The organism is Paenalcaligenes niemegkensis (assembly GCF_022230885.1).
GTDB classification, from domain to species: Bacteria; Pseudomonadota; Gammaproteobacteria; order Burkholderiales; family Burkholderiaceae_B; genus Paenalcaligenes; species Paenalcaligenes niemegkensis.
The window spans coordinates 973,349-1,088,691 of sequence record NZ_JAKGCT010000004.1 but is presented as its reverse complement, the minus strand read 5'-3'; the positions used below and the strand labels follow the sequence as shown (position 1 = coordinate 1,088,691).

At 51.2% G+C, this 115,343-nt stretch carries 95 protein-coding genes, 1 other RNA gene, 22 pseudogenes and 1 riboswitch (2 of these 119 running past the window's edge); of the genes and pseudogenes, 67 read left to right on the top strand and 51 right to left on the bottom strand.

The features are described 5' to 3' along the window. From L1889_RS09270 to rarD, 8 genes and pseudogenes are all read left to right on the top strand, one after another. A protein-coding gene (locus tag L1889_RS09270; protein WP_238664890.1) for a DegQ family serine endoprotease crosses the window boundary here: on the top strand, positions 1 to 1,399 show its 3' portion. Its footprint begins 98 nt before the window's first position; 1,399 of the gene's 1,497 nt are visible here — the last part of the coding sequence; the start codon falls outside the window, past its left edge; the stop codon is at positions 1,397 to 1,399. Positions 1,400 to 1,530: 131 nt separating this feature from the next. Next, positions 1,531 to 3,324: a translation elongation factor 4 gene (gene lepA / locus L1889_RS09265; protein WP_238664889.1), complete on the top strand. Its 1,794-nt coding sequence runs from the start codon at positions 1,531 to 1,533 to the stop codon at positions 3,322 to 3,324. An 18-nt stretch (positions 3,325 to 3,342) separates the two neighbouring features. Continuing rightward, positions 3,343 to 4,227 (top strand): signal peptidase I, encoded by an 885-nt coding sequence (gene lepB / locus L1889_RS09260; protein ID WP_238664888.1) that lies wholly within the window; start codon positions 3,343 to 3,345, stop codon positions 4,225 to 4,227. Then, positions 4,227 to 4,985, top strand: coding sequence for a ribonuclease III (gene rnc / locus L1889_RS09255; RefSeq protein ID WP_238664887.1), 759 nt, complete (start codon positions 4,227 to 4,229; stop codon positions 4,983 to 4,985). The genes lepB and rnc overlap by 1 nt, the downstream gene beginning before the upstream one ends. Next, a pseudogene (gene era / locus L1889_RS09250) lies at positions 4,982 to 5,871 on the top strand (GTPase Era). The gene rnc and the pseudogene era overlap by 4 nt, the downstream one beginning before the upstream one ends. Next, positions 5,864 to 6,451, top strand: coding sequence for a DNA repair protein RecO (gene recO, locus L1889_RS09245; protein ID WP_238664886.1), 588 nt, complete (start codon positions 5,864 to 5,866; stop codon positions 6,449 to 6,451). The pseudogene era and the gene recO overlap by 8 nt, the downstream one beginning before the upstream one ends. After that, a complete protein-coding gene (locus tag L1889_RS09240) occupies positions 6,451 to 7,086 on the top strand; it encodes a PIN domain-containing protein (RefSeq protein ID WP_238664885.1) in 636 nt (211 codons plus the stop codon). Before recO ends, L1889_RS09240 begins: the two co-directional genes overlap by 1 nt. Then, positions 7,086 to 7,982, top strand: a complete 897-nt coding sequence (gene rarD, locus L1889_RS09235) for an EamA family transporter RarD (protein WP_238664884.1) — start codon at positions 7,086 to 7,088, stop codon at positions 7,980 to 7,982. Before L1889_RS09240 ends, rarD begins: the two co-directional genes overlap by 1 nt. 57 nt (positions 7,983 to 8,039) lie before the next feature. Here rarD and L1889_RS09230 read toward each other — a convergent pair whose 3' ends face one another. The 3 genes from L1889_RS09230 to L1889_RS09220 all read right to left on the bottom strand — a co-directional run bounded on the left by L1889_RS09230 (position 8,040) and on the right by L1889_RS09220 (position 10,753). After that, positions 8,040 to 8,750, bottom strand: coding sequence for a Bax inhibitor-1/YccA family protein (locus tag L1889_RS09230; protein WP_238664883.1), 711 nt, complete (start codon positions 8,748 to 8,750; stop codon positions 8,040 to 8,042). 69 nt (positions 8,751 to 8,819) lie between these two features. Beyond that, the gene (locus L1889_RS09225; protein ID WP_238664882.1) at positions 8,820 to 9,257 is read right to left on the bottom strand and encodes a DNA polymerase III subunit chi; all 438 of its coding nucleotides are present in this window, start codon (positions 9,255 to 9,257) and stop codon (positions 8,820 to 8,822) included. A 2-nt stretch (positions 9,258 to 9,259) separates the two neighbouring features. Beyond that, entirely contained in the window at positions 9,260 to 10,753 is a 1,494-nt protein-coding gene (locus L1889_RS09220) for a leucyl aminopeptidase (RefSeq protein ID WP_238664881.1), read from the bottom strand. Positions 10,754 to 10,804: 51 nt separating this feature from the next. Between L1889_RS09220 and lptF the strand changes: the two genes are divergently transcribed. The 3 genes from lptF (at position 10,805) to L1889_RS09205 (ending at position 13,580) form a co-directional block, all read left to right on the top strand. Continuing rightward, positions 10,805 to 11,911, top strand: a complete 1,107-nt coding sequence (gene lptF, locus L1889_RS09215) for an LPS export ABC transporter permease LptF (RefSeq protein ID WP_238664880.1) — start codon at positions 10,805 to 10,807, stop codon at positions 11,909 to 11,911. Between the two features lie 157 nt (positions 11,912 to 12,068). Further along, positions 12,069 to 13,013, top strand: a complete 945-nt coding sequence (locus tag L1889_RS09210) for a CysB family HTH-type transcriptional regulator (protein ID WP_238664879.1) — start codon at positions 12,069 to 12,071, stop codon at positions 13,011 to 13,013. Positions 13,014 to 13,226: 213 nt separating this feature from the next. Continuing rightward, positions 13,227 to 13,580 carry a DUF2325 domain-containing protein gene (locus tag L1889_RS09205; protein ID WP_238664878.1) on the top strand — a complete coding sequence of 118 codons (354 nt, stop codon included), beginning with the start codon at positions 13,227 to 13,229 and terminating at the stop codon, positions 13,578 to 13,580. 86 nt (positions 13,581 to 13,666) lie between these two features. Here L1889_RS09205 and L1889_RS09200 read toward each other — a convergent pair whose 3' ends face one another. Further along, complete coding sequence (locus tag L1889_RS09200; protein WP_238664877.1) at positions 13,667 to 14,296, bottom strand: C40 family peptidase; 630 nt, start codon at positions 14,294 to 14,296, stop codon at positions 13,667 to 13,669. A gap of 343 nt (positions 14,297 to 14,639) precedes the next feature. Here L1889_RS09200 and L1889_RS09195 point away from each other — a divergent pair, with 343 nt between their 5' ends. From L1889_RS09195 to L1889_RS09185, 3 genes are all read left to right on the top strand, one after another. Beyond that, a complete protein-coding gene (locus L1889_RS09195; RefSeq protein WP_238664876.1) occupies positions 14,640 to 15,947 on the top strand; it encodes an MFS transporter in 1,308 nt (435 codons plus the stop codon). A gap of 149 nt (positions 15,948 to 16,096) precedes the next feature. Further along, positions 16,097 to 16,492 carry an EamA family transporter gene (locus tag L1889_RS09190; protein ID WP_238665898.1) on the top strand — a complete coding sequence of 132 codons (396 nt, stop codon included), beginning with the start codon at positions 16,097 to 16,099 and terminating at the stop codon, positions 16,490 to 16,492. Continuing rightward, a complete protein-coding gene (locus L1889_RS09185) occupies positions 16,492 to 16,974 on the top strand; it encodes a DMT family transporter (RefSeq protein WP_238664875.1) in 483 nt (160 codons plus the stop codon). Before L1889_RS09190 ends, L1889_RS09185 begins: the two co-directional genes overlap by 1 nt. 65 nt (positions 16,975 to 17,039) lie before the next feature. On the opposite strand, the gene L1889_RS09180 is transcribed toward L1889_RS09185, so the two are convergent. Beyond that, positions 17,040 to 18,686 carry an electron transfer flavoprotein-ubiquinone oxidoreductase gene (locus L1889_RS09180; protein WP_238664874.1) on the bottom strand — a complete coding sequence of 549 codons (1,647 nt, stop codon included), beginning with the start codon at positions 18,684 to 18,686 and terminating at the stop codon, positions 17,040 to 17,042. Positions 18,687 to 18,903: 217 nt separating this feature from the next. On the opposite strand from L1889_RS09180, the gene L1889_RS09175 reads away from it, so the two are divergent. The 9 genes and pseudogenes from L1889_RS09175 to ftsB all read left to right on the top strand — a co-directional run bounded on the left by L1889_RS09175 (position 18,904) and on the right by ftsB (position 27,685). Then, positions 18,904 to 19,347: an acyl-CoA thioesterase gene (locus L1889_RS09175; RefSeq protein WP_238664873.1), complete on the top strand. Its 444-nt coding sequence runs from the start codon at positions 18,904 to 18,906 to the stop codon at positions 19,345 to 19,347. An 81-nt stretch (positions 19,348 to 19,428) separates the two neighbouring features. Continuing rightward, positions 19,429 to 20,136: a CoA transferase subunit A gene (locus tag L1889_RS09170; RefSeq protein WP_238664872.1), complete on the top strand. Its 708-nt coding sequence runs from the start codon at positions 19,429 to 19,431 to the stop codon at positions 20,134 to 20,136. A gap of 5 nt (positions 20,137 to 20,141) precedes the next feature. Then, a pseudogene (locus L1889_RS09165) lies at positions 20,142 to 20,800 on the top strand (3-oxoacid CoA-transferase subunit B). A gap of 92 nt (positions 20,801 to 20,892) precedes the next feature. Beyond that, positions 20,893 to 22,683 (top strand): aminopeptidase P family protein, encoded by a 1,791-nt coding sequence (locus tag L1889_RS09160; protein ID WP_257793878.1) that lies wholly within the window; start codon positions 20,893 to 20,895, stop codon positions 22,681 to 22,683. Positions 22,684 to 22,817: 134 nt separating this feature from the next. Next, a complete protein-coding gene (pyrG, locus tag L1889_RS09155) occupies positions 22,818 to 24,455 on the top strand; it encodes a CTP synthase (protein WP_238664870.1) in 1,638 nt (545 codons plus the stop codon). A gap of 127 nt (positions 24,456 to 24,582) precedes the next feature. After that, positions 24,583 to 25,436: pseudogene (gene kdsA / locus L1889_RS09150) on the top strand (3-deoxy-8-phosphooctulonate synthase). Between the two features lie 10 nt (positions 25,437 to 25,446). Continuing rightward, complete coding sequence (locus L1889_RS09145; protein ID WP_238664869.1) at positions 25,447 to 25,731, top strand: DUF1330 domain-containing protein; 285 nt, start codon at positions 25,447 to 25,449, stop codon at positions 25,729 to 25,731. Positions 25,732 to 26,054: 323 nt separating this feature from the next. After that, positions 26,055 to 27,337, top strand: a pseudogene (gene eno / locus L1889_RS09140) (phosphopyruvate hydratase). A gap of 48 nt (positions 27,338 to 27,385) precedes the next feature. Then, entirely contained in the window at positions 27,386 to 27,685 is a 300-nt protein-coding gene (ftsB, locus tag L1889_RS09135) for a cell division protein FtsB (RefSeq protein WP_238664868.1), read from the top strand. Positions 27,686 to 27,755: 70 nt separating this feature from the next. Here the strand turns inward: ftsB and L1889_RS09130 are convergent, their stop codons facing one another. The 13 genes and pseudogenes from L1889_RS09130 to L1889_RS09070 all read right to left on the bottom strand — a co-directional run bounded on the left by L1889_RS09130 (position 27,756) and on the right by L1889_RS09070 (position 40,270). Continuing rightward, positions 27,756 to 28,547 carry a TadE/TadG family type IV pilus assembly protein gene (locus tag L1889_RS09130; RefSeq protein WP_238664867.1) on the bottom strand — a complete coding sequence of 264 codons (792 nt, stop codon included), beginning with the start codon at positions 28,545 to 28,547 and terminating at the stop codon, positions 27,756 to 27,758. Positions 28,548 to 28,665: 118 nt separating this feature from the next. Beyond that, complete coding sequence (gene hslO / locus L1889_RS09125) at positions 28,666 to 29,583, bottom strand: Hsp33 family molecular chaperone HslO (RefSeq protein WP_238664866.1); 918 nt, start codon at positions 29,581 to 29,583, stop codon at positions 28,666 to 28,668. A 120-nt stretch (positions 29,584 to 29,703) separates the two neighbouring features. Further along, positions 29,704 to 30,240, bottom strand: a complete 537-nt coding sequence (locus tag L1889_RS09120) for an RDD family protein (protein WP_238664865.1) — start codon at positions 30,238 to 30,240, stop codon at positions 29,704 to 29,706. Between the two features lie 95 nt (positions 30,241 to 30,335). After that, the gene (locus tag L1889_RS09115; protein ID WP_238664864.1) at positions 30,336 to 30,476 is read right to left on the bottom strand and encodes a hypothetical protein; all 141 of its coding nucleotides are present in this window, start codon (positions 30,474 to 30,476) and stop codon (positions 30,336 to 30,338) included. Between the two features lie 98 nt (positions 30,477 to 30,574). After that, positions 30,575 to 32,097: pseudogene (locus tag L1889_RS09110) on the bottom strand (THUMP domain-containing class I SAM-dependent RNA methyltransferase). 10 nt (positions 32,098 to 32,107) lie between these two features. Next, positions 32,108 to 32,524 (bottom strand): CopD family protein, encoded by a 417-nt coding sequence (locus tag L1889_RS09105; protein WP_238664863.1) that lies wholly within the window; start codon positions 32,522 to 32,524, stop codon positions 32,108 to 32,110. 3 nt (positions 32,525 to 32,527) lie between these two features. After that, positions 32,528 to 33,766 carry a glutamate-5-semialdehyde dehydrogenase gene (locus L1889_RS09100; RefSeq protein WP_372871741.1) on the bottom strand — a complete coding sequence of 413 codons (1,239 nt, stop codon included), beginning with the start codon at positions 33,764 to 33,766 and terminating at the stop codon, positions 32,528 to 32,530. Positions 33,767 to 33,879: 113 nt separating this feature from the next. Continuing rightward, positions 33,880 to 34,944, bottom strand: coding sequence for a DNA polymerase III subunit delta (gene holA / locus L1889_RS09095; protein WP_238664861.1), 1,065 nt, complete (start codon positions 34,942 to 34,944; stop codon positions 33,880 to 33,882). A gap of 1 nt (position 34,945) precedes the next feature. Beyond that, positions 34,946 to 35,605: an LPS-assembly lipoprotein LptE gene (locus L1889_RS09090; RefSeq protein ID WP_238664860.1), complete on the bottom strand. Its 660-nt coding sequence runs from the start codon at positions 35,603 to 35,605 to the stop codon at positions 34,946 to 34,948. A gap of 7 nt (positions 35,606 to 35,612) precedes the next feature. Next, the gene (gene leuS / locus L1889_RS09085; protein WP_238664859.1) at positions 35,613 to 38,270 is read right to left on the bottom strand and encodes a leucine--tRNA ligase; all 2,658 of its coding nucleotides are present in this window, start codon (positions 38,268 to 38,270) and stop codon (positions 35,613 to 35,615) included. Positions 38,271 to 38,480: 210 nt separating this feature from the next. After that, complete coding sequence (rpmG, locus tag L1889_RS09080; RefSeq protein ID WP_166407741.1) at positions 38,481 to 38,648, bottom strand: 50S ribosomal protein L33; 168 nt, start codon at positions 38,646 to 38,648, stop codon at positions 38,481 to 38,483. A gap of 38 nt (positions 38,649 to 38,686) precedes the next feature. Beyond that, positions 38,687 to 38,923, bottom strand: coding sequence for a 50S ribosomal protein L28 (gene rpmB, locus L1889_RS09075; RefSeq protein WP_238664858.1), 237 nt, complete (start codon positions 38,921 to 38,923; stop codon positions 38,687 to 38,689). Between the two features lie 194 nt (positions 38,924 to 39,117). Further along, positions 39,118 to 40,270, bottom strand: a pseudogene (locus tag L1889_RS09070) (multidrug effflux MFS transporter). Positions 40,271 to 40,516: 246 nt separating this feature from the next. Here L1889_RS09070 and L1889_RS09065 point away from each other — a divergent pair. Together L1889_RS09065 and L1889_RS09060 are read left to right on the top strand one after the other, a co-directional pair. Next, entirely contained in the window at positions 40,517 to 41,782 is a 1,266-nt protein-coding gene (locus L1889_RS09065) for a class I SAM-dependent methyltransferase (protein ID WP_238664857.1), read from the top strand. Positions 41,783 to 41,930: 148 nt separating this feature from the next. After that, positions 41,931 to 42,698: a glycine betaine ABC transporter substrate-binding protein gene (locus L1889_RS09060; RefSeq protein ID WP_238664856.1), complete on the top strand. Its 768-nt coding sequence runs from the start codon at positions 41,931 to 41,933 to the stop codon at positions 42,696 to 42,698. Positions 42,699 to 42,701: 3 nt separating this feature from the next. Here L1889_RS09060 and L1889_RS09055 read toward each other — a convergent pair whose 3' ends face one another. From L1889_RS09055 to L1889_RS18780, 4 genes are all read right to left on the bottom strand, one after another. Continuing rightward, the gene (locus tag L1889_RS09055; RefSeq protein WP_238665897.1) at positions 42,702 to 44,465 is read right to left on the bottom strand and encodes an ArnT family glycosyltransferase; all 1,764 of its coding nucleotides are present in this window, start codon (positions 44,463 to 44,465) and stop codon (positions 42,702 to 42,704) included. A 118-nt stretch (positions 44,466 to 44,583) separates the two neighbouring features. Beyond that, on the bottom strand, positions 44,584 to 44,847 hold the full coding sequence (locus tag L1889_RS09050; RefSeq protein ID WP_238665896.1) for a type B 50S ribosomal protein L31: 264 nt from the start codon (positions 44,845 to 44,847) through the stop codon (positions 44,584 to 44,586). A gap of 287 nt (positions 44,848 to 45,134) precedes the next feature. Beyond that, positions 45,135 to 45,446: a JAB domain-containing protein gene (locus tag L1889_RS18785; RefSeq protein WP_308217669.1), complete on the bottom strand. Its 312-nt coding sequence runs from the start codon at positions 45,444 to 45,446 to the stop codon at positions 45,135 to 45,137. Positions 45,447 to 45,457: 11 nt separating this feature from the next. Continuing rightward, the gene (locus tag L1889_RS18780; protein WP_308217617.1) at positions 45,458 to 45,763 is read right to left on the bottom strand and encodes a UPF0758 domain-containing protein; all 306 of its coding nucleotides are present in this window, start codon (positions 45,761 to 45,763) and stop codon (positions 45,458 to 45,460) included. A 98-nt stretch (positions 45,764 to 45,861) separates the two neighbouring features. On the opposite strand from L1889_RS18780, the gene L1889_RS09040 reads away from it, so the two are divergent. From L1889_RS09040 to L1889_RS09020, 5 genes and pseudogenes are all read left to right on the top strand, one after another. Continuing rightward, positions 45,862 to 46,338: an FKBP-type peptidyl-prolyl cis-trans isomerase gene (locus L1889_RS09040; protein WP_238664855.1), complete on the top strand. Its 477-nt coding sequence runs from the start codon at positions 45,862 to 45,864 to the stop codon at positions 46,336 to 46,338. Further along, positions 46,335 to 47,309, top strand: coding sequence for a 4-hydroxy-3-methylbut-2-enyl diphosphate reductase (ispH, locus tag L1889_RS09035; protein ID WP_238664854.1), 975 nt, complete (start codon positions 46,335 to 46,337; stop codon positions 47,307 to 47,309). Before L1889_RS09040 ends, ispH begins: the two co-directional genes overlap by 4 nt. 9 nt (positions 47,310 to 47,318) lie before the next feature. Next, on the top strand, positions 47,319 to 47,966 hold the full coding sequence (gene maiA, locus L1889_RS09030) for a maleylacetoacetate isomerase (RefSeq protein ID WP_238664853.1): 648 nt from the start codon (positions 47,319 to 47,321) through the stop codon (positions 47,964 to 47,966). Positions 47,967 to 48,010: 44 nt separating this feature from the next. After that, positions 48,011 to 48,872, top strand: a pseudogene (locus tag L1889_RS09025) (NAD(P)-dependent oxidoreductase). Between the two features lie 119 nt (positions 48,873 to 48,991). Beyond that, positions 48,992 to 50,365: a YdgA family protein gene (locus L1889_RS09020; RefSeq protein WP_238664852.1), complete on the top strand. Its 1,374-nt coding sequence runs from the start codon at positions 48,992 to 48,994 to the stop codon at positions 50,363 to 50,365. Positions 50,366 to 50,403: 38 nt separating this feature from the next. Here L1889_RS09020 and L1889_RS09015 read toward each other — a convergent pair whose 3' ends face one another. The 8 genes and pseudogenes from L1889_RS09015 to L1889_RS08980 form a co-directional block, all read right to left on the bottom strand. After that, positions 50,404 to 51,015, bottom strand: a complete 612-nt coding sequence (locus L1889_RS09015) for a Maf family protein (protein WP_238664851.1) — start codon at positions 51,013 to 51,015, stop codon at positions 50,404 to 50,406. A 5-nt stretch (positions 51,016 to 51,020) separates the two neighbouring features. Then, the gene (gene pyk, locus L1889_RS09010; protein WP_238664850.1) at positions 51,021 to 52,460 is read right to left on the bottom strand and encodes a pyruvate kinase; all 1,440 of its coding nucleotides are present in this window, start codon (positions 52,458 to 52,460) and stop codon (positions 51,021 to 51,023) included. Positions 52,461 to 52,471: 11 nt separating this feature from the next. Beyond that, entirely contained in the window at positions 52,472 to 52,942 is a 471-nt protein-coding gene (gene rlmH / locus L1889_RS09005) for a 23S rRNA (pseudouridine(1915)-N(3))-methyltransferase RlmH (protein WP_238664849.1), read from the bottom strand. A gap of 89 nt (positions 52,943 to 53,031) precedes the next feature. Continuing rightward, positions 53,032 to 53,433 carry a ribosome silencing factor gene (gene rsfS / locus L1889_RS09000; RefSeq protein ID WP_238664848.1) on the bottom strand — a complete coding sequence of 134 codons (402 nt, stop codon included), beginning with the start codon at positions 53,431 to 53,433 and terminating at the stop codon, positions 53,032 to 53,034. Between the two features lie 15 nt (positions 53,434 to 53,448). Further along, positions 53,449 to 54,057 carry a nicotinate (nicotinamide) nucleotide adenylyltransferase gene (gene nadD, locus L1889_RS08995; protein WP_238664847.1) on the bottom strand — a complete coding sequence of 203 codons (609 nt, stop codon included), beginning with the start codon at positions 54,055 to 54,057 and terminating at the stop codon, positions 53,449 to 53,451. Continuing rightward, positions 54,048 to 54,952, bottom strand: a pseudogene (gene hemF, locus L1889_RS08990) (oxygen-dependent coproporphyrinogen oxidase). The gene nadD and the pseudogene hemF overlap by 10 nt, the downstream one beginning before the upstream one ends. Before the next feature lie 21 nt (positions 54,953 to 54,973). Then, positions 54,974 to 56,266 (bottom strand): phosphoribosylamine--glycine ligase, encoded by a 1,293-nt coding sequence (purD, locus tag L1889_RS08985; protein WP_238664846.1) that lies wholly within the window; start codon positions 56,264 to 56,266, stop codon positions 54,974 to 54,976. Between the two features lie 49 nt (positions 56,267 to 56,315). Then, positions 56,316 to 57,047 (bottom strand): YebC/PmpR family DNA-binding transcriptional regulator, encoded by a 732-nt coding sequence (locus tag L1889_RS08980; RefSeq protein ID WP_238664845.1) that lies wholly within the window; start codon positions 57,045 to 57,047, stop codon positions 56,316 to 56,318. A gap of 140 nt (positions 57,048 to 57,187) precedes the next feature. Here L1889_RS08980 and L1889_RS08975 point away from each other — a divergent pair. From L1889_RS08975 to L1889_RS08965, 3 genes and pseudogenes are all read left to right on the top strand, one after another. Then, positions 57,188 to 58,660 (top strand): annotated as a pseudogene (locus L1889_RS08975) (helicase HerA-like domain-containing protein). 10 nt (positions 58,661 to 58,670) lie between these two features. Next, positions 58,671 to 59,081 carry a Rossmann-fold NAD(P)-binding domain-containing protein gene (locus tag L1889_RS08970; protein ID WP_238664844.1) on the top strand — a complete coding sequence of 137 codons (411 nt, stop codon included), beginning with the start codon at positions 58,671 to 58,673 and terminating at the stop codon, positions 59,079 to 59,081. 2 nt (positions 59,082 to 59,083) lie between these two features. Next, a complete protein-coding gene (locus tag L1889_RS08965; protein ID WP_238664843.1) occupies positions 59,084 to 59,602 on the top strand; it encodes an NAD(P)-dependent oxidoreductase in 519 nt (172 codons plus the stop codon). On the opposite strand, the gene L1889_RS08960 is transcribed toward L1889_RS08965, so the two are convergent. Then, positions 59,591 to 60,481, bottom strand: coding sequence for a DMT family transporter (locus tag L1889_RS08960; protein ID WP_238664842.1), 891 nt, complete (start codon positions 60,479 to 60,481; stop codon positions 59,591 to 59,593). The genes L1889_RS08965 and L1889_RS08960 overlap by 12 nt on opposite strands. Positions 60,482 to 60,577: 96 nt before the next feature. On the opposite strand from L1889_RS08960, the gene L1889_RS08955 reads away from it, so the two are divergent. Continuing rightward, the gene (locus L1889_RS08955) at positions 60,578 to 61,564 is read left to right on the top strand and encodes a quinone oxidoreductase family protein (RefSeq protein WP_238664841.1); all 987 of its coding nucleotides are present in this window, start codon (positions 60,578 to 60,580) and stop codon (positions 61,562 to 61,564) included. A 130-nt stretch (positions 61,565 to 61,694) separates the two neighbouring features. On the opposite strand, the pseudogene L1889_RS08950 reads toward L1889_RS08955, so the two are convergent. Together L1889_RS08950 and pepN are read right to left on the bottom strand one after the other, a co-directional pair. Beyond that, positions 61,695 to 62,713: pseudogene (locus L1889_RS08950) on the bottom strand (class 1 fructose-bisphosphatase). An 18-nt stretch (positions 62,714 to 62,731) separates the two neighbouring features. Beyond that, positions 62,732 to 65,419, bottom strand: coding sequence for an aminopeptidase N (pepN, locus tag L1889_RS08945; RefSeq protein WP_238664840.1), 2,688 nt, complete (start codon positions 65,417 to 65,419; stop codon positions 62,732 to 62,734). Between the two features lie 184 nt (positions 65,420 to 65,603). Between pepN and L1889_RS08940 the strand changes: the two genes are divergently transcribed. Continuing rightward, on the top strand, positions 65,604 to 66,248 hold the full coding sequence (locus L1889_RS08940) for a DUF4136 domain-containing protein (protein WP_238664839.1): 645 nt from the start codon (positions 65,604 to 65,606) through the stop codon (positions 66,246 to 66,248). Between the two features lie 44 nt (positions 66,249 to 66,292). Here the strand turns inward: L1889_RS08940 and L1889_RS08935 are convergent, their stop codons facing one another. Beyond that, positions 66,293 to 66,640 (bottom strand): H-NS histone family protein, encoded by a 348-nt coding sequence (locus L1889_RS08935; RefSeq protein ID WP_238664838.1) that lies wholly within the window; start codon positions 66,638 to 66,640, stop codon positions 66,293 to 66,295. Positions 66,641 to 66,789: 149 nt separating this feature from the next. Between L1889_RS08935 and L1889_RS08930 the strand changes: the two genes are divergently transcribed. From L1889_RS08930 to thpD, 7 genes and pseudogenes are all read left to right on the top strand, one after another. Next, positions 66,790 to 67,617, top strand: a complete 828-nt coding sequence (locus tag L1889_RS08930) for a carbon-nitrogen hydrolase family protein (RefSeq protein WP_238664837.1) — start codon at positions 66,790 to 66,792, stop codon at positions 67,615 to 67,617. Between the two features lie 24 nt (positions 67,618 to 67,641). After that, on the top strand, positions 67,642 to 69,108 hold the full coding sequence (gene tldD, locus L1889_RS08925; protein WP_238664836.1) for a metalloprotease TldD: 1,467 nt from the start codon (positions 67,642 to 67,644) through the stop codon (positions 69,106 to 69,108). Between the two features lie 224 nt (positions 69,109 to 69,332). Next, positions 69,333 to 69,860, top strand: a complete 528-nt coding sequence (locus L1889_RS08920) for a MarR family winged helix-turn-helix transcriptional regulator (RefSeq protein WP_238664835.1) — start codon at positions 69,333 to 69,335, stop codon at positions 69,858 to 69,860. 268 nt (positions 69,861 to 70,128) lie between these two features. Next, entirely contained in the window at positions 70,129 to 70,413 is a 285-nt protein-coding gene (locus tag L1889_RS08915) for a GNAT family N-acetyltransferase (RefSeq protein WP_238664834.1), read from the top strand. Positions 70,414 to 70,515: 102 nt separating this feature from the next. Next, on the top strand, positions 70,516 to 71,823 hold the full coding sequence (gene ectB, locus L1889_RS08910) for a diaminobutyrate--2-oxoglutarate transaminase (protein WP_238664833.1): 1,308 nt from the start codon (positions 70,516 to 70,518) through the stop codon (positions 71,821 to 71,823). After that, a pseudogene (locus L1889_RS08905) lies at positions 71,820 to 72,223 on the top strand (ectoine synthase). Before ectB ends, L1889_RS08905 begins: the two are co-directional and overlap by 4 nt. 12 nt (positions 72,224 to 72,235) lie before the next feature. Continuing rightward, a pseudogene (thpD, locus tag L1889_RS08900) lies at positions 72,236 to 73,152 on the top strand (ectoine hydroxylase). 167 nt (positions 73,153 to 73,319) lie between these two features. Here thpD and ehuA read toward each other — a convergent pair. The 4 genes and pseudogenes from ehuA to ehuB form a co-directional block, all read right to left on the bottom strand. Next, positions 73,320 to 74,134: pseudogene (ehuA, locus tag L1889_RS08895) on the bottom strand (ectoine/hydroxyectoine ABC transporter ATP-binding protein EhuA). Further along, positions 74,131 to 74,823 (bottom strand): ectoine/hydroxyectoine ABC transporter permease subunit EhuD, encoded by a 693-nt coding sequence (ehuD, locus tag L1889_RS08890; RefSeq protein ID WP_238664832.1) that lies wholly within the window; start codon positions 74,821 to 74,823, stop codon positions 74,131 to 74,133. Before ehuD ends, ehuA begins: the two are co-directional and overlap by 4 nt. A 2-nt stretch (positions 74,824 to 74,825) precedes the next feature. Further along, positions 74,826 to 75,497, bottom strand: coding sequence for an ectoine/hydroxyectoine ABC transporter permease subunit EhuC (gene ehuC / locus L1889_RS08885; protein WP_238664831.1), 672 nt, complete (start codon positions 75,495 to 75,497; stop codon positions 74,826 to 74,828). A 113-nt stretch (positions 75,498 to 75,610) separates the two neighbouring features. After that, complete coding sequence (ehuB, locus tag L1889_RS08880; protein WP_238664830.1) at positions 75,611 to 76,471, bottom strand: ectoine/hydroxyectoine ABC transporter substrate-binding protein EhuB; 861 nt, start codon at positions 76,469 to 76,471, stop codon at positions 75,611 to 75,613. 440 nt (positions 76,472 to 76,911) lie between these two features. Here ehuB and aroG point away from each other — a divergent pair, with 440 nt between their 5' ends. Beyond that, on the top strand, positions 76,912 to 78,003 hold the full coding sequence (gene aroG, locus L1889_RS08875; protein ID WP_238664829.1) for a 3-deoxy-7-phosphoheptulonate synthase AroG: 1,092 nt from the start codon (positions 76,912 to 76,914) through the stop codon (positions 78,001 to 78,003). 171 nt (positions 78,004 to 78,174) lie between these two features. After that, positions 78,175 to 79,293 (top strand): tRNA 2-thiouridine(34) synthase MnmA, encoded by a 1,119-nt coding sequence (gene mnmA / locus L1889_RS08870; RefSeq protein WP_238664828.1) that lies wholly within the window; start codon positions 78,175 to 78,177, stop codon positions 79,291 to 79,293. A gap of 1 nt (position 79,294) precedes the next feature. Here mnmA and L1889_RS08865 read toward each other — a convergent pair. Together L1889_RS08865 and L1889_RS08860 are read right to left on the bottom strand one after the other, a co-directional pair. After that, positions 79,295 to 79,902 (bottom strand): annotated as a pseudogene (locus L1889_RS08865) (glutathione S-transferase N-terminal domain-containing protein). 176 nt (positions 79,903 to 80,078) lie between these two features. Further along, entirely contained in the window at positions 80,079 to 80,333 is a 255-nt protein-coding gene (locus L1889_RS08860) for a hypothetical protein (RefSeq protein WP_238664827.1), read from the bottom strand. A 170-nt stretch (positions 80,334 to 80,503) separates the two neighbouring features. On the opposite strand from L1889_RS08860, the gene purB reads away from it, so the two are divergent. Then, positions 80,504 to 81,880 (top strand): adenylosuccinate lyase, encoded by a 1,377-nt coding sequence (gene purB, locus L1889_RS08855; RefSeq protein ID WP_238665894.1) that lies wholly within the window; start codon positions 80,504 to 80,506, stop codon positions 81,878 to 81,880. Positions 81,881 to 81,993: 113 nt separating this feature from the next. Here the strand turns inward: purB and L1889_RS08850 are convergent, their stop codons facing one another. Both L1889_RS08850 and L1889_RS08845 read right to left on the bottom strand, forming a co-directional pair. After that, positions 81,994 to 82,731 carry a YbaY family lipoprotein gene (locus tag L1889_RS08850; protein ID WP_238664826.1) on the bottom strand — a complete coding sequence of 246 codons (738 nt, stop codon included), beginning with the start codon at positions 82,729 to 82,731 and terminating at the stop codon, positions 81,994 to 81,996. Positions 82,732 to 83,037: 306 nt separating this feature from the next. Continuing rightward, positions 83,038 to 83,523, bottom strand: coding sequence for a hypothetical protein (locus tag L1889_RS08845; RefSeq protein WP_238664825.1), 486 nt, complete (start codon positions 83,521 to 83,523; stop codon positions 83,038 to 83,040). Between the two features lie 393 nt (positions 83,524 to 83,916). On the opposite strand from L1889_RS08845, the gene ribA reads away from it, so the two are divergent. Beyond that, complete coding sequence (gene ribA / locus L1889_RS08840; RefSeq protein ID WP_308217668.1) at positions 83,917 to 84,531, top strand: GTP cyclohydrolase II; 615 nt, start codon at positions 83,917 to 83,919, stop codon at positions 84,529 to 84,531. A 168-nt stretch (positions 84,532 to 84,699) separates the two neighbouring features. On the opposite strand, the pseudogene L1889_RS08835 reads toward ribA, so the two are convergent. Next, positions 84,700 to 85,328 (bottom strand): annotated as a pseudogene (locus L1889_RS08835) (FMN-dependent NADH-azoreductase). Positions 85,329 to 85,478: 150 nt separating this feature from the next. Further along, a riboswitch (yybP-ykoY riboswitch) is annotated at positions 85,479 to 85,657 on the top strand. Between L1889_RS08835 and L1889_RS08830 the strand changes: the two are divergent. Then, positions 85,658 to 86,236 carry a TMEM165/GDT1 family protein gene (locus tag L1889_RS08830; protein ID WP_238664823.1) on the top strand — a complete coding sequence of 193 codons (579 nt, stop codon included), beginning with the start codon at positions 85,658 to 85,660 and terminating at the stop codon, positions 86,234 to 86,236. Positions 86,237 to 86,516: 280 nt separating this feature from the next. Beyond that, entirely contained in the window at positions 86,517 to 87,788 is a 1,272-nt protein-coding gene (speE, locus tag L1889_RS08825) for a polyamine aminopropyltransferase (RefSeq protein ID WP_238664822.1), read from the top strand. Positions 87,789 to 87,955: 167 nt separating this feature from the next. On the opposite strand, the gene L1889_RS08820 is transcribed toward speE, so the two are convergent. Then, positions 87,956 to 88,228, bottom strand: a complete 273-nt coding sequence (locus L1889_RS08820; RefSeq protein ID WP_238664821.1) for a hypothetical protein — start codon at positions 88,226 to 88,228, stop codon at positions 87,956 to 87,958. Positions 88,229 to 89,227: 999 nt separating this feature from the next. On the opposite strand from L1889_RS08820, the gene L1889_RS08815 reads away from it, so the two are divergent. Further along, the gene (locus L1889_RS08815) at positions 89,228 to 89,788 is read left to right on the top strand and encodes a LysE family transporter (protein WP_238664820.1); all 561 of its coding nucleotides are present in this window, start codon (positions 89,228 to 89,230) and stop codon (positions 89,786 to 89,788) included. Between the two features lie 180 nt (positions 89,789 to 89,968). Here the strand turns inward: L1889_RS08815 and sstT are convergent. After that, positions 89,969 to 91,191: pseudogene (gene sstT, locus L1889_RS08810) on the bottom strand (serine/threonine transporter SstT). 201 nt (positions 91,192 to 91,392) lie between these two features. On the opposite strand from sstT, the gene ssrA reads away from it, so the two are divergent. Beyond that, positions 91,393 to 91,758: a transfer-messenger RNA gene (ssrA, locus tag L1889_RS08805) on the top strand. Positions 91,759 to 91,812: 54 nt separating this feature from the next. On the opposite strand, the pseudogene L1889_RS08800 reads toward ssrA, so the two are convergent. The 5 genes and pseudogenes from L1889_RS08800 to ompA all read right to left on the bottom strand — a co-directional run bounded on the left by L1889_RS08800 (position 91,813) and on the right by ompA (position 95,376). Beyond that, positions 91,813 to 92,603 (bottom strand): annotated as a pseudogene (locus tag L1889_RS08800) (SDR family oxidoreductase). A 316-nt stretch (positions 92,604 to 92,919) separates the two neighbouring features. Then, entirely contained in the window at positions 92,920 to 93,237 is a 318-nt protein-coding gene (locus L1889_RS08795) for a hypothetical protein (RefSeq protein ID WP_238664819.1), read from the bottom strand. Between the two features lie 61 nt (positions 93,238 to 93,298). After that, positions 93,299 to 93,968: pseudogene (gene gph / locus L1889_RS08790) on the bottom strand (phosphoglycolate phosphatase). Between the two features lie 7 nt (positions 93,969 to 93,975). Beyond that, a complete protein-coding gene (ubiG, locus tag L1889_RS08785) occupies positions 93,976 to 94,689 on the bottom strand; it encodes a bifunctional 2-polyprenyl-6-hydroxyphenol methylase/3-demethylubiquinol 3-O-methyltransferase UbiG (RefSeq protein ID WP_238664818.1) in 714 nt (237 codons plus the stop codon). 93 nt (positions 94,690 to 94,782) lie between these two features. Then, on the bottom strand, positions 94,783 to 95,376 hold the full coding sequence (ompA, locus tag L1889_RS08780) for an outer membrane protein OmpA (RefSeq protein ID WP_238664817.1): 594 nt from the start codon (positions 95,374 to 95,376) through the stop codon (positions 94,783 to 94,785). A 421-nt stretch (positions 95,377 to 95,797) separates the two neighbouring features. On the opposite strand from ompA, the gene gyrA reads away from it, so the two are divergent. The 14 genes and pseudogenes from gyrA to cysM all read left to right on the top strand — a co-directional run bounded on the left by gyrA (position 95,798) and on the right by cysM (position 111,586). After that, positions 95,798 to 98,614, top strand: coding sequence for a DNA gyrase subunit A (gene gyrA, locus L1889_RS08775; RefSeq protein WP_238664816.1), 2,817 nt, complete (start codon positions 95,798 to 95,800; stop codon positions 98,612 to 98,614). Between the two features lie 11 nt (positions 98,615 to 98,625). Further along, positions 98,626 to 99,734, top strand: a pseudogene (gene serC, locus L1889_RS08770) (3-phosphoserine/phosphohydroxythreonine transaminase). Further along, positions 99,727 to 100,812 carry a prephenate dehydratase gene (pheA, locus tag L1889_RS08765; RefSeq protein ID WP_238664815.1) on the top strand — a complete coding sequence of 362 codons (1,086 nt, stop codon included), beginning with the start codon at positions 99,727 to 99,729 and terminating at the stop codon, positions 100,810 to 100,812. The pseudogene serC and the gene pheA overlap by 8 nt, the downstream one beginning before the upstream one ends. A 120-nt stretch (positions 100,813 to 100,932) precedes the next feature. Continuing rightward, complete coding sequence (locus L1889_RS08760; protein ID WP_238664814.1) at positions 100,933 to 101,838, top strand: prephenate dehydrogenase; 906 nt, start codon at positions 100,933 to 100,935, stop codon at positions 101,836 to 101,838. Continuing rightward, positions 101,835 to 103,150, top strand: a pseudogene (gene aroA, locus L1889_RS08755) (3-phosphoshikimate 1-carboxyvinyltransferase). Before L1889_RS08760 ends, aroA begins: the two are co-directional and overlap by 4 nt. Beyond that, positions 103,150 to 103,824, top strand: a complete 675-nt coding sequence (gene cmk, locus L1889_RS08750) for a (d)CMP kinase (RefSeq protein ID WP_257793877.1) — start codon at positions 103,150 to 103,152, stop codon at positions 103,822 to 103,824. The pseudogene aroA and the gene cmk overlap by 1 nt, the downstream one beginning before the upstream one ends. 128 nt (positions 103,825 to 103,952) lie before the next feature. Then, positions 103,953 to 105,671: a 30S ribosomal protein S1 gene (rpsA, locus tag L1889_RS08745; RefSeq protein ID WP_238664813.1), complete on the top strand. Its 1,719-nt coding sequence runs from the start codon at positions 103,953 to 103,955 to the stop codon at positions 105,669 to 105,671. Between the two features lie 5 nt (positions 105,672 to 105,676). Then, positions 105,677 to 106,000, top strand: coding sequence for an integration host factor subunit beta (locus L1889_RS08740; protein ID WP_238664812.1), 324 nt, complete (start codon positions 105,677 to 105,679; stop codon positions 105,998 to 106,000). Positions 106,001 to 106,299: 299 nt separating this feature from the next. Continuing rightward, the gene (locus tag L1889_RS08735; RefSeq protein WP_238664811.1) at positions 106,300 to 106,623 is read left to right on the top strand and encodes a LapA family protein; all 324 of its coding nucleotides are present in this window, start codon (positions 106,300 to 106,302) and stop codon (positions 106,621 to 106,623) included. A gap of 19 nt (positions 106,624 to 106,642) precedes the next feature. Continuing rightward, positions 106,643 to 107,907: pseudogene (gene lapB, locus L1889_RS08730) on the top strand (lipopolysaccharide assembly protein LapB). Further along, positions 107,904 to 108,833 (top strand): D-glycero-beta-D-manno-heptose-7-phosphate kinase, encoded by a 930-nt coding sequence (gene rfaE1, locus L1889_RS08725; RefSeq protein WP_238664810.1) that lies wholly within the window; start codon positions 107,904 to 107,906, stop codon positions 108,831 to 108,833. Before lapB ends, rfaE1 begins: the two are co-directional and overlap by 4 nt. Next, entirely contained in the window at positions 108,830 to 109,822 is a 993-nt protein-coding gene (gene rfaD, locus L1889_RS08720; protein WP_238664809.1) for an ADP-glyceromanno-heptose 6-epimerase, read from the top strand. The genes rfaE1 and rfaD overlap by 4 nt, the downstream gene beginning before the upstream one ends. 96 nt (positions 109,823 to 109,918) lie before the next feature. Beyond that, positions 109,919 to 110,467 carry a ComEA family DNA-binding protein gene (locus L1889_RS08715; RefSeq protein WP_238664808.1) on the top strand — a complete coding sequence of 183 codons (549 nt, stop codon included), beginning with the start codon at positions 109,919 to 109,921 and terminating at the stop codon, positions 110,465 to 110,467. A gap of 213 nt (positions 110,468 to 110,680) precedes the next feature. Further along, on the top strand, positions 110,681 to 111,586 hold the full coding sequence (cysM, locus tag L1889_RS08710; protein ID WP_238664807.1) for a cysteine synthase CysM: 906 nt from the start codon (positions 110,681 to 110,683) through the stop codon (positions 111,584 to 111,586). Between the two features lie 57 nt (positions 111,587 to 111,643). Here cysM and mltB read toward each other — a convergent pair whose 3' ends face one another. Then, positions 111,644 to 112,735, bottom strand: a complete 1,092-nt coding sequence (gene mltB / locus L1889_RS08705) for a lytic murein transglycosylase B (RefSeq protein WP_238664806.1) — start codon at positions 112,733 to 112,735, stop codon at positions 111,644 to 111,646. A 67-nt stretch (positions 112,736 to 112,802) separates the two neighbouring features. Here mltB and L1889_RS08700 point away from each other — a divergent pair. From L1889_RS08700 to L1889_RS08690, 3 genes and pseudogenes are all read left to right on the top strand, one after another. Then, positions 112,803 to 113,728, top strand: a pseudogene (locus L1889_RS08700) (histone deacetylase family protein). 108 nt (positions 113,729 to 113,836) lie between these two features. Further along, positions 113,837 to 114,586, top strand: a complete 750-nt coding sequence (locus L1889_RS08695; protein WP_238664805.1) for an electron transfer flavoprotein subunit beta/FixA family protein — start codon at positions 113,837 to 113,839, stop codon at positions 114,584 to 114,586. A 1-nt stretch (position 114,587) separates the two neighbouring features. Then, on the top strand, positions 114,588 to 115,343 hold the 5' portion of the coding sequence (locus L1889_RS08690; RefSeq protein ID WP_238664804.1) for an electron transfer flavoprotein subunit alpha/FixB family protein. 174 nt of this gene lie beyond the right edge of the window; the window shows 756 of its 930 coding nt (coding positions 1–756); it begins with the start codon at positions 114,588 to 114,590; its stop codon lies off the right edge, out of view.

The window sequence follows — 115,343 nt, the reverse complement described above, 5'->3', positions numbered from 1 at the left end:
GGCACAAACAGCAGAGGTCACGGCTCCTGCACCTGCAGTGGTGTTGCCTGACTTTTCCAGCGTAGTTGAGAAAACCGAAAAAGCGGTGGTCAATATTCGTACTACCGAATCAGTGCCTGTGCGCCAGGCAATGGGTGGGCCAAATGGCGATCCCTACGAGTTGTTTCGCTGGTTTTTTGGGCCTGACTTCATGCCTCCAGGCGCCACGCCCCCACAGCGTAATCCGGCGGTGCCTGCGCCAGAACAAAAAGAACGTATCGTGCCGCGCGGTGTAGGTTCGGGTTTTATTATTTCAGCTGACGGCTATGTATTGACCAACAACCACGTTGTTGCTGATGCCAATGATATTTTTGTGACCCTGACCGATGGAAAAGAGTACAAGGCCAAGGTAATTGGTAGCGATGAGCGTACCGATGTAGCCCTTATCAAGATTGAAGGAAAGGATCTTTCTCCGTTGCAGATTGGCAGCCCGTCAGAACTCAAGAAAGGCCAGTGGGTATTGGCGATCGGTTCACCCTTTGGCCTGGACTCCACCGTTACGGTCGGTATTGTCAGTGCTATTAATCGGGATACCGGGGATTACCTGCCATTCATCCAGACTGACGTAGCTGTTAATCCCGGTAACTCCGGAGGCCCCTTAATCAATCTTAATGGCGAGGTTGTGGGCATGAACTCGCAAATTATTTCCCGTAGTGGTGGTTTTATGGGAATTTCTTTAGCAATTCCCATCGACGAGGTCATGAATGTTGTAGAACAACTCAAAGCACATGGTAAAGTAACGCGTGGTCGTATTGGGGTGCAAATTACTCAGGTTAGCGATGATGTTGCCAAGGCCTTGGGCTTAAGTGATAACAAAGGTGCTTTGGTCAGTAATGTCGAAGCGGAAGGCCCGGCAGCAAAATCAGGCATTCGTTCCGGTGACGTTATCTTAAGCTTCGGCGACAAGAAAATCGAACAAATGAGCGATTTGCCACGCATTGTCGGAGCCAGCCAGCCGGGCGATAAAGTCGCAGTCAGTATCTGGCGCAAAGGCAAGACAGTAACAGTGCAGACCATCGTAGACGAGATGCCGGGTGCTACCACCGCCTCAGCTGCTCCCAGCCCTCAGGAAGCAGCACCAGCCACCGATCGCATGGGTTTGCGCGTGGGCGTTGTATCTGATGCAGAACGGGCGGCTTTGGGTATTGAAGGCGGTGTCAGCGTAGTCGAGGCAACCGGCGTCGCTGCCGAGGCAGGGCTTGCACCAGACGACCTTATTGTTCGCGTAAATGATCAAGACATTACCAGTCCCGATCAATACAAAAAAGTAATTGATGCTTTGGATAAATCGAAGGCGGCAGCACTATTAGTGGTGCGTGGCGGCAACTCTCAGTGGGTTCTGGTCACACCTTCGAAATAAAGTCCCTTAATAAGGCTAAAATAGTAGCCATGCATACGGGGGCGCCCTGAGCGCCCCTTTTTTGTTGTCGTATAGTCAATATGCGACTGCGCGTTTATTCCTATTAACAGGTAGTTTTCTTTTTCTGGTCTATGGATCACATCCGCAACTTCTCAATTATTGCTCACATCGATCACGGTAAATCCACACTAGCCGATCGCTTAATTCATCGTTGTGGCGGGCTAGAGGATCGTGAAATGTCTACCCAGGTTCTGGATTCGATGGATATCGAACGAGAACGGGGAATTACGATTAAGGCACAAACTGCGTCTCTGCAATACAAGGCGAAAGACGGTAAAACCTATAATTTAAATCTGATTGACACACCCGGACACGTCGACTTCTCATACGAGGTTTCTCGTTCTTTGTCGGCCTGTGAGGGTGCGCTGCTGGTGGTCGATGCTTCACAAGGCGTTGAAGCTCAAACCGTAGCTACGTGCTATACCGCGATCGAGCAAAACCTGGAAGTCATTCCGGTACTCAATAAAATGGATTTGCCCTCGGCCGATCCAGAGGCTGCCCGCCAAGAGATTGAAGATGTCATTGGCATCGATGCCTCTGAAGCCATTCCGGCCAGCGCTAAAACCGGAATGGGTATAGACGAGATTCTTGAGTCCATCGTGCGAAATGTGCCAGCGCCCGTCGGCAATGTCGACGATCGTCTGCAGGCGCTGATTATCGACTCGTGGTTTGATAACTACGTAGGCGTCGTGATGCTGGTTCGTATTGTCAATGGCCAGCTCAGGCATAAAGACCGCGTTCAGCTGATGGCCAATGGTGCCACGCACCACTGTGATCAGATTGGTGTTTTCACTCCCAAGGCTACCCCTAAAGACATGCTGTCTGCAGGCGAGGTCGGCTTTATCGTCACCGGGATGAAAGAGCTTGAGCATGCCAAGGTAGGCGATACGGTTACGCATGCCGCCAAGCCCGCTGCTGAAGCCTTGCCAGGCTTTGTTGAGGTCAAGCCACAGGTTTTTGCCGGCTTGTATCCGGTAGAAAGCAGTGAGTACGATCAGCTGCGCGAGTCGTTGGAGAAGCTCAAGCTAAATGATGCCTCCCTGATGTTTGAGCCCGAAGTATCGCAGGCTTTAGGTTTCGGATTCCGTTGCGGGTTTCTTGGCTTGTTGCACATGGAAATTGTGCAAGAACGTCTTGAGCGCGAATTCGATATGGACATCATCACCACAGCTCCGTCGGTGGTGTATGAAGTGCAGCGCAATGATGGCGAAATTCTCATGATCGAAAGTCCGTCGCGTATGCCTGAAATCAGTCATATCGCAGAAATTCGCGAGCCTATCGTGGTGGTGACGTTGTTAATGCCACAAGACTACGTAGGTCCAGTCATGACCTTATGTAATGCCAAGCGCGGCGTACAAATGAACATGACGTATTTAGGCAGGCAAGTCAGCCTGGTTTACGAGATCCCCTTGGCTGAGATCGTGATGGATTTCTTTGACCGGCTTAAATCGGTCTCACGTGGCTATGCCTCAATGGACTACGAGTTCAAAGAATACCGGGCTGCCGAGGTAGTCAAGGTCGACATTGTTATTAATGGCGACCGTGTGGACGCGCTTTCCATGATCGTGCATCGCTTGAACGCACGTTATCGTGGTCGCGAAGTCGTCTCTAAAATGCGCAGTTTAATTCCTCGTCAAATGTTTGATATTGCGATTCAGGCAGCAATTGGCGCAGAAGTCATTGCACGTGAAAACGTTAAGGCTCTGCGCAAAAACGTTCTGGCCAAGTGTTATGGCGGCGATATCTCGCGCAAGAAGAAGCTTATCGAGAAACAAAAAGCAGGTAAGAAGCGCATGAAGCAGGTGGGTAACGTTGAAATCCCGCAAGAGGCGTTTCTGGCGATTTTGCAGGTCGAAGACAAATAATAACTACTGAGGTAAACAATGCGCTGGGACTTTGCCCTGATCTTATTTATTTTGCTGGTAATCACCGGCGCAATTTGGTTTTGGGATCGGTTTTCCCTGGCTCCGCGTCGTCGACAGCGTGCACGTGAAGCGATGGGAGCCATCCGGGATGAGGCTGGTGCTAACCCGCTCCAGACCGAGACCTTACGTAAAGAAGCCTACGCCAAAGCAGTACGTATGCCGTGGTGGGTCGAGTATGGCGTCAGCTTCTTTCCAGTGATTTTATTCGTTTTCGTATTGCGTTCGTTCATTTTCGAGCCTTTTCGTATACCTTCGGGATCAATGCTGCCTACTTTGCAGAACGGCGACTTTATCCTGGTAAACAAGTACGAATACGGCGTTCGCATACCGGTCATTAATAAAAAGATTATTAATGTTAATAATCCAGGTCGCGGTGACGTGCTGGTGTTCAGGTATCCGGTCGAGCCAGGCATTGATTACATTAAACGCGTGGTGGGCTTGCCCGGCGATAAAATTGATTATCGCAACAAAGCCCTGTATATCAATGGTACAGAAGTCAGTCAGGTTCGTAGTGGTGACTTTTTTGAGCCTGATCGTACCGTCTATACCGGCCGCTATCTAGAGCAGCTTGGTACGGTAGAACACAGTATTCTTCTCGACAAGCGCGGAATGCAAAATTACATGCCTATTGTGCGTTTTCCGTACAATGAGAACTGTGAATATACAGGCTCAGGGGTCAGCTGCACTGTTCCTGAAAACCATTATTTTGTAATGGGCGATAATCGGGATAACAGCCTGGACAGTCGGTATTGGGGTTTCGTTCCTGACGAAAATGTAGTCGGACGAGCGTTTTTAATTTGGATGAACTTTAGTGAACCCAGTCGTATAGGGCGGTTTCAATAATGTCGCGCTTGAAAAAACTCGAACAGGTAATCGGCTACCAGTTTCAGAATCCGGCATTGCTGGAGCAAGCTATTACCCATCGTAGCCACAGTTCTCAGCATAACGAACGTCTTGAGTTTTTAGGTGATTCAGTATTGAACTTCGTGGTGGCTTCGCTGCTGTACAAGCGTTTTGTCCGTGTGGACGAAGGCGATTTGTCGCGTCTCAGAGCCAACCTGGTAAAACAGGCTACGCTGGCCGATATCGCTCAACGCATGGCGTTGTCAGACTATCTGCGACTCGGCGAAGGTGAGCTTAAAAGTGGTGGCTTCAAGCGGCCATCTATTTTGGCAGATGCTTTAGAGGCCGTTTTTGGCGCGGTTTATCTGGATGGTGGTTTCGAGTCAGCTGAATCTGTGGTGGCGCGCCAGTTTGACCCTTTATTGGTTGATGTAGATCCCAAGACCTTGGGCAAAGATCCCAAAACGCTATTACAGGAAATGCTGCAGGGCCGGCGACTGGATTTACCTCTTTATATCGTTATTGCAACACATGGTGCTGCGCATAGTCAGGTCTTTGATGTCGAATGCCGTATCGAAAAACTCGATATCACTGTTCAGGCCAGCGGCAATGGCCGCCGGGCGGCCGAGCAGGCAGCAGCGCTGCAGGCTATCGAATTGCTAACTACCCAGTTTCCCGTGCGAGCGTCACGACAGTCCCGTCGTCAGCGGCAGCCGCAGCTCAGCTTACCCGTTGCAGTAAATCAGGAGAACAAATGAGCCAGGAAGAATTTCGTTGCGGTTTTGTGGCCGTGGTGGGACGCCCGAATGTGGGTAAGTCTACGCTGACCAATGCGCTGGTCGGCTCCAAAGTCTCCATCGTTTCACGTAAAGCCCAGACTACCCGCCACCGCATTCATAGTGTGTTGACACGTGACCATGAGCAGTTTGTCTTTGTTGACACACCCGGCTTCCAGACCCGTCATGGTGGTGCCATGAATCGCATGATGAATCGTGTGGTGACTCAGACGCTGGCCGATGTCGATGTGGTTGTACACGTTGTCGAGGCGGGAAAATGGACCGAAGGCGATGCGCAATTATTGCCGTTGCTTCCTAAAAAGGGCACTCTATTTTGGTTATCAACAAAATAGACCTTTTTAAAGATAAAAGTGATTTGCTTCCTTTTATTGCCAAGCTCAGTCAGGAATACGAATATGATTCTGTCATTCCCCTCAGTGCCGCCCGCGACATGCAACTTGACGTCTTGCTCGATGAGATCGCGAAGTGCCTGCCTGTGGGCGAAGCCATGTTCGAGGCCGACACATTAACTGACCGATCGATGCGCTTTATTGCCGCCGAGCTTATTCGTGAAAAGATCTTTCGTCTCGTTGGTGACGAACTGCCTTACAGCTGTACGGTCATGATCGAGGAATGGGAAGAAAACGAACAGGGCGCGCGTATCGCAGCATGTGTGCTGGTCGAACGAGACAGCCATCGTCCTATATTGCTAGGTGCCGGTGGAGAGCATATGAAGCGTATTGCCTCCGAAGCACGTCAAGATATCGAACGCATGCTTGAGAAGCAGATCTTCTTGGACGTCTACATTAAAGTTCGCAAAGGGTGGTCTGATCGCGACGCATCGCTGCGCGAGCTGGGGTATGAGTAGAAGGCGTCAACGAGTACACAACGAACGCGCTTATGTACTTCATTTCAGTCCCTGGCGCGAAACCTCGTTGGTGATTCAGGTCTTCAGTAAAGATTATGGTTGTCTCCCTTTGGTAGCCAAGGGGGCAAAAAGGCCTCACTCCGCACTAAAACCAGTACTGTCGGTCTTTCAGCCCCTGGCACTGGGCTGGACAGGGATGAATGAAGTCAAGACGCTCACTCAGGCAGAATGTGCTGGTATTCACCCGCTCGCAGGCCGAGCCATGATGTCAGGCTGGTACATGAACGAATTGCTGTTGCGCCTGTTGCCACGTGAAGACCCTCATCCTTTGCTTTTTGAGGCTTATGAGCTGACGCTTCAGCAATTGGTGGATGACCCTCGCAGCGCTCCGATGGCGTTAAGGCGCTTCGAATGGATATTGCTTCAGCAGATTGGTTACGGTCTGGATCACGAGACGCCTGACTTTAGCGACCCGGACCTAGAGCCTTATTTGCGCACCTTGCTCCGAGAGCGTCTTGATCACCATTTGGGACGGCCATTACGTACTCGTGATGTACTGATGGATTTACAGCAATTTTAATGGCACCGGTGTCTGCCTACTCTTCAAGCGGCAGTCGCGAAGCGCCTGGCTTGGTGCTGGTGCTGGATGCCTGTGTCCTGATTTCCAATGTACTGCGTCATCTTTGCCTGGGCCTGGCTCGTGAAGGTATATTCATGCCCGCCTGGAGTGCCATCATCGGAGATGAGTGGGCACGCAATGCGTCAAGGCTGTGGCAAGTTCCGGTCAGCGACTTGCACAAAGACTGGAGCGATTGGCAGCATGAGTTTCCGCTCGCCGATCAGGCTGATGTGCAGACGTATAAGGTGGGGCTTAAATACAGCGACCCTAAAGACTGGCACGTGATTGCCGCAGCCCGTGCTGCGCAAGTCGCGTTTCCTGGGTGCAATGTACATATATTGACTAAAAACGTTAAAGATTTTAATCGTTCCGAATTAAAACGGCTGGGGCTTTCTCTGTTACTGCTGGATGCGTTCCTGGATGGCATCTTAGCGGGCCGCGACGCTCCCGTCATGATGCGGCTGCTGGCAGATATGCCCGGGGCGCTGAAAGCCCCTGATAAGCCCCCGCTTACCGTCGAGGAGCTGCTCAAGCGTGAGCGCTTGTTCTGTTTGAACCGCAGCTATCAGCGTCGGCTTCTTTCTGAAGGTAAATAATGAGAAAAGGTATTGGCCTTTCGGTCGGTGCATCGGTATTGTTTGCAGTATTGTATTACTACGCAACTTTGCTTAAACCTCTGGAAGGCACAGAAATATTTGCGTGGCGGGTGGTTTTGGGCGTTCCTGCCCTGGCGCTGGTGATTACGCGGTTGAAGCGCTGGTCTGAGGTCCTGCTTGTACTTAAGCGTATGCTGCGCGACTTTCGTTATCTGTTATTGCAGCTGGCTTGCTCAGTGCTGTTTGGCGTGCAGTTGTGGTTATTCGTTTGGGCGCCTCTGCATCAAAAGGCTCTAGACGTTTCGATGGGCTATTTCTTGCTTCCGTTAATGATGGTTTTGGCTGGTCGGCTGATCTATAAAGAAAAGCTTAGCACCATGCAATGGATAGCTGTGACTTTCGCAAGTTTGGGGGTCTTGCACGAGCTACTTCAAAGCTATTCGTTTTCATGGGCAACGGCTTTGGTGGTGTTTGGCTATCCACCGTATTTTGTGCTGCGCCGTTTCCTTAACGTAGGCTCCCTGACATCACTGTTTTTTGATTTCGGATTTTTGCTTATACCTGCAGCGTATATCTTGCTGAGCCAGGAGGTTTCCTTTGTGCAGCAGTTCGGCGAAAACTGGAGCTTGTATTGGAAAGTGCTGCTGTTCGGAATCATTAGTTCGGCTGCATTATTGGGTTATTTGACAGCCAGCCGTTTATTGCCTTTGGGCTTGTTCGGTATACTGGGTTATGTAGAGCCTGTTCTTTTGTTCTGGGTTGCCTTCCTGCTGCTAGGTGAGCCGGTGCAGGCACACGACTGGTTTACCTATATTCCTATTTGGATAGCGGTGCTGCTGGTGGCCACTGAGGGCTTTATTGCATGGCGAAAAAGCGCTGCTAAAGGTAATAGATAAAAAAACGCTCCGGTCAGTAAAAAATTAACCGGGGCGTTTTTTCGGCTGAAAACGTGTTTAGTCGCTATTGCCGCCAAAAATGCCGAGCAACATCAATAAATTGCTGAAGATGTTGTAGACACTAAGGTAGACACCAAGAGTGGCTGTGATGTAGTTGGTTTCACCACCACGCATGATGCGTTGCAGGTCTACTAGCAAAAATGCCGAGAAAATCGCGATAGCAAGAACGGATACCGTCAGCATCAAGGCCGGCATCTGCAAAAAGATATTTGCGATGGCAGCCACAATGATGATGACTACGCCGGTGAGCAGAAATTTCTGCATACCGCTGAAGTCGCGCTTTGCGGTAGAGGCTACGGTAGCCATGGTTGCGAATACGGCCCCGGTGCCGCCAAAGGCTAGCATAATCAGTTGCGAACCGTTATTCATGCCCAGCACAAAGCCCAGCATGCGTGAAAGCATAACACCCATAAAGAAGGTGAAAGCCAGGAGCAGCGCTACGCCTAGTGAGCTGTTCTTGTTACGCTCGATTAAGAACATCAAGCCAAAAGCACCTACCAAAAATAGCATGATGCTCATGCCGGGGCTTGCGCCCATGGCTTGATTGATGCCTGTACGCAAACCGACCATGGCGCCCAGAACAGTGGGAATCATTGAAACGGCAAGCAGTAAGTAGGTATTGCGCAAAACTCGGTTTTGCGCAAGTTGAGATTGTTTGCCTATTGAGCCGGAATGCTCAGGCAGGCTTGAATGACGAAAGTCGCTCATGATGCATCCTTCAACGCAGATTAATAAGAGTAAGATTAACTGACAACAAGCTGAACAAGCAAATTGTTTTTAACTTGCCAACTGATGTGCGCGTACTTCATGACCGTTAGATTGATATTGTCGCCAGCGGTTCCGTGCTGCTTCACGATCGTCAGCGTCTTGTGAAACTATTTCGAGAATACGTTCAAAGCGATCGGCGTTCGGTGGATAGACAGATGACAAATTCAGTAGCCATGCGGGTTCTTTTCCCGCCAGGCTGAGCTTGGGATCGGGATCCCGCTGGCACAGCACTATAGGAGTACTTGAGGCCAGGCTATCGTCTGCCCGCACATGCGGGACGAACGCGGTCGGCTCGAAACCCCAAAGCAAATGATCAAAGCGCGATAACTGCCGGGCGTCATCTATATAAATAATAAGGCGACGCCCGCCTAAGTATTGCTTGCGTACCACATCACACGCAGTACGCAAGCGATCAGGCGCGCCAAATGCAAAGTCGACGCGTCCCATGCTTAATGACTTTGCTTGAGCAAGAACTCTACCAATAATGGAACAGGCCTTCCGGTTGCTCCTTTATCTTTGCCACTGCGCCATGCTGTACCTGCTATGTCGAGGTGAGCCCAGCGGTAAGCCGAGGTAAAGCGCTGTAAAAAGCAAGCCGCCGTAACGGCACCGGCAGCAGGACCACCGATATTGGCGATATCGGCAAAATTTGAGCGTAGCTGCTCTTGGTACTGGTCATCGAGCGGCATACGCCAAACGCCATCGCCACTGGAGCGAGCTGCTTGCAGCAAGTCTTCGGCCAAGGCATCGTCCGGGCTGAATAAGCCCGTATTAACGTGACCCAGCGCGACGACGCAAGCTCCGGTCAGGGTTGCCATATCGATGACGGCAGAGGGCTTGAAGCGCTCTGCGTAGGTTAGTGCATCGCACAGTACCAGACGGCCTTCGGCATCGGTGTTAAGAATCTCAATGGTTTTTCCAGCCATGCTTGTGACGACATCGCCTGGCTTGTTCGCCGATCCGCTGGGGAGGTTTTCGCAAGAGGCGACCAGGCCGATAACTTCTCGATCTAGTTCGAGTTCTGAAATGGCCAGCATGGTACCAAATACGCTGGCAGCGCCGCCCATGTCGTATTTCATTTCATCCATGTTGGCAGCGGGTTTTAGAGAAATACCACCGGCGTCGAAGGTAAGACCCTTGCCAACCAGAACGATAGGGCCGTCATTGTCGGACGATTTCTTAGCGGGCTTGTGTGTAAAGATAATGAAAACAGGTGGCTGCTCTGAACCTTTGGCTACCGAGAGGAAGGAACCCATTTTCAAGGCTTCCATTTGCTTGCGCTGTAATACTTCGACCTTCAGGCTCGGGTATTGTTTGGCCAGCTTCTTGGCCTCATCGGCCAAATAGGTAGGTGTACAAATGTTTGGCGGCAGGTCTGCCAGTAAACGGGTAAAATTGGAACCCTTTGCAATCGCTGCGCCTTCTTGCAAACCCTCTTTAGCTTCGCTGGACTGAGTGCGGGAAGTCCATATGGCGAATTTCTTAAGGGCAATAGGGTCGGCTTTTTTGCTTAGGGTAGCGTCAAATCTGTAGGTATTTGATATGACAGCCTGGGCTGCAGCCTTGCTGCGCTGGCGCAAGGTGGTGCCGCTGCAATCAATGCTGCCGAGTGCCGATACGGCTTCTTTAAGGTTTGCCTGAATGCAGTACTGAGCAAAGCAGTTTTCAGCGGTAGCATGAACACGGGCAGTGTATTTCTCTTGTTCGCCCAGCCCCACCAGCACAATGCGCTCGGCTTTGACGCCCGTTAAATTTCGTAATACCAGGTGCGAGCCGGCCTTGGCGTTAAACTCACTTTTTAAGGCAATACGAATAGCTCCGTCGCTGGCACGATCAATCATGTCGGCAGCGGGGGACAAGACGTTGTTACTAAATACCCCCACGGCCACAGCTGCAGTCTTAATTTGATGCAAAGAGGCCGAGGTTTGTGTGCTAAATTCCATACGATTTTCCTATTAATGCAGGCGATAACTCGTTAACTTGCCTATTATCTCATGTCTCTATTTAAACGTAGCGTTGTATCCGAAATTCTCAGTCATGCAGGGGTGGTTCTTTCCACTTTACTCATTGTATGGTTGAGTGTATTGCTGGTGCGCCTGGTGGGTGAAGCGGCCAATGGCAGTATTGGCGCGGACGTTGTTATGGGTATGGCATTGTTCTCAACAATTACCGCCTTACCGGTTATTCTATCCGTTTCTCTGTTTATTGCAGTATTAACTACCGTTACCCGTAGTTTTCGTGATTCCGAGATGGTGGTCTGGTTTGCCAGTGGCTTGTCTTTGCGCAGTTGGATTTCGCCAATTCTGCGCTGTGCCATTCCAGTGGCTATTATTATTGCGCTTTTGACCTTCTTTGCGTCGCCATGGGCGTATCGCCAGATATCCGAATATCGCCAACGATACGAATTGCGTTCCGACCTCAGTAAAGTAACAGCCGGACAATTTGTCGAGGTCGAGGAAGGAGCTCGTGTATTCTTTACCGAAGAACCTACAGAAGAGGGCGATGAGCTCGGCAATGTGGTCGCCCGGGTCATAGATCCCCAGTGGTTTAGCGTGATAACAGCCCAAAGTGCACATGTGGAAACCGAAGAGAATGGTGATCGTTTTCTGGTTCTTAGCGAAGGGCATCGTTACGACATGAAGCCACAAAGTCCCTTGTTCCGTATTACTGATTTCGAACGCTACGGTGTACGCCTTGAAAGCCGGGACGATCAGGGGTCTGCCGAACAAATACGGCTACAGGCCGAGCAGCAGATTAAGGCACGGCCTAGTCCCCAATTATTAAGTGATGGTACGGATCAGGCATTTGCGCAGTTGATGTGGCGCTCTGCTTTACCTGTTGCGGCACTGAATCTGGCGTTGCTGGCCATTCCCTTGGGGGCAGTGAATCCTCGTATCGGAAAATCCGGAAATATGCTGATGGCAGGGCTGCTCGCCCTGTTATATATGAACCTTATTAATTTGTCGCGCGGTTGGATTTCCAACGGAGATTTGCGTTTTTCAATTGGAATCTGGCTGGTACATGCGGCTTTTGCCGGTCTCATGTTTGGCATGTTATGGCATAAGATGCGTATCAAGGCGCCTCAACCGCTAAAACACTAGAAAGAATAACCCGGCCATGACTTGTCAGGGCCTGTGCTCAGATAGCATTTTGATGCGCACACCTATGGCTTAGCTTTGATCTTTCTATGTATATAGCCAAATAGAATATATAGCGCCTTTCTTATTCCATATAATCGGATTCTACAAGGGGCTATATATGAATCTTCAGCAATTCCGATTTGTGCGCGAGACTATTCGTCGCAACTATAATTTAACCGAAGCAGCTCGTTCACTTTTTACTTCGCAGCCGGGCGTTTCCAAAGCCATCATCGAGCTCGAGGACGAACTCGGTATCAAGATTTTTGAGCGTCACGGTAAACGCATTAAGGGTCTTACGCGTCCGGGGGTAGCGGTTGCCGAAGTCATTGATCGTATCATGCGCGAAGTCGATAACTTGAAACGGGTTAGCGATGATTTTGCCAAAAATGATGAAGGTTCATTGGTCATTGCGTGCACTCATGCACAGGCACGCTATTTATTACCCAAGGTAATCCCCGAGTTTCGTAAACGTTTTCCAAAAGTGCATATGTCGCTGGCTGAAGGTAATCCTCCACAGCTGGCACAGATGGTATTACATGAGCAGGCCGACGTAGCGATCGCCACCGAGACTTTGGCGCAGACCCCGGGTCTGGTTGCCTTGCCAGTCTATGAATGGCAACACACGATCGTGGTGCGTCCAGATCATCCTCTGGCCGAGCTGCAGACTCAGGCGGCCAAGAATATCAGCCTGGAGCAGCTGGCTGAATACTCTATCGTTACCTACGATCAGGCCTTTTCAGGCCGCAAGTCTATCGATGAAGCTTTTGAGGGAGCGGGGGTTACGCCAGATATCGTGCTTGAGGCTATCGATGCCGACGTGATAAAAACCTACGTCGATGTAGGTCTGGGCATTGGTATTATTGCTGGGGTAGCTTTTGATCCGCGTCGAGACAAAGGCCTGGTCGGTTTGTCCGCCGGACACCTGTTCGGAACCCATCAGACACGTGTGGCTATCAAGCAGGGTACTTTCCTGCGTGATTACGTCTATGTGTTGCTTGAAATGCTGGCTTCAGACTTAACCCGCGAAGTCGTGCAAGAGGCTCTGGATAGCGAGCCTGGTTAAGCTGGCTCGCTTTCTCCAGCATGGCAGTACCAGAGAGTGATAACCTCTCTTTAAGATGATGCCCAGCTGCGTTCAGGCTGGGCTTTATTTTTAGCAAAATATGCCGCGTAACGAGGTTGAATACAATCGTCATATATTTATACAAAGAAGTTGATTGACAACGCTAATGAGAATGATTATCGTTTAGTCTGATTTTCAATCATTGGAGGATATATGTCTAATCGGGTGAGCGCAATTATCGTAGGGGCAGACAGGTTGGGAAATATTCCAGCTGTGCTTGATCTGCATAATATTAAAGTGAAGCAGCACATTAGTGGACGAGACCCTTCACACCAGAAAAAATCATTGCAGCTTCCGTCTGGTACCGAGCTATTAATCTTGTTAACCGATTTTTTAGGGCATAACGTCATGAAGACCTTCAGGTCGGCAGCGCAGCGCTCTGGCGTCCGTGTACTGGCCTGCCGCAGGTCTGTCTGCAGCATTAAGCAGGCGCTGGCACAAGAAGGTTTCTGCGAGGTATGCCCCTACAGCAAGAAAGCTGAACCCGCGGCGGCGACGCTGCAGTAAACGGATTATCAGGATGGTAGACTGTCACAAAAAAACCCAGTGCTATCACACTGGGTTTTTGCTTGGCGGGGCGGTGAAATTAAGCTTTAGTTGGCCGTGGCCAAACGACGGGCCCCGTTGTAGCGATTTTTCCAGTAGGCAACGGTCATGTCTTCCACACGGACAACAGCTCCGGTACGAGGAGCGTGAACGAATTTGTTGTCCCCCAGGTAAATACCTACATGCGAGAAGCGGGCGCCTCGTGTATTAAAGAACACCAGATCACCTTCCTCAAGCTGCCCACGCTTTACCGATTCGCCTTCTTTAGCCATTTGCGCTGATTGACGAGGTAGCTTCAAACCTAAGGATTTTTCTGCAACGTAGCTGACCAGCCCGCTGCAATCAAAACCGGTGCTTGGGTTTTCACCACCAAAACGATATTTAACCCCTAAAAACGAGAGCGCTGTATTGGCAAAGATATTTGCAACACCTGAGTCCTGGGAGCCTGATTGGGCAGACCGGTTATTGCCATAGGAAATTCGGATATCGCTTTGGGAGCGATTTGCTAAATAGGCGCCAAGCGGATCAGACTGGGTACGATAGCTGTAATCGGTGTTGAGTTCGGAAAACAGGTCGTCAAGTGCCGCGTGGTCGGTGTTTGAGCCGGTGGAGGCACAACCCGTTAGCACCAAGGCAACGCATAATGGCCCCAGGCGAATTATGGTGGATGCAGACAATGTGGATTTCAAGCGATGGTAAAATCGATGGTGTGGTGGCATGGTGTTTTAAATTACTGTTATAGCCTGCTTGATGCAGCTGAAAGACGCCTATTGTTTTTTATAGGTAATTCAAAAAAATTAGCGATTTTTAGCTGAAATTACGAGTAGCGGGGCGTTACATCGTGCAAATTTAACAATATTCAGTGACCGAGTGTACCTAAGGAATCCTTTGCCGTAAACCTCAAACAGCCCATTAGTATGTAAATTATGCATATATTGTCGGCAGCCAGCTAAAGTTCGCCCGCCACCGCTGTTTCACCGTATTATTTATCGGCCTAAGAACACCTCACCGGCGGTACACATGCAGAAGCAACCAGTAAAAAATTCAACTTTTAGTGCCGCCCTCAGGGCTGACGTATCAAAGCGTGAGCTCTGGGCATGGGCGATGTATGATTTTGCAAATTCGGGCTACACCACAGTGGTTCTGACTACTGTTTTCAGTGCCTATTTTGTAGGGGTGGTGGCTGCAGGAAAGACCTGGGGCACACTGGCCCTGACCATGGCACTTTCCTTTTCCTATCTGCTGGTTATGCTCAGTATGCCGACGCTGGGAGCCAGAGCGGATACCCGTGCGAGAAAAAGACACCTATTATTTAGCAGTACCGTAGGTTGTGTAATAGCGACCATGCTCTTATCGCGTTCCGTTGGGGACGACATTGCGTGGGCGCTGAGTTTCATTGTGATTTCAAACTATTTTTACTGCGTAGGTGAATCTGTTATTGGCGCATTTCTACCTGAAATCGCTAAACCCGAGGCCTTGGGCCGAGTATCCGGATGGGGCTGGGGCTTTGGTTATTTTGGGGGAATGCTGACTCTTGGCATTGCGCTGTTTATTGTGACGCGCGGCGAGGCGCTTGGCCAGACGGCTGAGCAATATGTGCCACTGGTTATTTTATTGACGGCAATTGTGTTTGCTCTAGCAGCAGTACCCTCATTTTTATGGCTAAAAGAGCGCTCGCCGGCGAGCAACCTGCCGGTGGTCGGGGTGTTCAGGCGTTTAGGCCTGGCCTGGAAGGAAACCCGGGATCATTTTCCGGACTTAGGTAATCTGTTAATTTGCGGCGCTTTTTATCAGGCCGGTATTGCCGTCGTTATTACCTTGTCTTCCGTATATGCAACGCAGGCTATGGGTTTTACGATGAGCCAGACTATGTTGCTGGTATTTACCGTTAATATTGCGGCAGCCATAGGGGCGATGGTATTTGGGCATGTGCAAGACAGGCTGGGACACAAGCTGGCTTTAGGAATAACGCTTGTGGGATGGCTGCTGATGGTGGGGCTGGCTGCTTCGGCTACCAGTACAACGCAGTTCTGGGTTTCGGCTGCTGTTGCCGGTTTGTGTATAGGCAGCAGCCAAAGTGCAGGACGAGCCATGGTGGGCGCCTTTACCCCTGAGAAGCGTTTAGGTGAATTCTATGCATTATGGACATTCTCCATACAGCTGGCAGCGGTTGTAGGGCCACTTTGCTACGGTCTTGTGTCCTGGCTCACCGAGGGTAACCATCGTTTGGCTTTGGGCTTTACCAGTATTTTCTTTATTGCGGGTTTAGTCATGCTTTGGCGTATCGATTTTAATCGGGGCATGGCTCAGAAGCTTCGAGCAGCCTAGAGCTGTTTATTCCGCAGTGGCTCGTCATGGCTATGAGCCCTGACGAGTTCGGGCAAGGGTAAACTGCTGCACTGCATTAGTGTTCGATTTTATTTTTTATTCTCTAGTGACGGCTTGTGTCCGCATTTTTCTTCAGGAGCGATTTCTTGGTGTTCAATAATTCGGAGCACGGTGCCTTGACCCTGATGGGCACGACCATCCTGTTGTGGAGTTTCAGCTGGATCGTAATGAAAGCGATGGGGGATTATATCGGGCCTGTGGATCTGGTTGCTGCCCGCTATACCATCGCCTTTGTTTTCTTGTTTGCGATTCAGCTCTATAGGCGTGTTCCGTTTTTGCTTCCGCCGTTTTGGTTATGTGTAGGAATTGCAGCGTTTCAAGCGGTAGCCTTTCAGGTGTTGTCTCAGTTTGCCCTCATGCGGGGTGGGGCCGGTCATGTTGTGCTGCTGGCCTATACCATGCCCTTTTGGACGGTTCTTTTGCCTGGCTATTGTTGGGAACCAGACCCGGTTTTAGGCATTGCCTGGCATTGGGGCTTGGGCTGATGGGTTTAGTGCTGGTCTTGAGGCCTTGGGAAGGGCTGGGGGACATGGGTGCTTCGCTGCTTGCTTTACTGTCTGGCGCCAGTTGGGGCTTGGGTGCTGTATTGTCTAAAATCATGTTCGATCGCTATAAACCCAATATTCTGAATCTTACCGTTTGGCAATTGTTATTAGGCGCAGCCATCACGCTGCCCCTTGCGTATCTAATCCCTCAGCGCGAAATCGTATTCGGCGTGCCGTTATACGTGGGCTTGGCTTATATGGCGCTGTTGGCATCGGGCCTGGGCTGGCTGCTGTGGCTAAGCGTGATCCAGAGGGTGTCGACAACGGTAGCAGGCATGTCCAGCCTTGGGGTGCCCGTGCTGGCAATTATGCTTGCCTGGGCGATCCTCGGCGAGGAGCCAGGAGGATTCGATCTGGCGGGCGTCGGCTTAGTGGTAATGGGGTTGGTCGTGATTAACTGGCCGAGCAGAAAGCGTAGATAGCCAAAAAATGGCTATTGGCGAATTAGAAAAGGCCATGGTGCAGTCTGATGCCCCATGGCCTTTATTTACATGCCGCTGTAGACGGGGCCTTCGCCGCCTTGGGGAGGAACCCATACAATATTTTGCGCGGGGTCCTTGATGTCACAGGTTTTACAATGCACACAGTTTTGCGCATTGATCTGTAGTTGATCGGCACCGGAGGAGTCTTTTACAAATTCGTAAACGCCTGCGGGACAGTAACGTGCTTCAGGGCCGGCATATTTAGCCAGATTCAAGTTCACGGGGACAGTGGGGTCTTTAAGGGTCAGGTGTACTGGCTGATCTTCCTCGTGGTTGGTATTGGAAATGAAAACTGAGCTCAGCTTGTCAAAAGTGAGTTTCCCGTCGGGCTTTGGGTAATCGATACGGGCGCATTGGGCGGCGGGCTGCAGGCTGGCGTGGTCAGGCTTGTTGTTTTTCAGTGACCAAGGCATTTTCCCTCGCAATACCAGTTGCTCGATACCTGTCATTAGCGTGCCGACGGTACGACCTTTTTTGAACCATTGCTTAAAGTTGCGGGCCTGATTGAGCTCATCGTGTAACCATGACTGTTCAAACGCGGTAGTGTAGGCATGAAGCTCATCGTGTTCGCGATTGGCAGTCAAGGCGTCAGCAATCGCATCGGCAGCCATTGAACCGCTTTTAATGGCAGCATGGCTGCCTTTAATGCGGGCAGCGTTCAAAAAGCCCGCTTCACAGCCGAGCATGGCACCACCCGGAAAGACAAACTTGGGCAGCGAAAGCAGCCCGCCTGCGGTTAATGAACGAGCGCCATAGGCGATACGTTTGGCTCCCTCGAAGGTTGGGCTGATATGGGGGTGGGTTTTATACCGCTGAAACTCTTCAAACGGAGAAATCCACGGGTTTGCGTAATCCAGGCCAACCACCAGGCCTACAACCACGATGTTGTTATCTAAATGATAAAGAAAGGAGCCACCGTAGGTGTCTGAGTCGAGCGGCCATCCGGAGGTATGCAAAACCAGCCCGGGCTGTGAGCGAGAGGGATCAACTTCCCACATTTCTTTGATGCCGATTGCATAGCTTTGTGCATTCCGGCCGGCATCAAGCTTATGTTTCTGAATCAATTCACGGCCTAGATGCCCGCGCGACCCTTCGGCAAAGAGTGTGTATTTAGCCAGAAGCTCCATACCCGGCTGGTAGTGCGAAGTATGCGATCCGTCGCGTGCCACGCCCATGTCGCCGGTGACGACCCCGCGCACGGCGCCATCATCGGTATAGAGCAAGCTGGCGGCGGCGAAGCCGGGGAAAATGTCAACACCCAGGCTTTCTGCCTGTTCGCCAAGCCATTTGGTGACTTCACCCAGGCGTACGATGTAATTGCCATGATTTTTAAAACAGTCAGGCAGCATCCACAGCGGTGTGCTGCGCGAGCCTTTTTCACTGAGGAACAAGAGTTTGTCTTCGTTGACCTCTACGGTCAGGGGCGCCCCTTTTTCTTTCCAGTCGGGGATCAGCTCGGTCAACGCTTTAGGGTCCATCACGGCGCCTGACAAGACATGAGCGCCGATTTCCGCACCTTTTTCGAGCACACAGACGCTGATTTCCTGATTGCTCTGGCTGGCTCGTTGCTTGAGTCTGATGGCTGCAGCCAGACCTGCGGGGCCGCCGCCCACAACAACGACGTCGTATTCCATCGATTCGCGTTCAGACATGCGTGATGCTCTCCGTATAAGATATTTTTTATGAGGGTTCATCGCTAAGCGTAGATGAACCGAAGCATGGTAACTGTTAGTGTTTCACCTATTGTAGAACAGCATCAACCCGATAGAGAAACGTCCTTCCCTTCTAGTGGTCTACACTAAAGAAAAGGCCGCCATGGATGGCTATACTATCGAGTGACAATGCTACTCTCTATAAAGGCAATAGCTCATGAATCAATCAGATCAGATCAAGGCGATTCTTGGTGCTGAGTTTAGTTGTGAAGTGGATGTGCGCTGGGGCGATCTTGATGCGTTAAATCATGTTAATAACACGGTTTTCTTTCGCTATTTTGAAGAGGCCCGGGTGCAGCTTTTTGGTCAGATGGGGGTTATTATGCCAGCTGAACGAGGAGGGGTCCTGGTGCATGCATCGTGTGATTTCATGAGGCCCATCCTGTATCCGGCCACAGTGGTTGTGACACTGGTGCTAGAGCATATTGGCAAAACAAGTCTGGGGCTGGGCGTAAAGATTTCCACGCTAGCAGAGCCCGATGTGATATTTGCCAAGGGCAAAAATGTCATGGTTTCTACAGACCGTCAGGGGCAGCCTTTGCCGTGGACTGCACAGGATCTGCAGAATATCTCGCAATGCTTTAGTCTCGCCGCACAGTGATAATAGATGGGTGTTGCCAACCGAGACTGCATCATTGCAGAAACTGAACAATAAGTGCTAATAACTTTTAAGGAACCTGGCATGAACAAAGTGTATCTAAGCGCAGCCGAAGCCCTGGCGGGAGCCGTTGCAAAGGGGCAGACCATTGCAGTGGGTGGTTTTGGTTTAAGCGGCATTCCGGAGGCACTTATTGCCGCATTGCGCGACACGGGTGTTAACGGCCTGACTTGTATCAGTAACAATGCAGGGGTTGATGGTTTCGGACTCGGGCAGTTGCTTGAGACGCGACAAATAAAAAAAATGATCGCTTCATATGTAGGCGAGAACAAAGAGTTCGCGCGTCAATTCTTGGCAGACGAGCTCGAACTCGAATTCACGCCTCAGGGCACGCTGGCTGAAAAACTGCGTGCCGGGGGCGCTGGCATACCTGCCTTTTTCACAGCAACAGGGGTAGGTACCGTCGTTGCCGAGGGCAAAGAGGTCCGTGAAATCAATGGCAGGCAGTATGTGCTCGAGCACGCCTTGGTACCCGATGTTTCATTGGTGAAGGCGCAAGTTGCAGATCGAAGCGGTAATTTAATCTTCAGAAAAACGGCTCGTAATTTCAACCCTGATGTAGCTCGCGCCGGAAAACTTACCATCGTTGAGGTCGAGGAGGTTGTAGAGAACGGTGATCTCGATCCCGATCACATTCATTTGCCCGGTATTTTTGTACACCGTATTGTGGTGAACGCCAATCCCGAAAAACGTATAGAGCAGCGCACCGTACGTAGCGCAGCAGGAGGCTAATCATTATGGCTTGGACTAGAGATCAAATGGCAGCTCGTGCTGCGCGCGAGCTGGAAGACGGGTTTTATGTCAATCTGGGTATAGGCATGCCTACCTTAGTAGCTAACTATGTACCCGAAGGGGTAGAGGTCTGGCTGCAATCTGAAAATGGCTTGCTGGGTATAGGGCCGTTTCCTACAGAAGACGAGATAGATGCCGATCTCATTAACGCCGGCAAGCAAACCGTAACGACGCTTCCGGGTTCCTCCTTTTTTCTTCTTCAGACTCCTTTGGCATGATTCGAGGTGGAAAAATCAACCTGGCTATTTTAGGTGCCATGCAAGTTTCAGAGCAGGGCGATTTGGCTAACTGGATGATTCCAGGGAAAATGGTCAAAGGGATGGGGGGCGCAATGGACCTTGTCGCTGGCGTCGAGCGGGTGGTAGTGCTGATGGATCACGTGGCCAAACGTAAAGATGGTGGCGAAGACTTGAAGTTGCTGCCTGAATGCACCTTGCCCTTGACTGGAGTCGGTGTGGTGGATCTTATCATCACCGATCTTGGGGTCTTCGAAGTCAGTCAGGATGGACTGAAATTAATTGAGCTGGCCCCAGAGGTCAGCGTCGACGAAGTCGTGCAGAAGACAGCGGCGAAGCTAGACGTGTCCACCGTCGCTCAGGTTTGAACTGACGAGTAATTGCCAAGAGGGGGCGCATACCTCAGGGGTGCGCCCTTATGCTTGGGCCTTAAAATTTTGACTATCGCTACACCTTGTAAATGAAGCTAAAGACAAGCCAACGGCTAGACGCATTACGAAACACAATGAGCGAGGCACAGGTGGCTGCCATCTATATTCCCAGCTCTGATCCCCATCTTTCCGAGTATCTGCCTGAATATTGGCAAGGAAGGGCATGGCTAAGTGGTTTTCATGGTTCCGCGGGCAGTTTGCTGATCACTGACAGCTTTGCAGGTCTCTGGACCGATAGCCGATACTGGACGCAAGCCTATAGCGACCTGAAGGGTAGTGGCTTTGTGTTGATGAAAGCCGGCGCTCCCGAGATACCGGGCCCCATCGACTGGGTTCGTGAAAATCTTGCGCCAGGAAGTGTGATCAGCATGGATGGCCAGCTAATGTCTTTGGCCCAGCTCGATGCCTGGCACGACTTAAAGCAGCACGGCTGGGTTATTGACGACAGCATGGATTTATTGAATACGATCTGGCTTGATCGTCCTGCCTTACCCAACCAGCCCGTCTACGAGCATAAGGCTCCTTTTGCCCAGCGTAGCCGTCAAGAAAATATACGGCAGCTGCGCGATTCAATGCGATCACTGGGGGCTAATTGGCATCTGCTGTCTAGCCTCGATGATATTGCGTGGCTATTTAACCTGAGAGGCGCTGATGTCTCTTATAACCCGGTCTTTCTGGCGCACGCCTTGGTTTCCCTTGATGAAGTGCGTCTATACGTTAGCCTGGCGAAAATAGATCAGGCGCTAAGCGAGGCTCTGCGAGACGAAGGTATCCAGTTACGCAATTACACTGATCTCGCTGCCGACCTGCGGCAGTTAAATGCAGAACAGACATTGTTGGTCGACCCCCAGCGTGTCACTGCCGGTACCCTGGGCATGGCACCTCATGTAAAGACAATACGTGCTGCTAACCCAACCCAACTGGCCAAGGCATTAAAAACGGAAGGTGAAGTTAATCATATACGTGCCGCCATGCGAACGGACGGCGCTGCACTTTGTGAGTTCTTGGCCTGGTTCGATGCGCACGTTAATCAGCAAGCTATCACTGAACTGGATGTTGACCGACGGCTTATAGAAGCGCGGTCCAGAGGCGAAGGTTTTGTGTCGCCCAGCTTTGGTACGATTGCAGCCTTTGGTCCGAATGGAGCCATGCCGCACTATCAGGCCACAATCGAATCACATAGCCAAATTGAAGGCAATGGCCTGTTGCTCATTGATTCTGGTGGTCAGTATCTGGGCGGTACAACAGACATTACCCGGGTGATTCCAGTGGGCAGGGTCAGCGAACAAGAGAAACATGACTACACCCTGGTGCTCAAAGGCATGATCGCCTTGTCTTGCGCCCGCTTTCCCGAGGGTGTAACGGGACAGCAGCTTGATGTGCTGGCTCGTCAGCCGCTATGGGACGCCGGACTGGAATTTGGCCACGGAACGGGTCACGGAGTGGGATACTTTCTGAATGTGCATGAAGGGCCGCAATCTATCTCCTGGCGCGGGCGTGGCGGCCCTGGCGTCCCCATGCAGGTCGGTATGGTCACCTCTAACGAGCCTGGTCTGTATCGCGATGGCAAGTGGGGGATACGTATTGAGAATCTTATCGTTGTCGTGCCTGCAGAAGAAACCGAGTTCGGGCGCTTCCTGAAATTTGAGACCCTGACCTTGTGCCCGATTGATACGCGCTGCATCCTGAAAGAATTACTGACAGCCTCAGAGATAAACTGGCTTAATACTTATCACGATCAGGTGCGTGAATCGCTTGCGCCGCTTGTGCAAGGAGACACCTTACAGTGGCTCACACATAGAACTGCCCATATAGATTAAAATGATCCGTTCTGTGCAACTTGTGTTGTAAATCCGGTGCAGCATTTGCGCTCGTATGCATAAGATTGTCACTTGCCGTTATATAATCCCAATTTCCCGCTCCAGCCTGGCCTAATCGCTGGGCTTGTATCAAAATGACCACCAAATACGTATTTGTAACAGGAGGAGTTGTCTCCTCTCTGGGTAAAGGCATTGCTGCAGCCTCGCTGGCCGCGCTGCTCGAGTCCCGTGGATTGCGTGTCACCATGCTCAAGCTGGATCCGTATATCAACGTTGACCCCGGCACCATGAGTCCTTTCCAGCACGGCGAAGTGTTTGTTACCGAAGATGGCGCCGAGACAGACCTTGACCTAGGGCACTACGAGCGGTTTATCTCCACTCGCATGCGCAAGGTGAACAACTTCACCACGGGCCAAATCTACGAGTCGGTACTGCGCAAAGAGCGTCGTGGCGACTACCTGGGTAAAACCGTGCAGGTGATTCCCCATATTACCAACGAAATTCAAGACTTCATCATGCGGGGCGCCAAGGGTGCCTATAACGGTGAAGCTGATGTGGCTATTGTCGAGATCGGGGGGACTGTAGGTGATATTGAGTCCTTGCCGTTTCTGGAAGCCATACGGCAAATGAGCTTGCGTTTAGGGCGAAACAATACGGCACTGGTTCATCTTACGCTGGTGCCGTTTATTCAGTCGGCCGGTGAGCTGAAAACCAAGCCCACCCAGCACTCGGTACAGAAGCTTCGAGAAATTGGTTTGTATCCCGATGCGTTGCTTTGCCGTGCTGATCGCGAAGTGCCCGCCGACGAGCGCGCAAAAATCTCCTTGTTCTCGAATGTGCCGCTGGATGCCGTTATTTCTGTCTGGGATGCGACGTCAATTTATAAAATCCCCTCCATGCTGCACAAGCAGGGGCTGGATCAACTGGTGTGCGACGCCTTATCCATTTCGCCACCTCCGGCAGATCTGTCGATGTGGGATGACCTGGTTGACGCACTCGAGAATCCACAGCATGAAGTTACCATTGCTATGGTGGGCAAGTACGTAGAGCTGACAGAATCATATAAGTCGCTTAGTGAAGCGCTTATTCATGCGGGTATTCATACGCGTACAGCGGTGAAGATTCAATATATTGATTCTGAAGACATTGAGCATGATGGCACCGGCTGCCTTGAAGGCCTGGATGCGATTCTGGTTCCGGGCGGTTTTGGGAAACGGGGGACCGAAGGCAAAATCATGGCCATACGTTACGCTCGCGAAAACAAGATACCGTATTTGGGTATCTGTCTGGGCATGCAGCTTGCTGTAGTCGAATACGCCAGGAACGTCGCTGGTCTGGGCGGGGCTAACAGTACCGAGTTTGATCCTTCAGCGGCGCATCCAGTGGTGGCTTTGATCACTGAATGGCGCGATCGTGAAGGCCAGGTTGAGCTTCGCAGCGGTACCGACGATATCGGTGGAACCATGCGTAAAGGCGCTCAGCGTTGTCCGATCAAGCCTAATACTCGTGCAGCGACAATTTATGGCGAAGAAGTCAACGAGCGTCATCGTCATCGCTTCGAAGTGAACAATGCCTATGTTCCACGTCTGGAAGAGGCCGGCATGGTTATCAGTGCACGTACCCCTACTGAAAACCTGCCCGAAATCATGGAGCTTCCCGAGCACCCATGGTTTATGGGAGTACAGTTCCACCCCGAGTTCACGTCGACTCCGCGCGATGGGCATCCCTTGTTTATTGGTTACATCAAAGCCGCGTTAGCCCAACAAAAATAGAGTTAACGTTATTTTCTTCGACGGCGTCGAACTCAGGCCTTGATTGGGACTCTTACCATCAAGGCCTGAATTATAGTGAAGGTCTGCTAGCTATTGTTGGCAATACTTATCTTAAAAGGGAGCTCTCATGGAGTTATGCGGTTTTACAGTTGGCCTGGACCAACCTTTTTTCTTATTGCTGGCCCATGCGTGATTGAGTCTCGTCAGATGGCATTTGATACGGCGGGAGCGCTTAAAGAGATTACCGATCAGCTGGGCATCCCTTTTATATATAAAAGTTCATTCGACAAAGCCAATCGCAGTTCCGGAAGTTCCTTCCGCGGTCCCGGTATGCACGAGGGCCTGCAAATCCTGGCCGATGTACGTGCTGAATTTGGCGTTCCTGTATTGACCGATGTACACGATAAGGCTCAGGTTGATGATGTCGCAGCCATCGTCGATGTATTGCAGACACCGGCTTTCTTGTGTCGCCAGACTGATTTTATCCAGGCTTGTGCCGCCACCCTGAAGCCGGTAAACATTAAGAAAGGGCAGTTTCTGGCGCCTCATGACATGGTGCATGTGGTCGAAAAAGCCAGGGCGGCAGCCATAGATGCCGGGGGCGATGGTTCTACAATCATGGTCTGCGAACGGGGCGCTTCATTTGGTTACAATAATCTTGTCTCCGATATGCGCTCCCTGGTCATTATGCGCGAGACGCAATGCCCGGTCGTTTTTGATGCTACCCATTCCGTGCAGTTGCCGGGTGGCCAAGGAAGCAGTTCTGGCGGGCAAAGTGAGTTTGTGCCGGTGCTGGCACGTGCGGCCGTCGCAGTCGGCATTGCCGGCTTGTTCATGGAAACTCATCCCGATCCATCAAAAGCCATGTCCGATGGTCCGAATTCCGTGCCGTTAGCTCATATGCCGGCATTATTACGTTCCTTAAAAGAACTCGATGATGTGGTAAAAAACAATAACGTACTTAACTTAAGCTGGAAATAAAGGAGTGTCCATGGCGTCTTATTTAATTGCTAATGTTGTTGTTACGAATCCGGAACAATATAAGCTTTATCAACAGCTTTCTTCGCATGCAATGCAAACTCATGGTGTGCGAGTGCTTGCACGCGGCGGTGAAACACGGCCCCTCGAAGGCGATGCGCCTACGCGCACGGTCATCATGGAGTTCGACTCCCTTGATGCCGCTGAAGCTTTCCATGCTTCACCCGAATATGTAGCTGCCCGTCAGGCACGCGATGGCGCCGCCGATATGACCATGTACGTAGTGCAAGGGCTGTAAGAACAGCTTTCAGGGTTTGCCTGACTCATATCTGCCTGTTTTTAACATGTACTTTTGGTACTTTCACCGCATACTTTTAGCTGAAAGATGCTGTTTTAAGCCTAAAAAGAGTGAGTTTGGCGCTTGTCAGCGCCTTGAGCCTCCAGGCGCTACTGTTGTGGCTTGTGTTTAATTCAGCTTTTACACACAATGTTTGTTTAGCGATAAGCGCCGAGGTTACAATCCGAGCTTATCGTTGTAGCCGAAACAGGTGTTTGTCTACCTGTATTTCGGGTCGTTTTCCACTAGCCTAATCGCTATCTAGAAGCAGGACTGTCAAAATCATGAGTGCTATCGTAGACATTATCGGCCGTGAAATCTTAGATTCGCGCGGTAATCCAACTATTGAATGTGACGTTTTACTTGAATCAGGGGCCATGGGCCGTGCCTCTGTTCCTTCAGGTGCCTCGACAGGCGCACGCGAAGCACTAGAGCTACGTGATGGCGACCCTGGCCGATACCTGGGCAAGGGCGTACTGCGCGCGGTCGAGAATCTGAATACTGAAATATCTGAAGCGCTAATGGGCCTTGATGCTCAGGAGCAAGCCTTTGTTGACCATACTCTAATCGAGCTGGATGGTACCGAAGAAAAAAGCCGTTTAGGCGCTAATGCTATTCTTGCGGCCAGTATGGCGGTTGCCCGCGCGGCGGCTGATGATTCCGGCTTGTCGTTATACCGTTATTTTGGCGGTAGCGGCGCTATGCAAATGCCTGTCCCCATGATGAACGTCATCAACGGCGGTGCACATGCCAATAACACGCTCGATATCCAAGAGTTCATGATTCTTCCTATAGGCGCAACCAGCTTCCGTGAGTCCTTGCGCATGGGGGCTGAAATTTTCCACGCGCTCAAGAAGCTGATTGATAAACAAGGCATGTCGACAGCCGTGGGCGACGAAGGCGGCTTTGCGCCAAACGTGGCCGATCACGAGGCAGCCATTCAGCTGATTTTGCAAGCGATAGGCGAAGCGGGTTACGAGGCGGGTTCACAAGTGGCTTTAGGCCTCGATTGTGCGAGCTCGGAGTTCTTCCGTGACGGCAAATACCACCTCAGTGGTGAAGGCGTGTCTTTATCGGCCCAAGACTTCACGAACCTGCTTGAAAGCTGGTGTGACAAATACCCCATTATCTCTATCGAAGATGGTATGGCTGAGGATGATTGGGATGGCTGGAAAATTCTGACCAACCAACTGGGCAAAAAATCCAGTTGGTAGGTGACGACTTATTCGTCACCAACACCAAAATCCTTAAGCAAGGTATTGATGCCGGTGTAGCCAATTCGATTCTCATCAAGATCAACCAAATTGGTACGCTTACCGAAACCTTTGCTGCCATTGAGATGGCTAAGCGTTACGGTTATACCTCGGTGATTTCACATCGCTCTGGCGAAACTGAAGACTCCACCATAGCCGATATTGCGGTAGCAACGAATGCCATGCAAATCAAGACCGGGTCCCTGTCCCGCTCTGACCGGATGGCGAAGTACAATCAATTGTTACGTATCGAAGAAGAATTAGCCGAGGTAGCGTCCTACCCCGGCCGTGATGCGTTCTATAATCTGCGCTAAACATTAATCCATAGGCGGCATTATTGCCGCCTTATTAGCCAGACACATATGCGCCTGCTTTTATTGCTATTGATCGTTTTAAACCTCGTAACCCAATATGCATTGTGGTTTGGAAAAAGTGGTTGGGAACGTGTGCGTGAAACGCAGGCGCGACTCGATAGTCAGCAAGAAACCAACGAAGCCTTACAGGCTCGAAACAATGCGCTGCTTGCCGAAGTACAAGATTTAAAAAGCGGTACGCAGGCCATAGAAGAACGCGCGCGCTCAGAACTTGGCATGTTTCACGAAGATGAGATTTTTGTTCAAATACTTCCCGAAAATGCGACTTCAGAAATCAATACCCGCTAACAAGCGGGCATTGCAGTAATTTAGAGAGCGTAGGCATCAGACTTTCCTCACCCGGTCATTTAGCAGCTCGTCAGCGAATTCGTTCATAAGTACTGGGCATTGGCGGGGCATAGCGGGTGCTGGCGCGCTGTATGGCACTATGAGCGCTGATGGGCCATCGTACCGGATGGCTCTGGGCTCCTAGCGACAACTCAACCCGTAATGGTATCAACCCCTTGGCCAGTGCTTGCCGCCCGTAGCTGCTTGCGCTGTTAAGGCTTGAGGCGGCAGCGATAATGGCGCGCAGCGCAAGTAGGCGGGGTTCATACAGATATATGCCTTGCAGAGTGATTGTATTCGCCTCAAATATGGAAGGATGGGACTGAAAATCTGGTAGCGGCCCGGGCAGGGGTTCCCTGTTGTTTCTTAATAGCCCGATATGATGTTCATACTGGTAGTGATTATTGATTGTGGGAAAAGCCGTACCCGCTTCTTGTTTGGCCCTGTTGTCTGCGTGTCTTTTAAAACTTTCTTCATTGGGCGATAAAATAGTGATTTGCCAGGGGTGGAGTTGATATTTGGCTCGAAAGCGCTGATAGCTTTGTTGCTGTGCCTGAGCAGATGTTCCCCCGCTTGTGGCCCACCAGGGCAACATGGCTTCGTTAAAGCGATCTACCGCGATATCAGGCTCCAGGTGATGGATAGCAGCCGCCCGAGCGCTTTCTTGTAGTGCCTGTTGCATAAGCTGGCGCAAGGCATGGGCCCGCGCAATTTCATAAATGCTCAGTGCTAAGAGCAATAGCAAAATTGCAATAATAGTAAACTCGGTGCTGCTTGATCCCTGCTGCCTGCCGCTGTAATTCCTAGCCTGATGAATGGTCATTTTGTCCCTGTGTACACTCGAAAAAAATGGATGCCTGGGCATCCATTTTCCTATCTGCAAGCGAGAGACTCACGGGACAGTGTGAGATTCATCCGCTGTGTTTAGTACGAGCTGCTAATTAATGCACAGTGTTTCCACCGTCTTGCAGGCTGTCGGGGTTGTCAATAAATAAACCAGCGCAATCTACTGCATCAAACTCGTAAGGCTTTCCGCAAAAATTACATGAGATTTCGATAATGTCTCGCTCGGATAATATGCTTTCGATTTCATCTCGTCCCAGCATATTAAGCATTTTCGCCACCCGTTCACGCGAACAAGGGCAATGCCATTGCACGGGAGCACCGTCCAGAGCAATTAGGTCTTCTTCCCAGAACAGCCGATGAATAAGGGTGTCAGGGGATACAGCAAGCAGCTCTTCTGGCTGAATGGTAGCTGCCAGCTGTTTGGCACGCTGCCAGGTTTCTTCGGTGTCTACTTCAGGCTGGTCGCCACCGCTGCCTGGTAATTTTTGCAACAGCAGACCTACGGCCTTGTCGTTGCGAGCCTGCAGCCAGATTTTGGTATCAAGCTGCTCAGAGCTACGCATGTAATCTTCGAGCACATCGGCAACAGTGTCGCCTTCAAGAGGCACCACACCTTGGTAAGGCTGCATATCGGAGTTCGCGGAATCGGGATCCAGTACCACAATAAAACGCCCGTTACCATTGGCGTTAAGCAATTGCTGAAAACTGGCGTCAGCATCGATACTTTGATTTTCGCGCAAGGAAACCGTCGCGCGGATATTAAGTTCTGACGAGCACTCAACCACCAGCAAAGCAATAGGGCCATCACCTTGAATCTGCAAGACAAGGGAGCCTTCAAATTTGAGATTACCCGCCAGCAACACGGCGGCAGCTGTTAGTTCGCCCAAGAGATTTTGCACGTTTTCAGGGTATTGCTGATGAGACAAACCTGTACGCCAAGCATTTTCAAGCGACACAGTCTGAGCACGTGTGCTGCGGTCTGCGAACAGATATTTTTTTAAGTGGTCGGTCATTGGATGCGCCCTAAGCGTACGAAATAGATGTAAAGACAATAGCTATTACATGGGGGGTAACGCGTTGTTTTCAATAGCCCGAAATAAAGCTGTCACAAGAGTACCAAACGAGGGCTTTGCTTAAGTACCGCCTTTAGTAGCACGGGCTTGCAAGTCTACCAGCCTGGTACCCGCCAGACGATCGTGCATGAAGTACCCGTCTTTATCAAACCATGACCAGATAAAAATGCTGAACGGTGCGGCTACGATAAGTAAATCGGTGGAGGTATAGCCGCTGCGTCTTGATAAGTATTGCACGAATAGCGCGCTGGCCAAGGGGAGAGGCCACAACAGTAGATATCGCAGAAGCAACCTGAAGTAGTGAGGCTTGCTGCCGTCACGGTCTTCAATGCGCATATACCACGTCTTCATGGGTAAGGTCTGGCCGGAACGGCGCCAGCACAGCATGAAGTAAAGCCCAATAGCGAGGAAGAGGATGAATTGCCGAGCATGACGCATATATAAGGCGTGATAGCTTTTGGTGGCAATATCAAAAATAAGAGCTGTAGCTACCACCACGCCGAATAGCAGGACGCTTTCGTACATCATTGAGGCGAATAGGCGTCGACGGCTAGGCGCAGAAGGCAAAGGGGTAGAAGGTGTTGCGGAGGAGCACATCGTGATAGGCAGGAAAATATCAGTAAAGCCTTATTATCCCGCAAATTGGCAACTTAGGCGTGTCTACCTGCGTTGCCTTGCGATGCCCCTGAAACTTAGGCTGTCTGAAATAAACGGGCAAACAAATTCTTTACTGCCTGAACAGGACGAAAACGAAACTGTTCTTCGATAGCGCGTTGTAGCAAGCGACGCTCAAGATCGTCCGACAGGTAGGCTTGAGTATTAAGATTCCACATGAGTACACTCGGTAAAATTTAGGGTTAACCCCTATTCTAGGGTTAACCCTTTGTTTCATCAAGTTTAATCTGGCTGTTGTTGCTATTATGCGATTGCCTTAAGGCTTGCGATAGCTGGCTTGCACCATCTCGAAGTTGAACAGGCGACAGTCCAGGGCACCGTTAAAAAGTGGAGTTCGGCGCTTGGCCTTTAGTCGTAGGTAGCTTGGCAAGTCGAGATCGCTGGTGATGAGGTTGATATCCCAGCCGGTATAGTTCTGTTTTAAATGGGCAGACCATTCGCGCCAGAACTCGTCGTTGGTACCCTCAAGGCGTTCGCCATAGGGCGGGTTGGACACTATCCATCCGGTTTCGGCCACAGGCATGACATCCAGGGCATTTGCCACTTCAAAGCGAATGGTGTTTTCGGTGAGGTGTGAGCGATCCAGGTTTTCTTTGGCGGCTTGGATGGCTGCGGGATCGAGATCATAGCCGACCAGAGGCGCATCAAGTTGCGTGGCGATGCGGGTACGCGCTTCTGCCTTAATGTCTTTCCATAGGCGGTCGTCGTGATTTCGCAGCCGTTCAAACTGAAAGGGGCGCCAAATACCAGGGGCGCTCCCAGCGCAATCCAGGCGGCTTCAATAAGAATAGTGCCGCTGCCACAGAAGGGATCCATCAAGGCCTGACTAGGATCCCAGTCAGAAAGAGCCAGCATGCCTGCAGCCAGATTTTCGCGCAAAGGCGCTTCGCCTTTGCTATGACGCCAGCCACGTTTAAATAACGATTCACCACTGGTGTCTAAATATAAGGTGGCTGACTTTTCATCGAGAAATAGATGTACGCGGGCATCTGGTCTGACGGTGTCAATGCTGGGGCGCTCGCCCTCACGGTCACGCAGGCGATCGCAAATTCCATCTTTAGCGCGCAAATTGCAGAACTGGAGACTTTGCATCGGACTGCGTATCGCCGAGGTGTCAACCCTGAGTGTCTGCTCTGCACCAAACCAGCGCTCCCAAGGCGTGTTGTAAGCGAGCTCAAAGACGTCGTCTTCGGTTTGTATCGGAGCATAGGCAACCTCGACCAGAATTCGCGTAGCGATTCTGGAGTACAGATTGGCCTTTAAAATGCCAGCCCAGTCGGCCCTGAAATGGCAACCGCCCCGTCCGGCTTTAACGTGTTCATAGCCCAAGGCTTGCAGTTCGGTACTAAGCACTTCTTCCAGGCCCTGAGGACAAGGAGCAAAAACGCCGAAAACTTCATCCAGCCGATGGCTGCGTACAGGCTGCTTTTCCTGATATTGCCGTTCGGGATTATCGAAACGTGCGCCGCGTCGTTCGCGGTGGGCGGAGCTTTGTCGTGGCTTGTCGCCACGTTGGTGCGAAATTGGGGAAGGATGTTGTTGCCGGGCCTGAGTGCCAGCACGGCCGCGAGCGGAAGGCGCACCTGCGTTGCCGGAGCGCGGTTTGGAAGTGGAAGCAGCAGGGGTTTCGCTGCTTTCTGCTTCGGCAGAGGCTTGCAGGCGTTGCATATTCATTGCTGCCCTGGCTCGGGCACCGCTGCGCAGACGCGGTTCCGTGCTCTCTTTGGAACTAGGACGCTTATGGATGGTTAAGGTTTTGCGTTTATCTTGATCTGACATGAAGGAGTAACTAAAAAGGTTTTAAAACTACCAGAATCAAGACCAGTAATAGCAGCAAAACCGGTATTTCGTTGAACCAGCGGTAGTAAGTATGACTACGGGTATTTCTGTTGTTCTTGAATTGCTGAAGGATGCGGCCACACCACCAATGATAAAGGACAAGTGCTGCCACAAGTACCAGTTTTGCATGTATCCAGCCACGGCCCACGCCGACGCCATAATATAAAAACAGGGCAAGGCCGCTGACCAGACTGAGGATGGCCAGGGGAAACATGAAGCGGTAGAGGCGATGAGCCATTCCCTGCAAAACCATGGTGGTATCAGCGTTCTGAGACTGCGCCAGGTTGACGTAGATGCGAGGCAGATAAAACAGCCCCGCAAACCACGAAGTAACAAATAGAATATGGAAAGTTTTGGTCCAGAGCATGACTTAGCCGCGTACTTGTCCGTCGCCTGTAAGTACCCACTTCTGAGTGGTTAAACCTTCGAGTCCCACAGGCCCACGTGCGTGCAGGCGGTTGGTGGAAATGCCGATTTCCGCACCCAGCCCATACTCGAAACCATCAGCAAAGCAGGTAGGCAGGTTTAGGTATACTGAACTGGAGTCGACTTCACGCTGAAAACGTCTTGCTGCGCTTAGATCTTCAGTGACAATGGATTCGGTATGTTCAGAACTGTATTTGGCGATGTGATCAATGGCCTGGTCGATTGAATCAACGATACGGATCGCCAGTACTGGTGCAAGGAACTCAGTTTCCCAATCACTTTCAGTGGCAGGCGTAGCCTTGCTGATCAAGGCGCTGGTGCGTTCACAAGCCCGGAGTTCAACGCCTTTGTCGAGTAGAGCCTGAGCCAGGTCGGGGAGTACCGAGGGTGCAATGTCGCTGTGAACAAGCAAGGTTTCCATGGCACCGCAAATGCCATAACGATAGGTCTTGGCATTAATGGCAATTTTGTGTGCTTTTTCCACATCGGCCGCCGCGTCAATGTAGACATGGCAATTACCATCAAGGTGCTTGATTAAAGGGACCTTGGCTTCAGCGCTAAGGCGTTCGATAAGGCCTTTTCCACCCCGGGGCACAATAACATCCACGTACTGGGTCATGGTGATCAGATGGCCGACAGCGGCACGATCCGTGGTGCCGATGACCTGGACTGCATTAGCGGGCAGTCCGGCGGCTTCCAGCCCGGCACGAATGATTTTGCCCAAGGCAAGGTTTGAGTGCAGCGCCTCGCTTCCGCCCCGTAGCAAGGTTGCGTTGCCTGACTTGAGGCACAGTGCAGCGGCGTCGATAGTGACATTTGGACGTGATTCGTAGATGATGCCGATCACCCCCAGGGGTACACGCATTTGGGCAACCTGCATGCCGTTGGGACGCTGTGTGGTCGGACCCAGCGTGCCTACCGGATCTGGCATATCGGCAATTTGCCGTAAGCCGATGGCCATTAACTCTAAGGCCCGGTCGGAAAGGGTTAGACGGTCAAGCAGGGCGGTTTCAATGCCTCGTTCGCGTGCAGCAATTAGATCTTTGGCATTTGCCTCTTGTAGTTGTGATTTTTGCTCAACAAGAAGATCTGCCATGACATGCAGTGCGCGGGCTTTATCACGCCCCGAGGCGTTGCGCATAATACGGGCAGCCGCGCGGGCTTGCCTGCCTATCTGGACCATGTGATCGGCTAGGCTTAGGGGCTTTTCATCAGCGATAAGATTGGCTTCAGACATAATGAATTACAAAAATAAAGAGGGTGTACCCATACTATAAAGGGTATGGGCAGATCTTGTTAGGGGCGAGGGCGCCGTTGCCCCGCTAATGCTACACGAAGGGTGAGTCTGGCCGCTTCTTCCCAGGCGTCATCAAGCCTGCCCGCCGGATGTAAACCCTTGATGATACGGTCTACGTCGTGCGCATGCTGCAGGGCAGGCGGCCAGGCCCTTGCAGGGACACGCTGCAGCGTTTGGCGCAGCAACTGCTCACGATTTCCAAATACGCGATTGCGACGCAGTTCTGCACTAATGTCATGGCCGGCAGCCTGCGCTTGTGACAGCCGTGCCAGAAGGCGAATTTCATCGCCTACGGCCCAAAGCACCAGGGGCAAGGCTTCGCCTTCGCCTTCAAGGCCGCGCAATATAGTCAGGGCACGTTCGGCATTGCCACCAAGCATGGCGTCGCGTAAGTCAAAGATATTATAGCGAGCTACATTTAATACAGCCCGTTGTACCTCCTCCAGGCTAAGTTCGCCTTCAGGGTAGAGCAGACTTAGCTTGGCTATTTCCTGATGGGCGGCTAGCAAGTTGCCTTCGACTTTCTCACACAGCCATTCGAGCGTTTCACGGTCAGCGCGTTGCTGTTGCCTGGCCAGACGGACTTGAATCCAGTTGCCCAGCGCCCGTCGCTCGATGACGGGTACGTCGACCCATACGGCTGTGCGTTCAATGGCTTGTGCCCATTTACTGTTACGGGTGCTGCGGTCCAGCCGGGGCAGCTGAAAAATAAACAGTGAGTCCGGAGCTCCATTTGAAGTGAGCATCTCGGCAATGCGTAATAGGGCGTCACTGCCTGTCTTGCCAGGTTTTCCGGCGGGCAGCGATATTTCGATAGTGTGTTTATCACCAAACAAAGAGACGCTTTGGCTTGCAGCAAAGACGGGAGACCAGTCGGCTCGTCCATCAAACACAAAGCTGTTGCGCTCGACGTAGCCCTGTTTACGGGCAGCGCTACGGATGGCGTCTGTGCTTTCTGTTTGCAAAAGGACTTCATCGCCACAGACAACGTAGCACTGAGCCAGACCGGCCTTGCTATTATTCAATAGCTTTAGCAAGCCGTCGGCGTCTACAGTTTGTGGCATATCAATAGCTGCTGTTTGATCGAGGATTGATGATTTCGTTGGGTAGGGGCAGCGTTTCTGGTCGCTGCCCAAGCTCTTCGTAGTCGTCAATCACAGCGGTGGGAAGCTGAGAGGCGTTTCTGAAGTTTTCTTCTACATCAGGAGCGCTGAGCCTACGCACCAGGCGATCAATAAGTGACTGCTCCATCGCCAGGAACAAGGTGGCTATTTCGCCTTGCTTGGCCTGTACCGCGTTGGGGTCGTGAGGAACCTCCCTGACGGTCTGTAGCAGTGTAGGCGGCAAGATTACATGGCCCGCACTATCGAGTAGCTGGAAGCTCAAGGCTACGGTCAGCTCATACTCTTCTACGTGACCTTGTGGGTCGATAGAGAGTTCCCGGGTAAAGCGCTGATTGCTAAGCTGGATGAGATGAGCCTCTGCATCGGCGCTGTCCTCGACAAATTTCAGAGTTGGGGAGCTGGCAATGAGTACACGGCGTAACTGAGCCCCAAAAAGCGAGTTGTCAGAAATGTTGGTGTAGAGCGTATCGAAAGGCAAAGGCTCTGGCCCCTTGATGCGAAACCCGCAGGCGCTAAGCGAGAAGGTCAGGCACAGCACTGTCCCCATCCACAGCCAGCGTAACGGGGCAAACGAACGAAGCGATGAACGGGAAGAGTACATGGGGGAGTTATCCTACAACGTTAACTAAACGGCCGGGAACCACAATGATACGCTTAGCGTCGCGGCCTTCGAGAAACTTAAGAACGGCCTCGTGTGCGGCAGCCTGTTTTTCGATTTCAGCTTTTTCAGCATTATGGGCAACTTTAATTGTGCCACGAAGTTTACCGTTTACCTGCAAGGTAAGTTCGATTTCGTCTGCGATAAGTGCAGCCTCATCGACAAGCGGCCACGCTGTGTCGAGTAGATCTCCCTGCTGATCTGCGTAGCCCAAGTCACGCCAGAGCTGCCAGCATAGGTGCGGTACGACCGGGTAAAGTACACGAATTAAAATTGAAGTGGTTTCGGCCAGGGCCGCGTCATCGGCAGGCGTTTGCGCTAATTTCGCGCTTTCGAGCGTGTTCAGCATCTTCATGCAGCCTGAGACTACTGTATTGTACTGAATACGCTGGTAGTCGTAGTCGGCTTGCTTGAGTAAGCGGTGTATCTCTAGGCGCAACGCCTTTGCTTGGCTGCTAAGCTGTGCGCTGTCCAGCGATAGGGAAAGGCCATTGCGGATGCTCTGTTGATGCGAGCGGCTGAAGTTCCACAGCCGGCGCAAGAAGCGGTTAGCGCCATCAACCCCGGAGTCAGCCCACTCCAGCGTTTGCTCAGGAGGGCTGGCAAACATGACAAACAGGCGAGCGGTGTCGGCTCCCATGGTGTCAATCAGCGATTGCGGGTCGACCCCGTTGTTTTTTGACTTGGACATCGTTCCGATGCCCTCATAGTCAATGGCTGAACCATCAGACTTTAATTTGGCGCCAGTAATATTGCCCTTGGCGTCAACGACGTTCTCTACATCTTCAGGCCAGAAATACTCGACACCACCATTTGCTTTGCGGCGCGAGTAGATATGGTTCAACACCATTCCCTGACAGAGCAGACGGGTGAAGGGCTCGTCGAAGTTGAGCAAGCCCATGTCACGCATGACTTTGGTCCAGAATCGAGCATACAGCAAATGTAAAACCGCGTGCTCAATGCCACCAATGTACTGGTCCATTGGCATCCAGTAGTCGTTTCGAGCATCGACCATGGCGTCGTTATTGCCTGCTGAGGCATAGCGCATGAAATACCAGGACGAGTCTACGAAGGTATCCATGGTGTCGGTTTCGCGACGGGCGTCCTTGCCGCAAGACGGGCATTTGCAATGCAGGAACTCGTCGTCTTTGTTCAGCGGGTTACCGCTGCCGTCCGGGATTAGATGCTCTGGCAAAATAACCGGCAAGTCGGATTCTGGGACAGGCACAGGACCGCAATCATCGCAATGGATAATGGGTATAGGCGTACCCCAATAGCGTTGACGGGAAATACCCCAGTCGCGCAAGCGGTAGGTGGTCTGCTTTTCGCCCAAACCTTTGCTTTGCAGATCTTCAGCGACGGCATCTACTGTTTCTTCGACGCTTAAGCCGTTATATTTTCCAGAGTTGAGGGTGGTGCCGATTTGCTTGTCAGCATACCAGTCAGACCATTGAGTGCTGGAGTATTCACGGCCTTCAATCCCTACAACCTGCTTGATGGGAAGCTCGTATTTCAGGGCGAATTCGAAGTCTCGTTCGTCATGGGCAGGAACGCCCATGACCGCGCCATCGCCATAGCTCATTAATACATAATTACCGACCCACACCGGAATGGCTTCACCGGTAAGGGGATGGCTGACATGCAGGCCCGTAGGCATGCCTTCTTTTTCGCGATGGGCAAGATCGGCTTCAGATGTGCCGCCTAGCTTGCAGGCCTCAATAAAGGCTTGCAGATCGGGTTTGTCTTGTGCGGCGTGGGTAGCCAGCGGATGCTCGGGGGCCACGGCGCAAAAGGTAACCCCCATGATGGTGTCTGCGCGTGTCGTGAACACATACATGCGGCCATCTTGTATGAGCTTGCCCTGCGCGTTATGGATGTCGTGCGTAAATGCAAAGCGCACACCCTGGCTTTTGCCGATCCAGTTCTCCTGCATCAGGCGTACACGTTCTGGCCAGCCGGGCAGCTTATGCTTGACGTGATCCAGCAGTTCTTCGGCATAGTCTGTAATTCGCAGGTAGTATCCTGGAATTTCACGCTTCTCTACCACTGCCCCTGAACGCCAGCCCCGTCCGTCTATGACCTGTTCGTTAGCCAATACGGTTTGATCGACCGGGTCCCAGTTCACAACCTGGGTTTTGCGATAGGCCACACCCTTATCCAGCATCTTGAGGAACAGCCACTGGTTCCACTTGTAATACTCGGGATCGCATGCGCACATTTCGCGAGACCAGTCTACTGCCAGGCCCATAGCCTGCATTTGCTTTCGCATATAGGCAATGTTGTCGTATGTCCACTGCGCTGGCGGTACCTTGGATTTCATGGCTGCATTTTCAGCCGGCATGCCAAAGGCGTCCCATCCCATGGGCATCAGAACATTGTAGCCACGCATGCGAAGCTGACGCGCCATCATGTCATTGATGGTGTAGTTGCGTACATGTCCCATGTGCAGTTTTCCACTGGGATAAGGCAACATCGAGCAAGCGTAAAACTTGGGTTTAGGCGAGCCGTCGGCTTGCATGGCATCTTCACTGACGCGGTAAGCGTCGCGTTGTTGCCAGTTGCTTTGAGCATTGCGCTCGACTTCGGTGTGACTATAACGTTCCTGCATGAGATAAGTGACCAAAAAAAGTGAAGGCAAACCTGCACATTATATGCCGCAATAGCAGACCGTGAGTGCTCCCGATTGGCCTGGTATACGCGCGTAGTGCGGGTCGTACTGTTTTATGTGGCAAAAAAACCCTGCGTTAGAAGCAGGGCTTTTATGCCGTAGGCAGCTCGTTGGGTACGGGCAGATAAAGCACTGCTCCGAAAAACAGACTTACTTAAGTCGTGTTTCTTTGTACTCTACGTGTTTGCGAACGACGGGATCAAACTTTTTGATCACCATTTTTTCGGGCGTATTGCGCTTGTTTTTGGTCGTTGTGTAGAAATGACCTGTACCAGCGGAGGATTCGAGTTTGATTTTCTCGCGAATACCTTTAGCCATGAAGTGCTCCTTGTATTAGTAGAGTGCTGGACAAGCGCTTAAACGCGCTCACCACGTGCACGTAAGTCGGCCAATACGGAGTCAATACCGTTTTTGTCGATTAAGCGCAAAGCTTGTGTAGTCACACGCATGCGAATCCAGCGGTTTTCGCTTTCAACCCAGAATCGACGTGATTGCAGGTTCGGAAGAAAACGACGCTTGGTTTTATTGTTAGCGTGCGAAACGTTGTTGCCCACCATTGGGCCTTTTCCTGTAACTCGGCATACGCGTGCCATGGTCATACCCCTTGAGAGTCTAATTCGGCTACCGCACACAGCCAATCAACTACCTAATCAACTTTTAGACAGGTGGTTTAAGCTCGTAGTGTTTAAGCTCGTAGTATTGGTTTGTAATCACGGAAAATTGACCACAAACAAAGACTAAAGTTGTTCGTAAAGCAGACTATTCTAATACGAAAAAGCCGGCTGGATCAAGCTTTAGCACGATTTTGTTGAGCGATGCGGCCTGAAAGCCACGATAGACAGGCACAGCCCGCTAAAACAGCGGTTAGCGGCAGCGGTGTGGTCGAGTGCCAGGCACTGACCGCCAGGCCAGCAGCCGCACCGCACAGCATTTGTATGGTACCCATCAACGCCGAGGCGACTCCGAGGCGACGGCCTTGCTCGGCAAGAGCCAATGCGGCTGAGTTCGGGCCGATAAAGCCCTGGCAAGCCATGAAGCCCATCAGGCAAATCATTAAGGAGGCCAGCCCGAGCTGATGGCTTAAGGTTAGCGTGAGTGCGCTCAAGATAAACAGCAACTGTATATGCTGGGCCCATTTTAGCAGCGTGTCGGGGGAAAACCGGTTCAGTAGGCGGGCACTGACCTGGGCGGCGAGAATAAACGATCCGGCGTTCAAACCAAACAGCAGGCCAAAGTAAGACGGATCGACTTCATAAATGCTAATAAATACTCTGGCTGATCCGGAAATATAGGCAAACATGCCTCCAGAGCCAAATGCGGCCGCCAGGGAATAAAAAGAAAGCGTCGGTGGCGGCTTAGTTCGTAATAGTTTCTGGCGATAAGCGCGGGACGCAACGGAATCAGGTTATCGGGGTTGAGCGTCTCCTGCATCGAACGCCAGGTAGCCACAAATAATGCGATGCCGACTAAGCACATGAATACGAAGACGGAGTGCCAACTGCTGTAAATCAGAAGCTGTCCGCCCAGCAAAGGCGCCAGTATGGGCGTGACCCCCATGATAAGCATTAGCATCGAGAGCGCTTTGGCAGCGTCTCTGGTATCAAAGTTATCGCGAATAACGGCGCGTGGAATTACCATGCCAGCAGCTCCGCCAAAGGCTTGCAGCACTCTCCATAAGGTCAGGTGCTCAATTTCAGTGCTTAACGCGCAGCCGATCGAGGCAACGGTAAACAGGGCCACGCCAAAAAGAAGGGGTTTTTTCTGCCGTAGCGGTCGGCGACTGGCCCATAAATCAATTGTGCGCCAGCAAGCCCGAACAAATAACTGGCGAGTGTGCGTTCAATGCTGCCCATACTGGTGTCCAGACTGCTTGCCATGGAAGGAAAGGCAGGCAGGTACATGTCGATTGCAAGGGGTCCCAGTGCAGTCAGCAGCGCCATTAATATTAGCCAAGCGGGGAAGTTGGAGTTTAGGTGGCGTTGAGGGTTGTGTTGCATGTAGGCTTGAATTGGGAGGGCAGGGGCAAAACCCGGGTGGGAAGGGGAGGCGGTACAAAAGAAGTTTTAAATGATAAATTACCTTATACGCCGCTGATAATTTTAGCACGCGGGGCCTGTAGCTTCGAGGGCGCCATTCAGTGCAACAAGGCGGAACGCTTTTTTCAGTCATGCTCAGGGAGGCGAGAATTGAGTTCTATCACAGCAACGGTTGAGTCCAGGTTAAGCAATTTACCGGTCACGGTAAGAGTCACCTTACCTGATGGTCGTACTATAGGGCCCGAGGATGCCCGGTTGGCCGTTCGGATCAAAGATAGTGCGACCTTGGCTCATTTGGCGGCAGGTCAGGTTGGAAGCCTCGGAGAGGCCTATGTTGAAGGCACCTTCGACTTTGATGGTTCTGTACGTGATTTGATGAAAGTCGCTGCCGCTATATTGCCTGATTCTCCGATGAACCAAATGCGCGCAGGAGCCTTTACCAGCCTGATTTATAAGTTAAGGTCAATTTGGCGCCACTCTTTGGAGCGCGATGCGAAGCAGATCGAGTTCCACTATGATCTTTCGGATGATTTCTATGGGCTTTGGCTGGATCCCAGGCGAGTGTACTCCTGCGCTTATTACAGACATCCTGACAACAGCCTTGCGCAGGCTCAAGAGGCCAAGCTTGATCATATCTGCCGTAAATTACGGCTGCAGTCCGGAGAGCGTTTTCTGGATGTGGGTGCGGGCTGGGGCGGCTTGCTGTTATGGGCCGCTGAAAACTATGGCGTCGACGCTACCGGTATTACTCTGTCTAAAAACCAGCATGCTTATGTTAATCGGCTTATCGAGTCCAAGGGCCTGAGTGGCCGGGTACGAATGCAGCTACTGGACTATCGCAAGCTGGATCCAGAGCAGCCTTTTAACAAAATCGCCTCGGTCGGTATGTTCGAACACGTAGGCCGTGCGCATCTGACTGCCTACTTTACTACCTTGCGCAAGCTTTTAAGCCCGGGCGGTCTTGTGCTTAATCATGGCATTACGTCAGGGGGCGTGGATCATAGCCAGTTGGGTGCGGGCATGGGTGAGTTTATCGAAAAATATATATTCCCAGGCGGGGAGCTGACCCATATAAGTCATGTAGCCAGGCATTTGGCTGAGGGCGGTCTTGAAGACCTGGATACCGAAAACTTGCGGCCACATTATGCCCGAACCCTCTGGGCGTGGAGTGATGCGCTGGAAGCCAAGCTGGACGAGGCCAAGGCTACGCTGGCAGGCGAGCAGGGGCAGAAGTCGTTGCGAGCCTACAGGGTCTACCTGGCAGGTTGTGCGATGAGCTTTGAATACGGCTGGATTGCGCTGCATCAGGTATTGGCACAGCATAGTCCTGAGGGCCGTCAGGATGAGCTGGATAATCCCGCCGATATTGCTTACCCGTGGCGAAGGGACTATATGTATATGCCGCGTGAACAATAATTTTAAATCAAGCAGAAAATAACCGTATCTGGTTGTCATTTGCTTTCAAAGCGTAATGGGTCGCAGTTTGTTTTAGTGCCTAAGAACCACTAAACTGATTGCGACCATTTTTTATTTTTGTTCATAAGCAAACCACAAGGAGTTCAGCATGCCGACATTTAGGATGGCTGCGTTACATCATCGTTTGTTGGCTATGTTAATGAGTCGTGGCGCGGCTATTCGAATGGGCGTGGGCCTGACAGGAATACTGGCCATGTCTAATGTTGCTGCCGTCGAGCCTGCGGCCGTGGCCTGCGAAGTCGATCGGCCGGTGCGGTTGGTAGCCATGGATTGGGATAGCAACCGTGTATTGCTTGAGGTCGAGCGCTTTATTATTGAGCACGGTTATGGATGCCAGACTGAAACTCAGGCTGCCGATGTGCAAGAGGGTTTGCAGGCATTAATGCAGGGTGACATCGATATCAACACCGAAGTCTGGCTCAATAGCGTGACTCAGGACTGGCACGAGGCCGAGGACAATGGGCAGGTGAAGCGCCTTGGAGAGCTTTATCTGGGAGGGGATACGACATTTGTGCCTAGCGCCGTGATCAAGGCAACGGAACAGGATCAGGCGGAAAATGATGCGGCAGATTCTTGTTCAGCGGGGTCCGGCTGTAGCGAGGATCCGTTGGCCTATCCGGATCAATCTGTGTTTACAGGAATTAACAGCAAGTTCTCCGAGCAGGCACCCCAGTTGAGTGCGTTTCTCGCTAATATCCGAATCCAGCCTGAGCTGATGGATGAGACATTAGCGTATATGAACGCTCAAGAAGCGCCTCCTGAGGCCGTGGCGCAGTGGTTCTTGTCAGAGCACGAAGATGTCTGGACTCAGTGGCTGCCTATGCACGTGGCATTACGGGTGAAGGCAGCCTTGTAAGAATCAGGGGTTGCTCTGGTTCGGAGCAATCCGGATTAGCCTGAACATCTCGTGGCGGTCACCGCCACGACGTCCGGACCAAAGCTCAACGGCTTGATCAGGTAAGGGGGCAAGGCCCTCGTTAACTTGTTTTACGTTCAACTGTTGCAATATTAGTGAGCAGCGGTAATCGAAGATCAGATCGATGTTGTTGAATACGTAGAATGAGGCGCGCTGGCCAATTCCTACGCCCGATCCACGTACACACTCACGTGCCTGGCGGTGTTCGGCTAAGGCGTTCTGCAGCTCATTGGATACTCCACGGTAGCTGCGGGCGTAGTCGAGCGCAGGCAGCCAGAGCGTGACAAGCAATAACCAGGTAGTCAGCAATCCCCCGGCAGACAGAACGGTGCCGCGCCATAGGCCCGGTGGGTGGCGGCGTGTCCGCCATATCACCAGCAAGATCCAGCTTAAAGTGCCCAATGCAGCAATACTGAGTGCTGGGATGGATATAAAAACCTCGTAGCCTGAAGTTTGTCTTGCGATGCTGTGAGAGATCTTGGGAGGCCAGCCTGTCTGTTGCGCAATCCAACCCAGCCATACCGTTGCTGCGGTTAGCGAAAAGCACATGACGGCGAACCAGTCCAGCGTATTGATAACGCCGCGGCGCAAGGTGGGCAAGGCAAAAGCCGCCAGCACTGCAGAAGGTACAGCTAGCAATGCGAATTCAGGTTCGAATGGTGAAGGATGAAGGGCAAGCGAGAGTATGGCTGCAGCCAGCAATGCAGTAGGCACGAGCATGTGCGGGGAGCGTAACCATTGTCGCCAGTTCCAAAGAGCGATCAGTGCCAAAGGCCAGGTTGGCCACACGAACCAGAGTACGTCGCGCAGCGCCTTGGCCGTCGTAGCGATATTGGGCCAGGTATAAGAAGACAGATTCCATATTACCCACGTTTGAGTCCAAAACAGACTGAAGCGTTTTGCCGGTAGCCACCAAAATAAAAACACAGCTGCAGCGATAATGGCCGCCATGGCAAACCATTTTATTTCATCTCGATAATTACTTTTGGCTCCAAGCACGCCTAATGAACCCAATATTATGGGAAGAGCGCCGACCCAGCCGCGGGTTAGCAGAGCGCAGCCGATGGCCAGGCCAAGTATGACTGAGCTTGAGGCGGGTTTGGCTGGTAAGCGGGTCAGGGCATAGAAAGCCAGGGATTGAAAAGCGATAATCGCTGGTACTTCGGAGCTTTCGTGCATGCGCCAGATAATGCCAACTGTCGCGATAATGAACAGCAAGGCGGCGTCGGCCAGCATACGTCCGTAATCGGTAGCGGAAGGTTCGCCTCCGAAAGGCAGCGGCAGCGGTTGCGCCTCAGGCAGGCGGGCCAGCTTGAACGTACCGTACCAGATGCAATAGGTGAGCATGCCAAACCACATCAGGTTTGGCACACGGGAGGCCAGGATGGTGGCGTTGATATCTGAAGTAAATAGGGCGAATACCGGACTAAATAAGCTGATGCATAAGACCCCTATCCAGGTTACCAGCGGCCCATTCTCGGCATAGGCCAGACTGCCCACCTGAGGGAGAAGCAGGGCGATTCCTCCACTATTGTTTAGTGCGGTCAGCATGGTTGCCAGACCTACAACATCATCCGTTTTCCAGGGGTCTCTAAACAGCAAACCTGAAAATATGTAGATTAGTCCCACTACCAGCAGCAAGGTGCGCGGCAGTTTTGCGGCACCCGGGTGGGTTAATCGGGCAGGAGTCGAGGGGCTTGGGGAGATACGCACAAGTGACGCTACAGTAAAAGTAAAGATTAATGATTATAGCGGTAGGGGCTAAGGGAGTTGCGACAGGCGAAAAAAAGCAGCCGAAGCTGCTTTTTTAAGCTGCGTAAAGCTATCAGGAGCTTTTACGTGTACCAGCAGTACGCGCAAAACGGGCGCGGAATTTCTCGACACGGCCTGTTTCAACAATGCGTGTTTGTGCGCCAGTGTAAAATGGGTGTGACTCGGACGTTACGTCACACTTGAACAGAGGGTAGGTTTTACCGTCTTGTTCTATAGTATCGCGAGTATGGAGCGTCGAACGGGTAATGAAGGAATTACCTGTTTGTTGATCCAAGAACACCACTTCGCGGTACTCTGGGTGGATGCCTTCTTTCATGATGGTTTTCCTGTCGTTCATAGTAGGACCGCCAACAGATATAAAAGAAAACGATCTGCCACGTATCCAGTAAATCGAAAGATTCTAACATTGCCCTATTGTTTTTCAAAGCCATTAGAGCCCACGCTTAAGCAGACCTGGGTAACCAGCGTGGTTTTTGTTGTTTTAGCGAGAAAAATACACGCTGTGCCCATACGGCCAGACGCAAAGCTTAAGCGTGGCTATTAACATGCTACCTACCGCAGCACGCTGTGCGTGTATGTATAACAGTAGTATAGGCCAAGAATTTATATCTGTGAACGCTCAGCCAGTGATGTGGCATGATTTGCTGTGATGATAAGGTGATCGAGCAGACGAATGTCAACCAGCTGCAGCGCTTGTTTAAGGTGCCTTGTAAGGTGAAGGTCAGCCTGACTGGGCTCGCGTATGCCCGAAGGGTGATTATGCGCCAGAATGACTGCCGAGGCATGATGCACCAGAGCAGACTTAAGTAGTTCTCGTGGATAGATAGAAGCCTGGTTAATTGTTCCTTTGGCAATTTCCTCGCATTCAATCAGCCGTAACTGGTTATCAAGATATAAAGCAATGCAATGCTCAATTCTTAGATGGCCTAATCGTGAGATGCAGTAGTCTTTAACTTTTTTGGCTGATTCATGGTGGGGCCTTGCATGAGACTCTCTTTCAGTGCCCGTCGCGTAATTTCACTGATGGCTAATAACTCGCAGCTTTTGGCCTGACCAATTCCTTTGATACGCTGCAGATTGGACGCCTCTGCGGCGAGGAGTGCGCGGAAGCCCCCGAAGTGTTCTAAAAGGCGTTGCGCCAAACTGATTACATTGAGCTGGGCAGTGCCAGTGCGTAATACGATGGCTAATAGCTCTTCGTCTGGCAAATGTTCAGCGCCATATTTAAGCAAACGTTCTCTAGGCCGCAAATTATTTAGGGATTTACTGTTAGAAAGCATAAGAAGCACTAAAATGAAAGCGGTTTATCGATTACATAGGATGACAGACCTTGACCTCTCACTCAGATGCAAGCGCTTTACTTGTCCGTGAGGACTCCTACCTAACCTTGCACTATTGCATACAGATCATGTCCGGGCCTGCGGCGGGCACCATGTTTGCCAATACCTTTGACGGGCATCCCGCAACCCTGCAAATGGGGGCTGGACAATGGTCCAGTGGTTTAGAGGAGGTTTTGATTGGTCAACAGGAAGGTGCCACCATTCATGCTGATTTGCCGCCCGAAAAGGCATACGGAGATCGCAATCCAGCTCTATTACAATGGGTCAGCAAAGCCATGCTGGCTGAAAACGCCGCAAAAGACGACAGCTTCAGCCCCGGAGACATGGTCGAATTTAGCGCCCGAAACGGCTCGCGCTACTCCGGTGTCTTGAAGCAGCTGAACGATGAGGCTGCGCTTTTCGATTTTAATCACCCGCTGGCGGGTGCAGACATCCGTTTGGATGTGAAAATTTTGGGAATCTTATGACCACACATACTTCCTCTGAATCCGGTTTAGATGTCGTACTGGCTCAGCCTCGAGGGTTTTGTGCCGGCGTAGACCGTGCCATAGACATAGTAGAAAGGGCTCTGGAGCTGCACGGCAGACCAATTTATGTGCGCCACGAGATCGTGCATAACCGGTATGTTGTTGAAGATCTGCGAAACAAAGGAGCCATTTTTATTGCTCAACTGGAAGAGGCTCCAGAAGGAGCCATCGTCGTTTTCTCCGCTCATGGCGTGTCGCTACAGGTACGGGCAGAAGCAGAAGAGCGGGGATTGAAAATATTTGATGCTACCTGTCCTTTGGTGACGAAAGTACACGTAGAAGTGGCCCGTATGCGTAAGGCGGGCCGGGAAATTATTATGATCGGTCACAAGGGGCATCCCGAAGTCGAGGGTACCTTAGGGCAATCCGACGTCGGCATGTATCTGGTCGAGACGCCGGACGACGTGTATACCCTGCAAGTTAGTGATCCGGAAAATCTGGCTTTTGTTACGCAAACCACCTTGTCAGTTGATGATGCCGCACAGGTGGCTAATGCATTGCGGGAACGCTTTCCCAGTATCATTGAGCCTAAGAAAAGCGACATTTGCTATGCCACGCAAAACCGTCAGGATGCGGTAAAGGTAATGGCACCCCAGTGCGATGTCGTATTGGTGGTGGGAAGTACCAACAGTTCAAACTCGAATCGATTGCGCGAAGTGGCAGAACGTAAGGGGGCGGCGGCTTACTTGCTTGATGATCCTGCCATGATCCAACCAGAATGGCTGGCACCTGGCAATCGGATCGGTGTGACAGCAGGCGCGTCGGCTCCGGAGGAACTGGTTCTGCAAGTAATCAGCCGATTAAAAGAATTGGGCGCTATTTCGGTGCGTAAGCTCGAGGGTGTAGAAGAGAATGTCTCTTTCCCCTTGCCGCGTGAACTATCCAGAAAAATTGAAACAACCAGCTTGTAAGGTATTTGAATGAAGCTTTATAGCTACTTCCGAAGCTCCGCCGCTTATAGGGTACGTATTGCCCTGAATGCCAAGGGTATTGCCTACGAAACAGCCCCTGTTCATTTGCTGCGCCACGGCGGAGAGCAGTTGTCCGAGGCTTATAAAGCGATTAATCCTTCTGCCCTGGTGCCCAGCCTTGATGATAATGGCGTTATTGTGCGCCAGTCCCTGGCCATTATCGAATATCTTGATGAGGCTTATCCAGACAGTATCCCCTTATTGCCGACATCGCCACGGGCCCGGGCTGCGGTGCGCGCGATGGCAATGGATATTGCGTGTGATATACACCCCCTTAATAATTTGCGGGTTTTGCGTTATCTATCCCGTACCCTTTCAGTAGCCGAGGAAGGTCGTAACGACTGGTATAAGCATTGGATAGTAGAGGGGCTGCTAGCTCTGGAAGAGGTGGTCGCGCGACACAGCACAGCAGGACGTTTTTGCTACGAAGACGGTCTGAGCCTTGCCGATGTGTGTTTAATACCGCAGTTGGCAAATGCGCGCCGCTGTGATTGCGACCTGACACAGTTTCCCGCATTAATGGCTATTGAAGCGCACTGCCTCAGTCTTGCTGCGTTTCAGGAAGCAATGCCTGACAATCAGCCTGACGCCGAATAAGGTTATATCAGCATTCCATCTTTTATGGGCATAGGGTAGCAATCATGCGTATTGGGTTTTGCGGTTTGGGTTTAATGGGCTCACGAATGGCCCGTCGTTTAGTACTCGATGGTCATCCGGTTACTGTTTGGAACCGGAGTATTGAAAAAGGCGCAATCGTTGCAAAAAGAAGGTGCCAGCGTTGCACGTACCCCGGCTGAGCTTGCGTCAGAGTGCGAAATTGTGTTTTCGTGTGTCTATGATGCGGCAGCTGTACACGATCTGGTATTTGGTAACGAAGGTCTCAGCGACGGAAACGGCACGATGGCCCTTTTTGTGGATCATGCCTCAATTCCGCCAAAAATCACCCAAGAGTACGCCGCTCGCTTAAAGGCTAAAGCCAGAGCAGCCTGGGTAGACGCGCCTGTGTCCGGAGGCACGGGTGGAGCAGAGAGCGGAACGCTCGCAATTATGGCCGGGGGCGACGCTGCTGATATCGATCGTCTGCGTCCTTATTTGGCGTCTTATGCCCAGCGCGTCACGCACATGGGTGGCAACGGTGCGGGACAGACTACCAAGCTGTGCAATCAGGCGATAGTGGCCTCAACCATTGCTGTCATTGCCGAAGCTATGCGTCTGGCCAAAGATGAAGGCGTCGATGCGAGTTTACTTAACGAGGCTTTGGCTGGCGGGTGGGCCGACTCAGTTTTATTGCAGTTGTTTGTACCAAAAATGAGTAGTACCGATGTGCCGGTAAGCGCTACTGTAGCTACTATGCTCAAGGACCTCGACGCTGCGGCGCAACTGGCGCAATTTAATGCCACTGCCATGCCCGTCAGCCATACGGCTCAGCAACTTTATCGCCTGGCCAGCAAGCAAGGTTTAGCGCAGAGCGATGTTTCTCAAATTATTAAAGCACTGTCATAAAAATATACAACTTGTGCGCTCAGGATCTTTAACTCTAAGCATGATGTTTGTATCTTTAGTTATGATTATTCGCTTTTCTCTTTACTGCTGGCGGTCTGTGATCGTCGTTAAGGTTATTTATGAATAAAAAACTAGTTGCGCTGGGAACAGTGGTTGCCTTAGGTGTGGTCTATGTGGCGGCCACGGCTTACGTGGGCAGCAAAACCGAAGATGTAGTGCGGGCTCAGGTTGCAAGCGTTAACGAAAAGCTGCATGAGCAAATTCATACTGAAAGTTCGGGTGATTTTGCCAAATTGAATATTCTTGGCTTTGAGCGCGAGCTGTTTAAATCGGTAGCCATTTATCAGCTGGAAGCCAAGGTTGGCGCCGATGCGGTTGACTTTCAGTTTCAGGATACCTATTACCATGGCCCCTGGCCTGCGGCGGCCGTAGCATCAGGCAAGTTTGCTCCGGTGCTAAGTTATAGCCAGACCGAGCTTTTAAAGACAACTGACGCAGAGCCTTGGTTTAATGCAGCCAATGGTGAAAATCCTTTTGTTGCTGAGACGGTATATCACCTCAATGGCAGTATGGACTCCGACATGGCCTTTGCTCCTCTGGCCTTCAGCAACGACGAGCTTGTGGTCGAGGTCGCAAAAACCACGATGCAGTTCAAGGTAGGGAAAAACATTGCCAATAACTCCGGGCACGGCAGCTTGCCTTCGGTGGTTGTGAAGTCTGCCCAAGGTGAAGACTCCGTATTTTTTAATAATATTCGTTTTAAAGGCAATAGTGCTGAGGCCAATGGCGAAATTAAAAATCAATATGACGCTCAGGTCGACAGTATTGAAATTAACTCTGGCTTTGGCACAAACATAACAATAAATAATTTTAGTGTTGATGGCGAAGGCCGTCAGTATGGTGAACTGATTGATGCAGGCTTAACGTATCGACTGGCCGAGCTAAAACTAAACCAGCAGGCGATGGGTAGTTTCGAGCTGGGCACATACGCCAAGCATATTGATTACGCTGTGCTCAAAGAGATCGGTGCCCTTTCTGAGAAGGCAGAAGAAAATATTGATGTGCTTGAACCTCTGCTGCGCAAGTTGCTGGTGGCCAAGCCAGAGTTAAGTGTAAGTCCATTTATTTGGCGTAATAGTGGAGGGGAAACCCGGGTCGATTTCACGACGGTGTTAAAGACTACTCAAGAAAATGCACCCACAGAGGAAATGTTTGAAACGCTGAATTTATCGGCAAGCGTATCACGCGATATGGTGATGGCGATCATGGGTTCCGAAGCGGGTTTTATGTCAGCACTGGTGGAAACAATCTTCGATGAAAAAGTGAAACAGCTCAGCGAGCAGCAGTTAATTACCTACGCCAACAATACCGCAGAGTTTGATCTTAGCTATAACGGTGCTGATCGGAGTGTGGTGCTCAATGGCCGGGCCATGACACTTGATGAGTTCGCAGCCATTGCAGGTTCGCACATGGCCCCTTTGCTTAGCTTTTAAACGATTAATGGTTAGTGCTATACAGAGTTCGGATGCAGTTAATCCGAACTCTGTAAAAGATTGGCCTGACTGAGCAACTGGCAGGTTTCGTACAGCGGCAAGCCCATAACACCACTGTAGCTGCCCTCTAGGTTACGGACAAAGGCTCCGGCCCTGCCCTGAATGCCATACGCTCCTGCTTTTCCAAAGGGCTCGCCACTAGCGCAGTAGGCGGTAATTTCCTGATTGCTTAGTCGTTTAAAGCTGACCTTGCTCGTTGACAAAGCCTGATAATACCTGCCTTCGACGGCCAGGACTATGGCGGTATGTACGTGATGGGATTTGTCTGAAAGAGCGTGAAGCATTCTTGCGGCATCGGTCATATTTGCTGGCTTTCCCAAAATATCTCCATCAAGCTCCACCGTAGTGTCGGCACATAGAATGGCCTGTTCTGTTGGCGGGGCTCCGGGGCTTAAATGTGCGAGGGCCTGGGTGGCTTTGTTATAAGCGGTACGCCTGACGTAGGCAATAGCGGTCTCGTTGGGAAGTCTAGGCTCATCTGCTCCGGGTGGCGGGGGTACGAGTATCACCTGGTGGGGGATTCCGATCTGCTTAAGCAGTTCGTGTCGACGAGGACTGGCTGAAGCCAGCAGCAAAGGGGTGACGAGCATCGTTTTTATTTGACCTTTAAGATTTTCATTCCGTTTGTGCCGCCACTATCGCTATGAAAGTCGCCTTGGCTCAGAATGATCCAGTCGCCCCTTTTGACAATCGCCTGTTCTTTTAGCAGCGCAATGGCGGCATCACTGACGTCAGCGGGATCCAAGGTAGCGGCGTCGAAAGGCAAACTGTACACACCACGAAATAAGGCGGCACGGTTAAGCGTGTGCGGATGACGGGTGAAGCAAAAAATGGGTACACCAGAACGAATACGCGACATGATCAATGGCGTACGTCCACTTTCAGTCAGGCTAATAATCGCCTTGACACCGGGGAAGTGGTTGGCTGCGTACATCGCCGATAACGCAATCGTGTCATCACATCGTGAAAATCGCTCGCCCAGGCGGTGTCCGGACGTAATGGAAACCGGCTCTTGCTCGGCGCCCACGCAAATTCGGGCCATTGCAGCAACAGCCTCAACCGGAAATTTGCCAGCCGCGCTTTCGGCCGAGAGCATTACCGCATCGGTATGATCCAATACGGCATTGGCAACGTCTGATACCTCAGCCCGGGTTGGCATGGTGCTCGAAACCATGGACTCCATCATTTGCGTGGCGGTGATCACAAGCTTGTTGAGGGTACGGGCATGTTTGATGATGCGTTTCTGTATGCCAGCCAGCCGGGCATCCCCGATTTCAACACCCAGGTCGCCCCGCGCTACCATCACTCCATCGCTGGCCGAAATAATATTGTCTAAGGCCTGATCATCGGTTACGGCTTCTGCCCGCTCTATTTTGGCGATGACCCAGGCATTGCTGCCAGCTTGCTGTATAAGTTCACGAGCCTGCCCCATGTCGCTGCCATAGCGGGGGAATGATACGGCCACGTAATCTACCTTAAGTTCTGCGGCCAGTGTGATGTCTTCGCGATCCTTATCAGTCAGACTGGGTGCAGAGATACCGCCGCCGCGGCGATTGATACCTTTATGATCCGAAAGTTCTCCACCGGCAATTACCGTGGTATGGACCGAGTCGTCTTCTACCTTATCGACCTGCAAGATGATTTTTCCGTCATCAAGCAGCAGCTCGTCACCTGGAGCACAGTCATGAACCAGGGGCGGATAATCAATGCCGACGATATCTCGATTGCCTTTATCAGCAGGATGGTTATTAGACAGGACAAAGGCCTGCCCGGCTTCAAGTGTGACCTGCTTGTCTATAAAGCTCGAAATACGAATCTTTGGGCCTTGCAAGTCGCCCATCAGGGCCACATAGCGCTGATGTCGGGCGGCGATTTTCCGTACCAAGAAAGCCTTCTGACGATGATCCTCGGCAGAGCCGTGTGAAAAGTTCAGGCGCGCTACGTCCATACCCGCGAGAATAAGCTTTTCGATAATAGCTTCGGTATCAGAGGCAGGCCCTAGTGTGGCGACGATTTTTGTACGACGTTTAGACATGAGGGCTCCTGTCAGCTTCGATGGTAGGGGTGTCCGCTAAGCATAGACCATGCGCGGTAAAGCTGTTCTACCAGCACTACGCGAACCATGGGGTGGGGGAGAGTCAATGAGGAAATGCGAATTTGTTGCTGGCAGCGCTGTTTAAGAGCGGGATCTAGTCCATCTGGGCCACCAATGATAAGAGCAATGTCCAGCGACTGATCCCGCCATTGCTGCAACTGGTCGCGCAGAGCTACGGTGCTGAGATCTCGTCCGCGCTCGTCCAGGGCAATACGCCATACCTTTTCAGGTATGGCAGCATCAATCCGTTTTGCTTCCGCCAGCATCATTTGCTGTCGAGTCTTACCCGTAGTGCGTGCTTCGGGTTTGATTTCTTTTAGTTCTATGCTGAATTCTGCAGGCATGCGACGTACATAGTCGTCCCATGCCTGATTAACCCAATCGGGCATACGGTGACCGACCGCAACGACATAAATCTTCATAAACAACAAATAAATGTAGAGCGCGAGTTCTGGGCACTTAGTACAGGCGTGGAGAATTAGCCCCAGATGCTGCGACGGTGGCCGGGATTCTACTCGTCGTCGTGGTCGTGACTGAAAGCGTCACCCACGATGGGGAGGGTGGACTGGGGAAGCAGATCGACCTTTACGGGTCGGCCGCCCCAAAGCTCTTCCAGGTTGTAGTACTGACGAATTGAAGGCTGCATGCAGTGAATGACGATGTCACCCAGGTCAATAAGCACCCATTCGCCAGTGTCTTCACCTTCATGAGCCAATACGTGCACTTGGTTCTTTTTGGCGTCTTCGATAATGCTGTTGGCCAGTGCACGGGTCTGGCGGTTTGAGGTTCCACTGGCAATAACGACACGGTCAAAAAGACCGGTAAGGTGTGTGGTGTCAAAAACACGGATGTCTTGTGCCTTGACGTCTTCAAGAGCGTCAATCACAAGGCGTTGTAGAGATTCTATATTCATGTAGTCGTAGACCGTTTAGCGGAAAGTGTTGGGTTGGTAAAGTCGATGGTGTTGTATGTAGGTAGCGACTGAGGGGTCTAGCAAGCCTTCTGTACCAGCCCCTTGCGCAAGCCTACGGCGAATTTCGGTGGCTGACAAGTATATCGGGGGCAAGCTTAGGTAATGTAAGGACTTGTTTAGCTGTAGCAGCTGTTTATGCAAGGAATCGGGTGCAATGAGCTCGTTGCCAGGGCGCCGCCCGACAGCCAGCTCGACGCGCTGGACAATTTCTTGCCAATCTCGCCAGGAACACAGATTTTGCAGTTGATCGGCGCCTATTACCCAGTAGTATACGGGGCCTGGCGGAAGCTCGCGTAATGTATCTATGGTGTAGGTAGCACCGCCACGTTCAATTTCGCTCGTGTTAATGCTCAGTTTAGGGTAACCGGCACTAGCCAGCTTGAGCATGGCAAGGCGATGTTCTGCTGTTGCTGCCAAGGGGGCCCGCTGCCAGGGATTGGCTGCGGGCAACAGTTGCAGCTGATCCAGATGTAGCGACTCTACTGCATTTTGAGCCAGTTCTATATGAGCTAAATGTACTGGATCAAAGCTACCGCCCAATAAGCCTATGCGTTCTACAGCCATTCTCTGGGTTTTAAAAAGTCGGCCAGGCTTGCTTCATGACTATCGGGTTCGGGTTCCCATTGATAACGCCAGCGCACTATAGGCGGCATCGACAGTAAAATGGATTCGGTTCGCCCACCAGACTGCAATCCGAATAGCGTGCCCCGATCGAACACCAGGTTGAATTCCACATAACGTCCGCGCCTGTAGGCCTGAAAATCGCGTTCGCGGTCGCCATATTTTAAATGACGGCGCTGCTCGACAATAGGCATATAGGCTTTAGTGAAATGATCACCTACTGACCTTACCAGGGCGAAACTTTGTTCAAAGCCGGCGACGTTTAAGTCATCAAAGAAAATGCCGCCGATACCACGCGTTTCGTCACGATGTTTTAAGTAAAAATACTCATCACACCATTTTTTGTAAGTAGGGTATTTATCAGCGCCGAAAGGGGCAAGAGCGTCAGCGCATTTCTGATGGAAATGGGTGGCGTCTTCAAGGTAAGGGTAGTAAGGGGTGAGGTCGAGTCCTCCACCAAACCAGAATACAGCCTCTTCGTCTTCGTTGCGCGGATGGGCAACAAAGAGGCGAACATTCATGTGTGTGGTGGGAATATAGGGGTTGCGAGGGTGGATAACCAGCGATACCCCCATGGCCTCCCAGGGCGTCCCGCCAGTTCAGTACGTTGCACGCTGGCTGAAGGAGGAAGCGTTTTCCCTTTGACATGGCTAAACAGCACCGCTGCCCGCTCGAAAAGGTTTCCCTCTTCGAGATAGCGCGAGATGCCGCCACCGCCTTCAGCACGATCCCATTGGTCGGAGTCGAACTTTCGGCCATCGGCCAGTTCCAGGTGCCCTACAATGCGTTGCTGCAGGTCCAGAAAGTAATCACGTACATCAGATACTGAAATACTCATGCCTAAAAGTAACCCCTTAAATTACGAAGCGTCGGAGCCAGGAATGGCACGCCAGCCGATATCCGTACGAAATTGTTTACCTTCAAACTGAATTTGAGAAGCGGCAGCGTAGGCTTTATCTTGAGCGCGGCGTATCGATTCACCTAATGCGGTGACACATAAAACCCGACCGCCTGATGTTTGTAGCTGACCATCTTTAAGCGTGGTTCCCGCATGAAACACCATGCAGTTTTCAGAGTCGGCCGGCAACTGTTGAATGGCATCGCCGGATCGAGGGTTTTCGGGGTAGTTGGCAGCAGCCATGACAACGCCAAGAGCCGTACGGCGATCCCAGTCTATGTGTGCTTCGTTGAGTTTGCCTGCGATGGCAAGTTCAAACACTTCGGTGAGGTCATTTTTGATGCGCATCATAATTGGCTGCGCTTCTGGATCACCTAGGCGACAGTTGTACTCAAGCAGTTTAAGGCTGCGGGTATTATCGGGGCCGTCGCCAATCATCAGGCCGGCATATAAAAAGCCAGAGAAAGGGATACCTTCTTTTGCCATCCCCTGAGTCGTGGGAAGAATGACCTCGCGCATGATGCGATTGTGCAGGGTGGGGGAAACAATTGGAGCGGGGGAGTAGGCGCCCATTCCGCCTGTGTTGGGGCCCTCATCACCGTCTTTTAAGCGCTTGTGATCCTGGCTGGTAGCCAAAGGTAGCACATGCTGTCCGTCGCACATGACGATAAAGCTGGCTTCTTCGCCCGTGAGAAACTCTTCAATGACTACCCGGGCACCTGCTTCGCCAAAGCGGCCGTCGCCGAGCATGTCGTTAACGGCGTCAAGCGCTTCCTGTTCGTGCATGGCAACGATCACACCTTTGCCAGCCGCCAGCCCATCGGCCTTGATGACAATGGGTGCGCCTTGTTCGTGAATGTATTGCCTGGCGAGCTCGGGATCTGTAAAGGTAGCGTAATGGGCAGTAGGGATGTGGTTACGCACCATGAAAGCTTTTGCATAGTCTTTGGAGCTTTCGAGCTGTGCCGCGGCTTGCGTGGCACCGAAGATGCGTAATCCGGCAGCGCGGAAAGCGTCTACCACACCCGCCGCGAGTGGAGCTTCTGGGCCTACTACTGCAAAGGCAATCTTTTCTGAACGGGCAAAGTCCACAAGTGCATTCACGTCGGTGAGAGCAATATTTTTTAGACGTGGAGAGGTAGCGGTGCCCCCATTGCCAGGGGCGACAAATACGGTGTTAACCCGTTGCGATTGGGCAAGACGCCATGCGAGAGCATGTTCACGGCCGCCGCCGCCGATGACGAGTAGCTTCATAGTCAGTATGCGCAGGCCCGAAGGTCTGCTGTGATCCATAGGTTAATTGTTATTCGGTTTCGTCCATGACGGCAGTGGTGAAAACCTCTTGTACGTCATCAAGGCTTTCAAGCGCGTCGAGCATTTTTTGCATGACAGCAGCATCATCGCCCTCGAGTTCAGTTTCGTTCAGGGCTTTCATGACTACACCATGAATTTCTGGAACCAGGGCTGCATCGTTAAAGGCCTGGTTAAGCTCAGCATAATGCGTAGGCAGGCAAACTACTTCAATAAGCCCTTCGGAATCAGTAATAATGTCGTCTGCTCCGGCTTCCAGCGCGACTTCCATGATTTTTTCTTCGGAGGATCCAGGCGCAAAAATAAATTGGCCACAGTGTTGGAACTGAAACACGACAGAGCCATCAATACCCAGGTTTCCACCGTTTTTGGAAAAGGCGTGGCGTACATCCGAAACGGTGCGCTGGCGGTTGTCGGTCATACAGTCTACGATCACAGCTGCACCGCCTACACCATAGCCTTCAAATCGGATCTCTTCAAAGTTTGCGCCATCGCTTTCCCCTGCGCCCCGTTGAATGGCTCGATTTACGTTATCTTTGGGCATGTTCGCCGCAGCCGCTTTTTCGCAAGCCAGACGTAATCGGGGATTAGCGTCAGGGTCAGGGCCTGCTTCGCGAGCAGCGACTGTGATTTCTCGGATGACTTTAGTCCAAAGCTTTCCGCGCTTGGCATCTTGGCGCCCTTTGCGGTGTTGGATGTTCGCCCATTTACTATGTCCGGCCATAAACAATTACCAATTAAAAGATGACGAGGTTTAGGTTTGACTGGTTATTTTAACCCGTGCGGAAAAATTAGCCTGAACTACACTTTGGCTCTACGGTTAAACACCTTATTATTAGCTATTTTATTACTTGGGACGGGGCTATGGCAGACGCAATAAAAATCGCTCGAGGACAACAGTCGGAAATTACATTGCTACCAGGCATGGCTAATCGGCATGGCTGTATTACAGGCGCCACCGGCACAGGTAAAACCGTTAGTTTACAACTATTGGCAGAATCCTTCTCTCGCCTTGGTGTCCCCGTATTTGTTGCGGACGTCAAGGGGGATCTCAGTGGCGTATCGCGAGCCGCCGAAAGCAGCCCGAAGTTAAGTGCGCGCCTGCAAGAGCTTAAGCTGCCGGAACCGATCTTTGCTGCAAATCCGGTCGTGTTTTGGGATGTGTTCGGCGAGCAGGGACACCCTGTAAGGGCCACTGTCTCGGATATGGGGCCGCTCTTGCTCTCGCGTATGCTGGAGCTGAACGCTACACAAGAGGGCGTACTCAATATTGTTTTTAAACTGGCTGATGACGAAGGCCAACTGATTCTCGACCTTAAAGATTTAAGAGCGATGCTTGAGCATGTAGCCCAGCGCGCGACCGAACTGCGATCACAGTACGGGAATGTATCAGTAGCTTCGGTGGGGGCAATTCAGCGATCTTTGCTACGGCTTGAGGCCGAAGGAGCTCAACTTTTTTGGTGAGCCTGCACTGGATATTGCCGACTGGATTCGCACCGACGCAACGGGCAAGGGGATCATTAATGTTTTGGTCGCTGATAAGCTTATTCAGTCGCCCCGGCTGTACGCGGTGTTTTTATTGTGGATGCTGGCTGAGCTTTATCAGCGTCTTCCAGAAGTCGGCGATCTGGATAAGCCAAAGTTTGTCTTTTTCTTTGATGAGGCGCATCTGCTGTTCAGCGATGCGCCCAAGGTTTTGGTCGAGAAGGTCGAGCAGGTTGTACGGCTGGTCCGTTCCAAAGGGGTGGGCATCTATTTCGTCACGCAGAATCCGCTCGATATACCCGAGACAATCCTGGGGCAGCTCGGACATCGAATTCAACATGCGTTGCGTGCTTATACGCCACGCGATCAAAAAGCGGTGAAAACAGCCGCCCAAACCATGAGGCCTAACCCACAGCTGGATGTTGAGGCTGCCATCAGCCATCTGGGCGTAGGCGAGGCGCTAGTCTCGATGCTCGATGCAAAAGGCATACCTGAGCTGACGCAGCAGGCCTGGATGTACGCGCCTGGCAGTCGCATAGGCCCCGCTACGGATGAGGAAAAGCGTCAAATACGTGCAGCCTCCAGTTTGGGCCTCAAATATGACGCCGAGATAGATCGCGAGTCAGCCTATGAAGTGCTGAGTCAACGTGCAAGTGAAACCGTGCAGCGGGAGTCCAGTTCAGCGCCCAGTGGCATTACTGCTCTTCTCAGTGATTTTTTACTGGGCTCTACGGGGCCCAGGGGTGGAAAAAAGATGGTTTGTTACAGTCAGTTCTCAAGTCCGAAGCCAGGCGCGGTACCACCAAGTTATTACGAGGTGTGTTGGGTTCGTTGTTAAAGAGTAAGCCTTAAGGAGGCCTAAATGCCTAAAGTTGTAGTGGCAGCGGGATCGCATCAAATCAATCAAAAATGGATCGACGCTTTCAGTAAGCTGAATCCGTCATGGGTACTGGTGTCGTGGGATGAGCAAAGTGCTGGGCAGCAGGCAGACTATGCTGTGGTTTGGCAGCCTTCTCTGGGCTTGTTTCAAAAAGAGAAAGCCTTGAAAGCGGTATTTAATCTGGGCGCAGGGGTAGATGCTTTAAAACTGTCTGATTTTCCCGAGCAACTTCCGATTTATCGCCTGGAAGATGCCGGCATGGGGTATCAGATGGCTGAGTACGCCATATACGGCGTGTTCCAGGCCACCCAGCGCTTTACTCCTTATGAGCGTAGCCGTGCTGAAAAAAATGGCAGAAAAGCGCTCCTGTTTATCGGGAGCAGTATCCGGTAGGGGTGCTGGGGCTGGGTGTAATTGGTCAGCATGTGGTGGACGCCTTGAAAGCGCTGGGCTATCCGGTATCTACCTGGACACGCACGCCCCGTAATATCGACGGCGTTACTGCCTTTAGCGGGGCCGAAAGTTTTGACGAGTTTTTAAGTCATACGCGTATTCTGATCAACGTGCTGCCTCTAACGGATCAGACCCAGGGGATTCTTAACGCGCGCACCTTCAGCAAGCTCTTGCCTGATGCTTATCTCATCAACATGGCGCGTGGCGGACACCTTATTGACGATGACTTAATCCAGGCCTTAGAGCAGAAAAAGCTTGTTGGAGCCTTGCTGGATGTTTTTACCGTCGAGCCGTTGCCGTCTGAGCATCCTTTTTGGCACCACGAAGCTATACAAATTACGCCGCATATTTCCGGAATGACGATTATTCCGGAAACTGTGCGGCAGCTTTCAGAGAAAATCAATGCACTGGAAAACGGTGAAGCAGTCAGCGGATTGGTCAGACGTGATTTAGGTTACTGATGGCGTAGAAGCCGAGGCGGGATCTGGCTCGGCTTTGCGCAATCCGGACCACACGATGGCGGCGATCATAATGCACCCTCCGATCAAGGCACGTACTGATGGATACTGTGCAAACAAGATCGCTGCAAAGGCGATGGCATAGACCGGTTCCAGGGCAATCACAATTCCAGCGCTGCGGGCATTGAGGGTGCTCAAGCTTGAGACCAGCAAGTAATGCGAAAGGGCAGTACAAAAAACGCCCAGCAAGGCGGTCCAGAACCAGTCGATAGCCCCCGGGTCGCCAATAACGCTGATCGCAAAGGGCCAGCACAACAGGGCAACGAAGCCGTTTTCCCAGCAGGCCACCTGCAACGCCGGAATATGGCCTGCAGCCCGGCGGTTAATAATCGTGAACAGGGCGAAGGTAAGTCCGGAGACCAGGGCCCAGGCAAGCCCCACCGTTGACTGATCTGCAAAGTCAAAGGAAGGGGTAACCAGCAGCAAGCCAAAACTTACCAGGGCTAGAATCAGCCACTCTGTACGGCTTACTTTTTCGCGCAGCACCAGCCATTCGCACAGGGTGATGAAGGCAGGAAAACTGGCAAAGCCCAGCGTCGCAATGGCAATGCCTCCTACCTTGACAGCAATAAAGAAAGTAGCCCAGTGTATGGCCAGCATGACTGCAGCAATCAGGAGCAGCTGCCAGTCGTTATGTCGCAGACCCTCATTGATACGCCTGCCCTGGGCGCGAATGATAATGAAGAGGATCAAAGTTGCAAAGGTGGCGCGTCCTGCCGTAATAAACATTGCACTGGATTGTATGAGTTCGCCGAAGATGCCGGTTAAACCAAAGAGTACTGCTGCGATATGAATATACAGAAGCGCGCGTTTATGAGTCATGTAAGGGCGAATAGTGAAGATTTTTGATTAGCGGCATACACTAATGTGGAATGCCTAACCATATCGGCCCAATCATAGATTAGCAAGGAGAGACTTATGCAGCAAAGCGTGAAGGCAATACGCATTGAGGAAAATGGCGGACCTGAGGTAATGCAGTGGTTATCCATTCCTCTGGAAGCCCCCAAGCCAAACGAGGTATGCGTACGGCATAAAGTAATAGGCTTAAACTTTATCGATATTTACTTTCGCGACGGTCTGTATCCCAGTCCGTTGCCTCACGGCCTGGGTTTTGAGGCATCAGGGGTTGTTGAAGCCGTAGGGGCTGACGTGCATCACGTTAAAGTCGGTGATCGCGTTGCCTATGGGCAAGGGCCTCTTGGTGCTTACTCCGAAGCTCGTAACATTCCAGGTGATCGTGTGGTGAAGCTGCCTGACGAAATCAGCTTTGAAGAGGCTGCGGTAATCATGCTGAAAGGCTTGACCGTGCAGTATTTATTTCGCCAGGTGCACGAGCTTAAAGCCGGTGAGACGATCTTGTTTCATGCCGCAGCCGGAGGTGTTGGCTCCATCGCATGTCAATGGGCCAAGGCCTTGGGCGTTAAGCTGATTGGCACAGTGTCCAGCCCAGAGAAGGCGGCTGCGGCCAAAGCAAATGGCGCCTGGGAAGTGATTAACTACAGCAATGAAAATGTAATCGATCGTGTGCGTGACCTTACTGATGGCCGGATGGTACCGGTAGTCTATGACGGCGTGGGCAAGGCGACATGGGAAACGTCCCTGAAATGTCTGCAGCCCAGGGGGCTGATGGTTAGCTTTGGCAATGCTTCGGGCGCCGTCACCGACGTGAACTTAGGTATATTGGCTCAGCATGGGTCGTTATATGTGACACGGCCTTCGCTTGCGGCCTTTGTACCTACGCTCGAAACGATGCAGGCAGCGGCTGAGGAGGTCTTCGAGCTGGTGAAGACAGGCAAGATAAAGGTAGAGATTGGGCAGCGCTATGCACTAAAAGACGCCGCGCGTGCGCACGAAGAACTGGCATCGCGTAAAACCGTAGGGGCTAGCGTTCTTACAGTCGATTAGTCGCTAAGCCACACAACCAAAAAACCGTCTTGCCTCGATACTCGGGAAAGACGGTTTTTTTATGGGGCAGTCAAAGCAATCAGTCAGGCTGTGCACCTGACGGCAGGCTTGATAGAAAAGACGTCAGACTCTAGGGCGCAGCCTGAGCATCAAGGTGATAGCGTTGCAGACGATCAACCTCGGTTCTGGATCCAAGAATCACGCCAATGCGTTGATGCAGATGTGAAGGCTGAACATCCAGAATACGGTTGGCGCCATCAGTTGAAGCACCTCCAGCCTGTTCAATAATGAAGCTCATTGGATTGGCTTCATACATCAGGCGCAACTTGCCTTCACGCACAGATTCACGCTGGTCGCGTGGGTACAAGAATACGCCTCCGCGCGTCAGTATGCGATGCACGTCGGCAACCATCGATGCAATCCATCGTGTGTTGTAGTTTTTGCCCAGGGGCCTTCGGCACCTGCCAGGCACTCTTCGATATAGCGCCTGACTGGCGGCTCCCAATGCCGCATATTTGACATGTTGATGGCGAACTCATTTGTATTCTCAGGGATGCGTATATCGTCATGAGTGAGCACCCAGGAGCCCATCTCGCGATCTAAGGTAAAGCCAACCACGCCTGTGCCCACGGTCAGTACCAGCATGGTCTGCGGTCCGTATATGGCATAGCCCGCCGCCACTTGTTTAATGCCGGCCTGTAAAAAGTCGCTTTCTTGAATTTCACGGCCCTGTGCGCCCTCTGGCACGTGCAGTACTGAAAATATGGTGCCTATGGATACATTGACGTCGATATTGGATGACCCATCAAGAGGATCAAATAACAGCAGGTTTTCACCCTTGGGAAAATGCGTAGGAATGCGATGCAGTGTCTCCATTTCTTCGGAGGCCATCGCAGCCAGATTGCCACCCCATTCGTTGGCTTCCAGAAGAATTTCGTTAGACATCACATCCAGCTTTTTCTGTACTTCGCCTTGCACATTTTCGGTAGCCAGGCTACCCAGCACACCGCCTAAGGCCCCTTTGCTGACGGCATGGCCAATAGCCTTGCATGCGCGGGCAACGGTTTCAATCAGTAAACGAACCTCGGCTGACACAGCGCCTTTCTGTCGCTGTTGCTCAACCAGGTAATGGGTTAGGTTCTTCTTCAATGTAGTGCTCCAGGGGAATCAAATAGTAAGTGCTTTATTCACAATTTCAGCGACATTGGCCGATTTTGCGTGTGCTTGTATATGGCAGAGGGCATCGTACAGCTGACTGCGATAGGGGACGTCGTACTGCGACCAGTTATCGAAGGCGCGAGCCAGCCGTGCTGCGATTTCAGGATTGATCTTATCGAGTGCCACCACTTGTTCCGCCCAGAACTCATAGCCATACACATTGTGCACGCCTATGCTGTTGTTATTGCAGAACTGAAAAATAAGTGCTCTGGTGCGGTTAGGGTTGCGTATCGTGAAAGCAGGATGCAGCATTAACGATCTTAGCGATTGTACCGTGGTGGTGGGGGCGCAGGCTTGCAGACTGAACCATTTGTCGACCACCAGGGGGTCGTGTTGCCATCGCTCGTAAAAGTGGGCGCAGGCCTCGCCACTCTGACTCTCGTCGTAATAATTCACAAGCGATTGCAATGCACTAAAGCGATCAGTCATGTTCTGTGCCTGGTGGTACTGCTGCATCGCCAGTTCGTAGGCGCCCGGAACATTTGCTGCTGTCAAATACTGCAGACAAAGGTTTTTCAAGGCGCGGCGGCCCGCAGAAAGGGCGTCAGGACTATAGGCTTCATTGGGGCGATTAAGCGAATGGTAAGTTTTCAGCCAGTGTTCAGCCAGTTCTTTGCCTAGATGTGCCTGAAGAGCCTGCCGTGCATTGGCCACGGCAATAGGCTGCATCGGGCGATGTAAGGTTTGTACCTCCCGAACCGAAGCCAGGCCCAGCACTCGCGATAAAAATGCTTCTGACAGAGTGTCATCACTGAGCAGGCGTCGATAGACCTGCTCTACGGCTTTGCGATTACTTGCGCATTTTTCGCTGCCGGGTTCTAGAGAAGCACTAAGAATTGCCTGTTTGCTTAGTGACTGCGCGGCTTCCCATCGACCAAAGGCATTGCTGTCGTGCTCGGCCAATAGCCGCAGCTCGTGAGTACTGCGTTCGATGAAAACGCTTACTGGGGCAGAAAAATCGCGTAACACTGAGAGCACGGGCGCATGCGCCACATCGTGAAAGACCCATGAGTTCTGCGGGCTATCAAGCTCAAGCAGGAATTCGTCTGCTGTCTTGCCCTCAAGGGTGGAGCTTAAGGCCTCGCCTTCAGGGCCGATCAGACCCACTTTGACAGGGATTAACAGTGGCTGCTTTGTAGAGCTATCTCGGAGGCGCTCTATGCCCACCGCATCATTCTGTTGACTGATGCGAACCGTATACGTTTTGGTCTCAGGGCTGTAGGCGGCGTCAATGTGGATCTGTGGGGTGCCGGCTTGCGAATACCAGCGCCTGAAAACCGACAGGTCTTTGCCTGGGTTGGCTGACTGGTAAACGCTGTCCATGGCGTCGACAAAATCGTCGCAGGTAACTGCCTGGCCATCGTGGCGACCGAAATATTCTCGGATGCCTTCCTGAAATAAGGCTTCGCCCAGCAAAGTGTGCTGCATTCGTATAACTTCAGCGCCTTTTTCGTAAATAGTGGCAGTGTAAAAATTGCTGATTTCTTCGTAGCTTTCAGGACGTATGGGATGGGCCATCGGGCCGGCGTCTTCCGGAAACTGTGCCAGCCTCAAGGTGCTGACATCATCAATACGCTTAACCGCTTTGGCGCTTTCTGCCTGGGCGCCTTCAAGCTGATCAGCGAGCATGTCTGCAGAGAACTCTTGCTCCCTGAACACGGTCAGACCTTCTTTCAAAGACAGTTGAAACCAGTCTCTGCATGTGACGCGATTCCCTGTCCAGTTATGAAAATACTCATGGCCAATAACCGCCTCGATGGCACGATAGCTAGCATCGGTAGTGGTCTGGGGATCGGCCAGCACGTAGGCGGCATTAAAAACGTTGAGGCCTTTGTTCTCCATTGCGCCCATATTGAAATCGTGCGCGGCGACGATCATGTAGCGGTCCAGGTCCAGCTCTAGTCCGAAACGATTTTCATCCCAGCGCAATGATCGTTCCAGGCTGTCCATCGCCCATTCTGTTTTATCGCCATCGCCTTTATCGCTGTAGACCTGCAGCAGCACACTCCGGCCCGATGCTGTCTGTACGGTGCGCTCCTGGCAATCAAAATCGCCTGCTACGACAGCGAATAAATAAGAAGGCTTCGGGAAGGGGTCTTCCCACACCGCTTCGTGCTTATTGCCATCCAGTTGTCTGGTACTTAGTAAATTTCCATTGGAAAGCAGGCTGGGGTAAGCGCTTTTGTCGGCTGTTAAGGTAACGTGGTAGCGAGCCATCACATCAGGGCGATCCGCGAACCACGTGATTCTTCTAAAGCCTTCCGGCTCACATTGTGTAAAGAGCTGTTCGCCGGAAACATAGAGCCCCATCAAGGTGGTGTTCTGATCCGGCGTGCAGGTATTGACGATTTCGATTTTGTTCTCGTGCTGATGCAGATACACGGTTAGCGATGTTGCATCGATTTTATACTCTGCCTCATCAAGGGCTTTTCCATTAATGCGCAGGCTTAAAAGCGTCAGACCCTCTCCGTCCAGCAATAGCGGCTGTGGATCAGCGTTCTTTGATATGGCAGTAAAGCAGGTTGTTACCGTAGTTATTGCAGGCGCCAGTTCAAAGTGAAGAGCAACGCGCTCAATCAAGTAGGGATAGGGCTGCCAGTTCTGGCGATAAATGGTGTGACCGACATCAGTACGCATAATGAGTAAATCGCTAAATGTATTTAAGATTAGTATTATTGTAGTGCGATAAGGGCTAAATGCCTTGCGTGGCCTCGAAGCAACTATTTTGAGAGTCGGCTACCCACACCCTGTTTGAGTTAAAGAGCCACGAGTATGATGGTTTTAACGGGACCGCTTTTAATTACAGGGCAAAGGAGCGCATATGTTGCCGTTTGCTAAACGTTCGTTTTTAAGTACAGCTTATTTTCTGGTCGCTTGCAGCTTGTTATTTTTGCTGTCGGGCTGCGCCTCGAGCTGGTCGGCAAAAGTCAGCAGCTATCAACGCTGGCCTGATAACGTTGTAGGTCAAACCTATCGCATCCATTCCGAGCCTGATCAGACAGGTAACCTGGAGTACGAAGCGCTAGCAGATACGGTACGTGCTGCCATAGGGCCTACCGGCCTGACTGAAGGGGACGCCAATGCCCGTTTTGTGGTTCACCTGAATTACGGTTCCGAACTGAAAGAAGATTGGGTTCAACGCTACGGTGATCCGTATTTTGACGGTATGGGCCCATTTGGCCCGGCATGGGGTGGATACTTCGGACATTTCGGAGGTTTTCGCGGCGGTATGATCTATAGCCCGCGAGTAGTGACAGTGCCCATACAATATCGGGAAAATCGTTTAACCGTAATTATCAACGATAGTGCTCAGAATAATGCAGAAGTGTATCGTTCTACCGCCAAGAGTATTAGTGACGGTGATAATTTACTTGATGTTATGAGTTATTTATCTCAGGCCGTTTTTGACCGCTTTCCAGGTAATAACGGTGAGGTACGTGAAGTACGCTTTACGCGTAATCGCTAATTAGCGATTACGCTACTGATAATTAATGGTTATGGGTAGTGATATTATTTTTCAATTAGAAATGAGTCGCGGCTATTGCCTTTTGCCTCTGCGTCGACAATCCAGCGAGGCGGACGGCCGCGGCCTGTCCAGGTGTCACCGGTTTCCGAATTTCGAAAGCGGGGAGGCAAGGCGGCTTTAGGCGAGCTTGTGGCTTTGGCTTCGTTATTAGAACGCTTGTTGTAGGCTTCGGAGAGCTCTTCGAGGCTAATGTCGTAGTCAAGCATGGAGCGAACAATAGAGCTGATAACCGGACGGCGTTGGCGCGTTTTTAGTGTGCGCATTTTACGCTGAAGCTTAAGAATTTCTTTTTCAATTTTTTGCTTTTCTGTTGTAAACGACTCTTGTGGCATTATTTATTCCTTTGTGAGTGTGCGGTTATTTATATTCACAGTATGTGGCTTTTTAAATCACCACCTTAAATTTATTTTAACTCGATTTTGTGGAACATGAAAATTTACTTTGTTTCCGTCGAGAACTAACTAATTAGGAAGAAATATCGTTGAGCGACCTGCGTAATAGAAACAGTGCATTCAAAATTGCGGCCCTGCAAATGGTGTCTTCTACTGACTTAAATGCCAACCTTCTACAAGCTGAAAAGCTAATACAAAGTGCGGTTCAGTCAGGTGCTAAGTTATTGGCGCTACCAGAGTATTTTTGTTTTATGGGAGCGCGAGATCGCGATAAGCTGGCGCACCTGGAAACAGATGGAGAAGGGCCGGTTCAACGTTTTTTGTTTGAGCAGGCGACGAAATACCAAATTTGGCTCATAGGAGGTACTTTGCCTCTTGAAAGTCCGGATTTAAACCGTATTTATAATAGCTCGCTGGTTTACGGCCCCGAGGGCCAGCGACTGGCGCGCTACGATAAAATTCATCTGTTTGGTTTTAAGAAAGGTGACGAGTCTTACGACGAATCAGTCACCATACGGCCTGGTGAAGCCGTCCCGCAGGTGTTTGATGCACCTTGTGGTCGCGTGGGTCTGGCGGTTTGCTATGATCTCCGTTTCCCGGAGCTGTTCAGGGCCATGGGCGAGATTAACCTGCTGATTATTCCTTCGGCCTTTACATACACTACAGGTCAGGCACACTGGGAAGTCTTGTTGCGCGCGCGCGCGATTGAGAACCAATGTTATGTGCTTGCACCGGCTCAAGGCGGGAAGCACGAAAGCGGTCGCCGAACCTGGGGGCATTCAATGCTGATTAGCCCATGGGGTGACATTATCGATAAAGTACCCGAAGGGCCAGGCTACGCTGCAGGCGAGCTCGATCTAAACACGATAAGCTCTGTGCGCCAGAGCCTACCCGCATTACGACATCGCACGATGTAGTCGCATTAAGGACATCTTACATATATGAATATCACAAACCCTGCTATTGAAGCCTTAGACACCGCGAAATCGCTTTTGCTTGACCCCTGGGGGTTGACCGAGACCGATCTCGATAAAGCGATGTCCGAAATCTTCGAGCATCAGGTTGACTATGCTGATCTGTATTTTCAATATACCCGTAGCGAAGGGTGGAGCTTAGAAGAAGGCATAGTAAAAGCGGGCAGCTTTTCTATTGAACAAGGTGTAGGGGTACGGGCGCTTAGCGGCGAGAAAACAGCTTTTGCCTATTCCGATGCACTCAGTCAAGAAGCGCTGCTCTCTTCGGCTCATGTGGTTCGCAGCATCGGCCGTCAGGGGGCTACCAAGCGGGTGCGCGTTAATAGTGCCCGCCCTGACATTCAGCCCAGGCATCAGCTTTATGAGCAAAATGATCCTTTAAACAGTCTGAGCGCAAGTGAGAAAGTAGAGTTGCTCGGACGGGTAGAGGCGCGTGCACGGGCAGCTGATTCTTCAGTCATTCAGGTAATGGCCGGCCTGGGAGCCGAGTATGACGTCATGATGGTGGTGGGCAGCGACGGACGCATGGTGGCTGACGTGCGTCCTCTGGTTCGTTTGTCCGTGTCTGTCATCGTTGAGCGCAATGGCCGTCGTGAAATGGGCAGTGCAGGCGGTGGGGGGCGATATGGTCTGGCTTATTTTAGCGATGAGATGATCAATGACTATGTCGAACGGGCGGTCAGCTCAGCACTTACGTCGCTCGAAGCCACTCCTGCGCCAGCGGGTGAGATGACCGTAGTCCTGGGTTCGGGCTGGCCGGGAATTTTGTTGCACGAGGCAGTGGGGCACGGCCTGGAAGCTGATTTCAATCACAAAGGTTCCAGCGTGTTTTCAGGCCGTATCGGAGAACGCGTCGCTGCACGCGGAGTGACAGTTATTGATGACGGAACCTTGGCCGATAGACGAGGCTCGCTGAACGTAGATGATGAAGGCAACCCTACTCAAAAGACAGTGCTTATCGAGGACGGTATTTTGAAAGGCTACTTGCAAGACAGTCGTAATGCGCGTTTCATGAATAGCAAGGTAACGGGGAATGGCAGACGTGAGTCCTATGCGCATGTGCCTATGCCACGTATGACCAATACTTATATGCTTGATGGCAAGCACGAGCATGAGGAGATTATTGCCTCAGTCAAAAATGGTATTTATGCTGCGAATTTTGCAGGTGGACAGGTTGATATTACCAGCGGCAAATTTGTGTTTTCTACTTCAGAAGCCTGGTTAATTGAAAATGGAAAACTGATACGGCCAGTAAAAGGGGCCACCCTGATTGGAAATGGTTTTGATGCCATGAATCGGGTCAGCATGATTGCCAATAATATGGAGCTGGATTCCGGGGTGGGCACTTGTGGTAAAGAGGGGCAGAGCGTACCTGTGGGGGTAGGCATGCCTACTATACGTATCGATGGTTTGACGGTGGGCGGTACAGCTTAAGATATACCGTATAACGAATTTTGGGCTCAAAAAGCCCATCGTTAGCTAAAGACTCCGATGGCGGGGCTCGTTTTCTGAAGATGGCTAAACCGGTGTAAATAAAGGGCATTTGTTAATGAATGCCCTTTTTTGTGTCTAATTATTGTTGTTGACAGAAATTATTAGACAGCATATGATTTCGGTACTAACTAATTATAGATTTGCTTTGGATGTATGTCTCCTAAATGAACATAGAACACGAATACGATTTGCGCATTCTGCGCGCTTTACGCAAAATTACTCGATCTATTGCGTTGCATTCTCGTCAATTGGCGGCTTGCAGTAATATCACGGCTCCGCAGCTTATCTGCTTGCGTACCGTTATCGAGAAAGGCCCTTTGACGGCCACAGCGATAAGCCGCGAAATGCATATCAGCCCCAGTACAGTGGTTGGTATTCTGGATCGTCTCGAAGACAAAGAACTTATTGTTCGTGAACGCGGACGCGAAGATCGTCGAATTGTGTTTATTACTGCTACGGCAGCGGGCGAGAAACTAGCCCTTGAGACCCCGTCACCCTTGCAAAAGCAACTCGCTGATGCGCTCAACAGCTTGCCTGAGCTAGAGCGGGCAACGATTACCTTATCGCTGGAGCGCATCGTTCGTTTAATTGATTCGGATTCTGAAATGGCTACTGAAACTTCGGATACCGTGTCGCCGATATTGGAGGTCCCGATCGGGAGTGTCCCTCCCGAATCTGGGTTGGTAGTGTGAAAAACCTCAAATGCAGAAAAACGCAATTTAAATCCAAAAAGCCTAATGGCGAGTCCGAACCCGAAGACCCGCTGGTGTTCCGTGCTCCCGTTCCTGACGACGGAGCACGCATACACCAGCTTATCTCAGAGTGCCCGCCACTCGACGTAAATTCTGTTTACGTTTATCTGCTTTTAGCCGAGCATTTCGCAAATACCTGCGTTGTGGTCGAGCATCAAAATCGCCTAGTTGGCTTTATATCCGCCTATATCCCCCCAGCCAAACCGATGTGCTATTTATCTGGCAAGTGGCCGTGCATGCCGATGCGCGGGGTCAGGGGTTGGGGCAGCGTATGCTGCAACATTTGCTGGCCCGCACGGGTCTGGAGCAGCTTCGGTATATAGAGACCACCGTGAGTCCTGATAATCAAGCATCACGCTCCATGTTTAGCAATATGGCTCAGCGTCTGAACACATCGCTTAACGAAAACGTACTTTTCGAAACGCATCACTTTGGTAAACATGCTCATGAAGAAGAGCCTCTGTTGCGAATTGGGCCTCTGCCTCATGGCTAGCTAGTCACCAAGTAAGCAGACCCTAAATTCAAGTAATGAGCGCTAACTTTCGGACCACTTCCGGTTCGCAGGGGAAGTCGTGCTCAAAAAAGGAGAGAAAAAATGACTGACTTAAAAATATTTGACAGGATGGAATCAGAAGTCCGTGGCTATATTCGGTCGTTCCCCGTTGTGTTTAAGAAAGCTAAAGGTTCCATACTTTTTGACGAACAAGGCAAAGAGTATGTGGACTTTTTCAGCGGGGCCGGCACATTAAATTACGGTCATAACAACCCATTTTTAAAAGAGAAAGTCATCGACTATTTAACGTCGGATGGCGTGGTGCATGGCCTGGATATGGCTACCACTGCGAAGAAGCGTTTTCTGGAATCCGTCGATGAGCGATTATTCAAACCCCGCAAATGGGAGTATGTATTGCAGTTTACGGGGCCGACTGGCACCAACGCTGTTGAGGCTGCACTTAAGCTTGCGCGCCAGGTAAAAGGCAGACAGAACATTGTGTCCTTTACCCATGGTTTTCACGGCGTAAGTTGCGGTGCGCTGGCTGCTACGGCCAACAGAAAGTTTCGGGACGCAGCCGGAGTGGGCTTATCTAATACGACATTCTTGCCCTACGACGGGTATATGGGACCTGATGTAAACACGCTCGCTTACTTTGAACGTATGCTGGAAGATCCAAGCAGTGGTCTGGATCATCCTGCCGCCGTTATTGTGGAAACCGTGCAAGGCGAGGGTGGTATCAATGTCGCAACCCGCGCATGGATGCAAGAGCTGCAGCGTTTGTGCCGCCGTCATGACATGCTGCTTATCGTTGATGACATCCAGGTGGGATGCGGGCGTACTGGCAGCTTCTTCAGTTTTGACGGTATGGACATACAGCCCGATATTATTACGCTGTCCAAATCCTTGTCCGGCTTTGGCCTGCCCATGTCATTAGTATTGATCAAGCCAGAACTGGATCAGTGGAAGCCCGGAGCACATAGCGGTACGTTCAGGGGTAATAACCTGGCTTTTGTCACTGCTACGCACGCCTTGGATGAATACTGGAGTGATGATGCCTTCAAAGAGCAGACTCAAGCGAAAGCTGCTGTCGTAGGCGACTGGCTGGAAAATATCGTTCAAAGTTACCCGGAGGCAGGCCTGAGTGCTCGAGGCCGCGGGCTGATTCAGGGGCTGGTTACACCCCCACGCTCTGGCTTGGCCTCAGCTATCAGTGCTCAGTGTTTCGAAAAAGGAGTAGTCATCGAAACCTCGGGTGCGCACGATGAGGTCTTGAAGCTATTGCCTGCTTTGACCATTAGCGAACAAGAGCTGCAGCAAGGGCTGGAAATCATAGAGCGTAGCGTGGGGCATGCATTCGCCCAGCAGAACAGTAAAAAAATCGTGAAAATCGCAGGAGCAGGAAAATGATCGTTAGAAATGTCAAAGACGTTATCGGAACCGCAGACGAGATTCTTACCGAGAACTGGGTTAGTCGCCGGGTATTGCTCAAAAAGGATGGAATGGGGTTTTCATTTCATGAAACCACCATTTTCCCCGGGACTGAAACCCACATACATTATCAAAACCATCTCGAAGCAGTGTGGTGCATTGAGGGCGATGGTGAAATTGAAACCATTGCCGATGGCAAAAAATATGACCTGCATGCGGGTGTGGTCTACGCACTCAATGAAAACGATGAACACTGGCTGCGGGGCGGAAAAGAACCCCTGCGTGTAATTTGTGTATTTAACCCCCATTGACCGGTAACGAAGTTCACAACGAGGAAGGGGTCTATCCATTAGTTATGGATGAAAGCACGGCAAATTAAAGGAGTCTAATCATGAACACCTCGATTGCAGACTTATACGTATCGAGAACCGAGAGAGGGTCAGCGATCATCGCACGACAGGAACCTACGGTGTATGAGGAAGGCACTTACGCGCAAGCGCTCACCGCAGATCAACTGAGTCGTTACGAGAACGATGGCTTCCTGGTAATAGAGGATCTGTTCAGCGAGAATGAGGTTAACGATTTGCTCGCCGAAATCGATAGGCTAGGTAAAGATGAAAGCCTGCGAGGTCGGGAGGAACTGATCACCGAGCCTAATAGCCAGGCCCTGCGCTCTATTTTTCTTGTGCATAAGCTTAGCGAAAAAATCAAGGAACTGGTGCGTGATCCAAGGGTGCTGGATGTAGCCAGGCAAATCCTTGGTTCTGAGGTTTATATACATCAGTCCCGGGTTAACTTAAAGCCTGGCTTAAATGGCAAAGAGTTCTACTGGCATTCTGATTTTGAAACCTGGCACGTAGAAGATGGAATGCCCACTATGAGGGCCCTGAGCTGCTCAGTCTTGTTGACTGACAATAATGCGTGCAACGGGCCTCTTATGCTGGTTCCTGGTTCGCACAAGCAGTTTATTGCATGCGAGGGGATTACCCCCGGAATAACCACGAGCGCTCTTTGAAAAAGCAAGAGGTGGGCGTGCCAGATCCTATCAGTCTTAAGTTGCTCGTGGACAACGGGGGCATCCACCCCGTCTGCGCCAAGGCTGGGTCTGTGGTCTTCTTCGATTGCAATACGATGCACGCCTCATCGGGTAACTTGTCACCTTGGCCCCGTGCTAACGTTTTTACCGTCTACAACAGTGTTGAGAACGTGCTACAGGAGCCTAAGTATGGTCTGGACCCCCGTCCCGAGCATATTGCTACCCGTAAAGGCGTCGAAGCCGTGGTGCCGGGTGACGCTGTTATATCGTGAAGCAAAGGCTGGGATGGTGGATACAGTTAAGCCGCCATCTGAAGCCCTGCCATTCAGACCCAAAGTGTGGTTGTAGTTTCTTCAGTTTCCAGTAACGGGTATTAGCTGCAAAAAGACCTCATCGATATCTAAAATCGATGAGGTCTTTTTATGTGAGCTGCCTGCGATTAAGTGACGGTGGCGCCATTGCTTTCATTGTTGATAAAGTTGCTGAGAAACTCTTTGGTGCGTTCTTCCTGAGGGTTTCCAAAAATCTGTTCCGGACTGCCGTCTTCTACAATCTTGCCCTTGTCAAAGAAACAGATGCGATCCGAGATTTCTTTGGCGAACTGCATCTCGTGAGTGACTAACAAAATCGTTAAGTCATGTTTTTCACTAAGGCGCTGAATTACGCTCAGCACCTCGCCCACCAGTTCAGGGTCGAGCGCCGAGGTGGGCTCATCAAACAATAAGATGTTAGGCCGCATTGCCAGAGCTCGGGCAATGGCGACCCGCTGTTGCTGGCCGCCTGAGAGCTGGCTTGGAAACTTATCGGCTTGGTCCGACAGTCCCACCAGCTCCAGGTATTCATCGGCTCGCTTGTTGGCTTTTTCCTTGCTTAAGCCCAAAACGTGAACAGGGGCCTCGGTGATATTGCGCTTCACCGTCATGTGCGGGAATAAATTGAACTGTTGAAACACCATGCCCATTTCCTTGCGCATATCTCGCAAGTGATTCTCACTGGCCTCAACAAGTTCGTCGTTTTTCAACTCGTGCCAAAGTGGCTTCCCTGCTACCCAGATGACTCCGTCCTGGATGTTTTCCAGGGTCATCAAGATACGTAAGACCGTGGACTTCCCGGAACCTGAGGGCCCGATGATGGTTACTTTCTCGCCTCGTTTAACTTGAAAGTCGAGAGCGTTTAGAACAGTGATGTCGCCAAATTTTTTGTGACGTTTTCAAAGCGAATAATCGCGTCGTCATCGTTTTGGTCGGTATTCATTGCAGTGGTATTCCTCGTTTGGGTAGCCGTTTATCTAAAGAGCGTACACCCCAGGATGCGACTAAGGTCATTATTAAATAGAGTGCGCCCACCATGGAGAGTGGCACCATATAGTTAAAAGTACGATCGCCGATGATCTTGGCGACATTTAATACTTCCAGCACTGATACGACCGATAGAATAGGTACATCTTTCATGATCGACACCAGGTAGTTACCCAGAGCAGGTACGATACGTGGGATCGCTTGTGGCAAGATGATGATGCTGAAGGTGCGCATAGGCGATAGATCCAGTGCGTGCGCTGCCTCGGTCTGACCACGCGTGATGGATTCAATGCCAGCCCGATAAACCTCAGAGGTATAGGCGCTGTATTGCACGCCTAGGGCGAGTGCCCCGGTTAAGAAAGCGGGCAGTACGAGGCCGTAGTCCGGAAGAACGTAATACAGGAAAAACAGCTGCACCAGCAGTGGCGTGTCGCGTATGAATTCGGTGAGAAATTTGGCTGGCCACGAAATGATTTTAAAGCGTACGCTTTTTAAGGCCGCTAAAATCAGCCCCAATACGGCGGCGACAACGAAACCTAGCAACGTGGCCTGTACGGTAACGATCAGGCCGCGTAGCAAGATGGGTAAAATCGATACGGCAAATGCCCAGTTGCTGCTAGTGTCCCATGCATATCCAAATAGCATAATTAGCTCCGTCCTGCGCGCCAACGCCCTGTGAATCGTTCAAGAATTTTCATAAAGGCCGTCAATACCAGCGCCATGCCGAAATACATGAAAAGCAGCAAGGTGTAGATGGTGGTGCTATCTTGCGTATAGTTTCGTATCTGTTCCGCCCTGAAGGCCAGGTCGCCTAAGCTGATCAGTGAAACCAGCGCAGTGTCCTTCAGGTTCTGCACAGCCAGGTTCCCGAAGCTTGGCATCATTTCGGGGATGGCTTGAGGAACAGAGATACGCCACATGGTTTGTTCAGGCGTGAAGTCCAGGGCTTTGGCGGCCTCGAGTTGTGAGTGGGGAACTGCCTGTATGGCTCCCCTGACAACTTCGGCGCCATAGGCTCCTATATTCAGGCTCAGTGCCAGAGTGCCCGCGACCACGGGTGGGAGACGCAGGTCAATGCCCAGGCTCTGTCCCAGTACCGGTAGAGCAAAAAATAGCCAGAAGAGTTGAACCAGAAGCGAGGTGCCCCGGAACACCTCGATAAAGGCGATTGATATAGATTTGATCAGCCAGTTGCGAGAGAGTTTGCCGACCCCGAATGCAAAAGCAAAAAGCGTGCCAAAAATGCTTGAGTAAAGGGTCAGCTTAATGGTGACCCAAGCCCCGCTTAAGAGCGGGCCACTGTAATTCATCCAGTCCATAACTGTGTCCGTCGTATCCCCGTCAGAGCCTCAGCGTATAAGACCAATTGGGGGAATTTCACCCCGCACGTAAAAATGGTGGCGGGGCGGGGATGTGCGGCAATGGCGTTAAATTAGCTTTCGCAAAGTTGACTGGTGCTGCGCTTGGTGGAGGCTTCAAGATCTGCGTCAGTAAAGCCGTAGCTCGACAGGATATCGCTCCACTCTTGAGTTTCCTTAAACTTTTTCAGCTCCTCATTAACCGCATCACGCAGGCTTTCTGAATTTTGAGCAAAGGCGAAACCTCCCCAGCTACGGACTGGCTCACCATCAATGATAGGATCGCTAAAGTTAGCGGCGACTTCGACTTTGTCGCTTTTGGAGGCGAGTTCGCTGGCAGTCAGGCTGGTAGCGGCGTATGCATCTGCACGGCCTGTGGCCACGGTAGAGATGGCGTCGGCATTACTTGAAATAGTTACCATGCGGCTTTCATCTACCCCCAGGGCCTGCATCATCTCAAGCTGATCGGCGCCCGCCATAATAGCGATCTTGTAATCGCTGTCACTAAAGTCTTCGAAAGCATGGATATCGTTAGGGTTGCCTTTGGCTACCATCAGGCCTTCGCCATAGGAGCTATTGGGTTCGGAGTAGAGTACCTGTTTACACCGTTCTGGAAGAATCGCCATTTCTGCTGCAACAATGTCAAAGCGATTGGCTTGCAAGCCGGGAATGAGTGAACCAAAATTTGTGGTTGACCATTCAATACGGTCAATACCCAGGTTTTTCATGATGGCTTTAGCTACATCCGGACCTGCTCCTTTGGCATCGCCATTCAGGTCCATATAGCCGTAAGGGATTTCATTAGCGACCGCAATGCGTACTGCGCCACGTTCCTGTACTTCTTCCAAAGTTGAAGCGTGAGCTGCTCCTGCGATCGTCAGCATGGTGGTAGCCGTGATGGCGGTCAGAGCTGAAGAGAGGGTTTTGAGACGCATATCTGTCCTTTTTTCAAATATTTGTAGCGAAAATCATTAGCGTACGAATGATTTGATTGACTGATGATACTACGCGATATTATTTTGAGACAAATCATATTGATTGAAGCTATTGGGCACGGTTATGCGATAGTAAAAACCTGAGGCAAAGAAAAGCCGGGCTGTAAGCGCCGTTTCACGTTAACAAAAGAGTAGGGCATCCTAATGTTTTTTATCTTGCGTCACCTTATTTACTGTGTTAGGATTAATTACTATGTATTCACAACAAGCTTATTTTTTCTTTTACTTTTTTGCTTTTCCTAAGCCGCTGGCGCAGGAAGGGATACATCGTACATACGCAAAATAGTAAACGAAATCCTCGAAAAAGCCGCCAGCAAAGCAGGGCGGCTTTTTTTGTGCCGCACACTTTCGCAACTGGCACAACCTACTGGAGTTTAATCGTGTCGCACAATACTGATGATCTGCGTATCAGGGAAATTAAAGAGCTGTGTCCACCGGCGCATGTTATGCGTGAATTCCCGTGTTCGACAGAGGTAGCAGCCACCGTGCATGAAACGCGCCGTGCTGTGCATAATGTTTTGCATGCCAAAGATGACCGTTTAGTGGTGGTTATCGGGCCTTGTTCTATTCATGATCCTGAGGCGGCTATTGAGTACGCGAGGCGTCTGGTTGCTGAGCGCGATCGTTTTAAAAACGATTTGGTCATCATCATGCGTGTTTATTTCGAGAAGCCACGTACTACAGTAGGTTGGAAAGGATTGATTAACGATCCCAAGCTAGATGGAAGTTTTAATATCAATCTTGGTTTGCGAACTGCCCGCGAACTGTTGCTTGAAGTTAACTCCCTGGGCATGCCGGCCGGTTGTGAATTCCTAGACATGATTACTCCGCAATACATTGCGGATCTGGTTTCCTGGGGTGCGATTGGTGCCCGCACCACAGAAAGCCAGGTTCATCGCGAATTAGCCTCAGGCCTGTCTTGCCCCGTCGGTTTTAAAAACGGAACCGGGGGAAGTACACGTATTGCAGTAGATGCCATTAAAGCGGCAGCCTCCTCCCATCATTTTCTATCGGTCACTAAGGCTGGCCATTCCGCCATTGTGTCTACTGCAGGTAATGCCGATTGCCACATTATTTTACGTGGCGGAAAAGCTCCTAATCACGATACCGAGAGCGTGGATAAAACGGGTAAGGAAATGGAATCCGCGGGGTTGCGGGCGCGAATCATGGTCGACGCCAGCCATGCAAACAGTAGTAAAGACTACCGTCGTCAGCCATTGGTGATTGATGAGGTTTGTGCGCAAATCGAGGCAGGTGACGAGCGTGTGTGTGGGGTTATGGTCGAGAGCCATTTAAACGAAGGCCGTCAGGATCTTGTCGAAGGCGAGCCCCTTAAGTACGGTCAAAGCATTACCGATGGCTGCATAGGGTGGGAAGCGTCTATAGCTGTGCTCGAGCGATTGGCTAAGGCAGCGCAAACCCGCCGTCAGCTGCTGAGTAATACCGCTGAGCTCGCAACAAGCGCAAATTAAGTTGTGGACCTCCCTGGCGATGCTAGTCAGCGAGGAGCTCAAGCGTTAAGATAAACAGCAGTGTTAAGCCATCACTTTAATCTGTGATGGCTTTTTGTTTTTTATTGTCCTGGTCTTGTGCGATTTAACGCGCTCTGCCAGTTCTTGTTTTTGTATTTATGGCCTATCTCTATGCCTGGTTCATCTGTAAATAAAGGACGTGTCATTATTGGCATGTCGGGTGGCGTTGACTCGTCTGTTAGTGCGTGGCTGCTCAAGCAGCAGGGCTATGAGGTGATTGGCGTATTTATGAAAAACTGGGAAGATGACGATGATAGCGAATACTGCTCATCACGCCAGGACTGGCTGGATGCTGCCAGTGTGGCAGACCTGATCGGGGTAGATATTGAAGCGGTCAACTTTGCCTCTGAATACAAAGATCGGGTATTTGCAGAGTTTTTACGCGAATATTCGGCGGGACGCACTCCTAATCCTGATGTGCTGTGCAATGCAGAGATTAAGTTCAAGGCGTTTCTAGATCATGCGATGACCTTGGGCGCCGATTATATTGCTACCGGGCACTATGCACGTGTGCGTTCAGTCGAGTCAGCTACCGACGGCACACGCTATCAATTGCTTAAAGGCTTGGATACCAGTAAAGATCAAAGCTATTTTCTGCATAGGCTTAATCAAAACCAACTGTCACGTACGCTTTTTCCATTGGGCGAATTGCCTAAAACCGAGGTTCGCCGTATAGCCGCAGAGTTGAAACTACCCAATGCGGCCAAAAAAGACTCCACCGGTATTTGCTTCATCGGGGAACGCCCCTTTAGAGAGTTTCTAAATCGTTACCTTCCTACAGAGCCTGGCCCGATCAAAACTCCGGAAGGGCAAGTTATCGGACAGCACGGAGGGCTGGCCTTTCATACCTATGGGCAGCGCAAGGGGTTGGGTATCGGTGGGGTTAAGGGCCAGCAGCGTCAGGACGGGACCGCGGATGCATGGTATGCGGCGCGTAAAGATCTTGCTACTAACACCCTGTATGTGGCACAAGGACACGATCACCCGTGGTTGCTTAACAAAAGCCTCAGAGCAGAAAATGTAAATTGGATTGATGGCGAGGCGCCCGCTTTAGGCCTCTATGCGGCTAAAAGCCGCTATAGGCAGCCCGATGCGGAGTGCCAGTTGCTTAACGTAACTGAGGAGGGGTTCGAGCTGCAGTTCAGCCAAGCGCAATGGGCGATGACTCCGGGGCAATCCGCCGTGCTGTATGACGGCGATGTCTGCCTGGGCGGAGGGATTATTTTATAAGCTAGGGTGCAAGGGTGGTAGCAAATGAGGGTCTTCCTTGCAGCTTTTCGTCGAGACGTTGCAAATGCTCGTACTGGCTACGCCAGTTAATTTCCGGGAAACGAAGATCTAGATAACCAAGAGCGCACCCTACAGCGACATCGGCCAGGGTAAAGCTTATGCCCATACAGAAGGCCTGATCACCCAGGTTCTCGTTCATGTGTGCCAGAGAAGCGTGGATTTTTCCTTCCTGCCGTTTTATCCAGTTGTCGCTGCGCAATTCAGCAGGCCGGCGATGGGTTTCGATATGAATGGCAACCGCAGCATCAAGTATGCCGTCAGCGATGGCTTCCCAGCACTTGGTTGCAGCTCGTTCCCGGCCAGACTGAGGTAGCAGACGTCCTACAGGTGACAAGGTATCAAGATATTCGACGATAACGCGTGAGTCGAACAAGCTGCCGTAGTCGTCCATGATGAGACATGGAATTTTTCCCACAGGATTATGTTGCTGAATTTCGGAATCGTCGGCCCACACGTCTTCGAGTACGAGGTCGTAATCGAGCTTTTTTCGGCCATAACTACACGCACTTTGCGGACGTATGGGCTAGTGAGTGAACCTAAGAGTTTCATGGATACGTATTAGTAGTTGTAAGCAAAAAGTATAGCAGGAAGCCGACGGCTTACCCCTGAATCGGGCTGTTTAAGCATACAGTTAACGATTGATGATAAAGATTGTGGTTAATAAGCTGTTATTCATTACATCTTCTGCAAATAACTTGCCTGGATGGTAATGATTAGGTAGGGCGTCACTCCTGTTCCTCACTAACCGGACGTGCCATATACCAGGAGCGCTCCAGGAACAATTCATGCTCAAGACTATCTATGCTGCAATTAGATTCAATCCTTAGCTTTGGTACGGCATCCTCGCCGACATTGAAGTTATCTGCCTCTACTTCCGCGGCTGCGAAGTAGGCATTTAAATTAAGGTCGGCGACTCCGTGCTCCAGAACAAACTGCTCTATGATTTTTTTGCCTTCATCTGTTAGCGAATAAGTGTACATAAGCGGCTCCTGCAAGGGTAATGGTTAGAAAATTCTATCCTATGTATAGGACATGCCCGGCTTTAGGGTGACAGCAGTTGTATCAGAGACCATTCATAGCTTGCTCCTGTATGCCGCACTGGCAGTGCTAGAATGGAGCTTTGATTTCTTCTCTATCTTTCTCTCAGACAATGCAAATCGCAGAACAATTAACCGCGCTTAATGCGCTGTCCCCTCTTGACGGGCGTTATGCCAGCCGTTGCAACTCGTTGCGCGGCTTACTTTCCGAAGCCGCTTTTATGGCACACCGTGTCGAAGTCGAGGTAGCTTGGCTCGTTGGGCTGTCGAAGCTTGGGCTCGAAGAGCTGCCTCCTTTTAGTGGTGAAACTGAAGCCAGGCTGACGCAATTGGTAGCAAATTTCTCTGAGACTGATGCGCAACGTATCAAGGAAATCGAGAAAATCACTAACCATGATGTGAAGGCAGTTGAGTATTGGTTAAAAGAACAGGTCGCTGATGATTCAAACCTGCAGCAAGCAGCAGAGTTCATCCACTTTGCATGTACGTCTGAAGATATTAACAATACCTCGCATGCGCTGATGCTAACCAGAGCCCGTGAGCAAGTGGTGTTGCCGCAACTGAATGCGGTGCACGATGCGATTCGTGATTACGCCTCGCAGTATGCCGATCAGCCTTTGCTGTCTCGCACCCACGGTCAACCAGCCAGCCCTACGACCATGGGTAAGGAATTTGCGAACGTGGCTTATCGCCTGAAGCAGGCTATAGGAGCAATAGCTCAGGTTGAGCCTCTGGCCAAACTGAATGGTGCTACCGGAAACTATAACGCGCACCTGTCCGCCTATCCGGATGTGGATTGGCCTGAATTCAGCAGGAAAGTGCTGGCCGGACTTGGTCTGACACAAAACCCATTGACTATTCAAATTGAGCCTCACGACTGGATGGCTGCATTGTTTGACGCTATCGGACGAGCCAATACAATTCTTATCGATTTTAATCGCGATATCTGGGGCTACATCGCCTTGGGCTATTTCAAGCAGCGCCTTAAAGAAGGCGAAATCGGCTCGTCTACTATGCCGCACAAGGTGAATCCAATAGACTTTGAAAACTCGGAAGGTAACCTGGGTTTGGCCAATGCAGTACTACGCCACCTTTCAGAAAAGCTCCCTATCTCGCGTTGGCAGCGTGACCTTACCGATTCAACCGTGTTGCGTAACTTGGGAGTAGGCTTAGGGTATAGCATGGTGGCTTATGACTCTTGCTTGCGCGGACTCGTTAAGCTTGAGTTGAATGCCGCTGCCATCGACGCGGATATTGATGAATGCTGGGAAGTGCTGGCCGAGCCAGTGCAAACGGTGATGCGCCGTTATGGTTTGCCTAACCCTTATGAGCAACTAAAAGAACTCACCAGAGGCAAAGGCATTACTCAAGAGGCGCTGCGCACTTTTATTCAGGGGCTTGAACTGCCTGGAGACGCGAAGAGCTTCTTGCTTGAGCTCACGCCACGTACCTATACTGGTTTGGCGCAGCAGTTAGCGCGTAGTGTCTAGGTAGGTGGACTCAAGCATAAAGTGAAAAAGCTGCTTCAGTAATTGAAGCAGCTTTTTTTAAAGCAAAAAGTTAGTTTTAATGTTCGTAGATCAAATCTGGATGTGGCAATGGCTTATTGGTAACGGCCACAACCTTTATAAAGTCGATTATCGATGGTCAAAGCCACTTCGTGGTCAAAGGATTCTCCGCTCATGTTATCAAAGCAGGGCGTACGAACCATATCGATAGCAAAATCGGCTCCGTTGTAGGTTCCGCGATAATGCGTACCTGCATACGTGGTTTGTGGTGGGGGCAAGGTCATGTTGTATCGGGTTTGGCCGTAATCCAGGGTTACGTCGGCCTGATTATTCTGCAATGTAAAATTCCAGCCGGGCTCGTTTCCTGTGGCTCTGAATACACCTGACGCCGTACCCTGCGGAGCTGCTACCTGCACCATCTTTATCTGCCCCACATCAGCTACATCGCCTTGAGCATCTATAGGAATAAATGCGTCCGAGGTCCAGCGCATTGTGCCGGTTTCATCATGAATGACCGCTCGCAGACCATATCGCTGGTTCACCGGAAGCTGGGTTTTATCTACAGAAAAAGCAAATGGAATAGGAACTTGCTTGCCCTCCAGGCTCATGTCGTGATGCCAAACCTCTTTCGCGCTGGCGTCTGCCGGAGGCACTTCATAGACAGAAAAGCGGGCTATGGAGTTGGGGCTTAAGGCAATGCGTTGCAGATAAGTAAGTTCACCCTGAACGTTTAGGCCTTCCACTGCGGGTCCGGTTGGACGAGAGGGGCTGGTACAAGCGGCGAGGCTTAGGCAGACAGCACCGAGAGAAGCGATTGTGAGTGTTTTTTTCATTACTTTGTCGACTCCATTGCTATTGTGGGCGAGCCTGGAGCTAAACAGGGCAGCCCGTATTTGACTACTATGAAAGAGCTTTTTTCTGAGTCAGTTCAAGAACCCTGTGCCGCGGTTTTCAATCATCATAAGCAGTCCCTGGCCGGAGGCACAATTATAAGTGGCAAACAAATGTTAATTTTGCTTCAACTGTGCAAAAACCATACTGCTTAAGGCAGCCCGAGTGGGGATGGGGTATACAGCCTTGGGTGCACAACTTATCCCCAGACTTAGGCACATAAATTGTGGGCAACTTTAGGGCCATCGCTAGCGGATCTTCTTAACGAGATGTTGGCCGTCGTATTGGTATTCGTCTGTTTTCTCTGGGCTGTCAGGGTTTGGTGTTTGTAAAATCAGGGTTTTTCCACGTTTATCGACGCGGATATGGCTGGAGCAGGATCCAAATTGGGGTGAGATAACGTAGCTTTCGGATTTAAGCAGCAACCAGCGATAATGGGTAGGACAGGACTCTTCGCCCGTGTGAATAGAGACGAGAACAGCTTGCTTGCCTGGGGTAGAGAAGACATAGGATATATTTAAATAGCCTATTATCGGCGGCACGGTTTCTGCCTCATCAATTAACAGCCTGGACTCGTATAGATAATCGCTAGGGCTTATCTTTATTTCGCCAAAGGGTGTATTTAGTTGCAAGCGTGACGTGAGAGTCAGCCATTGAGATTGAGGGCTCGAGGGCGAGGCGAAACTGCTTGGTAATAGAAGGGACAAAAGTAGCGCGCAAATAATAATACGCATGTTTTAAACCGTTCAAGAGGTTGAGTCACGACGAGCCCATATTGCAAGCCATGGTAACAGTAGGTTTCTTCTTATTTTGTTTGCGTTAGTCTACACCAGAAAGAAGTTTTCCGCCTGTAGTCATTCAGCGGTATGCCCTATGAAATAAGACAATGAAGCCATGCTATAGCAATTGAAATACAGGGTCAGCATTGCTGCTTAGGCCTATACCGGCCTGCACGCTGTGACGCAGACTACTTGGCTGACGTTAATCAAACGGTCGGTTTTTGCGTAAAGGAAATGCTTACATGCCATCATGACTGATGGTATTCTCTAGTTTTGGTTTTTATCGATCTGTGGCAAAAGCGTGATCAGTCTCAGGCATCGATGTGTATTAACGGTTGATCGCCTTTTATCGAGTTCTCCACTTTGTTAAGCCATATTACCTCTAGCAAACTGCCTATGCCTTGGGCAGTCTTTGACTTACACGTTTTTGTTGATGACGTTTCTGCTAAAGAGCATCTTGTAATCGCGCTGGGTGACTTAAGTACGCCTGAACCTGTGCTAGCGCGGGTGCACTCTGAGTGCCTGACCGGGGACGCGTTATTTAGCCAGCGCTGCGACTGTGGTCCGCAACTGCGTAAGGCGCTTGAACTTATTGCTCACGAGGGACGAGGGGCAGTGCTGTATTTACGCCAGGAAGGAAGAGGCATTGGCCTGATCAACAAGATAAAGGCGTATCATTTACAAGATCAGGGAGCGGATACGGTCGAGGCTAACGAACAGCTAGGGTTTCCGGCAGATATGCGTCATTACGATATTTGCAAACCTATGCTTGACCATTTTGGGGTTTCGGCCTTGAGGTTAATGACCAATAATCCAAGAAAAGTACTCGCGCTTAGCAGCCTGGGTTTTGATGTTGCTGAACGTCTACCGCATCAAATTGAAGAGAACCCTTTTAATGCCAACTATTTGAATACTAAGGCCTTGAAACTGGGGCATATGCTGGGCGAAAACGACGAACCTTAAGGTAGGCCCAGGTAGTACTTGGAACGCCCGCTCGCGGCATCGTTGTCGGGCTTTATGGGGGTCGCAATAAGCGAGTTATAGTAAATAACAAAGGCGCTTATCTAGTAGAGAATACTTGATAAGCGCCTTGTCTATTTCGGCCCTACATCAGGGCATAGCCTTGGTCTGTCACGCGGTAGCGGGCTGGTCAAGTAGCTGCATGACTTGTGCTTTCGCAGATGCGACGGCTTCGGCGGCTGCCTCAGGGCCTTTGCCAATACCTTCGGCCCTGATGATGTCTATATCGTTAATGCCCACAAAGCCAAATATTACTTTTAAGTAGCTTTCCTGATGCTCTAAAGCCTGGCCTTGTTCAGAGCTAGAGTAGACCCCGCCCCTGGACGATACAACAATGACTTTTTTCCGCCAGCCAGGCCTTCAGGGCCATTGTCGGTGTAGCGGAAAGTGCGTCGGGGTTGCAATATGCGGTCAATCCACGCTTTAAGCTGGCTTGGAATAGTGAAGTTATAAAATGGCGCAGCCATGACTATTACATCGGCGGCCAGAAACTGTGTCACCAAACGCTCGGACACAGCATTTTCGGCTTCCATTGACAGGTTCGCGCTTTCGCCAAGGGCGGGATTGCGAATGCCCATAGCATCGGCTGAGAAATGATTTGGGGCGTCGACGGCCAAGTCCAGGTACTCAACCTCGGTCTCAGGGTGTTGAGCTACCCAGTTTTCCGTGATAAAGCTTGTTAGCGTACGCGAAATCGATTGTTCGCCGTTAATGCTTGAGTCTATTTGCAGTAATTTCATCTTCAGTTCCAACGAGTTAAATGTGATGTGTTTATTATCGGATGTATTGGGCTTCGGATATACGGCAAGACAAACAATTGATTATTGTTTCTTTAGCAACAATGATGGTCTCGCAGCAGATTGGACTTTAACCTTAAAGTTGTTATGATGTCGGCTGTCATTGGGGAGTAGCCGCTCTTCTTCTAGAGGCCTTCGTCAACATACTTGTGGTATCCCATACCGCATGGCGCTGGCAGCTTAATGCCTGGCAAGACCTTTGACCGTACAGCCTTCCCATATGGCCGGAGAGGTAGTGCGGTCAATCGTCTCTCATCCGGCCAGGGGTTCACATGCAAGCTTTATTTGTTTCTACCGGTATTGTTGCGCTCGCCGAAATTGGCGACAAAACACAACTACTGGCTTTTGTGCTGGCCGCCCGGTTTAAACGCCCAGTACCCATTATTATGGGGATCCTGGTGGCAACTTTACTTAACCACGGCGTGGCCGGAGCCTTAGGGGCATTACTACCTTCTGTTTTCAATCCACAAGTGCTCACCTGGATATTGGCAGTCTCATTCTTGTTGATGGCAGCATGGATGCTGATACCAGATAAACTGGATGATGACGGGCTGAAGCTGCAGCAGCATGGCATTTTTGTAACTACGTTACTGACCTTCTTTATTGCAGAAATGGGTGACAAAACCCAGATTGCTACCATTGCTCTTGCAGCTCAATACAATGCCTTTTGGTCAGTTGTCATAGGAACGACACTCGGAATGATGCTGGCGAATATTCCGGCCGTGCTAGTGGGTGGCCGTTTGGCGCATAAGCTTCCCGTACGCCTGGTGCATGGTATTGCGGCCTGTATCTTTGCCATACTTGGTCTGCTGGCGCTACTACGCGCCTTACATGGCACGGGACTCTTTTGAGCATTGTTTTTTCTCCTGATGAAAAGCACCATGCAGATCTAAAAGGCTGTTTTTTTAAGCTTTCAAAAAGCAGTCAATTGCGTCTAAAATCCAACGAAAAGTTCGTTATATACTGCTAACTTGCTTTTTTTCTAAAAGTACATATGTGTGCTTATGCATTTGTTGTATAGTGGTGGACTTTTCTCGTAAAGTCAGTTTTAACCTATTGGTTTTAACTGGCAACGGGCTTTTTCGGCCCTTTTGGAAGGGCCGAAATCCTTTAACAGGGAGCGATATTCCTATGCAAGGCCTGCATCTAACCGCAGATTTATATCAATGCTCTGGCGATCTTTCGATTTTTGTCAATGAAAGCGCATTGGCTGCCTTATGCCGTAAACAGACCGAATTATCAGGTCTCACCATCGTAGGTGAGAAATGGGTTACTTTCCCTGAATATCAAGGCGAACCTGGTGGAGTAACAGGAACCTTACTTCTGGCAGAGTCGCATCTGGCGATTCATACATGGCCCGAAACCGGTGGCGTTACCCTGGACGTCTATGTCTGCAATTTCAGTGGAAACAATTCATCCAAGGCTCAGCAGCTTATCGATGGTTTAGTCGATGCATTCCAACCAGCTCATGTACAGCGCAACAACTTGCTGCGCGGTGACAAAGAGGGTCCTGTCGGCAGCGGAGAACTGCTGCTGGAGAGCCTGAACGACCACGCTGTCTATGGCTTCAGGTTTAACAGACGCATCTTGTCGAGGCAGACCAAATATCAGCACCTGGAGTTACTGGAGTCGCCAGACCTGGGGCTGACCATGCGCCTGGACGGCTGTTTAATGACTGCCGAAAAAGAAGAGTTTTTCTATCATGAAGCGATCGTGCACCCGGCTGCCATAAGCCATCCAAATCCTCGCAACGCATTAATTATCGGCGGAGGAGATGGCGGCGCTCTTGAAGAGCTTCTTAAGCACAACACTATAGATCGGGTCACGTTGGTTGACCTGGATGCGGACGTTATTGACGTTTCTCGCGAGTATCTGCAAGCCATTAACCATGGCTCGCTTGATAATCCAAGAGTTTCGGTGCTGGTAGGAGACGGTGCAGAGTTTGTGCGTACGATCGAGGAAAAGTTTGATCTGGTGATTTTGGATCTCACTGATCCTGAAACCCCGGCAGGGCCTTTATATACCACGCAATTTTTCCATGAATGCAAAAGCGTGTTGGCCCCGGGCGGTGCGATGGTTTTGCACCTCGGAGCTCCTTTCCACGAGCCTGAACAAGTCCGCTCCATGACAGCTGCGCTGACCGGCGTCTTCGAACATGTAAGTGCCTATGGGTTACATATACCCCTTTATGGCTCGTACTGGGCGTTGGCGGTGGTATCTGATGTCATTCAACCGTCAGCCTTAGCAACAGAAGATGTGCAGCAGCGTTTAGCTGATCGACACATAGATAATTTGCAATACTATAACGATGAGGTCCATGGGGCACTATTTGCCTTGCCTAATTACTATCGAAAATTATTGCCTGAAGTTACCGAGTCGAGCAGGGTGGCTGAACTGGCCTAGTGGTCTTCAGCCGGTCTTACATAAAATATGCCGCTACATGGGCTTAAGCCATGTAGCGGCATATTTGTTTTGACTGCCGCTGGGGGCATCATAGTGCGAGAGCCCGAGTGACGCATTAAGCGTCTTACAGGGCATCGGAAACGCCGGATGGTTTCCTGGTGTCGGGGTTAGTGGGTTGCGCCGAGGCGGTTGGCCACGTGATGTATATCTTTTAAACGAAAACGGATGCGCAGACGCTGTGAGGTATCAGAGTCACCGACTGTGGCATCAGCTGTGTAGGTAGTGCAACCAAAGATAGGCGAACTGAAAATTATGGTGCCTGCAACTTTGGGGCCATGCAATGGTTGTAGATATACTGTGTCGCCAAGGCGAATGTTGGTTTCGTTTAGGCTCACGCTTTCTGGGCGAGCTACTAAGCTGTTTGGATAAAGTGTTTTCATGTGTACTCCCTATTGGGATTGTTCTTCTGGTTTTTCGGGTCTGTGCCCAAGCATATTCAGTGACGTTAACGTTCAAAACGTTAAGTCAGTATAGAGAACAATTATTTGTTTTTTATGACAGTGCAGCGTTGGTCGCTACTACGTATTGTTAATGTCCTGCAAGTTTGACGCGATCTAGTAATAGTTCTTAAAGTGCGTTCAAAAAGACATCGTGTTCAAGCCCAATCGCAAGAGCCGGCAGCAGATAAGCTGACCCGGTTTTGGGCTTGGTGTCCAGCAACATTAACTTTGAGTAGGGCCTAAAGAAGGCATTAGTCTAAGCTGAGACTAAGAGAGCCTTAGTTGATGCTTCTCTAAAGTTAAGCTTACTACATTACAGCTTTATTTTTAGAAAGTCAAGTAACTACCCCTCTTTATATATCATTCAAGCAATTATTACGCTTAGCATGAGAGGAGTTTATAGCCATGTCTTGGTGGGCCGTTATGTGTTTAAAGCTGAAATTGCTTTTAGATTCTGCTGTTTATTTGCTTCCGATAGCGAGTATGGCCATCCAGGCGATCACAATGGTACCAGTTGCTATCAGTAGGGCAGGTACGAAATCAACGACAGTATTGAAGATGTTCAACATGCTTGTCTCCTAAACAGCAATTTAAAATAAAAAATCGTCACTGCTGGTGTTGAAATTGTAATGGTCTGGTAAGTAGATAAAAAGGGCCTTATGGCGTAATAAACCATAGAAAATGCGTAAAATAGTTACGTTCTGTGAGGTTTTTGAGTGAACTGATGTCTTTTTAAAATAGTAAACGTGACTATTTAGCATGTTTAGCGTATATGCCGCTTAGAGCAGTAATGGGATTTCCGGTTGCTCATGTTGGCACACGCCCTTGGTGGCTTAAGTTGCTGTCGTGCGAACTAAGGTTGTGTGTCGTAACCGGGGTATAAAACTGACATTAGGCGTAGAATTACATTCTTGATTCAGCAGGCTAAGGCTGCAGCTAATGACAATTCATACGTGGCTCTCGTTTTTAATTGCTTCAATTTTAATTAGTCTCACGCCCGGAGCGGGAGCGGTTTCGTCTATGTCGTCCGGTCTGAGCTATGGTTTTAAGCGTGGAATCTGGAATGCCTTGGGCTTACAGTTAGCGTTGGCTGTACAGCTGATTGTGGTGGCAGCTGGGCTTGGGGCCTTGCTGGCGACTTCTGATCTTGCATTTACAGTCATCAAATGGTTTGGCGTGGCTTATCTGATTTATTTGGCATACAGGCAATGGACTGCGCCTATAAGCCCGGGCAGAGAGTGCTCGGACGAGGCAGGGAGCAGTCCGATGGTTTCAAGAAGTCATTTGTTTTGGCGTGGCTTCGTTATAAATGCGAGCAACCCCAAGGCCATTTTATTTATCTTGGCGGTGGTCCCCCAGTTTCTGAACATAGAAAACGCGCTGGGGATGCAGTACTTTGTGCTTGGCTTGACGATGGTTGTTGTTGACCTGCTTGTCATGGGGGCTACACGACCTTGGCAACCCGCCTACGACTGTTGTTCAGAGAGGCTATTTATTTAAAGCGCTTGAATAAGATTTTCGGCAGTATGTTTGGCCTTGCGGCGGCTCTGTTGGCGACTGTGCGACGAATATAGCTCCTTAGGAAGATTTTGCTGCGCCGAGATTTCAAGATAAACGGCCTTGCGCTCAATCGAGCGCAAGGCCGTTTATCTGTCCATAAGTCGCCGCAGGCAGACCAAGTTAAATGTTAGAGTCGCCAGTGGCAGCAGCGCTAAATAGCACATCGGTCGACGAGTTCAGCGCGGTCTCCGCTGAATCCTGCAGTACGCTGACGATGAAGCCTACGCCTACAACCTGTATGGCAATGTCGTTAGGAATATTAAATAAACTGCATGCCAGAGGAATCAGCAGAAGCGAGCCACCAGCCACGCCGGAGGCGCCACATGCGCAGATGGATGCGACAACGCTGAGTAAAATGGCTGTTCCAAGGCTTACCGGTATGCCCAGCGTATTCACTGCAGCCAGCGTTAAGACCGTGATGGTAATGGCAGCGCCTGCCATGTTTATAGTAGCCCCCAATGGGATGGAGACTGAATAGGTATCTTCGTTCAGTCCCAGTTTTTCCGCCAACGCCATGTTAACCGGGATATTCGCGGCTGAACTTCGTGTGAAAAAGCCGTAATGCCGCTTTCGCGCAAACACGTAAGCACCAATGGGTACGGGTTGCGTCTGATTTGACTAAAAACAATGATTGGATTGACGATAAACGCAATGAGCAGCATGCAGCCAATCAGCACCATCAGCAGATGGGCGTATTCGTTAAGGACGCTGAACCCTGTAGTGGCAATGGTAGAGGCCACAATGCCAAACACTCCTACAGGAGCAAAGCGGATAATTAGCTTTACCAGGTATGTAACTGCGTTTGAAATATCCTGTATCACCAGCTTGGTGCTTTCGCCAGCGTTTCTGAGGCCAATGCCCAATGTAACTGCCCACGCTAGTATCGCCATATAATTAGCGTTGAAAATCGCCTTGACTGGGTTGTCGACGATACTGAGCAGTAACCCCAGCAGCACTTCGTCTACCGAGCGTGGCGGGTTTAATACTCCCTCAGTTACCTGTAGCTGTATGGTGGACGGGAACAGAAAGCTGGCGATCACAGCGACCACAGCGGCACTGAATGTACCTGCTAAATACAAGATAAGGACCCTGCCCATCCGTGACTGTGCTCCCTGGCGATGGTTCGCAATTGCCGCCATTACTAAAAAGAGTACCAAAACAGGGGCGACTGATTTAAGCGCTGTAACGAAAAGCTCGCCGAGCAGAGCTGTGCGCTGTGCGGATTCTGACGAAATTGCGGCGAGCGCAATGCCTGCAATCAAGCCAATAATGATTTGTTTAACAATGCTGCCGTGCTTGATGAATTTGACAACTGGGTTGCTGCTGGCTAAAAGCGTAGCCATCGATTATCTCCAAAGAGGAACCTCAATATCTACGAGGGTTAAAAGATAAAATAAAAGGGCATCGAAAGGGATGCCCAGATGTGTTGTTTTATGAGCCAACCAAGAATAATACCACTATCAGCATTTCCTTAAATAGCTCTAATGCTTTATAATAAGTAAATAATGCTTGCATCGTAGTTATTTAGATGCTGTGTTTGCGTGGGGGCCGACTTGGCTTCGACGTGGGTCACAAAACAGAGCAGGGCATGTCGAGCACCAGTCAGCTCGTAAATCCACTGGAAAAAGTATAAACGCCAATGATGAGCGTTTCGCTCTAGCCGCTTAAACACGGCCGAGCCGCTGCACTAATTTGTCTTTGGGTTAGGCTGGGAAACCAGCAGCAGCGTCATTTACAAAGAATCGGGCCGGTCTGGGCCACTCAGACAGGCTCTAAAACTAAGTGGATCGCTGCGGAAAGGCCAGTCGGTAGGCATACTCCAAGGCTAAACTTTAAAATGCTCCGACTAAACATGTAGAACTGCCTGCGGAGGGCTTGCGGACGGGGGTTCAATTCCCCCGGCTCCACCAAGATTTCCTTAAAAGCCAACGACTTCACGGTCGTTGGCTTTTTCTTTTCAGGGCTTAGAAAGTTCCTGGATAGGCACCGCCATCGGCCAATATGTTCTGGCCAATTATATATCCCGCATGAACGCTGCACAGGAAGGCGCAAATACTGCCGAACTCTTCGGCATTTCCGAATCGTTTGGCGGGGATCAGCGCTTGTCGCGCAGCCGCGATCGTGTCAATTTCCTGTCCTGATTGCTTGGCCGCTGACGCTAGGCCGGACTGCAATCGGTCGGTAGCGTAAGCACCGGGTAAGAGATTGTTGATTGTCACGCCTTTTTCGGCGATGCCGCTGCGTGCCAGCCCCGCCACGAAACCTGTCAGTCCGCTACGAGCTCCGTTCGACAGGCCCAGCACATCAATGGGTGACTTTACTGCGCTCGAAGTAATGTTGATGATTCGACCGAAGCCACGTTCCGCCATGCCGTCGACGGTGGCTTTTATTAGCTCGATAGGCGTGAGCATATTAGCCTCCACGGCAGCCAGCCAGTGCTCACGCTCCCAATCGCGAAAATCCCCTAAAGGTGGGCCGCCAGCATTGGTGACTACAATGTCATAGTCGGCATGTACGGCGAATACGGCGTCACGGCCCTGGGGGTGGTAATGTCGGCGGCCACGGTCTTCACGAACCCGTCGCACCTTGAGCGAGCTTGCAGTAAGCGCTGTTCGGCGGAGGACAGGCTGTCTGGGCCCCGGGCTACGATGACGACGTTCACCCCCTCGCGTACCAGTGCGAGTGCGCAACCGTAGCCTAAGCCTTTGCTGGCTCCGCCCACCAAGGCTGTTTTACCTGCGATACCTAAATCCATCTTTAATCCTTTCGTTATAGCTTCATGTCGAACTTACCAGTCAGTGGCTGGAAGAGCGTAAGTGGTCGCGCTTGATCTGCACGAGTAGGAAGGCTTTTATTTTCAATATGTCCACATAGTGGTCTTGTGTTTTGTTATGTGGACAAATTATGGGGAGTCTAAAAAGTATAGAACATAGGGGTCTACCCGCATTCATCGTTGTTAAGCGGGAAGTTTCCATGGCTGCAGGCGGAAAGCCTGTTTAAGCTGAATATAAAAATCCCGGTCGCAAATCAGTAGCAACCGGGATTGTGTTTTTAGAGGGGGAATATTGGTGCTAGTCGTGTTCCGGACCACGCTTGCCAGCAATTAAGTTAATGGCATTTTGAAAGATATCTTCTAGTGTCGACTCAGCAGCCTCGGAAAATGTGTCTACGTATGTATCGACGTCTTCTTGGGGGTAGGTGGCGCTTAGGGCCTCAGTTCCTTTTAGGGAGTCGGCAACCAGGTCTTTAAAGCCTTGTAGAACGGACTCAAGGTACTCGACAGCCGAGTCATCATCTTCATGTGCTTTGGCCAGTATCAAAGCGATTACCATTTCGAAAGCCTGGGTAGTGCCGCCGATTTCGGCCTGGATGTGTTCTAAGTCTGTCATCGCTGATTCCAATAGGTAGCTGCGGTGTGAAAAAATACACGCCAGCTATTTGAGTAAGTTTTTATACGTGTGCGGTAGCCCACTTTTCGACAGCAGGATAAATTTCGCTAGCCGAGTTGACCACTGCGTCCGCTTCCCATGAGGCAATGGCAGGATCGAAGTCGCAGTAGCCGTAGGCAGCCACAATAGTAGACATGCCAGCAGCTTTACCGGCTTGTACATCCCTTTGATCATCACCGATGTAAATACATTGCCTGGCATCAACTTTTGCGCTGGCAGCCGCATGGAAAAGTGGAGCGGGATGGGGCTTGATATGGGGGTCGTGTCGCCGCCGACGAGTACAACGCAGTCTTGGCTTAAACCCAGATGCTCCATTAAAGGCCGGGTGAGATACTCTGTTTTGTTGGTGACGACCCCCAGGGCAGCCTGGCGTCGGAAAGAGCCGCCAGCATGGGCACTATACCTTCGAACAATAGGGTGAGCTGCGTCATGTTCTGCTCGTAATCAAGCAGGAATTTTCTTCTGTAATCTTCGTACTCAGCGTCGCTGGCCTCTATGTTGAGTGCAGCCTTCAGCAGCCCTCTGGCGCCATGTGAAGCATAAGGGCGTAGCGTTTTGTAGGGCAGGGGTTCCAGGCCGCGTTCAGCACGTAAGCGATTGGCTGCGGCAGCTAAATCGGGAGCCGAATCGGCTAATGTGCCGTCGAAATCAAACAGTACAAGTTTTTGCATTGCAGAATTAGCTATCTTTACGAGTAGCGAGCAGGTAGTTAACAGAGGTGTCTGACGACAATCGGTAATGCTGGGTAAGCGGATTGTATTCAAGCCCGCGCAAGTCTTGAGTATTCAGACTGGCATTGCGGGCAGAGCGAGATAGCTCGCTGGGCTTGATGAAGGATTCGTAATGATGGGTGCCCGTAGGTAGGAGCTTCAGCAGATATTCGGCACCCACTATCGCAAATAAAAAAGATTTTGGATTGCGATTCAAGGTAGAGAAAAATACCCACCCATTTGGTTTGACCAGTTTGGCGCAAGCGTGAATGATAGAAGCCGGATCGGGCACATGTTCAAGCATTTCCATACAAGTGACGACATCGTACTGACCGGGCTCTTCATCAGCCAGTGCTTCGGCGCTTAACATTTTATAACTGACTGGAACGCCGCTATCGAGACTATGCAGGCGAGCCACTTTGAGCGATTTTTCGGCCAGATCAATACCTGTGACGGAGGCGCCTTCTTTTGCCATGGCTTCAGCCAAAATGCCGCCTCCGCAGCCAACATCAACTATTTTTTTATCGGTCAATGCTCCGGCGTGTTCGATTATCCAGCCCAGGCGAAGGGGGTTAATCGCATGCAAGGGCTTGAATTCGCTAGTGGGATCCCACCAGCGCGAGGCTAGGGCGCTGAATTTTTCAATTTCGGCCGGATCAACGTTGACGCTATTCTTAGGCATAGGCGCTAAATACTACACAGAAATGAATAAAGGCTCCGACAAGCGGAGCCTTTATTGTATAGCCTTTCAGCTTAATACGTGATTGAACCCGTATTATTGCTTACGTGAGCCAACGATCTCGATCTCAACGCGACGGTTTTGTGCGCGACCTTCACGAGTCTGGTTGTCGGCCACTGGCTGCAGCTCACCTTTACCTTCGGTGTAGATGCGGTCAGCAGGTACGCCTTTGCTAACTAAGTACTCTTTAACAGAGTTAGCGCGACGCTCAGAAAGACCCTGGTTGTAGGCTTCAGCACCAACGGAGTCGGTGTGACCAGTAGCAATCAAAGTTTCCAGTTCTACTGTGTTAACTTGGTCTGCAATTTGGTCCAGAACTTGACGGCCTTCAGGCTTCAACGATGCTTTGTCGAAGTCAAAGAAAGTGTCTGCATTCAGAACGACTTTAGTTGTAGTTGGAGCAACGACTGGTGCTTCTGCTTGAGCAACGGGTACACCGTCACAACCGGCGATACCGGTAGCAGGAGTCCAGAAGTTATTGCGCCAGCACAGTTCGTTCGTGCCGTTTTTCCATACGTCGCCGAACGGATTTTGCCAGTTGTTTACTTCGCCAGTCTGAGCTGACACAGCACCAGTGGCTGTGACTGCCGCAAAGGCGAGTGCAAGTGCGATTTTGGAGGGTTTATTCATGTTTCTCCTCGTTGAGCTGATGCTGTTAATTGACCGCAGCGAACCCCCGCCGCTTATTTAACGGAACCAGTATAGCAAGACTATGAACACGTCATAGTATTGCGCTGGGTTTCATGCGTGTTAGCCCGAATCTTAAGACATTTATGATGGGTTCGTTAAGCGAGAATAAGAGTTAAGCGCCAGATACGTCGAATTAGGCCCGATACATGCCTTTATTGTTGGTTTTAGGCAACAAGTACGGCATGGTGGATAATAACTGCTCAGCGTATTCTTCTTTTTGGAGCATTTGCTGATTGTAGGGTCTCTCTATGGCTCTTTTCGAAGGTCAATCTCTTAGATCGGCACAGTAAGTGCTAGAATTTCTTATTCGCCCGAGAATGGCCCGCTTCTTGCTTAACTTATATCTATAAAGACATTTCATATGGATTCCTTTGCCAAGGAGACTCTTCCTATATCGCTGGAAGACGAAATGCGTCGCAGCTACCTCGACTACGCCATGAGCGTAATCGTAGGGCGCGCACTGCCAGACGTACGAGACGGCTTAAAGCCCGTACATAGGCGTGTGCTATTTGCCATGCACGAATTAAATAACGACTGGAACCGAGCTTATAAGAAGTCTGCGCGTATCGTCGGGGACGTCATCGGTAAGTATCACCCGCATGGCGACTCCGCGGTATATGACACGATTGTTCGCCTCGCCCAAGACTTCTCGATGCGCTATATGCTTGTCGATGGTCAGGGAAACTTCGGTTCAGTTGACGGTGATAGCGCTGCTGCCATGCGCTATACCGAGATCCGTTTAGCGAAGATTGCTCACGAGATTCTTGCCGACATCGATCAAGAGACCGTTGATTTTGTCCCTAACTACGACGGTAGCGAGCATGAGCCCGCGCTGCTTCCTTCCCGGTTACCTAACCTTCTGGTTAATGGCAGCTCCGGGATTGCGGTGGGTATGGCGACGAATATCGCTCCTCACAACCTCGCTGAAGTTGTCGCTGGCTGCCTCTACTGCCTTGAGCATCCTGATTGCTCAGTTGACGACCTGATCGAATATATCCCTGCCCCGGATTTCCCCACAGGGGGAATTATCTACGGGATGTCCGGGGTTCGAGAGGGCTATCGTACCGGCCGCGGCCGTGTCATTATGCGGGCCAAAGCCCACTTCGAAGACCTTGACCGTGGTGGCAGGCAGTCTATTGTCATTGACGCTTTGCCCTATCAGGTAAACAAGAAATCGCTTCAAGAGCGTATTGCCGACCTGGTCAATGAAAAGAAAATCGAGGGCATTTCCGATATCCGGGATGAGTCCGATAAAGACGGTATGCGCCTGGTCATCGAGCTTAAGCGCGGTGAAGTTCCAGAGGTTATTCTTAATAACCTGTACAAGAACACCCAGCTGCAGGAAACCTTCGGCATGAATATGGTGGCCCTGGTTGATGGCCAGCCAAGGCTGCTGAACCTCAAGCAGCTGGTCGAGTATTTCTTGCTGCATCGTCGTGAAGTGGTTACCCGTCGCACGGTGTTTCAGCTGCGCAAGGCACGGGAACGCGGACATGTGCTTGAAGGCTTGGCAGTTGCACTAGCAAATATCGACGACTTCATTGCCATTATTCGCGCCGCTCCGACGCCTCCCGTCGCTCGTCAGGCGCTGATGGACCGCAATTGGGATGCCTCACTCGTGCGCGACATGCTGTCGCGTGCCGATGACAGCGTCATTCCGGGTGGCCGGGTTGCGTACCGCCCTGATGGCCTTGCCGCAGCCTATGGCTTGCAGGCTGACGGACTGTATCGTTTGACCGAGATTCAGGCCCAGGAAATCCTGAATATGCGTTTGCAGCGCTTGACCGGCCTTGAGCAGGACAAGATTGTTGACGAGTACAAAGAGGTCATGGCCCGTATTGCCGATTTCCTCGACATCCTTGCCCGTCCTGAACGTGTAACCGCTATCATCAGCGAAGAGCTCGTGCAGGTCAGAGACGAGTTTTCCCGCAGCGATAAAGATGGGCGCCGTTCCGAGATCGAGCATAATGCTACCGAGCTTGATACTGAAGATCTCATCACCCCCATGGATATGGTGGTAACGCTTTCGCATGCGGGTTATGTGAAGAGTCAGCCTTTGTCCGAATACCGCGCGCAGAGGCGTGGCGGGCGTGGAAAGGTCGCTACGACCACTCGCGAAGACGACTGGGTAGATCAGCTGTTTATTGCCAATACCCATGATTTCCTTTTGTGCTTCTCAGATCATGGCCGAGTGTACTGGCTGAAGGTTTGGGAAGTGCCTCAAGGCTCGCGTAATTCGCGTGGACGTCCAATTGTGAATATGTTCCCTCTGCTGGAGGGCGAAAAAATCACCGTGGTTCTGGCAGTCAAAGAGTTTAGCGATGATCAGTACGTGTTCATGGCTACTTCCCGCGGTACCGTCAAGAAAACCCCGTTGTCTCACTTCTCGAATCCTCGAAAAGCGGGGATTATCGCAGTAGACCTCGATGAAGACGATTTCTTGATAGGGGCCCAGCTCACCGATGGCAAGCACGATGTAATGCTCTTCTCTGATGCCGGTAAGGCAGTGCGTTTTGACGAAGGCGACGTGCGCCCCATGGGCCGTACGGCTCGAGGTGTACGCGGTATGCGCCTTGATGATGGTCAAACCGTTATCTCTTTGCTCGTTGCCGAAGCCGAGGTCGAGGCCCTGGCTGGAACCGAAGGCGTGCTTGATGCGGCTGCTGATAGCACCGTTGACAATGTTGTCGATCTAGAGCTTGCCGATGTGGCTGATCAGGCTGCTATGCCGCAGGCCAGTCGCCTTTCTGTGCTGACTGCAACCGAAAATGGTTATGGGAAGCGCACCGCGATTGGTGAATACACTCGTCATGGTCGTGGTACTAAAGGCATGATTGCCATTCAGAGTTCGGCGCGTAACGGTAACCTGGTCGGTGCGGTGCTGGTGGATACTTCTGACGAGATCATGCTTATTACTAATGCAGGCGTATTGGTTCGCACCCGAGTGGAAGAGATCCGTGAAATGGGTCGGGCCACACAGGGCGTAACTCTGATTAACGTCGACGGCGAAAGCAAATTGTCCGGGGTTTATCGCGTGGTGGAGACCGACGTCGATGCCGATGACGACGACGCAGTGCTGGATGCTGACGAGCTGATCAACAACGACGCTCCGGGCGCTGGATCTGATCAGCCCGAAACCGATGCTGATGAAGCTGCTGATACTGATAATAACGAATAGGATTAGAAGAAATGCGTCCGTGGAATTTTTCTGCAGGCCCTTCTGTACTCCCTCTGGAAGTGCTGGAGCAGGCTGCTGCTGAGTTGCTGAGCTGGCATGATTGCGGCATGTCCGTAATGGAAATGAGCCATCGCGGTAAAGAGTTTATGCAAATTCGCGACGAGGCTGAGGCCGACTTGCGCGACTTGTTGCAAGTGCCTGCCGATTTCGAGGTGCTGTTCATGCAAGGAGGCGCACAAGCGCAAAATGCGATCGTGCCAATGAACTTGATGGGATTGAAACCCGGACGCAAAGCCGATTACGTAGTATCAGGTAGCTGGTCAGACAAATCTCAGAAAGAAGCTGGTCGATACGGAGCGGTCAACATCGCAGCCACCTCTGCGACCTCAACCCATATTGATGGGCATGAGCAATTGCCATATACCTGGTTTCCGGGAGTAGACGAATGGCATTTGCAGGCAGAGGCTTCATATATACATGTATGCAGTAACGAGACGATTAGCGGCGTGGAGTTCAACGACTGGTCTAATTTTAATGTGCCTCTTGTTGTGGACGCTTCGTCGAATATCTTGTCGCGTCCTACAGACTTTAGCAAAGTCGATATGATGTATGCGGGCGCACAAAAAATGCGGGCCCTGCAGGCCTTACTCTGGTCATTGTGCGTAAAGATCTGCTTGGATTCGCCGATAGCGACTGCCCGGGCGTCTTTAATTACGAGCAGGTGGCGGCTAATCAGTCGATGTTCAATACTCCTCCTACCTACGCTATTTATATTTCTGGCCTGGTCTATAAATGGCTGAAAGAAAAGGGTGGTGTGGCTGAAATCGAGAAGCGGAATATTGAAAAGGCTCAATTGCTTTACGGCTATCTGGATGAGTCAGACTTTTATGTAAATAAGGTCGAGCACCGGTCGCGGTCACGTATGAATGTGCCGTTCCAGCTAATTGACGCGTCACTTGAAGCAAGCTTTATTGAGCAGGCAGAAAAGGCGGGGCTGTTGCAGCTGAAGGGACATAAAAGTGTAGGCGGAATGCGGGCGTCTATCTATAACGCAATGCCGCTTGAAGGCGTGGTGGCTTTGGTTGATTTCTTAAAGGATTTTGAGCGTCGTCATGGCTGAAACATTGCAAGAACGTTTGGCACCGTGGCGGGCTGAAATCGATCTGATCGATGAGCAAATTCTCGCTTTACTTAATAAAAGGGCTCAGGCGGCACTAGAGATTGGCATTATCAAGCAAGATTACGATGCTGACGATGCCATCCTCAAGCCTGAGCGCGAAGCACTGATTGTGCGCCGATTGCAGTCTCTGAATCATGGTCCTTTTACACCTGCATCGGTTCAGGCCGTCTGGGGGCAGGTAATCTCCGCCTGCCGGGGCCTTGAAAGTGTGCCGCGGGTAGCATGCCTGGGGCCGCAAGGCTCATTTTCAGAGCAAGCGGCTTACGAGCACTTTGGTCACTTCATCAACAGTGTGCACTGTGAAAGCTTCGATGAGGTCTTCAGGGCTGTCGAGGCGGGGCAAGCTGACGTGGGTATTGTGCCGGTTGAAAACTCTACCGAAGGTGCAGTCAACCGAACGCTTGATCTGTTGCTGAACTCCCCACTTAAGGTGGTCGGCGAGCGCTCCCTGAATATTCATCATAATTTGCTGTCGAGCAGTGGAACCCTGGAGGGTGTGAAGCGTGTGTTGGCTCATCCGCAGGCACTTGCCCAGTGTCAGTCCTGGTTGATGCGCAATCATCCGGAACTGTCTCGTGAGCCAGCCGCCAGTAATTCTGAAGCAGCTCGTTTAGCGTCGTTAGATCCTTCTATTGCGGCTATCGCCAGTATTTCTGCGGCGACCGCGTGGTCTTTATCGGTGGTTCAAACAGGCATCCAAGATGATCCGCATAATCGCACGCGATTTTTAGCGATAGGGGCGATTGAAACGCTGCCTAGCGGACAAGACAAAACCAGCATCATTTTAGCGGTACCAAACCGTTCGGGTGCAGTCTACGAGATGTTGGCTCCGCTTGCCACGCATGGAGTCTCCATGACACGCCTCGAGTCCCGGCCCGCTCGTACAGGGCAGTGGGAATATTATTTTTATGTGGATTTATTAGGGCATCAGAATGAGCCAGCGTTAAAGCAGGCTCTGTCCGAGTTGAAGCAAGGCGTGGCGTTCTTCAAAATATTAGGGTCTTATCCGGCTCAATAGTAGATACCTATGTATGTGCCGGGCCTGCAGGGGCCGTGCTCATGGCAAGGCATCTGCTTTGCGGACAGGCGCTGCTGGTTTGACCGACAGTAACTACCCCGAATAATACGTGGATTTGTCATGCTTCAAAATGATGCTAAAAGAACAGCTAGCCAAGTGATTTCAACACTTGCCATCGTTGGACCAGGCTTAATTGGCGGCTCGGTTGCTGCCGCCTTGCGTCAGCGAGGTGCGGTAGGGCGTGTTCTGGGGGTAGGGCGTAATCCGGCCAGTTTGGATGTGGCCTTAGCAAAGGGGCTCATCGACGAGGTGGTAACGGCAGAGCAGGCAGCGCAACGCGCCGATGTCGTGCTTTTGGCAACACCTGTGGGCGCAACCCAGGCGGTATTGCAAAAAATGCTGCCCTTTTTACAGCCGCATACGATACTCACGGATGCAGGTAGCACCAAAGCCGACGTGGTTGAGGTGGCTCGCAAGGTGTTGGGTGCTGCGGTCAGCCGATTCATTCCTGGCCATCCTATTGCGGGGTCCGAGTCCACGGGGCCAGCGGCGGCTCATGCAGCGCTGTATGAAGGCCGCACCGTAGTGCTGACCCCGCTGGATGAAAATGAAAGCCTCGCCAAAGATGTTGTGGTAGAGATGTGGAAGGCCTGTGGCGCCAGAGTTCTCGTTATGACGCCAGAGGTACATGACACTGTGCTGGCTTCGGTCAGCCACGTGCCGCATTTTTTATCCTCTGTGTTTATGTGGCAAGTATCCACCGCTGTTGATTCCGATTTACGTCTGGCGGTAGCGGGCAGCGGTTTCAGAGACTTTACACGTATTGCGGCGGGTTCACCCGAAGTCTGGCGGGACATCTTTCTAAGTAATCGAGAGGCTGTGCTCCACGAGCTGCGTGAGGTTCGTGCGGCATTTGAACAGGCAGAGAGTGCATTGCAGCAGGCTGACGGACCTGCTCTTGAGAATTTTCTGGAGCGTGCTGCATTGGCGCGCCGTCTATGGGCAAGCAGGAGTGGTTTGGTATGACAACGGTTTCAAGTATTGAGTTATTGCCTGTGTGCCGCGCGAGAGGTCGTGTAGTGCTGCCAGGTTCTAAAAGTATTTCTAATCGAGCCTTGTTATTGGCGGCGCTCGCCCATGGCAAGACGACATTGACCGGTTTGCTCGAATCCGACGATACACGCGTTATGCTGGACGCCCTTGATAAAATGGGCGTAGGGGTTGAGCGTGTTGATGATTCGGTATGCATCGAAGGCGGTACACCTTTCAAGAATCGTAAGGCTGATCTTTTTTGGCGAATGCGGGCACCGCATTCCGATCCTTAACCGCGACGCTGGCCTTCATGGGTGGCGAGTTCATCCTGCGCGGCATACCGCGAATGCACGAGCGTCCCATCGGTGATCTGGTTGATGCTGTGCGTAGCGCAGGAGCTTCCGTTAGCTACCTGGGGGAGCAGGGCTATCCGCCTCTGGCCATTGCCGAACCCACGTTGCATTCGTGTTCGACGATTCGCGTCAAGGGTTCGGTGTCCAGCCAGTATTTAACGGCTTTGCTTATGGCCGCTCCGCTGTGGACTGCTGAGCACGGGGCCAGGCTCCGTATAGAAGTAGAGGGGATATTAATATCCCGGCCTTATATTGCCATTACGCTCGATATGATGCGTCATTTTGGCGTTAATGTAGAGAACCACGACTGGACGAGTTTTGAGATTCCCAGTCATGCGTCGTACGTATCCCCAGGTCAGTACCACGTAGAAGGCGATGCGTCCTCAGCATCCTACTTCTTGGCCTTGGGTGCTATAGGGGAAGGCCCGCTCACCATAGAAGGGGTAGGCTCAGCGTCAGTCCAGGGTGATGTGAAATTTGCGGAAGTGGTGCAGGCAATGGGTGCCACCGTAGAGTTCAGTCCATACAGTATGCTGGTTTCGGGCGTCAATGTGAGTAAAGGTGAAAGCTTAAAAGCTTTCGATCTGGACTTTAACTTGATTCCTGATGCTGCCATGACAGCGGCAGCCCTGGCGATGTTTGCCGACGGCCCATGCACCTTGCGCAATATAGCGTCGTGGCGCGTCAAGGAAACTGATCGAATTCATGCCATGCACACAGAGTTGGAGAAGCTCGGAGCACGTGTTGAGTCTGGCCCGGATTGGTTGCGTGTCTGGCCAATTGAAGACTCCGGCTGGCGAAAAGCCAGTATCGAGACTTATGACGACCACCGCATCGCCATGTGTTTTTCATTGGCGGCATTTGGTCCTCTGGCTGTTGAAATTCTTGACCCGGGCTGCGTCAGTAAAACGTTTCCCACATACTTCACCGTATTTAACGAATTGGTTCAATAATGACACAAGCTCCCTTTCATGTTCCCGTAATCACTATCGACGGACCTACGGCATCTGGCAAAGGAACTGTGGCCCAACGTGTGGCAGAGCACCTGGGCTGGCATGTCCTTGATAGTGGGGCCTTGTATCGCCTGACGGCTCTGGCATGCCTGAATATCCAGACAAGCCTGAATGATGAAGAGGCTGTGGCTTTGGTAGCGTCGCAACTTGATGTGAGCTTTAAGGCGGATAAAGTGTTCTTGTCACAGGCTGATGTCAGTCAGGATATTCGAGCCGAGCATGTAGGGAATACGGCTTCGAAAATTGCAGCCTATCCTCAGTTGCGCTTGGCGCTATTGCAGCGGCAGCGCGACTTTCAGGTCGAACCAGGTCTTGTCGCCGATGGCCGGGACATGGGAACGATCGTATTCCCAGACGCCAATTTAAAGATCTTTCTTGTTGCAGATGTGCAATCACGGGCGGAAAGACGTGCTAAGCAGTTGAAGGCAAAGGGGATTTCTGCTAATCTAACGAGTCTTTTAGAGGACATGCAAGCACGAGACCTTAGGGATAGTAGCCGGGCTAGTGCCCCTTTAGTTGCTGCTGATGATGCATATGTGATTGATTCTTCTAACTTAACTATAGAAGAGACTGTTGGCAAAGTGTTATTGCATTGGTCCGAAAAAATTAATTAACCATGGTTCTTATGACTTGGCAATGTTGTATTTATTGTTATGGCCAAGTTAATAAGGTTCTTCTCACTCCACCGGAATTTATTCTGGTGTGTTCAGTAGCCAGCAATGGCTGATGGATTTTATATTTAATGTCCTCCATCCCTACTACCGATATTCTAGGCGGCGAAAGCTTTGCCGATTTATTTGAAGAAAGCGTCAAGAATCAAGACTTGAAAGCCGGCGAAGTTATTTCTGCCGAAGTTCTGCGCATTGACCACAACTACGTGCTGGTTAACGCAGGTCTCAAGTCTGAGTCACTCATTCCGCTCGAAGAGTTCTTGAATGATCAAGGCGAACTCGAAGTAGAACCCGGTGATTTTGTCTCAGTCGCTATTGATTCTTTCGAAAACGGTTACGGTGACACTATCTTGTCTCGCGACCGTGCTAAACGTCTGTCGGCATGGCTGGCTCTTGAGCAAGCGCTCGAGTCAGGCGAGCTGGTTAACGGTACAGTCACGGGCAAGGTCAAAGGCGGCATGACTGTCATGACTAACGGTATCCGTGCATTCTTGCCGGGTTCCCTGGTCGACCTGCGTCCAGTTAAAGACACTACACCTTACGAAGGCAAAACCTTCGAATTCAAGGTTATCAAGCTCGACCGCAAGCGCAATAACGTTGTGTTGTCTCGTCGTGCTGTGCTCGAAGCGAGCATGGGCGAAGAGCGTCAGAAACTGCTCGAAACCCTGACTGAAGGTATCGTCATCAAAGGTATTGTTAAAAACATTACTGATTACGGTGCGTTTGTTGACCTGGGCGGTATCGACGGTCTGCTTCACATCACTGACATGGCCTGGCGTCGTGTGCGTCACCCTTCCGAAGTATTGCAGGTGGGTGAAGAGATCGAAGCTAAGGTTCTTAAGTTCGACCAAGAGCGCAGCCGCGTTTCCCTGGGTGTTAAGCAGCTGGGCGAAGATCCATGGATCGGTCTGTCACGTCGCTACCCACAAACAACTCGTTTGTTCGGTAAAGTAACAAACCTTACCGACTACGGTGCATTCGTTGAAGTTGAAGACGGTATCGAAGGTCTGGTACACGTTTCCGAAATGGATTGGACCAACAAAAACGTTGATCCACGCAAAGTTGTTACTTTGGGCGACGAAGTTGAAGTCATGGTTCTGGATATCGACGAAGATCGTCGTCGTATCTCGCTGGGCATGAAGCAATGCCGTGCCAATCCATGGGAAGAGTTCGCGATTAACTTCAAGCGTGGTGATAAAGTTCGCGGCGCCATCAAATCTATCACAGACTTCGGTGTATTCGTGGGTCTGGACGGTGGTATCGACGGTCTCGTGCACTTGTCCGATCTTTCCTGGACAGACACTGGCGAAGAAGCAGTACGTAACTTCAAGAAAGGCGACGAAGTTGACGCCGTAGTCTTGGGTATCGATACTGACAAAGAGCGTATCTCGTTGGGTATCAAGCAGCTTGAAGGCGATCCTTTCAACAACTTCGTAGCCACGCACGATAAAGGCGCAGTTGTTACAGGTACCGTTAAATCAGTTGAGGCCAAGGGTGCCGTAGTTACCTTGTCCGTTGATGTTGAAGGTTACCTGCGTGCCTCCGAAATCTCGGCAGGGCGTGTAGAAGATGCGACTACAGTGCTCAACGAAGGTGACGAGCTTGAAACAATGATTGTTAACGTTGATCGTAAGACACGTTCAATCCAGCTTTCAGTCAAAGCCCGTGATAACGCTGAAACAGCTACTTCGATCCAGCGTATTTCCGAAGCCAGTGCTTCGTCAGGCACAACTAACCTGGGTGCATTGCTGCGTGCTAAGCTAGATCAGCAGCAGCGTGACGACGGTTAATTAGCGTGACCAAGTCAGAGCTTATTGCGCTACTGGCCAGCCGCTATCCGCAGCTGGCCTTGCGCGACATGGATTTCGCAGTAAAAACTATGCTTGATGCCATGACCCAATCCCTTGCCAGTGGGCAGCGGATTGAAATTCGTGGCTTCGGTAGTTTTTCGTTGTCGACGCGTTCTCCACGCATTGGTCGTAATCCTCGTTCCGGCGAAAAAGTGCTGGTTCCTGCCAAGCAGGTGCCGCATTTTAAAGCCGGTAAAGAGTTACGCGAGCGTGTTGATGCAGCATATCTTGATGAACAAAAGACCGACAGTGTACCGTCGGGTGCCTAATGGCCGTAAACAAAAGCTTTTGTTTACACAGCTGTAAAGCAATGCAAAGCCTCAGTTAAGGCAAGCAAAGAAGTTGATAAACCCTGTTGTTTCAGACGGCAGGGTTTATTTTTTTGTGTGTCAGCGTTATGACGAATCCTCAAGTATTCTATGGGATTGCCTGCATAAAAAATCAGCTTTGTGGTTTACCGGCAGTTCATGATGAAAACGAGCTGCATAGGCACGAGAACTTTTCCATGTGGGCGTGAAAGTAGATTCAAATTACAATTGGACCATCCTCAAATCTGTTGGAGTTAAATATGCGCTATCTCGTATGGGTGCTGCGTTTACTGGTCTTTGTGCTGGTGCTTTTATTCGCACTGAAGAATACAGAGCCAGTCAATGTCAATTTTTTCGCTGACTATGGCGTCGCGAATGTTCCTTTAGTCGTAGTAATGTTAAGCGCACTAATACTGGGTTTGGTGTTTGGCCTGTTATTGATGGTGGGCGTACTAATGCGTAAACGTCGCGAAATAGCCAGGCTTCGACGTGATGTGGCACGGCTGGAAGAGTCCATACGCCACCCTCTATCGCACACAGATACAGTAGCGCCAGAAACTGTCGCCCCCTTGGCGCCCTTATAGGTTTTACGGAGTATGAAGCGTGGATTTTGAACCATGGTGGCTGATCGTCCTTCCAGTGTTGTTTGGTCTGGGGTGGTTAGCTGCTCGATTCGACTTTAAGCAGATTTTGTCCGAGTCACGCAATTTGCCTGACTCCTACTTTAAGGGGCTGAACTTTCTGCTTAATGAGCAGCCTGATCGCGCAATTGATGCTTTTGTAGAGGTTGCAAAGCTCGACTCCGAAACGACCGAACTGCATTTTGCCTTGGGCAGCTTGTTTCGGCGTCGCGGCGAAATTGAAAGGGCAATCAGGGTACATCAAAGCTTGTTAGCCAGGGCAGATCTACCAGCTCAAGATCGTGAAACGGCACAGCATGAGTTAGCGCAGGATTTTTTGAAGGCGGGTCTGCTAGACCGAGCCGAACAGGCTTTTGAGGCTGTTGTAGACACTCGCTTTGCTGTTGACGCAATGCGCTCATTGATACGTATCTACGAGTCTGAGCATGATTGGCCTCAAGCCATTGAGGCAGTGCGGCGCCTGCGTGCCTTTGTCGATGAGCCTGTGCCGCAACTGGTTCACTATCAGTGTGAGCAGGCACAAAGCGCGCTCGAGCAGCGTCAGCCAGATCTGCCTAAAGCAGAAGAGGCTCTGAAAGAAGCTGATCTTGCAGCAGAGGCATTGGGCGAAAAAACGGCAGTGCCGCATCCAGAGCAAGAATCGCCATTCTTAGGGCGAAACTGTCGCAGCTAAAAGGCGATTTCCCTGGGCAGCGAGACTTTTTGGCGTCCGTCATGCGCGTTGCTCCTGAATATACAGGGCTAATAGCTGCCGATCTTATGGCTTGCTACAGGCAACTGGACCAACCTGCACAGGGGCTGGGTCTTTTAAAAGCGCATTATGAAGCACTTCCTTCTATTGATATATTCAATGTGGTTTTTCGCGAATTACGGGAGCAGCAGGGGCATGTACGAGCGTGGGCTTTTGCTCGCACGGCGTTACGTATGCAGCCGCTGCTGCTGGGTCTGGACCGCATGCTCGAAGTGGAATTAACCTTTGCCGACAACTTGGCTGCAGCGCCCCTTACGGGTGCGCCTATCGAAGCCTTGCCGGCCTCTGCAGCTGCAGAGGTGGTGGCTGGTGCTGATCTGGGCTTGTTGCGCCGTCTGGTGCATAAGCATACGCAGCGGCTAGATCGTTACTCGTGCCATGTTTGTGGTTTTGAGGCCCAGCACTATTATTGGCAATGCCCGGGATGCAACTCATGGGAAACGTACGCTCCGAAGCGTCTGGAGGAAATGCAATGATTCCGTTTCCAGTTAAGGAGGCTAAGCAGGTAAAAGTGCTGGTCATTGGAGATGTCATGCTGGACCGTTACTGGTTCGGCGGCGTAGAACGTATTTCTCCCGAGGCACCGGTGCCTGTAGTGAAGGTAGCCAGACGTGAAGATCGCTTGGGTGGTGCAGCCAACGTAGCTCGCAATATCGTGGCTCTGGGAGCACAAGCCACGCTTTTGGGTATAGCAGGTCAAGATGATACGGCTATAGATGTCGAGCAGCTGACTCTCGAGGCCGGCATCCATGCCAGTATCGTGCGCGATCCCCATATGCCCACTACATTGAAGCTACGGGTCTTGGCGCGTCAACAGCAGCTGTTACGGGTTGATTTCGAAGAGCGTCCGGAACCCGGGACTTTAGAAATTATGCTCGAGCGTGCGCGACAGCTTATTCAGGGTCATGACTTAGTTGTTCTGTCCGACTATGCCAAAGGAACGCTTAATCATATCGAGCAGCTTATCGCTTTGGCAAACGAGTTCAACATTCCGGTAATGGTCGATCCCAAAGGGGACACTTATCATCGCTATCGGAATGCCACCATCATTACGCCCAACCGTATCGAGATGCAGCAAGCAGTTGGCCGCTGGGCCGATGAGGACGATTTAAAAGATCGTGCACAACGCTTACGAGCAGAATTGCAGCTTGAAGCCATTTTGATCACTCGCTCCGAGCAAGGTATGACCATCTTTACTGAAGGCGGGTCATACCATGCCGACGCACAGGCTCAGGAGGTCTTTGACGTTTCGGGGGCCGGGGATACGGTGCTGGCTACCCTGGCAGTAGGGCGGGCGGCAGGTCTGGATTGGGACGACGCGATGCAGTGGGCCAACATCGCGGGCGGTATTGTGGTTGGAAAGTTAGGTACATCGATTGTTACCGTAGGAGAACTCCTGTGATTATCGTTACGGGCGGGGCAGGATTTATAGGCAGTAATCTGGTGGCGGGCTTAAACCGTCGGGGCTACACAGATATTCTCGTGGTTGATGATCTTCTGGATGGCGACAAATTTGTGAATATGGTGGATCTGTCCATTGCTGATTACATGGATAAAGCCGATTTTCGTCGCCGTATTGCTCAAAATGAACTAAGCGGCATTGAAGCCATTTTTCATCAGGGCGCATGCTCCGATACTACAGAGCGTAATGGTCAGTTTGTGATGGACAACAACTATCGCGTTACGCTCGAACTGTTCGAGTATTGCCAAAGGCAAAAAGTACCATTTTTATATGCTTCTTCGGCGGCAGTATATGGTGCTGGTCCGCAGTACATCGAAGACCCCGCCTACGAGTCGCCCCTGAATGTCTATGGCTATTCAAAGCTGCTTTTTGACCAGGTGTTGCGTCGCCGCTTAAGCAGGCTGACGGCCCCGGTGGTGGGGTTACGGTATTTTAATGTTTATGGGCCACGAGAGCAGCACAAGGGCCGGATGGCTTCAGTCGCCTTGCACAACATGAAGCAATATCGGGCTGAAGGTTTTGTTCGATTGTTTGCTGGCTGGGAGGGTTATGACGACGGCGCTCAGCAGCGAGACTTCATCTATGTGGACGACGTGGTAAACGTGAACTTGCACTTTTTTGAGCATGCTGCGCAGTCTGGCGTGTATAACTGCGGTACGGGCCGTGCTCAGCCCTTTAATGACGTCGCCATGACGGTGGTCAACACGATGCGCAAGCATGAGGGGCTGGAAGCTCTTGCTTTAGAGCAGTTGGTGGCACAAGGCCTGATTCGATATATTGATTTTCCCAATGATCTGAAGGGGCGTTACCAAAGTCACACCCAGGCTGACCTTCAGCAATTAAGGTCAGCCGGTTATAAAAATGAGTTCAGCGATGTAGCTGAAGGTGTCAGTCAGTATGTGGAGATAGAGCTGGCTAAAATCCGCTAGGCGTGGCTTTACGCATAGACAACAAGGGCGCCATTGGGCGCCTTTGTTGCGGATAAAGCGAGATGATAAGGCTTTTCCATTTACAGGAGCCGGATTATGAACCCCTTTACCCACTCGGTATTGGCAAAGCCTTTGAGCGGTTGCGGCGCGGTGTGGTCAACCGCTGCATCACCATTGCTGTCATCATCACCGTTGCCGACCACTTCAGCGCCTGAAGCGCTGCGATATACGCCGTATCACACAGTCCCTCTTCGGATTTATCGCAACGATTTCAGGCAGTCACCTCACTTATTTAGGCAAGAGGCCAGAAGCCGTTCATTGTGGTTGAGGCTGGTAGTGGCCTTCTGCGGGTTAGCCGTAGCAGGGAGCGCGGGTGCAATAGAGTTAAACACGGCTGATGTTATCCAATTGCAGTCGCTCAAAGGAATTGGCCCCAAAACTGCGGCGTTGATCGTTGAGGAACGTGAGCGGGGAGGCCCTTTTGACGACGCACAAGACCTCGGTGAGCGAGTGAAGGGGCTGGGGCCCAAGAAGCTATCCGGCTTGCTTAGGGAAGGTTTGAAGGTCTCCGCTCCAGCCAAAGGCAAGGCTGCGCCCGTGGCGAATGCATCTGCTAAAAAGCCTGTGGTTTCTAAATCAAAGTAACTCAGAACGCCACGCCACATTCATATCCGCTGGACGAGGGCGTGGTGCCTGCGATGAAAGTCGGTGTAAAACCCTGGTTTTTGCAAGAAAATTGAGTTCAAAATAACTGAAAGTAATAGTAGAGTAGTATTTCTGGTTCCGTTATGCGTACACAGGTACTTGTGTGGCAAATAGCGGTGGCAACTCTATGGGCTCCAGTTTATTATTTTCGTTATGAATGCATATCCAACTATCGAAGACACTATTGGTTCGACTCCACTAGTGCGTTTGCAACGACTTTCTCCTGAACTTACCGAGCAGCGCGGTAATGTCATTCTGGCCAAACTCGAGGGGAACAATCCCGCGGGTTCGGTTAAAGACAGGGCAGCAAGCTCAATGATCAGGCACGCGGAAGAGCGCGGACTTATAAAACCTGGAGACACATTAATCGAGGCTACCAGCGGAAATACGGGCATTGCCCTTGCAATGATTGCCGCTGTTCGCGGCTACAAGATGACCTTAATCATGCCGGACAACCTTTCGGTTGAACGGCGTGCTTCCATGACGGCTTACGGGGCGACGCTTATTCTGACGCCGGCGTCTTCGGGAGGCATGGAGTACGCTCGTGACCTGGCACTGAAAATGCAGGCTGATGGCGAAGGTATTGTGTTGGATCAGTTCGCTAACGCTGATAACCCACAGGCGCATATACAGAGTACAGGCCCTGAAATCTGGACACAGACCTGCGGGCGTGTGACACATTTTATTAGCGCCATGGGCACTACCGGAACCATCATGGGGGTGGGTTCTTATCTGCGGCGTCAAAAGCCTGATGTGGTTATCGTGGGGGCGCAGCCTGCCGAAGGGGCGCAAATCCCGGGTATACGCAAGTGGCCTGAAGCTTATCAGCCTGCAATCTATCATCCTGCAGAGATCAATCAGTTCGAGCCGATTACTCAGCTCGAGGCAGAGAACGCAGCCCGGGACATGGCGGCAAAAGAAGGGATATTTGCCGGCATTTCATCGGGTGGGGCTCTGGTAGCCGCATTGCGAGTTGCTGCAACCGTAGAGAACGCCACAATCGTATTTATTGTGTGTGATCGCGGAGATCGTTATTTATCTACGGGTGTGTTTAATTAACCGTTCCTTGAGCTATTCGCTACCAGCCTGTCTTAAGACTGGTAGCGGGGCCTTGCGCTAGGGCGTGCTTTTTCCCATACGCTCACTTAGCTCAGCGGCAAGGTCTGCGACTGAAGCGGCATAAAAATAGCTGCGATTATATTGTGTGATGGCATAGAAGTTTTCGGTAGCGACCCGGTACTCCACTGTGCCTCTGGGCTCATCAACAAGATTAATTACCCCCAGGGGGCGTTTTTGCCACGGTTGTTTATCGGTGGTCCTGAGCCGTGCCCCCTCAGCGTGAAGATCGGCAAAACTTAACTTGGCTTCAAGGCCTCCGTCCACAAATTGCTCGGGCGCAGCAGGTAGCGTCGTATTGGCAAAGATGGGCAGTTCGGGTTGCCAGCCATGCATGATCAGGAAATTGGCCACTGAGGTCACAATGTCGGGCATGGAGTTATAAAGGTCGATTTTTTTGTCGTTATCACCATCGACAGCATAGCGCATCAGGCTGCCTGGCATGAACTGCGGCAGTCCCATGGCGCCGGCATACGAACCGTAAGCGGCGCGAGCATCAAGCTTGTTCTGATGGTGCAGGTCGATAAGATCTGCCAGTTGGTTTCTGAATAGCTCACCCCGCTCGGGCCGGCTGTTATCGGGGTATGAAAACCCGAGTGTGGCCAATGCATCCAGAACTTTGAAATCACCCGTCTGCCGGCCGTAGACTGTTTCTACGCCGATAATTGCTACGATTACTGAGGCTGGGACTCCGTATTGTTTCTCCGCCTGCTCAAGTGCCAGACGATGCTGTTTCCAGAACTCTATGCCAGAGCGTATGCGGATGGGGTCGACAAAGCGATTTTTGTAGGTCACCCAGCTGCGCTTGATCCTGCCTTTAGACGGAGCCATCAGACGAGCGGCAGTGGGGTTGTACTCGACCTTCAGAAGTAAGTCCTCAACAGTGGCAAGGGGTATGTTGCGTGTGTTTGCGACTTCATGTGCCCAATCCTGTAGCCAGGGGCTTAAATTGCCGTCGGCCGTATGGTAGGTAGTGCGCCCGGCGCGAGAGTCTCCGCCCGCAATGGCGAGGGCCTCGGTCAGGGCCGGAGTATCGTTTGCGTCTGAAGACTGTTCGGGACCTAAAGCGGGGGTGTTTGCGTCGCAGCGCATCCGGCTATAAAAAAAGATAAGAGCCCAGCTTGCAAAATGCGCGCAGGTTTGAACATAATTCATCCTTATGGAGACACTATTAATTACTCATCCGTCGTTCCATCTGCATGAAATGGGTTTTGGGCATCCTGAGTCGCCAGAGCGTCTTGATGCCATTCAGAACCAACTATCGGCAGATGGCTTGTTAGCGCACTTGCAAACCGAACAGGCGCGTCAGGCGCTAGATACTGATTTGCTGCGCGTGCATAGTGCGAAGCACCTGTCTTGCTTACGACAGAAAGCACCCGCCACTGGTTACAGCAGCATTGATGCAGACACCATTCTAAATGAACATACGCTGGAAGCTGCAAGCTTTGCAGCAGGCGCAGGCCTGGTGGGCGTTGACGCTTTAATGCAAGGACGAGCGCGTTCGGTTTTTTGCGCCGTCCGACCACCCGGGCATCACGCGAGTCAGCAGCGCGCAATGGGTTTCTGCTTCTTCAATAATATAGCGGTGGCGATGGCTTACGCTTTAGATGTCTACAAGCTCAAGCGCGTTGCCTTGGTCGATTTCGATGTGCATCATGGAAACGGCAGCGAAGACATTTTTGCGGGCGATGAACGGGTATTAATGTGCGGCTTCTATCAAGATCCATTTTTTCCGGGGGCGCTCATGAACCTCAGGCACAAAACATGGTAAATATACCTGTAGTCGCCCATAGCACTGCTGCACACGTTTTACAGCTTGTCGAACAGCATTGGCTTGGGCGTTTGCATGAGTTTGCCCCTGACATGCTGTTTTTTTCGGCAGGTTTTGATGCGCATTATAATGACGCAATGGGTCAGCTCGAGCTGGTGGAGTCCGACTTTGAATGGATCACCACACAGGTAATGCAAAGTTGCTTAAGTAGCACTCAGGGGCGTGTGCTTAGTATGCTTGAAGGCGGATATGACTGTCCGTCCCTGGGGCGAAGTGTGGTTGCCCATATTAAGGCCATGTCCATGAGCACTTAGTGTTTGTGCTGGTTTTTGGCAAAAGTGAAGTTAACCGGGCGCATTATGTTTACACTTAGCCTCTGATAAAAATTAAGCCGTTTTTTAAAGTGTTTTGGAGATAGCCGGATGAAAGTCTTGGTACCCGTCAAACGCGTTGTTGATTTCAACGTAAAAGTACGCGTTAAGTCTGATCAAAGTAATGTTGATATCGCAAACGTTAAAATGTCCATGAACCCATTTGACGAAATTGCGGTAGAAGAGGCAATACGCTTAAAAGAAAACAGTGTCGTCAGCGAAGTCATCGCGGTTTCTTGCGGTACTGCCTCGTGCCAGGAAACCCTGCGCACGGCAATGGCCATTGGCGCCGATCGTTCGGTTCTGGTGCAAACCGACGCCGAACTGCAGCCTTTGGCAGTGGCCAAGCTGCTGAAAGCCGTGGTTGATAAAGAACAGCCTCAACTGGTGATCCTGGGTAAGCAGGCTATTGACGACGATGCCAATCAGACGGGGCAAATGCTGGCTGCGCTGCTAGACTGGCCGCAAGCTACCTTCGCCAGCAAGGTCGAGGTTAATGGTGATCGTGTCGAGGTCACACGCGAAGTTGATGGCGGCCTTGAAACCATTTCACTTGCATTGCCCGCTGTGGTCACGACGGATCTGCGCTTGAACGAACCCCGCTATGTCACGCTGCCCAATATCATGCGTGCCAAGAAAAAGCCGCTCGAAGTCATTACGCCTGAAGAAGCCGGTGTAGACGTGACGCCTCGTCTTAAAACCTTGAAGGTCGAAGAGCCGCCCCAACGCTCAGCGGGCATTATTGTTCCTGATGTGGCAACACTGGTCGAAAAACTCAAAAACGAAGCAAAGGTGATCTAGGATGTCTATTTTAGTAATTGCTGAACACGATAATCAACTGCTTAATTCCGCCACCCTGAATACCGTCGCCGCGGCAACACAATTGGGTGATGACATCCATGTACTGGTGGCCGGGTCAGGGGCGCAGGCAGTGGCTCAGGCTGCTGGTGCTGTTGCAGGCGTCAGCAAGGTATTACATGCCGATGGCGAAAGTCTCGCTAATGGACTGGCGGAAAACATGTGTGCGCAAGTGCTGGGCATAGCGTCCAATTACAGCCATATTTTGTTTCCTGCAACGTCAGCAGGCAAGAACGTAGCGCCGCGAGTTGCTGCCAAGCTCGACGTGGCTCAAATCTCCGACATCATTGCTATCGTGTCTGCTGATACGTTCAAGCGCCCTATCTATGCGGGGAACGCCATTGCAACAGTCGAGTCGTCGGACGCTCAAAAAGTCATTACGGTACGCACTACCGCTTTTGACCCTCAGGCAGCAGAGGGCGGCAACGCAGCGGTAGAGTCCATTGCCGCGGTGGCCGATGCAGGCTCCTCACGTTTTGTAGGCCGCGAGGTAGCGCATAGCGACCGTCCTGAGCTAAGCGGAGCCGCTGTAGTGGTGACTGGCGGGCGTGGTTTGGGCAATGCAGAAAACTTTAAGTTGCTTGAACCCCTGGCTGATAAGCTGGGCGCCGCTTTAGGTGCATCGCGGGCTGCTGTGGATGCTGGCTACGCACCGAACGACTGGCAAGTAGGACAAACAGGAAAAATTGTGGCGCCTCAG

Coding starts and splice junctions, on each gene's coding strand:
- lepA (WP_238664889.1), top strand. CDS start 1,531: ATGGATCACATCCGCAACTTCTCAATTATTGCTCACATCGATCACGGT.
- lepB (WP_238664888.1), top strand. CDS start 3,343: ATGCGCTGGGACTTTGCCCTGATCTTATTTATTTTGCTGGTAATCACC.
- rnc (WP_238664887.1), top strand. CDS start 4,227: ATGTCGCGCTTGAAAAAACTCGAACAGGTAATCGGCTACCAGTTTCAG.
- recO (WP_238664886.1), top strand. CDS start 5,864: ATGAGTAGAAGGCGTCAACGAGTACACAACGAACGCGCTTATGTACTT.
- L1889_RS09240 (WP_238664885.1), top strand. CDS start 6,451: ATGGCACCGGTGTCTGCCTACTCTTCAAGCGGCAGTCGCGAAGCGCCT.
- rarD (WP_238664884.1), top strand. CDS start 7,086: ATGAGAAAAGGTATTGGCCTTTCGGTCGGTGCATCGGTATTGTTTGCA.
- L1889_RS09230 (WP_238664883.1), bottom strand. CDS start 8,750: ATGAGCGACTTTCGTCATTCAAGCCTGCCTGAGCATTCCGGCTCAATA.
- L1889_RS09225 (WP_238664882.1), bottom strand. CDS start 9,257: ATGGGACGCGTCGACTTTGCATTTGGCGCGCCTGATCGCTTGCGTACT.
- L1889_RS09220 (WP_238664881.1), bottom strand. CDS start 10,753: ATGGAATTTAGCACACAAACCTCGGCCTCTTTGCATCAAATTAAGACT.
- lptF (WP_238664880.1), top strand. CDS start 10,805: ATGTCTCTATTTAAACGTAGCGTTGTATCCGAAATTCTCAGTCATGCA.
- L1889_RS09210 (WP_238664879.1), top strand. CDS start 12,069: ATGAATCTTCAGCAATTCCGATTTGTGCGCGAGACTATTCGTCGCAAC.
- L1889_RS09205 (WP_238664878.1), top strand. CDS start 13,227: ATGTCTAATCGGGTGAGCGCAATTATCGTAGGGGCAGACAGGTTGGGA.
- L1889_RS09195 (WP_238664876.1), top strand. CDS start 14,640: ATGCAGAAGCAACCAGTAAAAAATTCAACTTTTAGTGCCGCCCTCAGG.
- L1889_RS09185 (WP_238664875.1), top strand. CDS start 16,492: ATGGGTTTAGTGCTGGTCTTGAGGCCTTGGGAAGGGCTGGGGGACATG.
- L1889_RS09180 (WP_238664874.1), bottom strand. CDS start 18,686: ATGTCTGAACGCGAATCGATGGAATACGACGTCGTTGTTGTGGGCGGC.
- L1889_RS09175 (WP_238664873.1), top strand. CDS start 18,904: ATGAATCAATCAGATCAGATCAAGGCGATTCTTGGTGCTGAGTTTAGT.
- L1889_RS09170 (WP_238664872.1), top strand. CDS start 19,429: ATGAACAAAGTGTATCTAAGCGCAGCCGAAGCCCTGGCGGGAGCCGTT.
- L1889_RS09160 (WP_257793878.1), top strand. CDS start 20,893: ATGAAGCTAAAGACAAGCCAACGGCTAGACGCATTACGAAACACAATG.
- pyrG (WP_238664870.1), top strand. CDS start 22,818: ATGACCACCAAATACGTATTTGTAACAGGAGGAGTTGTCTCCTCTCTG.
- L1889_RS09145 (WP_238664869.1), top strand. CDS start 25,447: ATGGCGTCTTATTTAATTGCTAATGTTGTTGTTACGAATCCGGAACAA.
- ftsB (WP_238664868.1), top strand. CDS start 27,386: ATGCGCCTGCTTTTATTGCTATTGATCGTTTTAAACCTCGTAACCCAA.
- L1889_RS09130 (WP_238664867.1), bottom strand. CDS start 28,547: ATGACCATTCATCAGGCTAGGAATTACAGCGGCAGGCAGCAGGGATCA.
- hslO (WP_238664866.1), bottom strand. CDS start 29,583: ATGACCGACCACTTAAAAAAATATCTGTTCGCAGACCGCAGCACACGT.
- L1889_RS09120 (WP_238664865.1), bottom strand. CDS start 30,240: ATGTGCTCCTCCGCAACACCTTCTACCCCTTTGCCTTCTGCGCCTAGC.
- L1889_RS09115 (WP_238664864.1), bottom strand. CDS start 30,476: ATGTGGAATCTTAATACTCAAGCCTACCTGTCGGACGATCTTGAGCGT.
- L1889_RS09105 (WP_238664863.1), bottom strand. CDS start 32,524: ATGCTCTGGACCAAAACTTTCCATATTCTATTTGTTACTTCGTGGTTT.
- L1889_RS09100 (WP_372871741.1), bottom strand. CDS start 33,766: ATGGTCCAGATAGGCAGGCAAGCCCGCGCGGCTGCCCGTATTATGCGC.
- holA (WP_238664861.1), bottom strand. CDS start 34,944: ATGCCACAAACTGTAGACGCCGACGGCTTGCTAAAGCTATTGAATAAT.
- L1889_RS09090 (WP_238664860.1), bottom strand. CDS start 35,605: ATGTACTCTTCCCGTTCATCGCTTCGTTCGTTTGCCCCGTTACGCTGG.
- leuS (WP_238664859.1), bottom strand. CDS start 38,270: ATGCAGGAACGTTATAGTCACACCGAAGTCGAGCGCAATGCTCAAAGC.
- rpmG (WP_166407741.1), bottom strand. CDS start 38,648: ATGGCTAAAGGTATTCGCGAGAAAATCAAACTCGAATCCTCCGCTGGT.
- rpmB (WP_238664858.1), bottom strand. CDS start 38,923: ATGGCACGCGTATGCCGAGTTACAGGAAAAGGCCCAATGGTGGGCAAC.
- L1889_RS09060 (WP_238664856.1), top strand. CDS start 41,931: ATGCCGACATTTAGGATGGCTGCGTTACATCATCGTTTGTTGGCTATG.
- L1889_RS09050 (WP_238665896.1), bottom strand. CDS start 44,847: ATGAAAGAAGGCATCCACCCAGAGTACCGCGAAGTGGTGTTCTTGGAT.
- ispH (WP_238664854.1), top strand. CDS start 46,335: ATGACCACACATACTTCCTCTGAATCCGGTTTAGATGTCGTACTGGCT.
- maiA (WP_238664853.1), top strand. CDS start 47,319: ATGAAGCTTTATAGCTACTTCCGAAGCTCCGCCGCTTATAGGGTACGT.
- L1889_RS09020 (WP_238664852.1), top strand. CDS start 48,992: ATGAATAAAAAACTAGTTGCGCTGGGAACAGTGGTTGCCTTAGGTGTG.
- L1889_RS09015 (WP_238664851.1), bottom strand. CDS start 51,015: ATGCTCGTCACCCCTTTGCTGCTGGCTTCAGCCAGTCCTCGTCGACAC.
- pyk (WP_238664850.1), bottom strand. CDS start 52,460: ATGTCTAAACGTCGTACAAAAATCGTCGCCACACTAGGGCCTGCCTCT.
- rlmH (WP_238664849.1), bottom strand. CDS start 52,942: ATGAAGATTTATGTCGTTGCGGTCGGTCACCGTATGCCCGATTGGGTT.
- rsfS (WP_238664848.1), bottom strand. CDS start 53,433: ATGAATATAGAATCTCTACAACGCCTTGTGATTGACGCTCTTGAAGAC.
- nadD (WP_238664847.1), bottom strand. CDS start 54,057: ATGGCTGTAGAACGCATAGGCTTATTGGGCGGTAGCTTTGATCCAGTA.
- purD (WP_238664846.1), bottom strand. CDS start 56,266: ATGAAGCTACTCGTCATCGGCGGCGGCGGCCGTGAACATGCTCTCGCA.
- L1889_RS08980 (WP_238664845.1), bottom strand. CDS start 57,047: ATGGCCGGACATAGTAAATGGGCGAACATCCAACACCGCAAAGGGCGC.
- L1889_RS08970 (WP_238664844.1), top strand. CDS start 58,671: ATGCCTAAAGTTGTAGTGGCAGCGGGATCGCATCAAATCAATCAAAAA.
- L1889_RS08960 (WP_238664842.1), bottom strand. CDS start 60,481: ATGACTCATAAACGCGCGCTTCTGTATATTCATATCGCAGCAGTACTC.
- L1889_RS08955 (WP_238664841.1), top strand. CDS start 60,578: ATGCAGCAAAGCGTGAAGGCAATACGCATTGAGGAAAATGGCGGACCT.
- pepN (WP_238664840.1), bottom strand. CDS start 65,419: ATGCGTACTGATGTCGGTCACACCATTTATCGCCAGAACTGGCAGCCC.
- L1889_RS08940 (WP_238664839.1), top strand. CDS start 65,604: ATGTTGCCGTTTGCTAAACGTTCGTTTTTAAGTACAGCTTATTTTCTG.
- L1889_RS08935 (WP_238664838.1), bottom strand. CDS start 66,640: ATGCCACAAGAGTCGTTTACAACAGAAAAGCAAAAAATTGAAAAAGAA.
- tldD (WP_238664836.1), top strand. CDS start 67,642: ATGAATATCACAAACCCTGCTATTGAAGCCTTAGACACCGCGAAATCG.
- L1889_RS08920 (WP_238664835.1), top strand. CDS start 69,333: ATGAACATAGAACACGAATACGATTTGCGCATTCTGCGCGCTTTACGC.
- ectB (WP_238664833.1), top strand. CDS start 70,516: ATGACTGACTTAAAAATATTTGACAGGATGGAATCAGAAGTCCGTGGC.
- ehuD (WP_238664832.1), bottom strand. CDS start 74,823: ATGCTATTTGGATATGCATGGGACACTAGCAGCAACTGGGCATTTGCC.
- ehuC (WP_238664831.1), bottom strand. CDS start 75,497: ATGGACTGGATGAATTACAGTGGCCCGCTCTTAAGCGGGGCTTGGGTC.
- ehuB (WP_238664830.1), bottom strand. CDS start 76,471: ATGCGTCTCAAAACCCTCTCTTCAGCTCTGACCGCCATCACGGCTACC.
- mnmA (WP_238664828.1), top strand. CDS start 78,175: ATGCCTGGTTCATCTGTAAATAAAGGACGTGTCATTATTGGCATGTCG.
- L1889_RS08860 (WP_238664827.1), bottom strand. CDS start 80,333: ATGTACACTTATTCGCTAACAGATGAAGGCAAAAAAATCATAGAGCAG.
- purB (WP_238665894.1), top strand. CDS start 80,504: ATGCAAATCGCAGAACAATTAACCGCGCTTAATGCGCTGTCCCCTCTT.
- L1889_RS08850 (WP_238664826.1), bottom strand. CDS start 82,731: ATGAAAAAAACACTCACAATCGCTTCTCTCGGTGCTGTCTGCCTAAGC.
- L1889_RS08845 (WP_238664825.1), bottom strand. CDS start 83,523: ATGCGTATTATTATTTGCGCGCTACTTTTGTCCCTTCTATTACCAAGC.
- L1889_RS08830 (WP_238664823.1), top strand. CDS start 85,658: ATGCAAGCTTTATTTGTTTCTACCGGTATTGTTGCGCTCGCCGAAATT.
- speE (WP_238664822.1), top strand. CDS start 86,517: ATGCAAGGCCTGCATCTAACCGCAGATTTATATCAATGCTCTGGCGAT.
- L1889_RS08820 (WP_238664821.1), bottom strand. CDS start 88,228: ATGAAAACACTTTATCCAAACAGCTTAGTAGCTCGCCCAGAAAGCGTG.
- L1889_RS08815 (WP_238664820.1), top strand. CDS start 89,228: ATGACAATTCATACGTGGCTCTCGTTTTTAATTGCTTCAATTTTAATT.
- L1889_RS08795 (WP_238664819.1), bottom strand. CDS start 93,237: ATGACAGACTTAGAACACATCCAGGCCGAAATCGGCGGCACTACCCAG.
- ubiG (WP_238664818.1), bottom strand. CDS start 94,689: ATGCCTAAGAATAGCGTCAACGTTGATCCGGCCGAAATTGAAAAATTC.
- ompA (WP_238664817.1), bottom strand. CDS start 95,376: ATGAATAAACCCTCCAAAATCGCACTTGCACTCGCCTTTGCGGCAGTC.
- gyrA (WP_238664816.1), top strand. CDS start 95,798: ATGGATTCCTTTGCCAAGGAGACTCTTCCTATATCGCTGGAAGACGAA.
- pheA (WP_238664815.1), top strand. CDS start 99,727: ATGGCTGAAACATTGCAAGAACGTTTGGCACCGTGGCGGGCTGAAATC.
- L1889_RS08760 (WP_238664814.1), top strand. CDS start 100,933: ATGCTTCAAAATGATGCTAAAAGAACAGCTAGCCAAGTGATTTCAACA.
- cmk (WP_257793877.1), top strand. CDS start 103,150: ATGACACAAGCTCCCTTTCATGTTCCCGTAATCACTATCGACGGACCT.
- rpsA (WP_238664813.1), top strand. CDS start 103,953: ATGTCCTCCATCCCTACTACCGATATTCTAGGCGGCGAAAGCTTTGCC.
- L1889_RS08735 (WP_238664811.1), top strand. CDS start 106,300: ATGCGCTATCTCGTATGGGTGCTGCGTTTACTGGTCTTTGTGCTGGTG.
- rfaE1 (WP_238664810.1), top strand. CDS start 107,904: ATGATTCCGTTTCCAGTTAAGGAGGCTAAGCAGGTAAAAGTGCTGGTC.
- L1889_RS08715 (WP_238664808.1), top strand. CDS start 109,919: ATGAACCCCTTTACCCACTCGGTATTGGCAAAGCCTTTGAGCGGTTGC.
- cysM (WP_238664807.1), top strand. CDS start 110,681: ATGAATGCATATCCAACTATCGAAGACACTATTGGTTCGACTCCACTA.
- mltB (WP_238664806.1), bottom strand. CDS start 112,735: ATGCGCTGCGACGCAAACACCCCCGCTTTAGGTCCCGAACAGTCTTCA.
- L1889_RS08695 (WP_238664805.1), top strand. CDS start 113,837: ATGAAAGTCTTGGTACCCGTCAAACGCGTTGTTGATTTCAACGTAAAA.